This window comes from Alistipes provencensis (assembly GCF_900083545.1).
Lineage (GTDB): Bacteria > Bacteroidota > Bacteroidia > Bacteroidales > Rikenellaceae > Alistipes > Alistipes provencensis.
Window position 1 is genome coordinate 749,329 of sequence record NZ_LT559262.1, and the last position, 115,343, is coordinate 864,671.

Consider the following 115,343-nt stretch of genomic DNA (forward strand, 5'->3'; position numbering starts at 1 on the left):
GAACCCGTCAGGTCGCTCTTTTTGACCTGTCCGTAACCCACGACCACCACTTCGTCCACAGCCGTAGCCTCCTCGATCAGCACGATATCGAAAGAGGTGCGGCCGCCTACCTCCACCGTCTGGGTTTTATAACCGATAAAATTGACGAAAAGACGGGCGTCCGAAGCCACCCCGGTCAATGAAAAGGCTCCGTCGGCCCCGGTTGTGGTTCCTTTCGTCGTACCGATGACAACGACCGATGCGCCTGTCACGGCTGCACCGTTCTGATCCACGACTTTACCCGTCACGGTCAGACTCCGTGATGCGGACTGGGCGCGGACACCTTCCGTTCCCCACAGGCAGGCTGCCAGCAGAGAAAGAACGATCAGGTAAAATTTCATTTTCATAGTTTTAGATTATGTAGTTATGATATGGTCCGTATGGTTTCTGGAAATGCTCCGGACACTGCAAAGTAACATATCGCAATGGAGGAAATATTTCAGAAATTCGCTGATTGATTATACTTTTATGAATCTTACGCCAAAACGAGCTATTCACAGCGACACTCCGTCGTCATATAATTTAATAATTCCTCCAACCGGCAGGTCGCAACACCTACATATTTGTCCGCGCCGCCATAATAGACATAGAGTACGCCGTCGACAACGACATTGCCGGCCGGGAATACGCAATGGCTGTAAAAGCCTTCGGTTTCATAAGGGAACTCGGGCTCGAGAATCGGTTCCGGGGTACGGGCCAACACTTTCAGCGGGTTCTCCCGGTCGAGCAGCAGCGCCCCGACACGATACTCGGCCGTACCGCCGTCGGCCACCCCGTGGTAGAGCGTCAGCCATCCGGCATCGGTCAGGATAGGGGGCGTACTGCCGCCGATCTTCTCCTCCCAAGTCCCTTCACGGCCGGCGATGAGCAGATGGCTGGGTTTATCCTCCCACGCAAGCAGATCATCGGAAAACTTCAGCCAGATCGAGGGATATTTCACGCCATAACGCTCTCCCACAAACTGTTTGGGCCGGTGCATCATGACAAACTTTCCGCCGACCTTCTCCGGAAAAAGAATCACGTCGCGGTCATCGAGCAGAGGCGACGTGAGACGTCCCAGTCGGCGAAAATTGCGAAAATCGGTCGTAACGGCAAGCCCCGTATTACCCAGATTCTTCGCAATAGCCGCAGGCGCATAGGCCCCGCATTCGGGTACGCGCACCACGTCGTGGGCGAACTTCCAGTACTGTCCGGGAGCATAAGCCCGGTAGGCATAGGTAATGTAGAATTCGTTGCCGAACTTCACGATGCGCGGATCCTCGACACATCCGCCGTCAAGGCCGTCGGCGCTGGGCCCGAAAACCGGCGAATCGCTGACACGGCGGAAGTCGAGACCGTTCTCGCTGACCGCCAGTCCTAAACGGATGACATGTTCCACATCATCGCCGGCCGCACGGTAGAGCATATAGAATTTACCGTCGTCATAAATAACCCCCGGATTGCAGGTTACGAGATTTTCCCAAGCATTGGCAGGATTGGGAGCGACAATCGGATTTTTTTCGTATTTCTTCAGTTTCATATCAACGGAATATTATAAGAATAAGCACACAAAGAACCAGCAGCACCCCACCCCATACGCGGTAGTTGCTCCACAAGGAGACCTCCGCCAGCGAACGGGTTTCAGCCCGGAAATCCGCTGCCGAAAAGGTCGTATCAATCAGTTTATCGGGGGGGGGTACGGGAGCCGTCCGGCTTACGACCCAGATCACCAACAGACTGAAGGCCAGCAGGAACGGGACAATCAACAGGAAATGCATCTCCCCGAATATCTCCGTGCGCCACAGGAGCATCGCCGCCGCGACGACCAGCCCGGCGATCAGTCCGGCAAAGGCTCCCCGCCCGTTGGCCCGGCGCGAGAACATGCCCATCAGAAAAGCCGCCACAACCGGAGGTGCAATATAGGAAAGCATCTCCTGATAATACTTCAAGAGCGATCCGAAACGGCCGATCTGGGGAGCCCAAAAGGCAGCAATCACGATGATAACCAGTGAAGCCAACTTTCCGACACGCACCAGTTTGCGTTCATCGGCCCGCTTGTCGATCTTGGCATAGAAGTCCATCGTGAAGAGTGTCGAGGTGGAGTTCAGGATGGCGCTCAGCGTCGAAGTCAGGGCTGCCAGCAGCGCCGAAAGCATGATACCCAGCAACCCCGTGGGCAGCAGGCGGAGTACCATCGTCGGGTAGATCATGTCGGGCTTCTCGATGCCCGGAAAGAGATGGCGGGCGATGACACCCGGGAATACGATAATGAAGAACGTGGCAAGCGTCAGCGCTCCGGCAAACATCACCCCTTTGCGTCCCTCGTCGACGCTCCGCGCGCTCAGCACGCGCTGTACGAGCGTCTGGTTGTTGGCCCAGAAATAGATACCCAGCACCGGCATACCGACAATCAGCCCGAGCCAAGGCGTGGCCGTATCGGTCAGCGGACGAATCAGCTTGACGCTCATATCGCCGCTTTCGAACAACGACGCGAGGTAGTCGAAACCGCCGTTGGCGAAACAGGCTCCTGTGAGGATAACCGACCCGACAATCAGGATTACGGCCTGAATCAGTTCGGCATTGATAGCCGACGAGAGTCCGCCCGGAATGGTGTACGAGGCTGCCAGCACTGCGAAAATGACAATAATAAGCTGCAGGTCCGCGGCAGGAAACAACAGTTTGATAATCAGCGCCGCGGCATACAGAGCGCCGGCGGCGTCAAGAAAGATGTTGCCCACGATACAGATTCCCGAGAAATAGTAACGCGAACGTTTGTCGAAGCGCCGTTCGAGAAATTCAGGGATCGTGAAGATGCCCGAACGAATGTAAAGCGGCAGCAGAAATGTGGCGAAAAAAACCATCACCACGACGCCCGTAAGATTGTAGTTAAACACGGCCACCCCGGTGTGGTAGGCGTCGCCCGACTGACCGATGAGCGTCGTACTGGAGATGCTCGCGGCGAACAATGACAGCCCCACGACCCACCAAGGCATCGTGCGTCCGGCCAGAAAATAGGACCCGGCGTCGGAACTTTTGCCGTTGCGCAGCCCCCACCATATTATAAATATAAGGTAAAGGGCGATGATAGCACAGTCGACAAAATTAATCGTAATCGAATTCATGCAAGTCGTTTTAGGATTTTTTTACTAATGCAAAGATATATACCTGAAAATTTACCTGATTGTATAAGTCGGCTAAACAAGTATACTTTTTTGAATTTTCCATAGAGCTTTCTGAATTATTCCTAATTTTGTATCGGACCTGAAACCACACCGCCCATGAAAGAGATACAACAAGAGATTACCCCGATCACGAATGAGGACCTTTTCATCATCCTCAACCATCCCAACGCGCATTTCGACTACCCGATCCACTGCCATCCGGAATACGAGATCAATCTGGTGATGCACACCCGCGGTTCGCGTATTGTGGGCGACTCCACCGAGGATTTCGGGCCTCTGGATCTGGTGATGACCGGTCCCTATGTACCCCATGTGTGGAAATCGCCCCTGAAAACCAACCACGTCATCACCATCCAGTTCTCGGGGAATCTGATCGACTTCCCGATCGTCAACAAACGTCTGTTTCTCCCCATCCGGCAACTGCTGCTCGACTCCCGGCAGGGACTCTCGTTCACGGGCCCCGAACAGTTGAGCATCCGGGACCGGATTCTTGAACTGACCCGCATGCAGGGGTTCCAGTCGGCGACCGCTTTTCTGAACATTCTCAACGCACTGGCCACGGCCAACCGCAAGGTGCTCATGAGCAATCTCTACGACTCGAAGAACATCGTCCACACCTCCAAATCGCGCCGCATCGCCAAAGTCTGCGACTACATCGAAAAAAACCTCTGCCAGAACATCCGGCTCACCGACGTAGCCGAATTGGTCAACATGTCGGAATCGGCCTTTTCGCACTTCTTCAAGAAGCGCACGAACATCTCCTACATCACTTTCGTCAACAACATGCGCATCTCCAAGGCCTGCCAGTTGCTTGCCAACACGACGCTCAGCGCTTCGGAAATCTGCTACGCCTGCGGCTTCAACAACAAATCGAATTTCATCCGCATCTTCACCAAAAAGAAGAACATGACCCCGATCGAATACCGCGAATACATCTCCCAAATGCTTATCAAATACTGACCTCCCCTACAAATCATGAAACACATCAAACCAATCCTCACCGCTATGTATCTCTGCACGGTCCTCGCCGCAGCCGCAGCTCCCGTCCGTCAACACCTGCACGACGACTGGCAGTTCCGTCAGGCGCGGCTCAACAACCGGTATCCCGCTTCGGTTCCCGGCACAATCCACACCGACCTGATGGCCAACCGGATCATCGAAGACCCCTATTTCCGCCTCAACGAGCGCGGAGTGCAATGGGTCGACAAGGAAGACTGGATTTATGAAACGCAGTTCGAAGTTGACGGCGACCTGCTCGCCCGCGAACGGATAGAACTGGTCTTCGAAGGGCTCGACACCTATGCCGATGTTTGTCTCAACGACGAAAAGATACTCACGACCGACAATATGTTTCGCCGCTGGCGCACGGAGGTCAAGCAATTACTCCATCCCGGCAAAAACACCCTGAAAGTCTATTTTCACTCTCCGATCAAAATCGACCTGCCCAAATACGACTCGTTGCCCTACCGTTACGAAGCCATCAACGACCAGTCGGCCAACGGCGGGCTCTTCGACAAACGCGTGAGCATCTTCGCCCGTAAGGCGGGTTACCACTACGGCTGGGACTGGGGTCCGCGCCTCGTGACCTCGGGCATCTGGCGCCCGGTCTATCTGGAGGGCTGGGACGGCGCCCGCATCAGCGATGTCTTCTACCGTCAGCAGGAGGTTACGGCCAAGCGTGCCCGGATCGATGTCGAGGTGGAAATCGCCGCCGCACGCGACCTGACGGAAGCCGTAGTCACCGTCACCGCCCCCGGTGAAGGTATCGAGGCTTCGGTCACGACACCACTCCGCACCGGAATCAACAAAGTCACCGTTCCGCTCGACATCGCCTCCCCGAAACTTTGGTGGACACACGAGCTGGGCGAACCCCATCTCTACGAATTTCGCGCTTCGTTCTCCGCAGCCGGTGCCGCCGACAGCCGGACCACCCGCATCGGACTGCGTTCGCTGCGCCTCGTGCGCGACAAGGTAGAGGACGGGACGACCTTCTATTTCGAACTCAACGGAGAACCCCTCTTCGCCAAAGGCGCCAACTATATCCCCTGCGACGTTTTCCTGCCGCGCGTCACGCGCGCCGTCTACGAAAAGACGATCGACGACGCCGCGGCCGTGAATATGAACATGCTGCGCGTCTGGGGCGGAGGTGTCTATGAAGACGATATTTTCTACGAACTCTGCGATGAAAGGGGTATTCTCGTATGGCAGGATTTCATGTTTGCATGCAGCATCTATCCCGCCGAGGGAGCATGGCTCGAAAACGTCCGGCTCGAAGCCGAAGACAACATCCGCCGTCTGCGCAACCACCCTTCGATCGCCGTATGGTGCGGCAACAACGAGTGCAACGACGCATGGTTCGGCTGGGGATGGAATACCCGATACGCCAAGCAGGGGCATCCGGAATATGACAGGATCATCGACACGCAGTTCAAACGCCAATACTACGAGGTGCTGCCCGAAGCAGTCGCCGCATTCTCACCCGGCACGCCCTATCATCCTTCGTCACCGTGGTCCTGCTACGAAGGTACGAGCGAAAACAACGAAGGCGATACGCATTTCTGGAACGTGTGGCACAGCCGCGCACCGATTGCCGACTACAACACCACGCGCAGCCGCTTCTTCAGCGAATACGGCTTCCAGTCGTTCCCCGAGTACGCTTCCGTCCTGCGTTTCGCCCCCGAAGAGCGCGACTGGGATATCGAATCGGAGGTGATGATGGCCCACCAGCGCGGCGGCAGCTTCGCCAACATGCGTATTCGCCAGTACCTCGAAGACGAATACTGGCCCGCGCGCGATTTCCGCACGTTCCTCTACATGAGCCATGTCCTGCAGGGCGACGCCATCAAGACCGCCATCGAAGCGCACCGGCGCGACAAACCCTACTGCTGGGGATCGCTCTTCTGGCAGCACAACGACTGCTGGCCCGTGGCTTCGTGGGCCAGCCGCGACTGGTACGGCCGCTGGAAGGCACAACATTATTTCGCCCGCCCCGCCTTCGACGACATCCTCGTATCGCCCCTTGCCGGGGAAAACACGCTGAACGTCCGCCTTGTGTCCGACCGCCGCAAAACGGTCCGGGGAAAACTCCGGATAACGGTCATGAACATGGACGGTGCCGTCCTCTCGAAAAGCACCCGCAGCGTAACCGTCGCACCCAATGCCAGCCGGAACGTCTATTCGGCCGACATTTCCGGACTGTTGCGCGGTTGCGCCCGCAATCGGGCGATCGTCGTCACGGAATTCACGGCCGACGATCGCCGCTACGCCAACATCGGATATTTCGTCCCTCAAAAAGAGCTTGCGCTGCCCGAAGCCAACATCCGCTGGAGTGCCGAACCGACGACGGACGGTTACGCAATTACGCTCGCGAGCGACCGGTTCGTTCGCGCCGCATGGCTGTCGCTCGACGGCAACGAACATTTCGAGGATAATTATTTCGACCTCATACCGGGCGTCAGCAGAACGGTACGGGTCGCAACGGCGCTGTCCCGGTCCGAATTCGACCGCATGTTACAAATCCTACACCTGCAGCAAACCCGATAAAATTACCCACTATGAAATACATACTGCGCCTTTTGCTGGCCGTCGGCCTGTGCTTTGCCTGCAGCGGCCTGTTCGCCCAGAAATTTCCCAACTATCCCGTCCCCCAACAACCCGATACGCTGCGGATTCTCGGCATCGGCAACAGCTTCACCGACGACGGCATGATGTACCTGCCCCAGTTGCTGGAGGCTGCCGGCATCCGGAATGTCGTGCTGGGACGTCTCTATATCGGAGGATGTTCGCTCGAACGCCATTGTCGGGAATATATCGGCAGCACCCCTGCGTATATCTATTACAAGTCGGCTTCAAACCGTTGGGAGACCATCTCGAAGAAAGCGACCTTGCTGGATGGACTCACCGACGAACGATGGGACGTTGTGGTACTGCAACAGGCGTCGGGCAAGTCGGGCATGTATTCAACCTATCAGCCTTGGTTCAACCGGCTGGCTGAGATTGTACGATGGTACTGCCCTAATGCCGGAGCCTGCATCGCATGGCAACAAACATGGGCCTATGCCCGCAATTCACAACACAAGGATTTCGGACGATACGAGAAGAGCCAGCAACTGATGTACCGAGGAATCGTAGCGTCGGTCGAACAGCTTATGCGGGAGACCTCCGTCGAAGTGGTCGTCCCGTCGGGTACGGCGATTCAGGACTTGCGCAATACGGCGTTGTGCGACTCACTGGACCTGACGCGCGACGGATACCACCTGAATCCGAAGGCGGGGCGTTATACGGCGGCCTGCGCATGGTTCCAGACGCTTGTGGCACCGGCCTTCGGAACGACCGTAGCAGGAAACGGCTGCCGGCTGGCAGGAACCCCTTACGAACTGACCCCACAAGAGACTGAGGCCTGTCAGGAGGCAGCCCGCAGAGCCTGTATCCGGCGATTTTCCGTTTGGACGGAACCTGTCGCCAGCGAGAGTGAAACGGACGTCCGGTAAATTCCCAAATTCAGGATCTTATGAAACGATTGTTGCTCACCCTGATTGCTTTGCTTGTCAGCACTGCAGACAGTTTCGCACAGAAGATAACTTACCACACAGAAACGGCGGTAGCATATCGTGCTACCGCCGGCAATCGCATGATCGACTCAATGTGTCGTCTGGACCTCTCCTATCCGGCGGACAAGCCCGGCTTCACGACAGTCATCTGGTTTCACGGAGGAGGTCTTTCGGGCGGACACCGGGAAATTCCACAGGCACTTCGGGAACAGGGATTTGCAGTAGTTGGAGCGGGCTACCGTCTTACGCCGCATGTAAAGGTCGCGGACTGCGTCGACGATGCGGCAGCGGCTACCGCTTGGGTTGTACGAAACATTGTCTCTTATGGAGGCAACCCGAAACGAATCATCGTAGCCGGACACTCTGCAGGCGGTTATCTGTCCTCTATGATCGGATTGGACAAACGGTGGCTGAAGCCTTACGGTATTGATCCGGACACGACATTCATGGCGCTGATTCCCTACAGCGGTCAGGTGGTAACGCATTTCGCCCGTCGCCGGGAACTGGGACTCCCCGATACACAGCCGCTGGTAGACGATATGGCGCCTCTGAATCACGTCCGGAAAGATTGTGCGCCAATGCTGATCCTCTCAGGAGACCGCGAACTGGAAATGCTGGGCCGTTACGAGGAGACAGCTTATTTCTGGCGGATGATGCAGGTTGTCGGGCATCCCGATGTGCAAATAATGGAATTCGACGGCTTTAATCATGGCAATATGCCGCAAGCAGGCCATTATGTAACAATTCGCTATATCCACGAACTGGAAAAATCACTTGAAAACGAATTGCCATAATATACTGTAACTATTCAAATCTACAAGACGTCTTTATCTGTACATTGCTTTAGGGGGGGGGTAGACCGGATGGCTACCGGTCGTGAGCTTTGTGGACAGACAACACGCTGTAATAGTTCTCTTCCGGGACTTCGTTTATCCCGGATTCCGGATAGAGGGTGATCCCTCCGATACGGATGTAGGGGATTATTCCTTTATCCCGGTAATTCTGCAAGGTCCGACGGCTGATGTGCAGATGTGTCTGCATTTGCTCGGTCGTCAGATACCGCCCCTCCGTCAATGCCGGTTTGACGAGGAACGGAATCCGAAGGAGTTTTACGAACGTTTGGGAATCAATATAGAACCGGGCCAAAAACAGGGCATAAAACTCCATTAACGATCTTTACTGTCCATCTTCTCGATAAAGTCAGGATAGAATGCCCGTCCGATCGGCAGCGTCGTATCGGAGCCGCAGAGCGTGAGGTTCGTGCGGGTATAGGTGGCGACGCGATGCAGAGGGACGATGAACGATTTATGGATGCGCACGAATGTCGCGGGCAGCAGTTCCGCAAGGCTTTTCAGGCTCATTTGCGAAAGTGCCGGACGTGCTCCGTACAGATGTATGCGGACATAGTTGTCCATCGCCTCGATGTAGACGATCTCCCGAAGCGGAATCTTCACGTTTTTGTATTCGATCTTGACTGTAATCGCCTCTTCCTCCCGCACAGGCTGCCGTGCGAGTTCCCGAAGCGTCTGTAACTGCCGGGCCTTTTCGACTGCGCGGCAGAAGCGCGGATAGGAAAAGGGCTTGTGCAGGAAATCCGCCGCGTCGAGGTCGAACCCGTCCACGGCATATTGCGCATAGGCTGTCGTGAAGACCAGAAAAGTTCCTTTCGGAATTTCACGGGCCAGCTCCACGCCGCTGATCTCACCCATTCGGATGTCCAGAAACAGCAGGTCGGGCGCGGCGCGCAGCACCTCGTGCATTCCGACGACGGGATCGGAATAGGTTTTCAATTCCATACCGCCCATCCGTTCGCAGTAACGGGCAAGGACACTCAATGCGACGGGTTCGTCGTCTATGGCGATGCAGTTCATTTCAATGCAGTTTAAGATCGAGCGTTACGCGGTATTCGTCCGCTTCTTCCCGGATTTCGAGTGTATAGCGGCCGGGATAAAGCAGGTCGAGCCGTTTGCGGCAGTTGGCGATGCCGAAGCCGCTCTTCTCGGCGGACGGACGCACGACGACCGGATTGCGGGTCGTAAAATGCAGCCAATCGCCGTCGAGGGCCAAACCGATGAAAATATCGCTCCGCACATGAGACGACACGCCGTATTTAAGTGCATTCTCCACGAAGGTGATGAGGATCATCGGGGCGATCGCGGCATCGGGACGCTCATTGCGTTTCTCGATCGAAAAATGAACATGCGTGCGGTCGTTCATGCGGTTTTTCTGCAACTCGATATACTGGCGGATGTAGTCGATCTCGGCCCGGAGGGGAACCTTATCCTTTTCGGCGTTGGTGTACATGTATTTGGTCAGGTCCATGAACTGCATGAACGCCGTCTCGGCCCGTGACACGTCGGTCAGCATCAGCCCGTAAAGGGTATTGAGCGTGTTGAAGAGGAAATGGGGATTGATCTGGACTTTGTAAAGAGCCAGCTCCGCCTTCCGTCGTTCGTGCTCCGCGGCCTGCCGTTCGACGATCTGGCGGTAAAGCTCGGCAAGCGTGCCCACGGCGAAACTGAATGCCGCGACGACGACATAAAGGAACCACACGGCCCGCTGATGGAGAATCATCAGACCCGCACGGGGCGTCATTTCGGGAGCATAAGCCCGGGGCCGCATCCGGGGCATGGCCTGCTGGGGAATCTCGAAGCGGTAGCGGGAAATAAGCCACGTCACAACGAGAGTGACGGCGATAACGGCAATGGCGGCGACAATCTGCCGACGGCCGCGGAACATGCGCGGAACGGCATAATAGCGGTATGCGAAATAGACGACGTAAAGCCACCCCACGAACAATACGACGAACGGCGCGTTGCTCGCGGCCCAGCGATTGACCGGCAGCAGCCAGATCATGAAAGGCAGCAGGACAAGGCAGAAAGCCAAGTCGATCACAAGGGGCAGACAGTTGTTCGTGCGCATACTGTTCAGCGGTTCATCCATTTGCAAAGATAGCAAGATTCGGGCATTCGTGAAAATTCCCGGCAGGTCGTTGGCCCCTGTTTTCGTGCCGTTCGCCACTACATTCCGGGGCAGGCGTTTTTTCTGTCTCTCTACTGGCTATCTTCGTTTCAGCAAACCGAAAAATTGTTGTAGCTATGAAAAAGATCGTGTTGGTTCTCGCGGCAATGATGTTTGCCGGAATCGTTCAGCAGGCCGAAGGCGCAGCCCGCCGCCCTCATACGGCGACCATTCGGGTCGGAGGTCCTCGGTGGCATATCGGCATGCGGTTTTTGAAGCGTCCGCACCGCTGCATCGTAATCCGTTTCAGAGACGTACCTTATTATTACGCCGCCGGAGTCTATTATCGGAAAGTCGGCAAGGAGTACGAAGTGGTCCTGCCCCAGATCGGAATGCAGGTTCCCGAACTGCCTGAGTACGGCGTGAAAACCATCGAGACTGACGACGGCATCCGTTTCGTCTATGACGGTGTGATTTACAAGGCCGTACCGACGAAAAAAGGCGTGAAATACGAGGTCGTGGGATTCATGAAATAAGAACCGATAAAACCTAAAAACAACGTATTATGAAAAAAATCGTATTTGCAATGCTGGCCGTATTGGCCGCATGCCGGATCGCCGCGGCACAGCCCGCGCAGCAGGAAAACGCATGACGCCGCAACAGCGCACCGAGCAGCGCATCGCTCGCATGGACGCCAAATTGAAACTGACCGACGAACAGAAAAAGCAGATCCGAATGTTCTGCGCCGAGTTCAATGCCCGAAAGTTCGCTCCCGAAGAGCGCAAGAAAGCATTGGCCGAGTTGAACGAAAAGATCGCCTCGGTCCTGACGGCCGAGCAGGAGACGATTTATCGCCAGATGCAGAAAGAGGCCGCCGCACGCCGGAAAACCGAAAAAGCGAAGGGGCAGTCAGAAGTCAAAAAAGACCGGACATGAGCAAACACCTATTTTTCGCAACGATGATCCTGTGTCTTTCATGCGAAACGAACGGCGGCGAACGGCAGCAGCTTCAATCGTTTATGTTGCAGGAACCGGAACTTCTGGCAAGCGGATTCCGGTTTACGGAAGGGCCTGCGTGGTGCGCGGACGGCTATTTGCTGTTCAGCGATCTCAACGACAATAAGATTTATAAGTGGACCGAACGTGACGGCGTTACGACTTTTTTAAGCCCCAGTGAAAATTCGAACGGCATCTTCTATGACGGCACGCGGTTTTGGGTATGCCGCCACATGGCCAGAAACATTGCTGTACTGAGCAAAGAGGGCGAGATCGCATCGGTTGTCGGCTCGTATGACGGGCTTAAACTGAACAGCCCGAACGATATTGCCGTAAGCAAACAAGGAACCGTATACTTCACCGATCCGGATTACGGTGTCGAACCGGAGGATCGGGAACTGGATTTCGAAGGGGTGTATTATGTCGTTAAGGGTAGCGAAGAAGCCATCCTTGCCGATGGTTCCCTATCGAAGCCCAACGGCGTGGCGCTTTCGCCCGACCACTCGAAACTCTATGTTTGCGAGAGCAGTTCCAATACGATCCATGTTTTCGACCTGACTCCGGCGGGAAAACCGGTGAACAAGCGGGCGCTCTGCAAGATTGTCGGAGACGGAGAGGTCGACGGCATCGCCTGCCATAAGAGCGGCTGTCTTTTCATCGCTTTCTCTGCGGGAGGTGTAGTCGTACTTTCCCCGGAAGGAGCGCAAAAAGAACGCATTACATTCTCGGCAAAGGACCGGATTCGTAATCTGTGCTTCGGGGAAGACGATGGAAACGCCCTTTTCGTAGCGGCAAGCCAGTCATTGTACAGGGTACGTTTGACCTATTAAGGCATGATTCAAAAACAAAGATAAAATATACGGAAATATGAAAACCAGCACCTTATTTTGCTTTGCGGCACTGCTTGCCCTCGTATCGTGCTCGAAGGACAATACTTTTGAACAGGAGCAAGATCCTGCCGGGAATAGCCTTACCGCAGCCATCGCCGACGGACTTCATGACAGTTGGAATACCGGTGACGTTATCATGTTGTTTCACGACGGACAAGCGGCCAGCGTTTCCACGCTGGCGTCCGGCGGCACATCGGGGCTTTCCGGCTCCGTCGAAGGCACGTTCACCGACAGCAATCCCTTGTATGGCGTGTACCCCGCAGAGAGCGCGGTATCTTCCGACCGTGAAAGCGTGACCGTAACCGTTCCCGCCGCACAAACGGCTGAGAGCGACAGCTACGATGCAAAAGCCGCCGTATCGGTGGCCCGCACGGTCTCCGAGTCCCTGACTTTTCAGGCCATCGGCGGCGGCATAAAACTGAACTTTCAGATGTCAGGCGTAACAAAGGTCGAGTTGGAAAGTGTCGACGGCTACGCCTTGGGTGGTACGGCCATGATAAAGTGGAACGAACAGGGAAAACCCGTAGTCGTTGAAATGAAAAACGCTGCCTCCATGCTGGTTTTCAACGCCACCGATGATTTCGGCTTCACTTCCGGCAAAGACTATTATATCTCCGCCCTGCCTTGCGACCTTTATGGCGGGTACCGGCTTTCCATCTATAAAGACGGCTTGGTCGCCCACTATTTCGGCGTGCATCAGACGGTGGAACGGGCCGATTATATAACCCCAGCCGATTTGGTGGAGAGCGAACTGGAGTTCGACGACCCGGATGCACCGCTCGTGGAAGAGGAACGCCCGGAACTGGATGCCACCACAAGCGCCCTTTTGCGTCAGTATCAGAAAGATCCGACGGAAGAGAACAAACAGGCGTTGTTGGCCCAGATGGGACTCCGCTACGACAAAGTCGTGGCTCGCAAGAAAGCAAAACTCCGTGAACTGGAGCGGGAAGCGAAAACCCCCGACCTCGTGGAAGAGATGCAGGGCATTGTGGATGAGATGGTCGAGAATCGGGATATTCGGCTCGGACAGCAGTTCCTGCGGCTTATCGACCCGCGAGCCGACGACGACCCGAACGACGCATGGATGGTGCTGCGCGGTGCTTCGGCTCCGAATGCCTACATCGGCTATGCACCTGTGACAAACGCCGAATACGCCGCATTCAAAGCGGATTTCGTTTACGATGCGGACAAAGAAAACTATCCGGTGGTGAACATCACGATTGCTGAAGCCACGGCTTACTGCGACTGGCTCACGGCCCAAGACAACACGCACACCTATCGGCTTCCCACCGACGAAGAGTGGGTGCTGGGCGCAGGACACATGCCGAAGGATGTCGTCATGAATGCCGGACGTGTGGAATCCGGATTGACGGCGGTGGATGCTTACAGCCAGACGACCGGAGCCTGCGGAGGCATCGACTTCTGGGGCAACTGCTGGGAGTGGACCTCCTCGACGGACGCAAGCGGCTCGTATATTATCAAAGGAGGCAGTTGGGATTCCAGCAGGGATGACTGCCGCAGCGAAAAATCGGATGATGTGAGAATCGGGACACAGGGCTACGCCAATGTCGGTTTCCGGGTGGTCAGGACCGATTTCTGACACCCCTTTCATCCCAAAAAGTGCAGTTCATTTTTAGTATGAGCTGCACTTTATATTTAATAACTGTTAATATAAGCGCCCCGATTCGTCAAGAGAAATGTAAAATGGGCATTACAGCAAAAAATGCAGGCAGAGCGGGTAGCGTGTAAAATCGAAATCTATGTTGATTTATATTAATTTTTACCGTATATTTGTGCTAACGAGTTCTTTATTAAGATGAAGATTTGCAGCAAAGCTGTGCAGAAGATCGGTCAACAGATCGTTAACCGCCACAAACGAAAAATCCTCACAACTCGCTGATTAGCTTATTGCAAGGATTTAATCGTCTGCTTCCGAGCGGAAAACGGAACTCGGACCTATTGTCTTTGTTCTTTATGTATCAATATGTTATAACTGCTCTTTGTTTTTGAGGTCACGCGATTGTTTTACTCCTCATTACATCTCTATGCTATGATACAAAAATACGAATTATTTTTGATATTTCCAACAGTTGATCTGAGGAAAAAATCAATTTGATTTTCGAGTTTCTGTCGATAGTTATCTGACAATGTTTTCCTTAATCTGGTCGACGATATAATGTACATCCTCATCCGACACATAGGGACCGCTGGGCAAGCACAGCCCCTGTTTGAATAAGGATTCACTTACGCCGTTCACATAAGCCGGATTCTTTGCATAAACTGGCTGCAAATGCATCGGTTTCCACAAGGGGCGCGATTCGATTCCTGCGGCATCCAATGCCATACGCATCGCCTCGACGTTCGTGTTCGGCTCACAGTCGGTATGCAACGTCTTCGCTTCGTGCGTAACTCCGGCTGCTCCGCCTACGGCTCCTTGTATGGCTGTTTCGTAAGCATGCTCCTCGCCTCTGACGTGTAGTGTGGGGGCAAGCAGAATCGTACAGAGCCAATAGTTGCTGTCATAACGAGGTGACGGATTCTCATGGAGTTCAATTCCTTCCACTCCGGCCAATAGCTCTTTATAGAGTTGGCAGACGTGTTTGTGATGGACGATGTGGTCATCAGCAACGGTCATTTGGCCACGGCCGATTCCGGCGCATATGTTTGACATTCGATAGTTGTAGCCGATGTGTTCGTGCTGATAATAAGGATATGCTTCACGAGCCTGTGTAGCGTAGAACATGATCTCTTTTTTCACCTCGGCATCCGGGCAAATCAATGCCCCACCACCCGATGTAGTGATCATCTTATTGCCGTTGAACGATAGAACACCATATTGGCCGAACGTTCCGAGGACCTGCCCGTCGAACTTTGAACCGAAACCTTCGGCGGCATCTTCAATGACGGGAATGTCGTATTTATCGGCAATCGCCATAATCTCGTCGATTTTGTAAGGCATGCCGTATAGTGCAACCGGAACGATCGCCTTCGGTTTCTTACCGGTCTTTGCGATACGTTCTTTGATAGCCTTTTCAAGCAAAGTTGGGTCCATGTTCCATGTTTCAGCTTCAGAGTCGACGAAAACCGGAGTGGCGCCAAGGTAAGTCACAGGATGAGAAGAGGCACAGAATGTAAAACTCTGTACTATTACCTCATCGCCCGGCCCTACTCCGCAGGCCAGCAGGGCCAGATGCACAGCGGCTGTGCCGGACGCGAGCGCGACGACCTCTTTGTTGCCGCCGGTGAATTGTTTCAGGTCCTCTTCGAAAGCATTGACATTCGGACCCAATGGAACCACCCAGTTCGTATCGAATGCCTCTTTGATAAATTGCTGTTCCTTGCCTGACATATGGGCCAAGCAGAGGTAAATTCTGTTTTGTGCCATTTTATTTAGGTATTTCCGCTAATTCATAGGATCGGAATATTGTCTGAAAAATCAATCGGATATCACCCCAGAATGTATGTTTATGGTAGTAATTGAGGTTGATTCGTACTTTATCCGGAAAAATTACCTCATCGTTATATTTCACCGGATTGGAAACCAAAGCCAAGATTTCCTCTTCATTGGCATATTTCAGCGAGGCCGGACCTGTGATTCCGGGGCGAAGTTTCAGAATGAGACGATCTTCGCCCTGAAGTCGATCCGCATATCCCGGGACATCAGGACGGGGCCCGACAAAGCTCATGTCGCCTTTCAGAACATTCCAAAGTTCCGGAAGTTCGTCTAGTTTATACTTTCTCAAGATACTTCCAAATGGTGTGATTCGACTCTCTCCGGCCACAGATACAGAACTTCCCGAATGGCAGACGGTCATCGACCGGAACTTATACATCGTAAAGAGTTTCCCATTCCGGCCTACACGTCGCTGCTTGAAAATCACCGGACCTCCCGGCATCTTCATTTTGATCAAGAGGGAGATAACTATCAATATAGGCCAAAGAACCAACAGCCCGACCAATGAAGCCGTCCGGTCAAAAAGGTATTTCATTACTCAATATTAGTTTTTGTCGGGTAAAATACGGCAGGGAATACCGACAGCAGTGCGATTGGCCGGAATAGTTTTATCGACCAATGTCTGTGCCCCGATAATGGCGTGTTTACCGATTTCGATATCGGTCCGTGCTATCACCGAGGCTCTCATACCGATATAAGCACCATCTTGAATCGTAATTTTATGGTGTCCTTGGTTTTTACCATGACAAGCAAAATAGACGCCATAAGAGATAGTGACATTCTCACCGATTTCTATGAGATCAAAGCACATATCATCGAAATAACAACGCATGCCGATGAATGTGTTCTTTCCGATTTTATAGCCGCACCACCTATAACATTGTACACGCAGACCATTGAACGGTATGGAAGGAATAAATACCGCAGAAAACCATTTCCGTACCGGCTTCAATAAAATGGTGAGGAGTGAATAGTAACAATAATAGGGGGGGGGAGTTTTTCTGACTTTACGCCAAAGAAAAGAGGCTACTGTCTCTCTCTGAGCCATATGCTTATTTTTTGTTAAATATTACGCTAATGAGTCCGCACAACGAGCCCCATCCATAGGATAGATGTAAAACGATAAAACTCCATAAAAGATAACCAAAATGCAAGCCTTTTCTATGTGCGAGCATTCCACTAATTGTCCCTACTGCAAATAAATATCCTACGATTGATAAAATAGCGACCAATCCTAATGGTGGCCAAATGAATGACACAAGTACCGGCAATATGAGTGATATGAGAAAAATCAACGGGATAAAATGGCGCAAGGAGAGCGACCGCAACTGTCCTGTGTAATAAACAGTCAGAATGTTCCACTTGCCGTTTCCAAAATTATTCTTTGCCAATCCACTGAACGTTTCGCGTGCCAAATAAGTGCAATAGGTGTCCGGAACGATTACGATTTTACCTCCGCCATGCTTTATTCGCTTATTTAGCTCAATGTCTTGATTGCGAATTAAGCGCTCGTCATATAATCCATATCTATCAAACACACTACGAGGCCAGCAACCAAATGGAACTGTATCGACCTCCATAATTTGATTAATCCCGGTTCTGAATGCAGAGTTTCCAACTCCAAATTTATTACTCAATACTTCCCGAATCGCCAAAGTCTTTGGTGTTTTATTCAAAACGTCTGTTTTACAGACCACGCCAACATTTTCAACACGAAGTTCACACGAATATCGATATAAAACAGAAAAATAGTCAGGTTGATAACTCGCATGAGCATCAAGGCGAATGATTATATTACCTTTTGAAGCATGTATACCAATATTCATTGCACGCGGAACAATCTTATGGGGATTGTCAATCAACCGAATATGCGAATATTGTTTAGTGTATTCAGTGACGATCGCCCGAGTACAATCAGTGCTCATACCATCCACAAAGAGTACCTCCAGATCGTTGTATGGATAGTCCTGTGATAATACAGAGTCTATGCACTGACGAATGTATTTTTCCTCATTGTAGATTGGGCATATAACACTTAACATTATGTAAATTATATAATTATGAATAGATTGTTAATTGCGCTTAAATAACAATACTTTGATCTTATTATATTTATTTCCTAAAATATTTTTGGACAAAGACAACAATTTCCATTTAAGAAATAGTTTATTTCGGTGATGTTTGTTGGAGATAATTGCAATAACATCTGTTGAAGTCATGCCTTGATATATTACATAACGCCCGAATATGGGTACTCCATAGGAACGCTTTACTTGAGTGGTAGGAACAGAGGTATAAAGCTTATTTATTCCTGCTTCTAAAGCCCTTTTCCTCACGATTGAATTTTCATCTCCATTAGGTATGGATGCACTAATATTCGCTGTTATATATGGTTTTATTAAATTAACAGAATTTGCCCACTCTTTTGTGATCTCATTTTCTGATAATGCTGTTAACGGTTTATGAGAGTGAGCATGTGACCCTATATGATGCCCTCTGTCTGATAGCTCTTGCAGTTGAGCTGATGTTAGAAAAAGAGGTGTATTTATATATTCTGTACTAATGAAAAATGTTCCTTTGAGACCATATTTTTCCAATATCGGAGCTGCTAAAGTTAAAAATGACACACCTCCATCATCAAATGTAAAATCAACTTGTATTTCTATATGTTCACGGCAATAATCAACTACTGCTTTAACATGCTTTTCGAACTCATCTACTTGAATTTTATATTGGAAAGCACTTTCGTTTTGGAATCCACTCTCTGTACCCGACTGAATATATAAATCGTGATACATCAGCGCTATTTTTACCATACTATTTTTTGAACTTTCTGATAGAATAAAAAGCTTTTTTTGCAAAATTTTTCATAGGTATAACAAATGGATATTTTGCAATTAAAATTTGAGGTTTGGAATATTGGATAGGATTATATTTTTCTTTGTATGGTCGAATACCTTCCATTTCCAATAGGGATATCCCGGCTTCCTTCATTAGTTTAATAGCTTCAAACATTAGCAATTCATTGGGACAATATTTCTGATAAGCTCGGTAACTTGCCGCTCCCCAATAAAAAGCCATATGGTTATGGTAAATAAATATGATTGTAGCTATACATATATTGGTTTCAGGGTGTCTAGCTTCCAACAAAATACGATGACATGGCGATACATTATCAAGTAAATACTTGACGTGATCGACTGAATAAGTGGGAGTTAAACCTTGTTTAGAGAAAACATCAACTAATTCATTATAATATTCTTCAGCAAATTCATGGAGGTGCTCTGGAACTTGAATTTTAACTCCCAATTTTTGCGCCTTGTGGATAGCATATTGACATGATTTCTGTTTAAAACTTTTGAAAAGAATATCAATATCAGGAGAAAGATCCAAATAATAACTGCTTTGGAAATTAAAGTTTTTAAAATGACCTATTGCATCTTGGTTGTCTAAATTCCAGTCTGAAAACTGAAGAAGAATACAGTATTTTAAACAAAACTCAGAAAATTTCTTGTAAATAGAGATACGTTGTTTTTTATTGAGTGAATATAACGAACATATTCCTTGATAACTTGTTGTCCAGCCTTCAAATGGAGACCCAATGATATTCAAACCAATTTTTTTGAACTTATATCCAATAAAGAAACCAATGAGTTTTTCTTCGAGATAAATTCGGACAACAAACGGTTTCAAACCTTTACATACAATCAAGAATTTCATCCAATCTCTTGTATGGAAAATATTAGAATCCGAACAAGATTCTATTTGAGTCCATGGAATATCATTCTCTTCGCAGATTGTAAATTTGTACATATTTGATTATTTAGATATCAGTTTTCGCTTTTTATAATTCAAGATTCAACTATTTCATTGTTGAATCTTCCCTCTTACGGCAAATGTCATTGATATCATTTCTGCAATAAGGCGTGAGATATAAAAAAGGATATTATAATGGCGAATATCTTGTAAATAGTATCTAGTATAATTAATTATCAAATTAAGGTTATTTTTTAACCGTTGGCCTCTTGGTCTTAAGCGATTTATAGCAGAACCATCTCGATTTCGACGGTAGTATACACAATTTGGAGATGCCGCTTTCAATATTTTTATTTTATTGGATATCTGAAACATGAATAAGCCATCTTCTCCGACTTTGAACCTCGGATCAAATCTGCGTATTCCTATTGCATTTTTGGATAAGATTTTTGCAACTGGCACCGACATGTAGGATCGGGCTTGCATGATTGTGATTTTATTTTTATTGTGCAAATTTTTATAACATTCTGTGAGATAGTTAGTTTCATATTCCCTCGTAACATGATTGAAAGCTATTACATTGCTCACAGGAGTTATACCATCTTTTGCAATATTATATAACTCTTGGAGATAAGTAGGAGAAATATAATCATCATCATCGATAAACGTCAAGAACTCTCCCCTCGCGTTATCAATACCTATATTTCGAGCATTTGAAACGCCTGGAGTATCTGTTTGAAGCATTGTTAGGTTTCCTATAGAATGCTTTGATATGAATAATTCTATTTTTTTAGAATACGGTTCACGACATCCATTTAAAATAAGAATCACTTCAAACTCCTCCTGCGGCATTGTTTGAATTTGTATAGATTTAAGGCATTCCCATAAATAATCCTGAGGTTTATAGGAGGGAATTATGACAGAGACCTTTATTGGTTCCAATGCTAAAACAATGTGTTATAATTAAAATTATTGATGCAAATGGCAGACATATTAAAAGAAGTCGTCAATGCTCTTTTTATTCCATTTTGAAGGGATTCTATGCTGTTTTTCTCAACAACATAACCATTAATACCCTCATATATGATTGTGTTGAAATCAACACAATTAGAAGCAACTACCGGCACGTTTAACGTTAGTGCTTCAAGAACTACATTGGGGAAACCTTCTGTACGAGAAGACATTATGAAAAGATCTGATGCCTTGATATATGGGTAGGGGTTAGGTTTATGCCCCATTAATATTATATTTTCATGTAGACCTTTTTTATCAATCAAAGATTGTAAATAGTTGCGGTATCCTGCCTCATAACGTTCTTCTCCAAGGATTCTAACCTTTATATTATGATCCGATTTAATCAATGGAGTAATGGCTTCTATTAAAATATCAAAACCTTTAACGGAATAAAGGGCTCCTACTGCTATTATATTAAATTCTGACTTGGAAATATTTTCAGCAATTGGTTTTTGAGATTGCGCACTCACATAGTCTTTGTCAATTAGATTGAAAATGACCTTTACTTTTTGAGGTGATAACCCATAATTTTTTATAATATCTTGGCGCATATACTCGGTTTGAGCAATCACTATATCCATTTTTCTGTAAAATAACGGATAAATATAATGCAGTAGCTTTCCTTTAATGCTCGTTTCATATATTTCAGAAGGCGTAACAGCAACACGAGTATAGATTCTAAAATTAATCCTTGTCAAAAATCGCACAATTGGCAACATATACGCGATTGTGCCATGCGAGGTAAATACACTATGAGGTCGAAATTCGCGTATTAACTCACACAACTGTTTCAGCGCTTGTCGCATATGCGATTTATCCGCAAAAGTTATAGGAATCTGCGGATTAATATTACACTTTTCAAATGTGCAAGTATAAAACACCTTGATTTCATATTTGGACAGGTCCAAACTATTGATAATATTAATGAATACTCGTTCTGCACCACCTCCATTTACTGATGTGCCAACGAATAAGATTCTATGCTTCATTATAAGGTAATAAATTAGTCTTATTCAGACGGTATAATGCGTATATAAATACAGATATAATAAACCACCACTTACGAGATTCCCAATTGGTTGTAAGCATGGAAATAAGAGGTATAATCAATAAGAGATAGTAAACTGATTTGTTTTTAATCTTGATCGATTTAAGATATAAAAACAGGCGGGATAAATAATATAAAACTAAAGATAGTCCGATTATACCAGTAGTTGTTAATAGATTCAGATAAAAATTATGCGCTCCAATTTTCAGACCGGAATATTGAGAGAAAACGGTTATAAATGTCCCCCATCCTGTTCCTTTGATTATTGGAAAGTCGGGTAGGCTTAGCATATCAAATATTTTACTCCAAATATAGCCTCGTCCAGCCATTTCATTCTCTGCTATTTGATCTTGAATACCTAAATAACGTTCCTGAACGGCTTCCGGAAGGGCAAAAAAGAAATATAGGATTCCAAGTATCAATATTAATACAGAGAGGACGGACTTCAAATTATTTTTCTTCCAAATTTTCGGAATTGAATAAAATAATAATGTCGTTGCCAACATTATTATACCGTTCCGCGAACCTAAAATTAGAATGAAATAGCTGAATATTGCAATTCCTATTATACATAGTATATTAAGCATTCGTTTGGTACGAGATAAATTTGTTGAAATTATCAATAAAAAAATTATCGCGTAATTTATCATGAACGCATTTTCATTAGGGTTTCCTGTCGTAAATTCAGATCGATAACTCATATCGACAGCCGAGTTTACTTGATACTCCCCTAAACTTGCAATTCCTATATACCCGCATCCTAAACAAAATGCTACCATTGCCCATTTCAGCCTTTTATAATCACATATTACATTAGTTGCCAACACTGTGACAATCATATATTGAATCAGTAGTTGTACTCTATGCAACGTCTCATCTTGATCGTAACTCCAGATGATCGAAATGAAACAATAGAATATGAATGAAAATAAAATTACAATGTGGGGCTGCTCTGTTGTTTTTATTTTATAGCAACTCGAAATATCGAATAAACTTGCCGCAAACAATAAAATGAATACAATCCGTCCATAAGATATATCTTCAGCAATAGTGATTGCCTCCATTGGAATAAGCCCAATATATAGAATTGTCAAGATATATATTATTTTCCCCATTATTCTCGAGTTGTGATCAATCTGGCTGGATTTCCACCTATAACCGAATAGGACGCAAAATCTTTACATACTACAGACCGTGCTGCTATTACAGTTCCATCTTTTACCGTCCGGCCAGGAGTGAATAAAACTTCACGACCGATCCATACATCATTGCCGATGCGAGTAACTTTTTTGTCTGTATAACCTTGTGACCGAATACTTTTTGATTTATCTTTATACGCATGATTAAACGCGAGGAAAAAACATTGCGGTCCCATCATTACATTATCCCCTATTTTGACATTGGACGGTAACATACAATTTATTCCCATGCCGGAATTATCTCCTATTTCGATTTCTAACCCTGATCCAAAGTTGCACCCATGCTCAATATTTACATTTTTCCCACACTTCAAAAAAATATGTTTGCATATTGTATATCGAATAGCTTTTGCTCGAAATAATTTACCCATAAAACTATAACTGCTGGGAAGATGTATAGCGAGGCCATAGTATAATGCAAGCCATATTAGCTTAGTTTTATGATCTCCTGGCTTATTACTATATGGACGATTATATGTTGATGCCATAATGACGAAGCAAATTGGTCACATTAGATTTTAATTGGAATTTTTGACGAGCATGATTCCCGGCAGCATTCCCCATTTGAATGCGTAATGATTCTGAGTTGATCAAATATTCCATCGCTTCAGCCAGTTGTTGTGGGTTCTCCTTGTCTATAAGTATTCCGGTTACACCATTCCGAACACTCTCTACAATGCCACCGACACGAGTCCCTATTGTAGGAATATTTGCAAGAGATGCCTCCATAATAGAAAGAGGAATTCCTTCAGAACGAGATGGCTGACAATATATATCACATGCGGAAAGCAATTCAGGAACTGTATCTATTACACCAATCCAACGAATATAATCACTAATGTGCAATTGTGCTTCCAATTGATGCAAAGTTTCTGTTTGTTCCGGATTCTGCCCCCCGCCGATTTGTACTATTTGAAAGTTTGCTATTTGCTTTTTATGAACAAGTATATCTATGGCTTTCAAGAGAATATCCACACCTTTAACGGGGTTATGATAGGCTACATTGGCAATCTTTATTTTGTCCACAGCCAATGTATATTTTGAAATCATTTCACGCTTATCGTAAAAAAAATCTTCAACCCCAAGATACTCTGTTACTACTTTTTTCTTCCCCCACCACAACCCGTTGCACATTGCATCAGTAGAAGCTTGCGATACACACAAATATTTTGTGCATATTAAGGTCTCCATACTATAAATAATTCGAGACTTAAATGTATCCAAAGATGGAAGGCAATGCTGCGTTGCAATACGATACTTAACCCTGCAACTTATCGCCGCTAACATTGCAGAAAACCCACAACTCGAAAAATTTGTATGTATGGCAATTGTAAGATATTGTTTAATCAGCTTCCGAATGGCTTGATAATGCTGAAAATGACTTTTGAACGGTATTACACGATATTCACCTCCAATAGATTTCAGGTCATTGATATAATCCTGACATGCGGGTTCTATGGAAAAACAGACAATTAAATGGCACCCCATCGATTTGAGCTGCCTGCATTCCTCAATGATGAATTTTTCAAATCCACCATATTTTTTTGCTCCCATTCCGATTATTTCAACAATTGTAGGGAGCGAGTTGTGATTATTTCCCATATTGTTCTAATATGTCATCAGAAAGCAACCGAGGTAATTGATCTATGTCTGTTTTTACTATTTTTGCAGGGTTGCCAGCAGCAATACTATTAGCAGGAACATCTTTTGTAACGACACTACAAGCAGCAATTACTGCTCCTTGTCCAATTTTTACCCCTTTACAAATACGGACATTGCTTCCAATCCACACATAATTCTCTATGATAATCGGAGCCGATTGACTATATTTCCATCCGCGATATTCAGAGTCCCATGGAGTTTTGTACATCAATGCACGATCTTGGGGATTGACCGGATGATTATTATTATCGCACACAGTAATATTATCAGCTAAACGGACATAATCCCCCATATTAATAGAATTGCTACACAATATTTTGCAATCAAATCCAATGTGACAATGCTCTCCAATTGTAATTTTCCCTTGATTCTGTGAACAAATTGTTCCGGAAAAAAACCTAAAATCATTGCCAATAATGATGTCTTTAGCCGTTGAGCCTCTAAATGGACGTATATGTGCATGACGAAGAATTTGAGCTTTTCCAGTAAATGTTGCATTCTTATGAGCCTGATGGCAGTTATACCATTTGCCTGGCAACTCTATTAGTTTGAGTATAAATGAAATCATAATTGTTTTTTTACAAGATTAACTAAATGGGTAAATGCGTCTAATTTAAATATGTAAGATAGGCCGGCATAACTAGCAATTCCTATTAAAATCTCAACAAACAGACGTATTGTAGGTTGTATATTCATGAACCTACAACTTAATACCAAACAAACCATCACTCCTGTTGTAGTAAATATTGGTATAAGTTCCTTGAATTGAGAATATATCGAATATTTTATCTCTTTTCCACAGTAATAGGTAATAAATAAACAACTGCTAATTGTTGCAATGACATATCCTAAAAGAACGGCAATTATTGACTGTTTTATTGTAAGAATAATGAATATGGTCATCAATAAGTATTTAAGGAGATTTAGCCTAAAATAGAGCCGTCCTTTCCCTAGCGCCTTAATCACATTAACATTAATCATATGCATAGGATACAGGGAACTAGTGATACATAAGAGGTGAAAATATGGGACTGACGGAAGCCATTTCTCAGTTAAAAGGACCTCAAATAAGTCGTGACCTATAGCTGCAATACCAAGCATTATCGGCAGATGTAGGTACATTGTCACATTGATGACCTTTTTATATGCACTCCGCAGTCGATCCATGTCATTTTGCAACTCAGCAAAAGCAGGAAAACTCACTCTTTGTACAGCAGACATTACAGTACCAGTCGCAATATTTTCAAATCTAAAAGCCTGATTATAATAACCCACATCTACAACATTAAAGAAACGACCGATTATAACCGTATAGATATTTTGAAATATCGATGCCAGAGCGAAAGTGCCTAGAAGATTAATGCTGAAATTCCAAATTGTTCGAATTGAGTAAAAACTGAATTTAATGACTGGCCTCCAGTCATTAATTATCCATAAAGTAAGAGTCCTTACTATATATAAGGTTAATGTTTGATATACAAGAGCCCAAACTCCGTAACCGCTATAAGCATAATACAAACCAACAAACCCTGATATTAAAGAAGAAACCACAGATACCAATGTGAGTTGCTTCACTTTAAGTTGTTTCGTTAAAAGGGTATGTTGTATTATACTGAATGCATTAATTGGGAATAAGAGAAAAAGAGTGCGAGATATACTTATTAATGAGGGTTGTCGATAGAATTCTGCGATAAATGGTGCTAAATAATACAATACAACAAAAACGGCTAAACTTAAAAGAATGTTTAAGAAAAAAATTGTACTATAATCTTTGTTTGATACATCTCGTTTTTGAATGAGAGCCTGTCCAAACCCACCATCGATTAACACCATTCCGAAAACGGTAAATATATGGATCATATTGACTAATCCATAATCTGCCGGGGTCAATTTTCTGGCAAGTAGAACAGTGATGAAGAATCCTATAAATAATGAGGCGAATTTTTCAATCGTCCCCCAAATTACACCTGCAACAAAAGTTTTTCCTAAACTGGCCATAATTCCGAAGAGACTAAACAAGTCATATTATGATTACACATAACATGACTTGTTTAAATAGTTACAATCTGCCATCAGCCTCTTTAAGCAACCACTTCACATCATAAATTACATTGCGATCTTTTCTAATTTGGTCAATATTCAAATCTTGAAATTCGTTATGTGCCACAGCCATAATTGTTGCATCGAATTTATTCATGGGAAGTTCGCTAACAATATCAATATTGTATTCAAGCTTAGCGACTATTGGATTGGCCCAAGGATCATAGACCGTAATGTTCACATTATATTCTTTGAGCGCTTTGTAAATATCTATTACTTTAGTATTGCGTACATCAGGGCAGTTTTCTTTGAACGTGAATCCCATAATCAGAATTTCAGAGTTTAAAACCTGAATCCCCTTCTTTAACATTAGCTTAATGACTTGGTTCGCGACGTAAGCCCCCATTCCGTCATTCATGCGGCGACCGGCCAGAATGATCTCTGGGTTATAACCGTGGCGCTGTGCGCACTGTGCCAGATAATAGGGATCTACTCCGATGCAATGACCACCTACCAATCCCGGCTTGAATGGCAGAAAATTCCATTTTGTAGAGGCTGCCTCTAATACATCTTGGGTATTAATACCCATGCAAGTGAAAATTTTTGAAAGTTCATTCACGAAAGCGATGTTAATATCACGCTGTGAGTTCTCTATCACTTTTGCAGCTTCTGCAACTTTGATTGTCGGAGCCAGGTGTGTGCCGGCAGTGATCACCGAAGCATATACATCATTCACAAATTGCCCGATTTCGGGTGTAGAACCTGACGTCACCTTTTTGATTTTTTCAACTGTATGTTCCTTGTCGCCCGGATTGATGCGCTCCGGAGAATAACCGGCAAAAAAGTCTTCATTGAATTTCAGCCCGGAGACCTTTTCAACCACCGGAATGCACTCATCCTCCGTAACACCCGGATAGACGGTCGATTCGTAAACCACGACATCGCCTTTCGAAATCACCTTCCCGACCGTCGTACTTGCCCCGTAGAGGGGTGTCAGGTCCGGATTGTTGTTCTCATCGACAGGAGTGGGAACTGCAACCACATAAAAATTGCAATCTCTGATATCATCAATATTTGAGGTACAAACAAAACCGTTGTTAATAGCGGATTGCAACAATTCATCTGAAACCTCCAGCGTTGCGTCATGACCTGCCATCAGCGCATCAACGCGCTTCTGATTCATATCGAAACCAACGGTTTTATACTTCGTGGAGAAAAGGCGAGCCAATGGCAAGCCCACATAACCGAGCCCGATTACGCAAATCTTTACTTCTTTCATTGTTCTATGTTGAGTTTATTTTGTTTTACAGATTTTCACGATACCATTCGACCGCCTCTTTCAGGCCGTCGCGCATGGAGAATTGTGGATTGTATTCCAATAGGCGGCGCGCTTTGTCGATCGACGCCAGCGAGTGCGGGATGTCTCCCGAGCGGTTAGGCCCGTGTGTGGGTTCGATCCGTCCGATCGCCGGATCGTATTCCGAGAGAAATTCCTTCAGGTAATCGACCAGTTGATTGAGTGTTGTGCGCTCCCCAAACGCCGTGTTGTAGATCTGGTTTACCGCTGCGGGGTTGGTCGTGTCAATGGCGCGGAGGTTCATCTGAATGACGTTGTCGATGTAGGTAAAGTCGCGGGAATATTCGCCGTCGCCGTTGATGTTGGGTGCTTCGTGGTTGAGGAACTTCTTGACGAAAAGCGGAATGACCGCAGCATAGGCGCCATTGGGATCCTGCCGACGACCGAACACGTTGAAATAGCGCAGGCCTATGTATTCGAACCCTTCGTAGGTGCGGGCGAACACATCAGCATAAAGTTCATCCACATATTTGGTTATCGCATACGGAGAAAGCGGTTTGCCGATCACATCCTCCACTTTGGGAAGACTCTTCGAATCGCCGTAGGTCGACGACGAGGCTGCAAATACGAACCGGCGCACTCCGGCGTCGCGTGCGGCCACGATCATGTTCAAAAAGCCGCTGATGTTGACTTCATTCGTGGTGACAGGGTCTTTGATGGAACGCGGCACAGAACCCAAAGCCGCTTCATGTAATACATATTCGACCCCTTCCACGGCTTTACGACAATCTTCAATCTTGCGGATGTCGCCGACGATCAATTTGAAACGGTCAGGGTAGCTTTCGATCAGCGGAATGAGATTTTCCATGTGCCCTGTGGCGAAATTGTCCAGGCAAACCACATGGTCGCCTCTTTGCAGCAAGGCTTCGCACAGGTTGGAGCCGATGAAACCGGCTCCGCCGGTAACTAATACTTTATTCATAATGATGTTTTGAATCGTTTCCGATTTATTTTCATTGAGCTTCGATCCGCACCTCTTCGCGGTCGTATATTTCATATTTGGAATTCTTCGACTTAAACTCTGGAACAGTCCTCTTCATGAGCCGTATCATATCGGGGATACAGACCGAACGGGAGAGGCTTTCCAGTTCCTCGGCTACCTCACATGCCTCCCGGTAATCATACTCCCGAACTTTTGCGATCCGGATACGGTCGTGAAGTGTCGGTTCTGTATTCTCTTTATTCGAAAGTACTTCCTCGTAGAGTTTCTCACCCGGCCGCAGACCCGTGTATTCGATCTTGATGTCCTTATCCGGTTCGAAACCCGCCAACTCGATCATCCGACGGGCCAGATGGGCAATCTTCACCGATTCGCCCATGTCGAAAACGAAGATCTGGTTGCCCGTCGACATCGTAGCTGCCTCCATCACCAACCGGCAGGCCTCCGGAATCGTCATGAAGAAGCGCGTGATATCGGGATGTGTAACCGTCACCGGGCCACCTTTGGCGATCTGCTCCCGGAAACGAGGGATCACCGAGCCGTTCGAACCCAGCACGTTTCCGAAGCGCGTCGTCACGAATTTCGTCTTGCCCTTCATCGTCCCCTGTTCGATCGACAGCCCCAGCGACTGCACATAGATTTCCGCAAGGCGTTTCGTGCAACCCATCACATTCGTCGGGTTCACGGCCTTGTCCGTCGAGATCATCACCATCTTCTCCACATCATACTCGATACACTTGTCCGCCACGTTGCGCGATCCGGCAACATTCACCAGCACCGCTTCGCAGGGATTTTCCTCCATCAACGGGACGTGCTTGTAAGCCGCGGCATGGAATACCACTTGAGGACGGTAAGTCCGGAATGCAAAGTCCAGACGCGCCGGGATTCGCACGTCACCGATAACCGGAATGAATTTCAACTCCGGATAGCGTTCTTCCAGCTCCAGACGCAGGTTGTGCATCGGGGTCTCACCATTATCATACAGAATAAGTTCCCGGATACCGAACGTTGCCAACTGTCGGCATAGTTCCGAGCCGATAGACCCGGCGGCGCCGGTTACAAGAATGGTCTTGCCTCGGAAATTGGCGATGATCTCCTCCATCGAGATCTTGATTTCGGGGCGGCCCAGCAGGTCTTCGATCTTGATCTCGCGGATCGACTGCTTCATGATCTTACCGTCGATAACCTCGTCGATCGGCGGCGATATCAGCACCTTGACGCCTTTTTCTGCGCAGTAATTGATCAGGCGTTCCTGCTCCTCCTGTGCATCGTCGTTCGTGGCGAACAGTACGGCATCGATATCGAAGCGGTCGCGCAGGTACTCCACGCTTCCGGCATCCTCGAAATAGTAGACCGGACAGTCTGCGACCGTATGATTGCGCAGACGCTTGCCGTATGTCAGGAAACCCGCTACCCGGTAGTGAGGCGAGTTCTGCAACCGCGGAACCAGCGACACCGACTTGTCGCCCGTGCCGTAGACCAGCACCCGCTGACAACTGTTACGTCGGACGGATTTCAATTTGAGCAGATCGTAGATGACGATCATGCAGAGGCGCAGGCCCAGCAAAAGGAACAGAGTCACCAAGACATCCAATAAGAAGCCCATGGCAACAGCGGCCATCGATGGAGCCGGACTCTGAGGCAGCATGAGGACATATCCGAACATCAGCGCGTCTTTCAGCAGAACCGCGGCGCCGAGTTTCCACACCTCGCGTAAGGTCGAGTGGCGGATGATGCTCCGGAATGTACGGAAAAGGACGAACGAAATAACGCTGAGTAAGCATGAGCCAGCCAGAAGACAGGCTCCGTATTCGACCGTAAAAACAGGATTGGGGAAAAGACCACGCACCAACAGGTACGCAATGAAGGTGGCGAAAACCGAAAGGAGGGCATCGATACCCAGGATTAACCACGAGGAGAAGTATCGGGAAGAAAGGTATTTCTCAACTCCGATACGCGATAGGAAGTGATAAATCATGTGAGGCGCGTAAAATTAGGTCTCTAAAATTCAGCAGTCGGTTATGTCAGTTCTTCCACCTCTACCCTATGCCATTCCCGATAACGCTCGGGCGGGAGTTCTTCCGTTGTCAGCACTCGGTAGTCCGGTTCAGCAATCCGCAGGATATGACGGCGGGAATAAGCGCGCAGTTCAGCGTCTGTGACTGCGGCCATCACGACGGGGAATGGATAGGTAATGAAACGTATGACGGAAGTTTCGCTTCGGGGAAATAACCGGCATAGCTGATAGGCCGAGTGCTCGAAGGCCACCCAGTAATTTCCGAATCCGTATAAATGGGCAAACCGCTGGTTGTCCTTTTCCCGGTTCAAGATTTCTGCCTGATGAGTCGACAGAAAATCCATCAGGCTTACTCCCGGCGAACTTGCGTTTCCGGCAGGCTGTTGTCTGTCCGAGATTCCGGCTGTTTCGGTGCTTTTCATAGATTGGATATTGCTGCGGAAGGTATCAGTGTCAGTGCCCCAGCCAGCGGTCATAGTCGTCCAAACGCTGGATAAGTTGGGCTTTGCTCTTTTTGGGATTTTCTTCCTGCCGCCACTTGTCGATGATCTCATGCGCTTGGGTGTGGTACAGGCAACTGTTCGTGCATCCGTAAAGCGTGGTGAGAAGCAAGGCGCGGGATTGTTCCGCCTTGATGAGCGGGAGCATCGACTGAAGGGTCCCGATCAGTTTTTCGGTTTCCTCACGATTGCCCAATATCGTATGAGCCGGGAGCAGCAATGCGTAGAGTTTACTGCGCATGATGTCGGAATCCATGCGCAGACTGCCGTATTGTTTCACTGTTTCGGCGGCCAGTTTGCGGTCGGCTTCGGTTGCTCCGCCTTCCTGATGGTAGAAACGCCCTAATGCCTCGTGTAGTTTTAAAAGCAGACGATCGTTTTCCAGCCGGGTGTAGACGTGTTTGCCGTCGTCGTTCAGGGCGATGACCTCATATTGGCCGGGTTGTACACGCAGTAACGGAATCCACATGTAGTTCTCCACGCAGACCATGATATCCCGCTTTCCGGCGCCGGGTTGGATAATAACGCTGGCTTCGGCTCCTTTGAACTGTCCTTCGGTGATGCGTATTCGGTCACCTTTGATAAGTCGCTCCGGTTTCGGCGTATAGACGGGGACCACATTGGAGTATGAATCGGCTATCCATTGCAGGTTCCTCATCGCGTCCTCGGAGAGATAGGGATGATATTCGTGTTTTCCGTCTTTAATGCGGGGCAGGAAATTGTATTGGGGCAGCCATTGTTTCATCCGGTAAATCTCGTATTCCGAGGCGTGGACGAATACATAGTTATACAGCAACGGGCGACGGGTTTCGACAAACCCGCCGTCTTGCTTTTTCACCTCCACATACGAAGGTGCGAAATACTCGAATAATGGCTCTCCGTTTCTGCGGCGGCGTTTGAGTTCCTCTTGCAACCCTTTTGCCGGACCTTTGTGGCAGGAGGGAAGCACCATCACATACCACCTGACGACATGAATATCCCTCATGCGATCCGAAGATGTCGGAACAGCAGAAACGAATTTGGACCTTTCGAAGGAGCGAGAATCGATTTTCACCGATTGTATCGGTGATTCACCCTTTCTCATAGACAATTCAAAGCCATACCGGTGCTGTTGTTGAATGCACTGATATACAATAGATTAGACGCCGCACTAAAGAGAATTCTGAAAATTTCACTATCCTCTTCTTTTTCTAAAATAAACAAGGTCAAATTCGTGTTCCCATCATTTGACCCTGTCTCGCAACTTAAAAAATACCTCTTTGTTTTTAAGGAGGAAAACGCAACTTCATATATGGTTTCTTTGTAAGAGACCATATGCGACATTAAATCCCTGAACGTCTGCCGTATGTGCTGGATGTATATTCATAGATATTGCAAACAAGCCTCCCTAATTAGAAAATTTACGATCAGCGGTAAGGTGCGATTCGTAGGACATTTTGCAGAATCTGCCGGTTGGTTATCAGACGTAAATGATTAATTTGCANGCTGATCGTAAATTTTCTAATTAGGGAGGCTTGTTTGCAATATCTATGAATATACATCCAGCACATACGGCAGACGTTCAGGGATTTAATGTCGGTTATGGTCTCTTACAAAGAGACCATATATTCTTGTTGGCAGATTTATTGTTCCCAATTACACTGCGAATGTCGCAAAAATCATTTCAGCCATTCCGTAGCTTGTTTTGCAAGATTCCGAATCTCAATGCTGAGAGTTTTCAGTTCTCGCGTTCGTTGGTAGTTAAAGTGGCGTGACTTGGGAACGCCACATCCGGCCTCGCACAGCGAGGACCTTTGTCGGACAAAACGCAGTTTGTCGGACAAAGGTACACCTCGCTACCCTCTGATGAGGGTAAAGACCCGCCGCCGAAAATCCGGATCGAAGATTCTGATAAGTGGCTGGCGGGAGTTCTGGCGCCGGGGAGTTTCCCGATGCAATATTACGATGATTTTCAAAGACTAAAAAGCATCGTTACCGGCCATAGACGGCCCGGGGAGGGCACTTGGAATCAGGAAATAAAAGCCGTATTACCTTGCAACGGAATTGATGCAAATCACTGGTTCAATCAATAGATGGATGGCCATTCATAAAAATAATTCTCTATCCAAAGATTTCCAGATTTCTTGAAATATTGAATTCCAGAAATATTTATTCCAATATGTCCAGAAATATAGATATCAGGATATCTCCGAATAAAAACAGCAGCAGCGGCAAAGAGCCATCATAGCTCTTTGCCGCTGCTGCCGATTCAATCGTTCGTTGTTGGTATTATGCCGTCAGCACCTCCCCGATCTTTCGCATCTCCCGACTGATGTTCGCTTCCGAGATTTTCGCATACCTTCGCGTCATGTTCGTATTCGTATGGCCCAGAATCTTGGCGATGATGTCGATCGGCATGCCGTATTCAATCGCCAGCGTAGCGAACGTATGACGGGCGCAGTGTGTCGTCAAATTTTTCGGGATATTGCATATCCCGGCCAGTTCCTTCAAGTAGGCATTCATCTTTGAGTTGGAGGGAACGGGCAATAGTTTGCCCCGGGATTTGCAGGTTTCGTCGGACTCGTATTTTTGCAGAATCCGGACGGCCTGCGGCAGCAACGGCACCCTACTCATCACCGACGTTTTTTCTCGGGGCTTGTGAATCCATTGCATTCCCTGCTCGTCCGTGGTGATATGCTCCCGCTGCAAGTGGTCCGCATCCGTAAAGGCCAGGCCTGTCAGGGCGCAGAAACAGAATACGTCCCGGATGCGGTCCAATCTGTCGTTGGGCATCGGATTTTTCAATAAGGTATCCAGTTCCTCTTTCGTCAGCGGAACCTTGACGTTCGTCCGGTCCACCTTCATCTTATAGTACCGGAACGGATTCTTTTCGATCCATTCGTTTCTTATCGCATAAAGGATAAAGTTTTTCAGACAGCACAACAGGTTGACCGCACCGTTGTTCTTGCAGTTGTGTGCTGTTTGCATAAAGGTATTCAGACCGTCGATATATTCGTAGCCGATCATATCCAGCGGCAGGTCGTCTTTGCGGTACTGTTGTTTGGTATATTCGGTCAGGTAGCGCAGCAGCCGGTGGTACTTGTTTGCCGTAAGCTGGGTGATGCGGGTCCCGACCTCCTTCTGCCGTTTGTCGCAGTACTTTGAAAATTCGGACAGGAACATCCGCGAACCGGAGGAGCTGATTAGCCGTTGTTTGATCGAAAAGCAGTCCGGAGTTTTATTCTCTTTGAGGAGTTGGTCATAGGCCGCGAGAATATTGGCCCGGTAGCTGGCGATAATGCTGTTGATTCGCTGGTCTATCTCGTCTTTGTAAAGCGAGCGTTCGAGACGCTGGTTCCAGCGTTCCGGTTCGATCTGGCACTGGGTGTGGACTTCGGTCGCACGGCCGGAGGTCGTGATGCGGGCGTAAATGGGCGCTTTGCCCTTTTTCGTTACTTTGGTCTTCTTGCAGAAGAAAATCACGTTGAATGTCGTTCTGTGCATGGCTGCATGGGTTTGGAATGGTTAAACGTATGCAGCATAGAAATATTGCAGCGTAAAACAATGCAAAACAGCGCATTATGCGTAATTCGTGACCTGTTTTTGTCCGGGTGAAAACAGGTCACGAATTGGGTCGTACAAACCTGCTTTCAAATGCATCTTTTCGCAGGGCCTAAAAACGAAAAAACCTTACATATCATTGATACATAAGGTTTTCTGCTTTAATCTGCGCCTTTTTCAAAGGTCTCCAGAGCGGAAAACGGGACTCGGACCCGCGACCTCAACCTTGGCAAGGTTGCGCTCTACCAACTGAGCTATTTCCGCAATTTGCAAATAATCAATCATTTACAAGTGTAGAAATAGCCATTTTTTACCTCAATGGAGACCCAATGGAGAGTATTTTCACCTCCTGCAAGTTAATAAAATTGTGTTATAAGTTTCTAATTGTCATTGCGTTAGACTATTGACTATCCATAGTCTAATGTGTAGTACGTTTTCATAATCGCATAATGTGTTAATTGTTAATAAATTGAAGTGACTGTGAGAGTCTAACCGACCCCAACCTCGGTTCAGAAAAAGCGAGGACAAACTTTGCAAAGGGGACTATAAATATACCCCTTTCGCAAAGTCTGTCCTTGCTCTGCTAACAGAAAATCGGCGCAAAATTTTCCCCTCTCGCCGCTTTCCCGTTTTTATCAGTTTTCAGTAGCTTTGATTTCTATAAAGAAAAATCCCCGACCGCATGGCCGAGGATATATCTTTATATGAATTGCTCCAAATACTTTTCATTGAACCCCGCTAACGGGAATTTGAAATCTTTTTGCGTTCCATCTGTTGCTGTATAGTCGAATACAACCGTATCGCTCTTGATATGGGCTTCAAAGATATTCAGCGTACAATGGGACTTGGGAATATCTACGATGTTGGATAATACAATGGCGAGACAACCCTCCTCTACGATTTTTGGATTCAGTTGATAGGAGAATCCTGCCATATAACGACCTCGCTTTTGAAAGCGGATAGTCATATCTTTTGTGGGGTCGATGTCGAGTTCAAAGATATAGTGGAACTCTCGTGGTGTGGGGTCATCGGTTCTACGCCCTACGAACAGGCAAATACCGTGTTCATTATCATAAGATACGCCTTTGGAGATATACGATAGTTGAATATCGTCGATAGTCTCCGTGCCTGTTTTTCAATCAACACTCGGTGTTTTTCTTTTCATTTTAGCTAAAATTTATATTGTTATTATATGTTTGATTATGATATAAATATACGAAAAATTTGTGACTTGTGCAAGTAAAAAAGAAAGGACAAACTTGTGCAGAGGGTCTATAAGTTAACCCTTTTGCACAAGTCTGTCCTAAAAATATCAATCAATGCTTTATTCCAATATTATCAAGAATTACAATTATCTTTTGCTCTAAAACTTTATCATCATTGTCATACGAAATCATGCCTGTTTGAGAATCATATACTCCCAATTTTGTTAATTCTTCAATAATTTCTCTAATTTTTTGAGTTGAAATACGGCTGGTATCAAAGACCATCTTAATTGACTGAATCATATTCAATAATATACCTTTGCGATACCTAAATATCGCAGACTAATGTTTAACATTTATTCATCCAATCCTGTAATGCTTGTAAAACGGTTCCATTCAGTTGCATTTTTATATGCGTCAATATTTTCTGACGCTACTTTAAGTACAGAATTAGAATTTATGAGGGAGAATGCATTATTGCCACATGTCGGAGGTATTTTCGTTCCAATCTTAAATAGTGTTAAATTATTGCAGTCATAAAAAGCCGCTTCTCCAATAGTCGCAATTTGGGTGCAATTTTGGGCGTCAAATCTTTGTAATGCAGTACATTTTGAAAATGCTCCATAATACATTCGTATATTTCCAAAATCTGTTCCTCCATTAATAATTTGCAACTGTGAACCACTTTCAACAAAAACATCCGTAAGGGATGTACATTCATAAAATGCTCCCGCATCTATAACTTTTACACTGGCTGGAATGTCAATAGAAATTAACGCAGAACAATGTGCAAAACATCCATAACAAAAACCCTCTATATATCCACCTCCTAATCGTGTTAATTTGGAACCTTTTTCAAATGTTATAGATGTCAATTTCTTGCAATTGCGAAATGCACAGGCATCAATTACTTCTACACTTGCAGGAATTTCAATTGTGGATAAATTTTTACAAGACATAAAAGTTCCATTGCAATTAGCGATTCCAACAGATGTGCTTTCTTCATAACTTCCTGTAATTGCTTTTAATTTGGAACCTTTATCAAATGTTAAGTCCGTTAATTGCATACATAATTCAAATGCACTGTTGCCAATAGATTCTATATTTGCAGGAATATGTATTTTTCCAAGAGATTCGCAATAATAAAATGCCTTTTTTCCAATTGAAATAATGCTATTGGGTAATTTTATTGATAATAACTCTTTACACTGGCTGAAGGCATTGTCTGGAATTGAGATCATACCCGTAAAATATTGCAGTTCATTAAATGAAAATATCCCTTTCCCTTTAAACTCTGTACCAATTGTTGTTACGGTTGCGGCTTCTTCGTATGACAGTTCTCCATCTCCATTTGCATCCCAATTAGCAATGCAGATAGCCTTTACATTTGCATCTTCAAATTGAATTATATTTGAGTCTACCGATTGCCCCGTTTTTGAAATAGTGATTATCGTTCCATCCGCCAGTTCAAAATAAACATTGTTTTCGTCCTGCGTAATTTTGATACTGTCACCGTCTTTGCCATCTGTTCCATCTTCCCCTGTAGCCTTGCCCAACTGTGTCCAGTTCGTTCCGTTGTCATAGGAAATGTACCAATAGCCGTCACGAATTTCGAGTTTAGGAGTAACACCGTCTGTTCCATCCGAACCGTCGCTGCCATCTGTCCCCTGTGCCTTGATTTTTTGTCCGTCCACAATGATAAATTCACCGTCCAGCGTCCAATAATAGATGCCATCCCCGTCTTTCTTCACGCCGATAACGGGAGTGTTTCCATCGACGCCATCCGCACCGTCTTTGCCGTTGTAAATTACAATCGGATTACTTTTGGCAAACTTAATCGTATAGCCTACCACCTTGCCGTTCTCGGTCAGCGGGTCTACACTCGTGATATAATCGTTATTTTGGAGTGCTGTGACAATCGTCTGCAATGCTGAAAGGTTGGTGTTCGTTTCGTTGCAAAGACGCTGTAAGGCTTCAAAAGCAGACCATGTAGGCAGTTTGATTTGCGTACCGTCAGCCAATGTAAAGATTACATAATCGGTACTGGTTTTATAATCCACTTTTGTAAACATCGAATCTCCACCAATGCCGTCCTCTCCGTCTTTACCATCTTCACCCGTGGCCTTGCCTAACTGTGTCCAATTTGTTCCGTTATCGTAGGAAATCCACCAATAGTCCTCTCGGATTTCGAGTTTGGGAGTAACGCCGTCCGTTCCATCTGAACCATCTGCGCCGTCTTTACCGTCTGTCCCTTCGGCTTTAATCTTATCGCCGTTTTCGTTGGTCAGCCAGTCGCCGTTCAAAGTCCAATAATAAACGCCATCCGCATCTTGTTTGACACCGATAGCGGGAGTTGTTCCGTCTTTGCCGTTCGTTCCATCTTCACCGTCCTGCCCGTCTTTACCGTGGTAAATGGTAATCGGATTGCCTTTGCTGAACGTAATCGTATAACCGATTTCCTTACCGTCTTTCATAAGGGGTGTAGTCCCCGTAACATAGTCGTTATTCTGTAATGCTGTTACGATAGTCTGCAACGATGAAATGTTGGTGTTCATCTGCTTGCAGAGTTCCTCTAATTTTGCGACACGGTTTTCCAATCCGTGAACGCTGTTCCAAATGTCATCATCATCGTATTTGCACGATGTGAGCGCAACCACCGCAAGTAATGCGGCAAAGGTCAATAGTTTTTTCATAACGATAATATTTAAGTAAAACAAGTGACGCACGTTTTACCGTATCAACTCCTACTGCGGTGGGTTATATGCAAAAAGAAAGTGTGGAGTTGTTCGTTATCTGTACCGAGGTTCTGACAAAACCCAAAGACGAATAAGAAACAATACCCCACACCGAATAGAATATATCAGATGATATATGCCTATATGCGGTGATGAGCGTTGTCGTTATCCTCGTCTTTGTAGAAACTGTCAGATTTCGGTACAAGGATTAGCGAAACACTTTCACTAAACTAATATGTTATCGCCCGTATGGGTCGATGCCACAAAATTAGAAAATGTTTCTCAATACGCAACACTCAAGCGGGGTATTGTAGATTCAAATTTCGGATTAAAGTTTCAGAAAATCAAGATTGACATTCTAAAAAGTTCTTCATTGGTTGGGATATTCCGTTATACAGAACAAGCCGACATATTCCCTTTAATCGGGAATTGCAAATCATTCCAACCCTCAATTATCGAGAATATGCCAGCACGAAAACGAAAATTAGGGGTAGTAAAATCTTGTCGAGATTACAATACCCCTAATTTCTGTAATTTATAGGTTTCAATAAATAGAAATACGGATGTAGTTTTACTCTCCTGCAATTTTCCGTATCACGCTGTCCATACAGATAGCCTGTCCGCAGGCTAATCTTCCCCACCAACAGCAACCGTATTCTTCGATAATAACCTCTCCCTCCCGTTTCAGACGTTCGGCCAACCAACTGTCGATAAGCCACCATTCCATCACATCACCCACAAAGGGATAGATATATTCTTCGGGAAGCAGATGCTTGTTCAGCATTTCATCCACGACTGCGGTTTGATTCGTCAATACGCAGTTCTCCACCAATCGCTGTGCTGTCATTGGATTCCTTGTTGTGCGGCTATGTTGCGTAACCATTGATTAGCAAAGGTTGTGTGGCTGGCCTGCAAGCGAGGGTTCAACGCTATTCCATCTTCCGACCATCTGACGCTGTTTTCCTCGATGCCGCAATAATCGTTACGATAATAGTACGGAATGAATTGCCGAGTTTCATTGTGCAGGGCAAATAGCATTTCAGGGTCGCGCATGGCATCGCCGTTCTGCTGTCCGTAATGAGCCAGCGAAAAAAAGTCGTACTTGTCGATACGGCCGATCAGTTCGATGTGGACGGGCATATAAGTACCGTCCGAGTTGTCGATTTTGGTTGTCTGTAAAGCTAACATGCTGCGGAAAATCTCCGCGGCTCTCCTGTCAAGTGTTTTCATATCTGAAAAGGTTTTACATTCGACAATAGGGAGGGGCTTTAGTATGGAGTAACTGGATGTGCAGGGGAGATACCCTACCCAATAATTTACCCAATAGGCTACCCAAAAGAAAATAATTCCTATCTTTGTGCAAAATGAAATTCTGCCATGTCCTATAAGCCGCCATATACGATTACACCGAAGATTACGAATTTGGTTGCACAGATCAGCGAAACAATCGGCAGCTACTATGCGCATGAAAATCTGCGCTTGCATCGGGTTAATCGGATCAAGACGATTCACGGGACGCTGGCTATCGAGGGCAACACGCTTTCGACGGAGCAGGTCACGGCTGTATTGGAGGGAAAACCCGTCGTTGCTTCTATTAACGAGGTGCAGGAGGTGCGCAACGCCCTTAAAGCGTATGAGTTGCTTGACACGCTCGACCCCTGTAAAGTCGATGATCTGTTAAAGGCGCACGCCACGATGGAGGCGGGGTTGATCGACGAAATCGGTTGTTTCCGCAAAGGCGGTGCGGGTGTGGTGTCGGGGAAAACGGTTATCCATTATGCGCCCGATGCCGAACGTGTGCCGTTTCTCGTAAACAATTTGTTTGAGTGGTTGTGCACCACGGATGAACACCCGTTGATCGCAAGTTGCATCTTTCATTATGAGTTCGAGTTTATCCATCCGTTCGCGGACGGCAACGGTCGCACGGGACGATTGTGGCAGACCTTGATTTTGAGCAAGTGGCGGCCTATCTTTAAGAATCTGCCTATTGAGAATATCGTATATAAGTATCAAAAGGAGTATTACCGAGCGATTGCCATAAGTGGTGGTAAAGAGGGATGCACACCTTTCGTCGAGTTTATTTTAGGGGTAATCGCGGAAACATTGACTGCCCAAGAGCCTACCCGAATATCTACCCAAGAGATTATTCTCTCGGAAATTCAGAAGAATCCTAAAATTACTCGGAACGAATTGTCGCTGATTGTCGGTATTTCTCCCGATGGGGTTAAATATCACCTGCAAAAACTTACCAAATCGGGTATTCTCCAAAGGGTTGGGGCTACCCGTTTCGGAGAGTGGGTTGTCTGTAAGAAAAAATGACAAGGACAAACATTGTCAAGGGGTATGAATTATAGACCCCTTGTCAATGTCTGTCCTCTGTCTATCAGTCTCTAAAACTCGAACTTCTTCCGTCCGAACTTAAAGGCCCTTACTCCTCCCTGCTTGCAGTCCTCCAGTTCGAAGAATAAGCCGATGACCTTTCGATCCACTCGCCCCTCGAACGGGATGCCGTTGTCGGAAATCAACTGCCGCATAAAAGTATTGACCTCGTTGACGGGAACAATATCGTCCGTATGGAATCGACCATAAACGGCCTGCTGCATTTTCTCGGAGGTCAGCAGCCGATTTTCGGCATCACAGCCCAATGCGGCTTCTATCTTGCGTCTGTCATATCCTAATGTTTCGATACGTTTTGCTCCGAGTTGCATGAAGGCTTTCACCATCACGCTGAATTCATCCCCTAACTCCTCCATCAGATAGGATGCTTCGGCATCGGGCTTGTCTTCTGTCAGTCTGGTAAGTTGTGCCGTTACCTCTTGCCACAACTCTTTTGCGTTCAATCTTCCCGATTGCCTGCGCAGACGGTCTTTGTCTGTAACGGGGGCTTTGTAATGGTGTATCTTCGTATGGAAAGGCGCATCTGTGTAAGCCGCCTCCAATGCGGAGGGAGATTGATAATATCCGCTGATTTTCTCGTCCTCCCATGCGTTATCCCACATAAAGTGATTACGCTTGTCATCACGGGTAATAAACCTTTTATAATCCATCCCACCAATAGCTTGTAATAATGTTTCCCGTTCTATGTCGTTTTCGGTCTTAATGGCCGCTACCTGCTTGTAGATATTCTCGGCGCTTGTCAGTTGGTGATTGAGCGCTTCACGGGATATACAGGGCAGGCTGTCGCTCGTATTCGTTATATGGTATGCCTGCGCCACGCCGTTACGGAACCGCCCGATAGCCTGCACGACCTCCGTCTGCGGGTCTATCATCGAATAAGGGGCGCGAAATACGTCCGTCAGCACAATGACATTCGGTTGGTAGTCCAACTTGATGTCCACCGCCGAATAGAAGCGGCTGGTGAAGAAATTGACCTCGGCCAATTCCATAAGGTTGTCGCTCACCTCTGAAAAATCTTGTCTTTTGAGTTTCTTGACACTTTTTTCGCTACAAAAGACTTTGCACCGTCCTTGCAGTTTGAGTGTTTGAATAAGGCTCAATGTGGTGTCTGTGGAGTTCAGAAAAATGCAGGTTTTTTCGTTCACCCTGTTGAACCGCGCCAGCAGAATCCGCAATACCCTGACCGTATTATTGGTAATGCAAACCGTTAGCGGCTGTCGATAGTCGTAAGTCGGGACAATACGCAACATTTCGAAACCCTGCTCTGCAAAACGCGGGTCGGAGGGAATGATGGGCGTTGCTGAAACCATTGCCTTGTTCTTGAACCTGAAAAAGTCCTCCACGGGCAGGTAAATGTCACCTCGGTAGCCTACATCCTGTATTGTTTTTTCGCACTCGTCGAACAGCAGGAAATAATCCTCGAATATCGGGGTGTCTGTTTCGTACATGGCAGGCAGTACCTTTTTATCGAAGCCCTCGGGCGTCGTGATAATCTTGCGGTAACCGTCGGATTCTCCTGCGAGATAGGCTTTCACATCCTCTTTGCTCGTTCCCTCGTACACGGCAAAGAGGAACGAATGTTGAGCCTTTTTCCCGACGATCACGGGTACATTCGGCTCGATGATAATGGAATTACGGGCGGCATTAATCTCCAATGTCGTTGCGCCGCAACCTGTCATTGTTTTGTTAAGGATGGTGTTCGTCGGAATCTCTTTAATTACGTCCGAGAGCCACTCTCCCTTTTTGATATTTAATTCTTTACGAATCATTTTAAAAATTTATGGGAAGCGGGCGGTGAGCCCGCTCCCCTGTTATACATTTGGTTATTCGAAAATTGCGGTTATATCCGTCATCGCCTCTGCGGGCATGATAACTTTTCCATTGGGAAATAGGTACTTGCGTACAAGATACCCATTGCCGTTGGGGGTTTCGACATATTCTTCTCGCTGCCTGCGGGTATGCTGGCTGACTTCTTTTTCCATTTCGGTCAGCCACTCGTGCTGGTTGCAGTTCGCGCTCTCTGCGGAATACTCCGCGATTTCGGGTAATTCCTTGCCTTGCAAGACTGCCAGCAGGTAGTTCCATACATGAGGGTTGAGCAGGATTTTACCCTGTAACTCGGTCTTGCCCTTACGCAGACCCACCCATGCGTATTTGTTTCCTGCCACATCTACGCGCGGAGTTAAAATCAGTAAGTCGATTCCGTGTGTAACGGCTTTCTGTACGGTTTGCACCATTGTCTGATTGTTGCCCGATTTCATCGTTACGATGCGACGAGCCTTTTTCTGAATATTATCGGCAGCCGCCTGCTGCTTTTCGTTAATGTTAGAATAATTCATTTGTTATTTAAATTTTATTTTGCCTCCACTTGCTTGGGCGTTCGGCTTGCTCCCGTAACCTTTTAGCTGGCCAGCGTGTTTGATTACAGTCACAAATGTCCCACTTTCTACGGGCAAAAAAGAGAAAGAATAGGCAGCGAAAATGCTACCTATTCTTTCTAAAATCGGGGTATGTAAATCAGTCTACAGCAAATCGTCGAAGCGCGTATTGTGCAATGGGCGGCGTAATGCTTTTTCTAACTCGGCGCGTTCTGCTTCATTCATTTCCGAATAGCTCATTGGTGTAAAGCGGGGCTTTTTATCCATTTTCAGCATATATTTAATGCGTCCTGCTACCAACTGTTCATCGACCGCTTCGTCTTCGGTAATCATATCGAGATGACAGAGGTAGTTGGTAATGATTTTACATAGTCCTGTGCTGGTGGCTTTCTTATCTTTGGCGGCATCTTTGAACATTGCATATGTCCCGTATATGATGCAGTCGGCAATGGGATTGGACGATGTACGGCCTGCTTTCTGATAACGTTTCAGTTCGCGGCGGGCATCTTCGGCGGAATGGATGTTACCTAAATGTTCTTTGCAGTAATTCGATAAGGCAGAGCGCAACATCCAATTACTGTAATTCGGAATGATGATTTTACGGTGAAAATTCTTTACACCTTTATTGATGGTAAGAATTATTTCGTTTGTCATTTTGGAGCGGACGGGCGTTTCTTGACAGAACAGGTAGAGTTCCAGCAATTCTCTGCGCATGGTTTGATGGTAATATTCTCCTATATCCATCAGGTCGCTGAAATCGTCTCCTTCCGCTTGTTCTTTTATCTCGGCTCGGAGAAAGGCGCAGTCTAAAAACTTAAAGACCCAAAGGAGCATTTCTCTTTCGTCGTCTGATATCGGTTCGATATATTTTGCGATTGTTTTATCTTCATCAAAAAGACGATCGAAAAGTAATATTTCCGTTCGGAAGAAGATTGTTACAAACTCTTCTTTCTGAAAGGGAATGGCTTCATAGAAATACGGGGCATCCATTCCATAATACTTTTTTGTGTAATACAGCACTCGCTGGAATGTTTCCCAATCCATATCGTATTGGAGCAGTCTTGTGTTCTCGTCCATAATTTTAGGAGTTAGATAACCCAAATATACGAAAAAAGAAAAAAAGGATTACCCGCACAACGCAGATAATCCTTAAATGAAAAGGAGGACAGACATTGCCAAAGGGGCTTAAATATAGACCCCTCGTCCAAGTCTGTCCTTGTCTTTTATGAACTGTTGATGCTGGTTGAGCAGAGAGTGAGGACAGACATTGTAAAAGGGTTTATCTTTTAGACCCCTTTACAAAGTTTGTCCTTGCTCCTCTCTACAATAAATGTTGCATGGCCGCATCTATCTGCGAGTTCTCAAAGCTATCGAGGTAGATTTGCGTGGTGGATAGGTCGGAATGTCCCAGCGATTCGGAAATGAGGGCTACGCTAACACCTGACCGTTTTAAGACTGTGGCGTAAGTATGGCGGGCTACATAAGTCGTTAGTGGCGTATGCAGTCCGATTTCCTCACTCAACTCGTGCAGGCGTTTGTTGACGTGCTTCAACGTTTTCTTAACACGTTCCAAGATTTGCTTTTCGGTCGTGTGTACGTTGCGGTCAAGGATTGGGAAGATATAATCTTCCTCCACTTGGTCGGTGCGGTACTTGTCGATAATCTCCTGTGCCTGTTCCGTAAGGCAGCAGTTCATCATCTTACCTGTCTTGCGTCTTGCATAGTAGATTCTGCCATTGTCGATGTCCCCGTATGTCAGCAGGGCAATATCTTTGAAATTGATTCCAGCCATGAAATACGAGAACAGAAAGATGTCCTTTGCAAGTTGGGTATAAAAGTCCCTGTCCGATAAATCCAATTCAATCAGTTTGTGGATGTCCTCTTTCGTAATGGCCCGTTTGCGTGTATTCGTCCATAGGCTTCCTACCTTGAATTGCTGAAAAGGATTCGATTTAGGCACGAATACACCCTCTGAAACAGCCTTATTATAGACCGCTTTCAGTACGCTGAACTTGGTGGCAAGGCTGTTATTGACATTGCCACGCTGACGCAGGAAGATTTCAAATTCCCTTAAATAAGTCAAATCCAACTCCTCAAAGCGCATATTGACAGAGCGGAAATGAGACATAAGAGCAAGGGTTACCTTATGCTTACTTGCTGAACCATACTTTTCGACCTTTTCCAGCCTGTCTATTATCTGCTTGAAATAATCGCCTACCGTACAATCCATACGTTTACCCACCGTTTCAAATAACGTTTCAAAGGTTACGGGAATTTCAAGGGCTTCCAGTTTCTTGATTTTCTTCTCGTATTCTTTAATTTTAGCTGTTATCTGAAACTGAATATCATCCCTATCGGGGCAATTATCCGTTACCTTTTGTGCTTCTGTGTCCCAATATTCACGGGCTACCGAAACGCCTAAACCGACCGATTTCCGACGGTTATCATGGAAGAAAAGCAGGCATAAAGGGCTGGTGTTGTTCTTATAGATTACATCCTTGCGGAGTATTACTCTGAAAATCATTGTTTTGCATCGTTAGATGCAGGAGAAAAGATATGTCTCCAATGGGGAGTTTAATGGAGAGGCAATGGGGAGGAAGAGCCGTAAAAAGGCCGTTTGGAAGCCATTTCGTGTTACACATCGGACGTCTGTAACACACGGCAGAAAAAGAAAAACGAGCGATAATTCATTGATTATCACTCGCTTATCGTGAGCGGAAAACGGGACTCGGACCCGCGACCTCAACCTTGGCAAGGTTGCGCTCTACCAACTGAGCTATTTCCGCAATTTGCTCCCACATTCCGGAAACCGTCGTTTCCTGCGTTTCGGGACTGCAAATATAAAATGAAAAAAATTATTCTGCAAAATTTTCAGGCGTTTTTTGTCTTCGAACGAAACATCCCCGGCTCTCACGAACCGGGGATGTTCTATGCAGCAGGCAGGGCCGAAGCCCCTGCCCCGAATCAGCGGACCTTGAAACCCTCGTCGGCACGGGCCGGAATGGGCATCGAAGCGTAATAGCCGCTTTCGAGTTTGTCACGGACGGCCTTGAAAGCCTCGATCGTCACCTTTACATCCTCCAGCGTATGCACCGCCGTAGGAATGATGCGCAGGATGATCTCGCCCTTCGGGATCACGGGGTAAACCACCATCGAGCAGAAAATACCGTGGTTCTCACGCAGGTCTACGACCAGATTCGTGGCCTCGGTGATACCGCCCTTCAGGAAGACGGGGGTCACGGGCGAGTTGGTCACGCCGATCTCGAAACCGTTCTCCTTCAGACTGCTCTGGAGCACGCGGACAATCTCCCAGAGCTTCTGCTGGAATTCGGGGTGGTTGCGAATCAACTCCAGACGCTTCAGCGCACCGATCACCATCGGCATCGGGAGCGACTTGGCGTAAAGCTGCGAACGCATGTTATAGCGCAGCAGGTTGATCAGCCAGCGGGGACCGCTCACAAAGGCACCGATCCCGGCCATCGACTTGGCGAACGTATTGAAGAGCACGTCCACGCCGTCGACGACGCCGAAATGAGCCGCCGTACCGCGACCCTCCGGGCCCATCGTACCGAAGCCGTGGGCGTCGTCCACCAGCAGGCGGAACTGGAAATCCTTCTTCAGCGCGACGATCTCGTCCAGCTTGCCCAGATCGCCCTTCATGCCGAATACGCCCTCGGTAATCACCAGCACGCCGCCGTTCTGCTCCTCGGCCAGATCCGTGGCATGCTGCAACTGCAGGCGCAGCGAATCCATGTCGTTGTGGCCGAACACGAAACGCTTGCCCTTGTGCAGACGCAGACCGTCGATGATGCAGGCGTGCGCCTCGGCGTCGTAGACGACCACGTCGCGCGGAGTCAGCAGACAGTCGATGATCGAGATCATGCCCTGATAACCGAAGTTGAGCAGGAAGGCATCCTCCTTGCCGACGAACTCGGCGAGCTCACGCTCCAGCCGCTCGTGGTAAACGGTCTGTCCGCTCATCATGCGGGCGCCCATCGGGGCGGCCATGCCGAACTGAGCGGCGCCCTCGGCATCCGCCTTGCGCACCTCGGGATGGTTCGCCAGTCCGAGGTAGTTGTTCAGGCTCCAGTTGAGCATCTTCTTGCCCCGGAAAACCATGTGGGGACCGATGTCGCCTTCGAGTTTGGGGAAGGCGTAATAACCGTGGGCATACGACATATACTGACCGATCGGTCCGCCCGCATTCTTCTCGAGGCGTGAAAAAATATCAACCATTTTATCTTGTAATTATAAGTTTATGTACGATTTTTCCGTTTCGGACGCACAAAAGTATAAATAAAACACAATTAGCAGTCAAAAGTAGCCGTTTTTTATTCCGCACGGATACGCATTTATACCTATTTTAAGATTTTAAACGCCGGTCAGCGGCCTTTCCGACCATCACACGGCCGAACAAATAAATTTGGTTCGGCACCCGGCTTGCACTATCTTTGACTTCGCCTTAGACAGGCGGCGCCTCGGCAAAATGCAAGTAAACTTGCTTTTGCACTCGGCTTGCACTATCTTTGCCCTATGACATCGCTATTCCATGACATCATCTTCGGCCCGGTGCATTCGCGGCGGCTGGGCCTCTCGCTGGGGGTCAACCTGCTGCCCACGGCGTCGAAACTCTGCTCGTTCGACTGCATCTACTGCGAGTGCGGCTGGAATGCCGAGCACCCCGGAGCGCGCCGTTTCAATGCCCGCGAGGAGGTCCGCACCCAGCTCGAAGCCACCCTGCGGCAGATGGTGGCCGACGGCACTCCGCCCGACGTCATCACCTTCGCCGGCAACGGCGAACCGACCATGCATCCCGAATTCGAGGCCGTCATCGGCGACACGCTGGCCCTGCGCGATGAGTTGTGCCCCGCGGCCAAGGTCTCGGTGCTCTCCAACGCCACGCAAATCCACCGCGACAGCGTCCGCCGGGCCCTGCTGCGCGTGGACAACAACATCCTCAAACTCGACTCGGCGTTCGACGAGACGGTGCGGCGGATGAACAACCCGCAAAGCCCGGCCTACACGGTCCGGGGCATCGTCGAGGAGATGAAACGTTTCGAGGGAAAGATGATCCTGCAGACGATGTTCCTGCGCGGGTCGTGCGACGGAAAGCCTATCGACAATACCACCGAAGAGGAGGTTGCGGCGTGGCTGAAACTGGTCGCTGAAATCCGCCCGCGGCAGGTGATGGTCTACTCGCTCGACCGCGACACACCCTGCCAAACGCTCGAAAAGGTTTCCAAAGCCGATTTGCAGGCCATCGCCGCACGCGTCGAAGCCCTCGGCATCCCCTGCTCCGTAGCCTGACCGCCATGCAGATACTCCTCTCCTGCGCCAAGACGATGGCGGAGCAGAGCTCCGTCCCGACGCCCCGCACCACGGTTCCGGCCCATCTTGCCGAAGCACGGCAACTGGCCGCCGAACTGGCGACGCTCCCTACCGACGAACTGGCCCGGCTCCTGCGCGTCAACCGCCGCATCGCCGCCGAGAACCACCTGCGCTACCGCCGTTTCCACGACAGCGACACGGCGGCCCTCCCGGCCCTCGCGGCCTACACGGGCATCGTCTTCAAACGCATCGACCCGGCCGGTTTCTCCGCCGCCGATTTCGAATACGCCCAACAGCACCTCAACATCACCTCGTTCCTCTACGGACTGCTCCGCCCGCTGGACGCCATCCGCCCCTACCGGCTCGAAGGCGACGCCGTGCTGCCCGGCCACGACGAACAGACCGTCTTCGCCTACTGGCACGAACGGCTGACCGACGCCCTGATCGACAAAATCCGGCACGACGACGGCATCCTCGTCAACCTCGCCAGCGGGGAGATGAAACGGCTGTTCGACTGGAAACGCATCTGCCGCGAAGCGCGGGTCATCACCCCGGAGTTCCGCATCCGCGAAGGCGACCGGCTGAAAACCATTGTTATTTATACGAAAATGTGCCGCGGGGAGATGACGCGGCACATATTGAAAAACCGGATCACCGCCCCCGAAGCACTTCAAGCCTTCGAATGGGAGGGCTTCCGGTTCGATCCCTCCCTCAGCCGCGGCGACGACTGGACATTCACTATGTAACGGATTGCACCCGGAATCGACCCGGACAGCAGATTATTGAACCCGAATGCGCAGCGTGCAGGGCTTCACGCCTGCCGCCGTGGCCCGGAGCGTCATTTCGCCACCCGCATCCTTGCTGCCGACAATGGCGGTCAGTTGACCGCTGAACAGATGCATATGCGGCTCGCAGAACGATTCGAGCGACGTCGGGTCGCCGTTGGCCACGGCGACGAACCGCCCCGCTCCGCCGACCTCGAAACGCACCTCCCGGCTGTCCGTCGGCACCGGATTGCCCGCCTTGTCCACGACGCTGACCGTGACATAGGCCAGATCGCGGCCGTCGGCCGCAAGCACCGTGCGATCGGCCGTCAGCCGCAGGGCATAGGGCTTGCCCGCCGTGCGCACGACACGCTCGGCTGCCTGCCGCCCCTCGGAATCATACGCCACCACACGCACCTCGCCCGGCTCGTAGCGCACCTCGTTCCACATAAGGCGGAAACGCTCCATGTTGCTGTTGCGGTTCTTGCTTCGCACGCCTTGGCTCCTGCCGTTGATGAAGAGTTCGGCCGAAGGGTATGACGTGTAGACGAAGACGGGCGTAACCTCGCCCTCACGTCCTTTCCAGTTCCAGTGGGGCAGTATGTGCAGCGTCGGCGACTGCGTGTTCCAAACGCTGCGGTAGAGCCAGTAACGATCCTTGGGCAGCGATGCGAGGTCGATGATCCCGAACATCGAACTGTGGTTGGGCCATGCGTCGTTGTTGTAAGGCGTGGGTTCGCCCAGATAGTCGAACCCGGTCCATACGAACTGCCCGAGCAGCCACGGCATGTCCTCGGCGGCGGCGAAATCGTCGTCGGGCAGGTTCGACCACGCACAGCATTCGACATCGTAGCCCGACGACTGGTGGTCGCCGTGCTGTTTGTTGGTGGCATACTCCACCGGGAAATGATATACGCCGCGCGAACTGACCGTCGAAGCGGTTTCCGAACCGAGTACGACGTTTTGCGGCAGCCGCTCGTAGGCTTCGCGGTAGCGGTGCACCCGGTAGTTGAGCCCCGGAATGTCGTAAATCGCCGCAAAGCCGTTCGACAGCACGGCGTCCAACTGGTCCATCCCGCACGTCACCGGGCGCGTCGCATCCTCGCGGTGACAGATGGCCTGCAGGCGCAACCCCATCCGGTAGCCTTCGGGCTCCCACTGCGTCGGCACCTCGTTGCCGACCGACCACATCACCACCGACGGATTGTTGCGGAAATGGTGCAGCATGTTCACCAAGTCGCGTTCGACCCACTCGTCGAAATAGCGGTGATAACCGTTCCTGCACTTGGCCACCTCCCACTCGTCGAACGGCTCGACCATCACCATGAATCCCATCTCGTCGCACAGTTCGACCAGCGCCTCGGCCGGCATGTTGTGCGACGTGCGGACGGCGTTGCAGCCCATGTCCCGGAGCATCGTGAGCTGACGGCGGATGGCGGCCCGGTTCACGGCGGCCCCAAGCGGCCCCAAGTCGTGATGCAGGCATACTCCCTTGAAAGGACGCAGCTCGCCGTTCAGGAAGAAACCCTTGTCGGCGCGAACCTCGATCGTACGGATGCCGAAACGGGTCGTGTAACGGTCCACCTCGACCCCGCCCACGCGGACCCGCGATTCGGCGGTGTAGAGCGCCGGGGTCTCGGGCGACCACAACTCGGGCCGGTCGACCGTCAGATGCTGTTCGAAAGGCTGCCCGTAAGCCGGCTGCCGACGGTCGGTCTTTGTCGCAACGACCGCGCCCGCGGCATTGCGCACCGCAGTCTCGATCTCGACCGTTTCGCCCTCCTTCAGGCCGTCGAGTTTCGTGCGCAGGGTCACCGAAGCATAGTCTTTGCCGACATAGGGCGTCAGCACCTGCGTCCCCCATACCGGCACATGCACCGGCGCGAGTTCCAGCAGCCGCACCTCGCGGTAAAGACCCGCGCCCGGATACCAGCGCGACGACTGCGGCCGGTTCTCCAGCAACACGGCGAGTTCATTCCCGCCCGCATGCAGGGCGTCGGTGATCTCGCACCAGAAGGCACTGTAACCGTAGGGCCAGAAGCAGACCTCGCGGCCGTTGACCAGCACGCGGGCCTCGCTCATCGCGCCGTCGAACAACAGCACATAACGCCGATCTCCGACCGTATCAATATGCAATGTCCGCCGGTAAGCCCCCTTGCCGACATAGGGCAGTCCGCCCGTGCGTCCCGTCTTGACCGACGAGGTCGTCTCGCCGTCCTGAATGACGGCCACCTCCTGCAGGTCGTTCTCGCGCGAGAACGGCCCCGTGATGGACCAGTCATGAGGTATCTCCACCTGCCGCCATCCGTCGGTGCGCCCGATGTCGTGGTCGTTGCGGAACTGCCAGTCGGTGAGCAGCTCTTCGTTACGCGGGTTTTGTGCGCGGAGCGTCGCGGCCGTACATAGGGCGCACAGGGCGATGAGCAGTCGGTTCATGTCGTTTTATCGGTTTGTTCTCAACTTATTGTACTTCCACGTCGCAGAGTTCCACCCAGCCGTCGGCCGTGACTCCCTCCTTGGCGGCGATCCGAATGCCCGGCGTGTTCTCTTTCGAGGTATCCACGATGGCTACGGCCCACTTGTAGGCGCCGGCGGCGACCGTCCCGACGTCGAACTTGAACGTATAGCGCGCGGGAGCGCCCTTCCGCCAGTCGCAGGGCTTCGCCTGCGCGTCGAAATAGAGTTTCACGGGGCGTTTCGTCGCGGGATCGAGCAGTGCGAACGCCACCTTGTACTTGTCGTGATACTGGGGCAGGTTCGACGGGCAGTAGGAATACCCGAGATTGATCCAGCGATGCGCAATGGTGGCCTGCTGCCCGGCTTTCACCTTGTCGGGCATCGTCAGGCGGTCGGGATAGAGGCGGTAGCACCCCTCGCGGATGAATTTCAGCACATAGGAATAACCCTCGTTGAACCACGACCACGTCTCGCCGACAGAGATGTTGCTGTTGTAGCGGAAATCCATGGTGTTGACACACGAGCCGATGGCGTCCTCGTACTCGCCGCGGCGGACATCGCCCCAGTCCTTATAGCCGTCGGCCTGAATGGCCGCCAGCGAATGCGAGGCCCTCACCCAGCCTCCCTCCGAAGCGATCGGGCAGGTGTAACGGTTGCTCAGCAGCACGTTCTTCTCCCAGTCCGAGAAATAGGTGTGCATGCCGAATGCCGCACTTTGCAGCGAGTAGCCGAGTGCGACGGCCTTGCGGATCAGCCGTTCGGAGTCGGGATCGTACTCGCCCGCTCCCCACGACTGCCTCGTGCTGCCCAGCCAGCGGTGAACCTGACAGGCCACGGGCACGTTCTTGAACGTATCGGCCCATAGGTTGGTGAGCCAGTCGAACACCGCCTCGCGCGGCGTTTCGTCGCCCGTCGAGTAGATGCAGGTGTGGTATTCGCCCCACAGGCCGATGCCGAATCCGCCGATGAAGGCCGTCAGGTCCGGATCGTCGAACTTCTTGGCAAAGGCCTTCATAAACTCCGCATAGTGCTTCTGGAAGATCGGATCGTCGGGATAGGGCGTCCACACATGGGAAGCCGTTCCGGTCGTCGATTCGTAAACCGTCCGACCCGCGGCCTCGATATCTTCGCGGACATACTCGGGAACGATGTTGTAGTGGAATTGGCGGCTGTCGGCCGTGAAGTTGAACGCCAGTTTCAGTCCGCGTTCCTTGGCGCCCTCCATCAGCATGCGCAGGCGCTGCGCCTGCTTGGTGTTGACGCCGTCGTCCCAGATGTACACCCCGCGCTCGGGGTTGGCGTCCGACCAGCGCACGCGGATCAGCAGCATCGACGCATAGTCCGACACCTTGACATAACCTCCCGGAACGGAGGGACATTGCAGATGGTCGTACTGCTCCCAGTAGTCGTCGGCCAATCCGTCGCCCAGCCCGGAGTAGAGCACCCACCCCGAGAAGGGATTGCGGTACATCGTCTCGCGGTCGGGCGTGACCGTGACCTCGATTCCCGAGCCGTCGTCCCCGCCCGGGCCCTCGCCCTCTTCGCCTTTGGAGCAGCCGCCCGCGATGAGTAACGCCGCCAGAGCGGCCCATATACCTGATTTTGCAACAGTCATTTTATTCATAGTTTAATGTTATTCCAACGTAAAATCCAATTTGTGCCCGCCGACCCGGAGCGTAAACAGCCCCGGTTCGATGAAGCGCCGCCCCGTGCCGTCGATGAATCCCAGATCGGTCATCGGGTCGATCTCGAAAGTGAAAGCCTGCGCAGCACCGGCCCCGATCATGCGTTTCTCGAAATGCCGCAGCTCCCTGACCGGGCGGGTTATGTCGCAGTAAGGGTCGGTGATGTACCACTGCACGACCTCGCGTCCGTCCATCTTCCCGTCGTTGCGCACCTCGACGCAGGCCGTCAGGCGCACCACGTCCGAAAGTTTCAGCGGCTCCGCGCCGACCTCCGTTTCGCTGCCGTCCTTGAGCAGGGCCCTGAGCGTCGGCGCGGCATAGGTGAATGTCGTGTAGCTCAGTCCGTAACCGAATTCGTAGAACGGCGTGCTCGGAATGTCCTGATAGAGTCCCTGCCGGTTCAGACGACCGCTGTTGCGGTGGTTGTAGTAAATGGGGATCTGGCCCACACTGCGGGGAAAAGTCAGCGTCAGGCGTCCCGAGGGGTTCTCCTTGCCGCAGAGCAGCGCGGCAACGGCATCGCCGCCCGTCACACCCGGCTGCCATGCTTCGAGGATGGCGTCGGCCAGCGGCTCAATGGCCGTAACGTCCAGCGCACGGCCGTTGAAAAGCACCACCACGACGGGCTTGTGCGCACGCCGCGCGGCAGCCGAGACGGCTTCCAGCAGTTCCATCTGCGCTTCGGGGATCGTAATGGCGGAACGCGAGGCGTTTTCGCCGCTCCACCGGCGCTTCTCGCCCAGACACAGCACCACGGCATCTGATTTCGCCGCGAGGGTGCACGCCGCTTTCAGCTCCTTCGGCGTCGGTGCGGTCTCGAACGACGCCCCGCCCCAATAAGCAATATGGCCGAAAGTCTTTTCAAGCCCCTGCCGGACCGTCGTCACCTCCCCGCCGCGTCCGCGTCCGTACCACGAACCCAGCAGGTCCTCGCCGTTGTCGGCCAAAGGACCCATGAGCGCGATCTTCGCCGCGGCAGCCAGCGGCAGCGCGGCCCCGTCGTTCTTGAGCAGCACCATCGACTCCACGGCCATCTGCAAGGCATTTTCGAGGGCTTCGGGCTGCAATACGCGCTGCGACTCGGGCAGCTCCTCGACATAGGGTTTCTCGAAAAGTCCGAGGCGGAACTTCACCCGCAGGACACGCCGCACGGCATCGTCGATCCGGGCCGTCGATATGCGCCCCTCTTCGACCAGACCGCTCATGTGACGGCGGTAAATATCGTCGACCATGTCCATCTCGAGCCCCGCGTTGAAGGCCTTCACACAAGCCTCCCTGTCGTTCGCGGCATGTCCCTGATTGACCAGTTGGCGCACGGCGTCCCAGTCCGAAACGACGAACCCGTCGTGGCCCCAGCGATCTTTGAGAACCTCGGTCATCGTATAGCGGTCGGCCGAGGCCGGCACGCCGCTCAGGATATTGAACGCGCTCATGACAGTCGCCGCACCGGCCCTGATGCCGGCCTCGAACGGCGGCAGGTAGGTGTCCCAGAGCGACTGGCGCGAAATCTCGGTCGGCACATAGTCGCGCCCGGCCTCCGAAGCGCCGTAACCGACGAAGTGTTTCAGGCAGGCCGCGATCGTGCCCTCGGCCGAGAGGTCGTCGCCCTGATAGCCGCGCACCGAAGCCTCTCCGAAACGCGCCGTCAGGTAGGGGTCCTCGCCGTAACCCTCGGCCACACGCCCCCAGCGGGGGTCGCGGGCCACGTCGACCATCGGCGAGAAGGTCCAGTCGATACCCGTGTAGTAAGCCTCGCGCGCGGCATCGGCGCAAATCTTGGCGGTCAAATCCGTGTTCCACGAAGCGCCCTGCGCCAGCGGAATGGGCGTAACGGCCCGGAATCCGTGGATGACATCGTATCCGAAAAGGATGGGAATACCCAGCCGCGAATCGTTCACGGCGTGACGCTGGATGGCGTTGCGCGTAGCGGGGTCCTCGCTGAACAGGATCAGCGAACCGATCCCGGCGGGGATTTTCTTCACGACCTCGCCGATGTTGTTTTCGTTGTCGTTGCGCCCGGCGGTGTACTGGTTGAGCTGCAGAATCTTCTCGTCGAGCGTCATCAGCGCCAGCAGGCTGTCCACCCGCTCCTCGACGAGCATGTCCTCGTAGGTCGTGACCGCAAAGGGACGCTCCACGGCATAATGCGCCGCCAACTGGGCCCAGCGTTTCTGCTGCGGAGTGATCGTCTCCGGAGCGTATGCGTTGCCCTCGACCGACCGCCCCGACAGCGCTTCGAACCATGTGCAGGCAGCCGTGTAACGGCCGTAAGTCAGTTCGAGGTGATAGCCGTCGCGGTTGAACGTGTCGCCCTGCGGCGTGGTCCGGGCGTTCTGGATGGCCGTTCCCGAAGGGATGATGCCGCACAACTGCGGGCTGTCGTCCATCGCGCACCGGGTGCTCAGCAGGATGCTTTCGTACATCTTCCGCTGGCTGTTGCCGTAGAGCTTGAACTCCTGATGCTTCGCATTCTCGGCATAGGCCCACGTCTGGTGGAAATAAATCTTCAGCCCGGGATTGGCGGCCAGCCGCGTGACGTAGGCGATCAGGTCGCGCAGATAGGGCTGGTAAGTCACATAACGCCCCGATTTACCGCTGGCCTGCTGAAGCGTGACGATGTCCCACTCCTCGTCCCCGAGGGCCCGGCCGAGAGTCATCTCCTTCGTCTCGGTGCGCACGCCGTCGACGATCTTGCGGTAGGTGTATGCCGCCGTATCACCCGCGGCATTGTTCCAGTGGCGTTCGAGCGGACAACCGCCGATATACATGTTGCCGATCACGGCATCGATGCCCGCGGCATCGAACAGATTCCAGAGGTATTGCTCGACGGCGTCCTGCGAGAAACTGTTGCCGATGGCCAGAATTTTCAGGGGCCGGTCGGCGGCCGCAACGCCCGAAGGCCGGGCCTGAACGCCCGTCCCGAGCAGGATCAGCAGGAGCGCCGCAAGAATACGGCGAAAAAAAAGTCGTTTCATGGAGTTATCGTAAACGTTGCGTTACTTAATTTGCCGGAGCGATGCACATGGCCGAGATGTTGCCCTGCACGACCGTCGAACCGACGTCGACGCCCTTTACCGACAGTTGCAGCTTTCCATCCGCCGACGGACTTACACCACTGAATGTCAGCGTGTATTCCTCAAAGGGCACATCATCCCACGCAGGATATTGCCCCGCACCGCTGCCGAGGCGTATGCCCTGCTGAATCCGACCGCCGGCCTGTGCCGCACCGGTGAGCGTGAAATCGGTCGTACGGGCTGTCCGCGTGCCGTTGTAGCGGGTCGCCAGTACAGTGACGTCCAACGGCTGGGTCGCGGTCAACCCCGAGATGGTGACCGTCACCGGAGCGCTGTCGCCGGCTCCCACCGTACCGTCCACCACGAACGAATCGGCCCAAGCCGACTTGGGCCAAGTTATGCCGCCCGAAACGATGTTCGATGCGGGTTCCGAGCCTGCGCCGCCGAACGAGTCGGAGAATGCGGGCGAAATCGAGAGTGTTGCGCTCGTATAGGTGTCGTTCGCATCTTTCAGGGTCACGTCAGCGGCACCCTTCGCCGAAACGGTGTTCCAAGGCGAGGGCGACGAGTTGCCGCCGAAGTCGACATAGACGGCCGCCGTGAGAGGACCTTCGACTACGGGAGGCTTCTGGTAATCCGTGAGCACGGTAACGGCATAAGGCTTCGCAACCGCCGCATGGGCGGCATGCTGGGCGATCTCCTTAGCTGTCTTGTCGATCGTCGTCGGAGCATAGGCGTTGCCCACGACCGATTTGCCCGAGAAAGCCTCGAACCATGTACAGGCGGCCGTATAGCGGCCGTAAGTGGTTTCGAGGTGGTAGCCGTCGCGGTTGAACGTGTCGCCGAAAAACGAGGTGCGGGCGTTCTGGATGGCCGTCCCCGAGGGGATGACGCCCGCCAGCTCCTTGTTGTCGGACATGGCCTGCTGCACGGCCGACATGATGGCGTTGTACATGGTCATCTGGTCGCTGCCGTAGGTCGGGAACTCAGCATGGTTCGAGCCCTGCATGTAGGCCCATGTCTGGTGGAACCAGACCGGCACGTCGACCTTGCCCTTCAGGTAGGCGATCAGATTGGGAAGATAAGGATTGTACGAACTGTACACGCCCGACTTGCCGCTGGCCTGCTGCAGGGTCACGAAATCCCACTTCTCGTCGGCAAGAGCCGTCGTCAGGGCCACATTGGACTGTTCACGCTTGACGCCGTCCGCAACCTTGCGGTAGGCGTATGCCCCCTTTCCGCTCTGGGCGTGCGACCAATGCGTTTCGAGCGAACAGCCGCCGATATACATGTTGCCGATGACGGCCTTGATGCCGGCCGCCTCGAAGAGCTCGTAAAGATACTGCTCGACGGCATCCTGCGAGAAGCTGTTGCCGATGGCCAAAATGCACAGCTTGCCGTCTTCGAGCGGGTCCGGCGGCCCGGGTTCGGGGTCCGGATCGGGATCGGGCTTCTCCCCGGAACCGCCCTGCTCGGTCTGGTCCTCATCGGCCGACGACTCGGTGCAGGCGCCCATCACGAGAGCGCCCATCAGGGTGGCGTAACACAGCAGTTTGAATATTCTTTTCATGGTTCGGTCAGTGATTTGGTGTTATTTCCTTTTCGATTGCTCCGCCTGTTTCGAGCGGTAATAGTCGTGGATCACATGCCACGCTTTTTTGCGCTGTCCGCGGTCCGAGAGGAGACCCTTGCGGTTCCAGCCCTCCTGATTGGTCGGATGGAAACGGTAGGGCGATCGGAAATCGAACAGGATCCACGGCGAAATGCCGGCCAGATTGGGGATGTTGGCGAACATGGCCAGATTGTCGATATAGAGCTGCTCCTGATACTCCTCGCTCCACGACGAGGCGCGATGCCGGTCGCCGTGCTGTCCGTACTGCGCCTCGCAGCCGAACTCCGAAATAATCAGCGGCTTGTCCGTGCAGATATCCCAGTGTATCGTCCCCGGGTCCTTGGGCCACGGGGCATACCAGCCCATGTATTTGTTCACGGCGACGACGTCCAGCAGGCGCGTGAAATCGTCGTGCATCTCGAACCGGTCGCTCTTTTCCATATAGTAGGCGTTGTCGAAGGCCGCCACGAACAGCCGGTTCTCGTCGAGCGCCTTGCCCGCTTCGAGCAGCGACGTCAGGAAAGCGTCGCGCGCCGCCGAAGGGCGTGTTTCGTTGGCAATGCCCCAGAAACCGATGGCACAGCGGTTCTTGTCGCGGGCGATCATCTCGCGCAGCATGGCGTGCGCCTTTTCGGCGGTCGCCTTGTCCGTGAAGTCGATGCCCTGCCAGATCGGGATCTCCTCCCACAGCAGGATGCCCATCTCCTCGGCCATGCGCACCGTGTATTCGTTCTGGGGATAGTGCGCCAGACGCACCATGTTGGCCCCGAGGTCCTGCACCTCCGCGAGCAGCATCCGCGCATCGGCCCGGCTGCAGGCACGGCCCATGCGCTGGGGAATCTCCTCGTGGAACGAGATGCTGCGCATGAACGTTTCGCGGCCGTTGACCAGTATCTTCGTGCCGTCGACCGTGATGCGGCGGAAGCCGATGCGGTCGTCGAGCGGCGAGCCGCCGCACACGAGCCGCACGTCGTAAAGATACGGCGCCTCGGGCGACCAGAGTTTCAGCTTTTTGACATCAATACTCGTTTCGCCGTGCCCCTGTGCATCGGTGCGCAGCGTCTTGTCGATCCCCAGCTCGGGGATTTGCAGCGACACCTCCCCGGCGACGGGCTCCGAGAGGTCGACGCTCAGCAGCAGCCGGCTGTCCGACGCCTTGTCGAGCCGCAGGAAATAGTCGCGGATGAAGGTCTTCGGGGTGCGGACAATCATCACGTCGCGCGTGATGCCGCCGTAGTTCCACCAGTCGAAAGCCATCGCCGGAATGGCGTCCGGACGGCGGCGGTTGTCGACCTCGACGGCCAGAAAGTTGTCACCGTCCCGGAGCAGTCCCCCTATCTCGACTTCGAAGGGCGTGAAACCGCCCTCGTGGGTACATATTTTCTTCCCGTTGAGATAGACGTTGCAGCGGTAGTTCACCGCACCGAAATAGAGGAACATCCGCTCGCCGTCGCGCGGTGCCTCGACAGCCGTTGCGCAGATGCCTTCGGCAGGCTGCACGGCGCTGGTCCCGACCATGAGGTGGCGGGCATACCAGACGGTCCCCTCGTAATATTTCAGCTCGGGGCTCTGCGAATTCCAGTCGCCCGGAACCTCCAGCCGCAAACCGCCCTCGAAAGCGTATTCGAAGAACTCGGTATCGTTCTGTGGCGTGCGGTTGAGGAATATCTCCTTGGGCACGCCTTGGTCATAAGGGTCGATGATGGCCGCCCACTTGCCGTTGAGCAACTGGCAGTCGCGCCCGTATACGTTCGTCATGGCCGGCTGTGCGGCGGCCGGAGTCACTGCGGCCGTGCAGAGCAGGACCGCTGTGAGCAGTGTGTGAAATCGCTTCATCTTACTTTCCGATCGTGTATTTGTAGAGTGCGAAGGTGTTCCCGGCAGGCAGCGTCACGCGCAGCGCACCGTTCCGGCCGACGGTCTGTCTGTCGGCTGCGGCTCCGTATCCGAGCACACGCTCCAGCGTGATCCGCGTGCCTTCGGGCAGGAACGTGTCGACCGTGCCCGTGTCCGACGGCGTGGCCTCGCGGTACAACAGCAGGTAGCCTTCGCTGTCCGAAACAATGGACTGGAATCCGGTCCACGAACGTCCCGAGGGCTCCTCCCCGACGGGCAGGATGATCCCGGCGTGGAACTGCGCGGCGACGCGTCTGTAAGCCGCCACCAGCGGGGCGATGCCGAACGCTTCGTCGGGCAAGTTCTGCGATTCGAGCCACGCCAGCGGCTGGCCGGCCAGAGTCGTCGCAAAGAGGTAGTCGAATCCGTGGACGGCGGGTGCGAACGGATCGCCGGCATACTTGTCGGCATTGCGCCACTTGTTCAGGAACTCGACTTGGATGCGCTCGGCCGGAACATAACGGCTCAACTGCCAGATGTTGCGCAGCGTGCGGTAAGGATAGTAATTCTGCCAGTCGGTATAGCGGTTCTCGAGGAAAATGTTGCCGTATTCGTTGAACATGTGGTATCCTCCGCGCCGCGACGCCGTGGCGTCGAGGTTGAACAGCACATCGCCGCCCGACTGCTCGACGACCGTGTCGAACAGCCGCCGGAGGTTGGTCTCGGCCCGCTTCGTCGGGATCGTCAGTCCGTCGATCTTGAAGACCTTGACGCCGTATTTCCGGTAAAGGTCCAAAATGGCCTCGGCGTCCTTCTCCCACGCCTCGAAATCGTTCTGCACGCTCGGATTGAACCACAGTCCCACCTCGATGCCCAGCTCGTGCGCCCGCTTGACGATGGGCGCCAAGCCGTTGGGATATTTGTCCTTCGCGGGTTTCCAGTAATCGGGATTGTCCCAGATGTTTTTGAACGAGCCTTTCGCCAGCGCCGAGTTGGGGCTTTTGCCCTCCTGCCAGCCGTCGTCGATCTGGAAATGGGTGATGCCCAGCCGCGCCGCACGCTCGAGCTCCTCCAGACAGAAGCGCTCGTTGACCTTCGTGTCCTGACTGCGGTCGCCCCAAGTGTTCATCATCACCATCTCGTCACGCCCGTCGCGCGGAGCGCGTATCTGCTTCTGATAGCGGCGCAGGGCCGTGAGCGCAGCGAGTTCGCCCTCGCCGAAGACCCCCGTCACCACCGAGTAGGCGCGCACCCACTCGCACGAAAGGTCCCGGCCCTCCACGCCGATGCCCGTCACGGCGAACGCCCCGAAATCGGCCGTGAAATCACCCCTGCCGTAAGCCAGTTGCACGGCCGACGAGGGCGCCTCCTTGAGCCAGAAGAACCCGTTGCCGTCGACACCGTTGCGCACGAAGAGCAGGTTGCCGCGGTAGCTGTTCTTGCGGTAGGAGATGATGTCGCGCTCCCAGACGAGGTTGTCGTTCCAGTCCGTGACGTCGGCGAACTCCACGGCGCGGGCGTGCCAGTGCACCCCCTTGAAATTCAACTGATCGAGAATCGCCGCCGAGGATTTGACCGCCATGTCGGCCTTGGCCTCGATGTTCTTGCGGTCGGCGGCGTTGTCCTCGCCCGCCCGTGCGTCCAGCGTAGCCGCAGGCGCCGCCGCCCCCGAAAGCCGGAGCCATGTGTGGCAGGCGATGGCCGGAGCGTCGGCCCAGATGTGGAACTCGCGCCGGATGTCCAGCCCGTCGAGCGTATACTCCACGCGGGCCCGGAGATAGGCCGGGGCACACACCGACTGCGGAATGCGCTCGACCTCCAAACGGCCTCCGGCGCCCTTTCCGGCGGCATTCGGCGTAAAGACGAAATCGGGCAGCGCCCGGGCAGCGACATGCTTCGCCCCCGTGGTCTTGTCCTCGAGCGAACGGGTCTTCAGGTTTCCCCCGTTCCACTCGAACCGGCGCTCGACGAGGTCGTTGCCGAGCACGAGCAGGGTGTCGCCCTGCAAACGGGCATACGGGCTCCCCGCCATAGCGGCAGCGCCGCCAAAGAGGGTCGAAAAGGTCAGTAATACAACAGCCAGAACGGAGCCGGCCGGAATCGGTCGTTTCATGTCGTTATCTATGTCCCGAGATACCGGCGGGTACGTCGAGTATCGTGTTGGGATGGTTGAATTTTTGGTTGTTGAGTTTTGCATCGGGATCGTAGGCGCCCTTGGCCATCGAGTCCCTGAGCTCCTGCAAATAGTCGGTGTAGACCGCGCGGGGCAGACAGCCGTGACGGTGGCAGATCGCCGCCGCCATGCCGACCACCTCGCCCATCATGCCCGTCGTGCGCATGACGCGCACCGTACCGAGTGCCACATGCGTGACGCTGATATTGCGTCCGGCCATAAAGAGGTTCTCCACATTGCGCGAATAGAGACAGCGGTAAGGCACGGCGTAGGGTTTGATCCAGTTGTGAACGGTCGCGGCCTTGAACGGGTCCTCGGGGAACCGGGCGGCATTCGTCTTGTCGGGGAAGTGGAGGTCGATGGCCCAGCTCGTCGTGAACGAACCGTCCTCGTGGAAGACATCCTTGTCGATATCGTCCTGCTTGAGGATGTAGTCGCCCAGCAGGCGGCGCGATTCGCGCTTGCCGGCAATGTAGCCCACCCAGTCCAAATTGCGGTCGGCGAACTTCTCCTTCTGCGAGTAATGGTTCTTCAGGAAACTCCAGTTCGAATAGATCACCAGCAGACCGTAGTCACGGATTCGCTCGGCCTCGGTGATCTGGTTGCGGTTCAGCCCCGTCTCCCATTTCCACTCGCCGAAGTTCACCTTCTCGCTGTTCTCCTCGTCGAAGACCACGCCGTACGAGAACTCGGGGAATTTCGCATGTGCCTTGTCCACCTTCGCCGAGTACCACTGCACCGAAGAGCCCATCACCATGCTGTCGGCGGTTTCGGGAGCCAGCGGCTCGCCGAACTCCGCGCGGGACTCGCGTCCCATGCGGTAATCGGCCCCGGCCATATAGCCGATCGTCCCGTCGCCCGTGCAGTCCGAAAAGATCGGCGCGTCGAGCCATATCTCCTCGCCCGTCTCGATGTGGCGGACGAGCACGGCCGCGATCTTCCGTCCCTCCATACGCACCTCGACGGCGCGGTACGGGGCCAGCAGCGTCACGTTCTGCTCTCCGTCGATGAATCGCTGTTTGCTGTCGTCCTCGTAGTTCGACGCCGGCTGCGCGTTCCCGGCCTTCGTGTGGCCGAATTCGCGGATCATGCGGCCCAGCATCGGATAGCGGCCCGTCTCGATGTAGCCGCCCAGATGCACGCGCACCTCCGAGCTGTTGTTGCCGCCGAGCACGGGACGGTCGTTGACCAGCGCCACGCGTCCGCACCCTTCACGAGCGGCGCTCACCGCAGCGCACATGCCCGCAATGCCTCCGCCGACCACCACGAAGTCGAAACGCTCCTCGCGCGGGGCGCCCGCTCCGGACGCCTCCCGGCGGAACGCCGCAAGTTCCTCGATGTCAGCGGGCGGCACATCGCCGGGACGGTCGGTGAGGTATACGGCGTCACAGCGGCCGTCGAAGCCCGTCAGGTCTTCGAGCGCCAGCGAAGTCGGCCCCTTGCGGAGCCGGATCTTACCGGCGTTCTGCCACTCCCAGCCGCTGCCCGTATCGCCGACGGTCTCCGCGAGCAGTTTGCGGCCGATGCGCACCCGGAACTTTCCGGGCCCGGGCTGCGAGGTCCACGGAGCCGTCCAGTTGTAGGTCCGCACCCACACCTGATAGACTCCGTCCCCGGGGATCGTAATGTCCGTTCGGGCCGGAGCGACGGGCGTTCCCGCGCCGTGCGCCAGCAGATAGGGCGATCCCATCAGGTCGGTAAACTGCTGGTCGACGACCCATCCGCCTTTGTCGGAGAAACTTTCGGCCTCGACAAAGAGGGAGCCGGCGACCGCATCGAGGCCGCCGATCAAAAACAGCAGCATGATAATCAGATTCTTTCTCATAAGTAGTTTGTTCAGCAACCTCAAAGTTAATCGGTTTGGGCTCTTATCCTATTCCTCGGCGATATACATTGCGTTCAAATGGCCTTCAGCAGCCATTTTCGTATCGATACCCACGACTTCGATCGAAATGCAACCCTCCGCATCGGGCGCTATACCCGTATAAACGGCCGTAAAATTGTCGAAGGGAATCACATCCCATGACTGGTAACCATCTGAGCCAATTTTGATCCCGCTTTTGATTTTTGTCGTACCCGAAGCCTTTGCTCCAACAACGGTAAATTGGGTTTCGCGAGCGTTGGTACTACCATTGTAACGAACCGAAAGCAGCACGACTTTGTAGGTCTTATCCTTGTCCAGCCCCGAAAGTTTCACAGTTGCCGGCCCTACATTTCCCTCGTTTTTCGTACCGGAGATTACCAGTGCATCGCGCCATACGCTCAACGGCCATTCGATACCATTCGAAACGATCGTCTTGTTCGGTTCCGCAGTCGCACCACCCCATGCTGAAAAGTTAGCAGAAGCTTCCAGCAAAACGGCGGTCTCAAAGTCGTCGGCATCGTTGAGCTTAAGTTGCGTATTTGGAGCCGTATAGTCGTACCACGGAGTACCGCTTGTTTTTTCGCCGAAATCGACATAGGCTTCCAGCTTTTTATCCTCGACGGGAGTCACCTTGTCGGCCGAAGCCATATCGACGCTGAACGCCGCGACCTTGCCGGCCTCGAATTTCAACGCCTTGCCCGTCAGGTCCACCACCCGGGTGAAAGTCACCAGATTCTCGGTCACTACTTTGACCGTCAACGACGTATCCGACAGGTCATTCGTGCCGTCAACGCCTGCGAAACAGCCGAACCACAGTCCCTCGGCCGCCGAGGTCACGATCTGCAACTCGCGCGAATGGGTACTCGATTCGTCAATGGTTTCTCCGGTCACGGGGTTGTGCACATAGCCGCCCGTCAGGTTGTTGGCGGACGCCGTAAGCGTCACCGTCTTAACGGCGTCGCCCGCGTCGAGCGCGAGGTTCGTCAGGCTCAGCTTGCCGTAGGCCGTGAAATGCCGGAAGCGCAGCGTCGGATTGACATCATACGAACCGCAGTCGGCCGACTCGCCGAAAAGCACCTGTGCAAACCGGTCGACCGTCGTGGCCGTCGGGGTCTGCACGGTCGGAATCCACAGCCGTACACGATCGTCGGGATTGCCATAAAACCCTCCGCTGTGCACCGAATTGTCCTCCTCGTAAGCATGGTCGATCGGCGTATAGGCATAATAGACATACCTCTCCGGCTTCGTCGTATTGAGCAGTTTGACCGAGAACGAAGCCGTTTTGCCGCCTTCGGCAACGACCGTCTCGTGGGAGTCCTTGTATTTGTTTCCACTGCCCGTATCCTGCGAATTGATACTTACGCGTATCTGGTCGTCGGCATCCCACATCACGGGATAGGCATTGCCGTCCTTGTCGCCGAAATGCGTGCGTGTCTGGGGAGATACGGCCGTGAGGTTCACAATGCGAACGTCGTCGGCCTCGGGTCCGGGATTCTTTATATCGTCGCTGTTCGAGCATGCGCACAGCGCGACGGCTGCGGCGCAGAGTGAAACCTTTATGCTGTACTTTTTCATCGTCTCAGCAGTTAAAAGGTTCCCCAATCGGTTTCGTCGGCATCGTCGATACCGTTGCCCCATGCGTCAACCTGCTCTTTGCTCGCGGCGAATCCCGCCTCAATCCTGATGGTCGATATCTCCGCCGAGGGAGCAATATATTGCTCCCTCGCAGCGGATAAAGATATCGTTGATCGTGTTTCTATCACGGTCTTACGGTTTTAGCGGTTACTCTCTCTTGTCGAATACGACGGTCATCTTCTCGATGTCGACCACGACGTAGTTGCATCCTTCGGGAATCCGGAAGAACGCATAACGGTTGTCTCCCTGACCTCCGGCGATCGTTTCCGATTTGTTGAGCACGGCGTCGACATAACCCGAGTGGTCGTTGCGCTTGGCATCGGCAGTCGAGCCGTAGCAGAATACGTTATTGTTCCAGCGGTTGACCTTGAAGTTCACGGTCGCAGTCTGCGCCTTGGCCGGAGCTCCCGCACCCTTGTTGTTGTCGTCGTTGGCCGTGTTGCGCGGCAGCACCGAACCCTTGTAGACGAAGATATTGGGGTTGGCAAGCGACTGCTTGAGCGTGTACTTCGACTGGAAGCCCACGAAGAAGCCCGAATCCGTGCCGTAGTTGTTGAACGTTCCGTACATCCACAACTCGGTTACTTCCATGGTATACGGGTTCTGAGCGGGAGTACCGTCGTTATCATAGGTCTTATTAAACGAAACCTCCGTATTCTTCAGGTCGTTGGCCGCCGAGCGGAACGTAATCGTCTTGGCCGTCAGGTCGATGACGATTCGGTAGGTGCCGTCGGCGGGGATCGTCCAGTGCTTGCCGGCCTGTGCCGCCGAGGTGGCTACCTGTACATAGGACGAAGCCTGTCCGTCGTGGATGTCGTCGCCCGAAGCCGGCACGAACGACATCTCGGTCTTCTCGTTGAAGAGGATCGGCAGATAGAGGTTACCGGCCTTCAGCTCACCGCGGTATGCGTATACCGATGCGTCTTCGAGCGTCTGTGCGACCTCAAGCTCGGCCTCCGGAGCCGCCGAACCGCCGAGGTAGATCTTGTCGATCTCGACGATGCTCGACGTGGGGATGATCGTCACGGTCTTGGTGTCGAAGTTCACCGTAACGCGGTAATCGTCGGCAGCGGAAATCTTCCAAGTTCCGTAGTTCTCGTCGGCACCGACGACCGTGGCATCCATCGGCACCTCGGTGATGTCCGTATTCAGACCCGAAGCCGGCACGATGACGTTGTTCTCATCGCCGTAAACCACCGGGAAGTAGATCGTACCCGCCTTGAGGGCTCCCGTCCAGACATAAAGGCGTGCATTGGTCTCCGATGCCGTGAGCTGTACGGGCGCCTCGAACGCCGAACCGTTCATGTAGAGCTCGTCGGCCTCGAACTGCTTGGCCCCGTAGGTCTTCACGCGGACCGTCACCGAAGCCTCGTCGGGAACGATGAGCCGCGGTCCGTCGAACTTCGCCGTGATGGTGAACCTGACGTCGCTGTACGAGCTGGTCAGCATCCCGAACTTGTTGACGATCAGGTCCTGCAAATCGGCGTTGGTGTATTCCCGCTCGAAGAAGCCGGTGTCCTCATATTCGGTAATGGCATCGGCCTTGCTGCCCACCACCGAAATCTTGTATTCGTAGGTCACGATGTAGTCCTCGCCGTAATCGGCCGCAGGCGTCCACGAGATGTTGAGGGCGGTTTCGTTCTCCTCCGCTTCGTTCAGGATCAGGGTCTCGGCCGAAGCCTCGATGCCGATCACGAAGTTGTGTCGTGATTCGGCGTTGTCCACATCGTCTTCGCAGGCCGTAAATCCGCAGACCACGGGCAGAAGCGCCATCAGTTTATATATCGTCTTCATAATTTTACGTTTGAAAAGAATTAACTACTAATAACCCGGGTTATCCTCGAGGTTGGGGCACAACTCGCGGTCGTAGGTCGGGATGGGCCACAGATACTGGTGCTCGGGGAAAATGCGCTTCGCACCGTACATGACCTGCCCTGCCGTCACCCACGGCGAGAAGTCGGCCAGACCGTTCTCGTCGATCTGGGGCGTCGAAGGCCACGGCCACAGGTTCTTGTCCACGAGTTTCTCCTTGCACTCCGAAGCGGGATAGAGGTAGATGTAGTTGTAACCGTTCAGGGCTTTCTCGGCCAGACGCCAGCGCATCAGGTCCTGCAGACGGAGATTCTCCATGGCCAGCTCGACGCGGCGCTCGAGGCGCACCGTGCGGCGCAGGGTCGTCTGATCTTTGGACGTAACGGCGGGATAGAGCGACGTGTCGCCGGCTTTCACGCCGTAGGCGCGCGCCCGCACGGTATTGATGGCGTCGAGAACCGAGTCGTCGATTTCGTTGAGCTCGATCTTGGCCTCGGCGTACATCAGCAGCACGTCGGCATAGCGCATGATGATATAGTCGGGGGCGACTTTGGGGAAATTGTCGACCCAGCTCTGGTCGATGCCCTTGCGCCACACCAGTCCGTTGAACGAGGCGTACTGCGCCACGGCGCGGCTGTCGTTGTTCGACTGCATGGCGCCCGTCTTGGTGTTGAGCACCTTGGTGGCGGCGGGCGACGGATCGTAGATGAACCCGACGTGCTCCGTCCCGAACTCCACGATCGTAGCCGTACAGCGCGGGTCGCGGTTCTCGAACGGCTTCTGCGGATTGAACAGCGGCGATTCGTCGATGGGCAGTCCGTCGGTGCAGAGATAGGCGGCGAGCAGGTCCCACGAAGGGTTGTAGGAGCCGTAACCGCCGGCGTTGCGCGGCAGTCCGTTCTTCACGAACCACTCGTCGAGCGTCACGCTGTTCTCGATCGAACGGGGAATTGCGAATACCTTCTCGGGAATCACGCCCGTAGACTGGAGGAACACGCTGCCGTAGTCCGATGCCAGCGAGTAGACATTGAGGTCCATGCAGTCCTTGGCGGCCTTGGCGGCGATCTCCCAGTCGCCCATGTAGAGCGCGAACCGGGCCTTCATCGCCATGGCGGCGCCTTTGGTGGGATGGGCATGCTCTGCGCCCCACGATACCGGAAGGCCGTCGATGGCCTCATCGAAATCGTCGTACACCAGCGGAATGATCTCCTCCTTGGGTTTGCGGCCGATGGCTTCAGCCTCGCTGATGGTCATGTACTTGTCCATGTAGGGCAGATCGCCGAAGAAGAACAGCAGCTCGGCATACTTGCAGGCGCGGGCGAAATAGGCCTCGGCCTTGAAGCGCTTGATCGCGGCGGGATTGACCCCGTTTTCCTCTGCGCGGTGAATGTTCTCGAGCAGCGTGTTGGCGCGCGAGATGAGCTTGTAGTCCTGCTGCCACAGGGAGTAAACCTCCCACATCGAACCGGTCATCGTACCGTCGAGCACCGATCCGCCGCTGCCGGCCGCACGGTTCTGCTGACGATAGGTGGTGTTGTCGGTCCACTGCTCGCTGCTCTCGAGCGGGCGGTTCCAGTAACCGAGGATGTAGAACTCGTTGACAGCCAACTGCAGCTCGACCTCGGTCGAATACCACGATGCGCTGTTGCCCTGATCCTTCGGCGTGATATCCATCGACGTGCATCCCGCAGCCATGAGACCCAGACCTGCGATGATGCCGATATATGTTTTTCTTGTGTTCATAACCATGTTTCTTTTAGAGTTTGAGAGACAAACCTACCAAGATCGAAGTCGTGATAGGATACGACGTTACACCCATTTCGGGGTCCCAGCCTTTGGGATAATCGCTGATGCAGAACAGGTCCGATGCGCTCACATAGAGCCGAACGTTGCTCATGCGGATCTTCTGCGTCCATTTCCGGGGCAGCGTGTAGCCGAGGGTCACGTTCTTCAGTCGGAAGTAACCGCCGTTGAAGAGCCAGAAGTCCGAAGTCTGGTAGTTGTTGCTCTTTCCGGTGTTGCTCAGACGCGGATACTTGGCATTGCGGTTCTGTTCGTCGGTGTTGAACGGACTCCAGTACTTGCCGTCGATGATGGCCGGAATATTGCCGTAGTTGTCGCGGATGGGCTGTACCATTTCGGTCGCCATGTAGCTGGTCCGCCGGCCGATGCCCTGAAACGCCATCGAGAAGTCAATGCCCTTCCATCCGAGGTTGACCGTACCGCCGTACTGCCAGCGGGGGAGCGAGTTTCCGAGGGGCACCTTGTCGTCCGAGTTGATCTTGCCGTCGGGCACGCCGTCGGGACCCGAAATATCCTTGTAGCGGATGTCGCCGACCTTGACGCTCGAATTGTAGGTCGCCGAATTGTCGACCTCCTCCTGCGTCTGGTAGATCCCGTCCGAAACATAGCCGTACCACTCGTTGAAGTAGCATCCCGGACGGTTGATCCGGCTGCCGTTGATCTGCTCCGAGCCGTTCATGTCCGTCACCTTCGACTTGAAGTCCGAGAAGTTCACGCTCACTCCGTAACTGAAGTCGCCCACCTGATCGCGCCAGCCGACCTCGATGTCGTAACCGTTGGTCTTCATCGTTCCGGCGTTGGAGCTGGGGTTGTTGTATCCCATGATGTAGGGGATGTTGATCGTCAGGAGCATGTCCTTCGTCTCCTTCCAGTAGTAGTCGAAATTCACCGACAGGCGGTTGCGGAAAAGACCCAGATCGACGCCGATGTCGGTCGAAGTGGTGGTCTCCCATGTAATGTCCTCCACGGCCAGCGCGCGCTGTGCGGCCGACTTGTCCGACACGACGTTGCCGTCCTTGTCGTAGAACAGGACATCGTTGAAGGTCATCAGGGCCAGATAGGGGAAATAGTTGCTGCCGATGCGCTCGTTACCCAGCATACCCCACGATGCGCGGACCTTCATGAAGTCCAGCCAAGATTCGGTTCCCTCCATGAATTTCTCGCGGGTCACGACCCAGCCGGCCGAGAACGAGGGGAACGTACCCCAGCGGTATTTTTTCGCGAAACGCGACGAACCGTCGTGGCGGACGTTTGCCTGCAGCAGATAACGGCCGTCGTAATCGTACATGATACGCCCGAACACCGAGTTCGAGGTGTACTCCGTACCGGTTCCCGAGTTGGTCTGGTAGTCCTCCGAACCGACGTTCAGGTAGGGATACTGCGTGAACTCAAAGTTGTCGCGGGCGGCGCTCAGCGACTCGCTCTTCATGAGGTAGTTCTCGTAGCCGACCATCACGTTGAGGTTGTGGTTGCCGTTGCGTCCGAACGAGGCTATATAGTTGGCAATGACTTGGCTGGTGACGTTGTAGTTGTCGTTGCGCTGCTCGGTCAGCTTGTTGGTGCTCCAGCTCGAACCCGAGTCGAGGTATCCGCCGATCGTCTCGGGGTCGTCGGCCAGCGTGTACCATACGGCCGGTCTGAAGGTCTTGGTCTTGCTGTAGTTGATGAACGGCGAAACGACGGCCTGAATGCTCAGCCCCTTGACCGGCTTGTACTCCAGCGAAGCGCGGCCGCCGACTTGGGTGCTCCATGCCTTGGCGTTGCCGCCGCCTACGAGCAGACCGTAGGGGTTGGCGCCCGATTTACCCTCGGCGATGCGTCCGTCGTCCCATGTGGCCGCATAGATGGCGGGCATCTTGCGCATCATGTCGAACGGACTGAAGTTCGGGGTGATGTTCTTTCCGCGGCGGATGTTGATGTCGACCGTGGCGAAGAGCTTGTCCTTGACGATGGTGGCGTCGTTGTTGGCGCGCAGCATCATGCGCTGGTACTTGCGCTCGCCGTAGAGACCGTCGACGTCGTCATAGGAGAACGACACCTTCGTCCGCACGAGGTCCGTACCGCCGCTGATCGAGACGTTGTGCTTGTGCTTGAGGGCCGAATCCTTCATGATCAGGCTCTTCCAGTCGGTCAGCGGATACTGGTTGGGATTGGTCTTGTTGTAGCTGATCCAGTTCTTGACCTGATCCGACGAGTACTGCTGGAAAAATCCGGCTGCGGGGTTGTCGTTGTAGAGCAGCTCGTTGTACATCTCCATGTAACGGGTCACGCCGACCATGTCGGGCTGCATGGTGGGAACCTCCCAGCCCACCTCGCCGTTGTAGGTGAGGTTCGTCCGTTCCTTGGCGCCGCGCTTGGTGGTGATCAGGATCACGCCGGCAGCGGCCTTCGAACCGTAGATCGAGGCGGCGGCAGCGTCTTTCAGCACCGATACGCTCTCCACGTCGTTGGCATTGACATAGTCGATGTTGTCGCAGGGGCTTCCGTCGACGATAATCAGCGGGTTGTTGTCGCCCATGGTCGTGATACCGCGCACCTTGATCGTACCCGAAGCGCCCGGCGCACCGCTGTCGCGCGTCACGAGCAGACCCGAAACCGAGCCCTGCAACGCCGTCGAAAGCGTGGTGGTCTGACGTGCCACCAAGTCGTCGCCCTTGATCGCCGACACCGAACCCGTAAGGTCCTTCTTCTTGACGGCGCCGTAGCCGATCACCACGACCTCGTCCATCAGTTTGGCGTCCGGCTTGAGCGTGACGTTCAGCGTAGTTTCCCCGTTGTAGGGACATTCATAGGTCTCGTAGCCGATGTACGAAAAGACGAGCGTGACGCCTTTCTTCACGTTCATCGAGTAACGGCCCTCGGTGTTGGTGGCCGTACCGTTCCGGCCGTCCTTCTCGAAAACGGTGACGCCGAGGAGGGGCGCTCCGTTCTCATCGCTGACGACTCCCGACACGGGCAGTGCCTGTGCGGATGCAATGACCGGGAAGGCACACAACGTGCAAAGGACAAGTATGAACCTGCGCACTTGCTTTGTTGAGAATAAGTTTGTCATGTAAGTTATGAATTAGAATTGGTTATTAAGTTACTTACCGGGTCTATCGGATCTCCACCCGACCGAGTTTGAGCCATTTGCCGGGTGCCAGCAGCCGCTCGTCGACGGCGATCTCAAGGCCGACGGTCTTTTCCTTGCGGGTGTCGACCAGTCCGGTCGCCCAAGTGTAGGTTCCCTTGGCGACGCCGTCGAGACTGATCGGCGTTTCATACGCCACGGGAGTGCCCTTAATCCACTTCGAGAGGTCGGACCGATAGTCCGTGAACACATATGCCGGCTTCTGGTCGGCGTCGAGCAGGGCGAACGCCACCTTGTAGCACTGGTTCCACTGCGGCAGGTTGGTCGGGCAGTAGCCCCAGCCGATGTTGTTCCACACGCTGCGGACCCTGACGTCGGCCCCCCGGCGCACGCGCTCGGGAACGCTCACCTCGCTCGGATAGAGGCGGTAGCCGCCCTCGGCCACGAAGCCCTTCACCAGATCGAACGCCAGCGAGAACCACGAAGCCACCTCGTCGTTGATGCGCAGGTCCATCATGTTGACATGGGCCTCTTTCGACGCCTCGTACTCGCCGCGGCGCACGTCCTCGGAGTGTCCCTCGCGGTACTTGCCGCTCGAATCGATCCAGTAGCGGTGGTGCGCCGCCGTGATCCAGCCGCCCTCCATGAGGATCGGCAGGCGGAAGTTCCACTTGCGGGCGAACTCCTTCTCCCAATCCTGATAGTAGTCGTGCATGCCGAAGGCGTCGTGACGCAGGCAGTAGCCCTTGCTGATGGCGATGTCGATGAGGCGCTCGGTCTCGGGAGCCACGTCGCCCCAACTGTCCTTGTTGGTATCGGCCAGTTTGCGGTGGTAGTGGATGACCAGCGGCACTTTGGTGAAGGTCGAGGAATAGAGCGACGTGAGCCACTCGAATACGGGCACCTTGTTGGCCGCATCCTTGTAGATCATCGCGTGCGATTCGCCCCATTTACCCAGTCCGAAGGCGTCGATGAAGTCCACATGGTCCGGATCGTTGAAATCCTCGGCCAGCGCCGTGATGAATTTGGCGTATTTCTCCTGAAAGACGGGATCGTCGGGATAGGGCGACTTGTGGACGCCCTTGCCCGAAGAGTAATACTCGGCGCCGGCGTCGATGACGTACATCGGCGTGTTCTGGCCTTGGTCACGGCCGTCCACGACGATACGCAGGGCGATGCGCATGTCGCGGTCGCGGAGCGCCTTGAAGAGCCGCCAGATACGCGAGTTCTTGTCGCGCCATGCGTAATGGCCCTCCTCGGGTTCGAGCGACGCCCAGCTCGTGCGCAGATAGGCCGTCGATGCGTAGTCCGACACCTTGACGACGCTCCCGTCGGAGGTTTTCATCGCGTCGTAACCGGCCTTTTCCCAGAAATCACCGTCCCAGTTGCGGTTGAGATACATGACCCAACCGTTGAGCGGATTCCGGAGCACCCGGACCGTATCGGCTTCGAACCGGAGCGTTTTCGCCGGTTTGGCATGCGACGGAAGCATCCACGCCATGAGCACGAAAAGGAGCAAAGCAGTCACTCCTCTGTAATTTTTCATTGCAGATAAGTTAAATGGTTATTATTGGATTTGTCCGTTTTGATACGGGGGCCTCAACGCACGGTCAGCGTCGTCAGTTTGGCCCAGCCGCCGTCCGTCAACTGATCGGCCCGCAACGCCAGATTGATGCCTATCGCGTTCTCTCTGGTCGTGTCCACGATGCCCACGGCCCAAGTGTACGTTCCGGCGGCGACGCCCGTCAGCGGGAATTCGAACTTGTACGACGTCGGCGTACCGTTGATCCACTCCGCAGGGTCGGAATCCTTGTCCACGAACAGTTGTTTTACCGCGCCGTTCCCGTCGAGAAGCGCGAAGGCGACCCTGTATTTGTAGTTCCACTGCGGAATGTTGTTCGGACAGTAGCCCCATCCCAGATTCACCCAGCGGTGCGACACGCTGACGCGTGCGCCGGCACCGGCCTCGGAGGGGACGGACACCATGTCGGGATAGAGGCGGTAGCCGCCCTTCTGCACGAAATCCCGGACCAGATTGAACGCGGTCCCGAACCAGGTCTTGACCTCGTTGTTGACCCGGAAGTCCATCATGTTGACCCGTGCCTCGGCGCTGAGGTCATACTCACCCTTGCGCACATCCTCGGGATGTCCTTCGCGGTAGTTGCCCGAGCCGTCGATCCAGTAGCGGTGCGTGCCGTCGGTGATCCAGCCGCCCTCCATGAGCACCGGACGCTTGAAATTCCACGACGATGCGAAACCCTTTTCCCACGCCTTGTAATAGTCGGTCATGCCGAAGGCGTCGTGACGGATGCTGTAACCCTTCTCGATGGCGCTCAGCAGCAGCCCTTCGGTGTCGGAGGGGACCACGTCGCTCCAACTGTTCTGGTTGGAGTCGGCGATCATGCGGTGATAGTTTATAAATATAGGTACCTTCGTGAAACAGCGCGCATGGAGCGAGGTCATCCAGTCGAAAGCCGCCGCCTTGTTCTTGTTGTCCTGATAGAGCACGGCATGCGCCTCGCCCCACTTGCCCGGGCTGAAAGCGTCGATGAAATCGACCTTGTCGGGATCGTTGAAATCCTTGGCCAGCTCCTCGATGAACTTGGCGTATTTCTCCTGAAAGACGGGGTCGTCCATATAGGGAGTCTTGATATTGCTCGCCTCATAGTATTTCGCGCCCGCATTTATGACGTACATCGGGGTGTTCTGCCCCTGATCGCGGCCGTCGAAGACGATGCGCAGGGCCAGTTTCAGACCGCGGTCGAGACAGCTTTGCAGCATCCGCGAATAGCGCGAACTCTTGTCGCGCCACACATACTCGCCCTCGTTGGGCTCCAGCGACGCCCAGCTCGTGCGCAGATAGGCCGTCGTCGAATAGTCCGAAACCCTGACGGTCGAACCGTCCGAGGTCTGCATGTTGTCGTAACCGGCCGTCGTCCAGAAATTCTCGTCCCAACTGCGGCCCAGATACATCACCCAACCCGAGAGCGGATTGCGGATGACCGACGTGCGGTCGGGGACCAGCTTTACGGTCTGGTTCGACCCCGGGGTCCCCGAGTCGTCCGGGCCCGACTCTTTCGAACAACCGGCGGCGACGCATACCGACAGCGCGGCAACGACGATACCGCCGCAGGAAACGGCATTGAAGCGAGCGAAGATTTTTTTCGTAAAGTTCATATCGGGTCAATAAGTAGTTAATAATCACAGTGTGGTCGTGGTATGGCAAAGGTCCGTATTTTAATTTTACGCGATTATAACAAATCGGACAACTTGTATTTCGATTCGGACAGGCGGTGCGGAACTGGCAATTTTGTTCTATCTTTGGTGTTGTAACGATACTTTAAACTCAAAACCCGGACACTATTATAAATAAAGGCGGAATCTATGACAGCGAGCAAGATAACCCTGAGATCGGTCGCCGGGGGACTGCTGATCCTCTTCGCATGCTTCGCGCAGGAGGGCCGTTCCCAAATCACAAGCCCCGATTTCCAGCAGTTCAACGACAGTTTCGATCCGGTCTTCGCCGTCACGTCGGACCGGAACGGTTACATCTGGGCCGGCACGACGCACGGCCTGACGCGCTACGATTCGCACCGCTCGGTGACCTACACCCACGAGAGCAACAACCCCGCTTCGCTCTGCCACAACACGGTCAACACGCTCCTGCGCGTCGAGGACGGCAACGGCGGAGTGCTCGCCGGCACCAACCGCGGACTGTGCCTCTACGACCCCGAGCACGACAATTTCAAACACCTCGATGCCTGCGGAACGCGGCACATCCGCGCCCTGCTCCAGCACAACGACTCGCTGTGGGTCGGCTCCTCCTCGGGACTGATGCTGCTCACGGGGTACGGGGAGGGCCTCGAAAAAGTCCGTGCCGAGGAGGTCGTCAGCGAGCGGCACATCGCCTGCTGCTGCGAGGCCGACGGAGCGCTCTATTTCGGGTCGTACAACAAAATCTACCAGCGCACGGCCGACGGCAGCGTGCGCGAGATCGACATCCCGTTCTTCGACCGCTGGCACAGCAACCTCATCTGCGACATCACCTCGGCCGGGGACGGCAAGGGCACCCTGCTGCTCGGCACCGAATACGGACTGGTGCGGTTCAACCCCGCGACGCTGGAAACGTCCATCGAATTCAGGGATATCCCCGTGCGCTGCTTCATGCGCTGCAGCGACGGCAGCCTGTGGATGGGAACCGACAAAGGCATCTACATCTCCGGTGCCGACGGCCAGCGGCGGCACATCATGCACGAGTCGGGCAACGCGGCCTCGATCTCGGACAACGTCGTCTCGCGCATCCACGAGGACGACCGCGGCAACATCTGGGTCGCCACCGACCACGGCATCTGCATGACCATGCAGAGCGGTTTTTACAGCTTCGTCCGGCTGAAATCCATCACCCGCAGCGACGAGGGCCTCGCCATCAGGGCCATGTGCAGGGACCGCGAGGGCGCGCTCTGGCTGGGCGGCAAGAACGGGCTCATCCGGGTCGGACGGGACGCCACGACGTGGTTCAAATCCGACGGCGGCCCCGCCGACCGGAAGATCTCGCACAACAAGATCCGGAGCCTCTATGCCGACGACAAAGGGGTGTGGATCGCCTCCGACGGCGGACTGGACCGGTACGAATACGCCACGGGACGGTTCCGCCAGTTCACGGTCACGGAACCCACGGGACGCTACAACTCGTCGTGGATGTACGGCATCTGCGAGGACAACCGGGGCCGGCTGTGGATCAGCACCTACGAGGGAGGCGTCTTCGTCGTCGACAAGAAACGGCTGCTGGCCACCCCCGGACGGAGCTACTGCGCCGACATGCATTTCAGCACCGACAACCGGGGGTTCCCCAGCAACATCACCTCGAAAATCACCATCAGCAACGACCGCTGTTTCGTAGCCACCGACGAGGGCACGGTATCGATCGACACCGGGACGGGCGAGATCCGCCCCGTCGCCCTGCCCAAGGGCGTGCGCGCTCAGGCCCTCGACAGCTACGGCGACAAGGTCTTCATCGGGACCAACACGGGACTTTACGTCTGGCACGAGGACTCCATCCGCGAGATTCCCGGGCCGCGGCTGCCCATCTGGGTCGTGACGGCCGGCGAAGAGCGTGTCTGGACCATCAGCGACGCCATCATGTCGGCTTATGACACCCGGATGAGGGGGGGGGAAATTGTCAGTCACAAAATAGGCTATAATCCGCTGCTCAGTTGCCTTGTCGACGGCGACAAGGTCTACGCCGGCACGACCGACGGCTACAACGTGATCTCGGGCAACGACTTCTCGCTGAGCAGGGAGTCGCTCAGGACCCGCATCACGGGACTGAACATCAACAACCACCGCATCGGCGTCGGCGAGCCGCTCGGCCGGGACGTGCTGCTGACGAAGAACATCGACGTCACCGAGCGGCTGGTGCTTCCCCACAACCGCAACTCGTTCACGCTGGAGTTCTCCGACTTCGATTTCTCGCTCTCGGAACACCGCTATGCCTACCGTCTCAAGGGGCTGAACGACGACTGGCAGATCACCGAGAACGGCAGTAACCACGCCACGTTCATCAACCTGCCGACGGGCTCTTATCTCTTCGAGGTCGGGGCGATCATGTCCGACGGGCAGATCCAGAGCAACACGGCCTCGCTGCGGGTCGACATCCGTCCGCAGTGGTATGCCGGTCCGATCGCGTGGCTGGTCTACACGCTGCTGGCCACGGTGCTGCTCGTGGCGGTGGCCACGACCGTCCGCACCCGCCGGCAGCTCGCCTTCGAACACGAAGAGCGCGACAAGGCGCTGAAGATGGTCAAGATGAAATCCGATTTTCTGGCCAATCTGGCCCACGAGTTCAAAACCCCGCTCAGCATCATTCTGGGGCACGTCGGCAAACTCATTTCGACCGAGGCGAACAATTTCCACAGTCAGGAACTGGTGTCGATGCAGCGCAACGCCGAGAAAATGCACCTGCTGATCGACAAGATGGTCACCGACAACGAAACCGACAACGGCGCGCTGTTCATCCCGTCGGCCACATCGATCGTCGACCTCACGCGCAAGGTTTACGACGATTTCTCGCCGGCGTTCACCGACAAGGGCATCAACACGCGCTTCTACTGCGACAACATCCGCTACATCTTCATGCTCGACCGCGTGAAGATCGAGTCGGCGCTGAACAACCTGCTGTCAAACGCCCTGAAATTCACCCCTGCGGGCGGCAGCGTGCTGGTCAGCGTCACCGTCGGCAAGGAGACCGACGACCTGATCTACGCCGACATCACCATCGAGGACACCGGCATCGGCATCCTCAAGGAGGAGCTCCCCTATGTCTTCAACCAGTATTACCGCGCCGCCTCGAATCAGGACCGGAACATCCACGGCTCGGGCATCGGGCTCTATCTGGTGAAGACCATCGCCGAGATGCACAAGGGCTCGGTGAGCGTCTCCTCCGTCCCGGGCAAGGGCAGCCGCTTCACGCTGCGGCTTTCGACCATGAAGGCCGACTCGTTCATCATGCAGGACGATAACCAGAGCGAGGATTTCTCGCTCCACAGCCTTTCGAAGGTGTGGAACCACGAGCGCAAACCCATCATCCTGCTGGTCGAGGACAACCGGGACATCCGGGACTTCATCACGGCGTCGCTGGGCGACGACTACACGTTCGTCTGCGCCGAGAACGGCAAGGAGGGGCTCGCGCTGCTGGCCGGGAACAAGATCGACCTCGTCATCACCGACATCATGATGCCCGTGATGGACGGACTTCAGATGAGCCGCAGAATCCGCCGCTCGCTGGCGACGACCTTCCTGCCGATCATCATCCTGACGGGCAGACACGACCGCACGACCGAACTCGACGCCTACGAATTCGCCGACGCTTTCATTTCCAAGCCCTTCAGCCTGAAATACCTCAACAGCCGCATCATCCTGCTGCTCATCAAGCACGAACAGTACCTCGAAAAGATCCGTCAGGAGCAGATGATGACCCTCAAGGTCGAGGAGGTGCGCAATCCCGACGAGGTGTTCATGCAGGAGATCACCGACATCATCAACGCCCACATCGACGATCCCGAATTCACGGCTGCCGGGCTCGTCGAACTGAGCCACTATTCGTCGAAACAGATATACCGCCGGATCAAGCAACTGAACGGCATGGGCGTCGTCGAATACATCCGCGAGGTGCGGCTGCGCAAGGCCGCCCTCTACCTCAAGCAGGACAAACTCACGGTCACCGAGGTGATGTACATGGTCGGCTTCACCACGCCCTCCTATTTCGGCAAATGCTTCAAGGCCCGCTTCGGGGTCACGCCGTCGGAGTACGCCTCCTCGGCACAATAAACAAAGCCCCGGCGTTTCCGACGCCGGGGCTTTTATTTACAAGGACTGCCGCTATCGGAGCGTCACCGTCGCTTTGAGCGGCAGGTTGTCCGAACTGCCGCCCACACCGATCGTAAAGTCGCCGGGCTCGACGACGAACCGTTTGCCGGCCACGTCGTAATAGCCGAACGCCTCATCGGTGAGTTCCAGCTCCACATGTACGCTCTTTCCCTTCGGAACCGAGAGTTTCGCATAGTGCTTGAGCTCCTTCTTCGGACGCAGCACCGACGCCTCGCAATCGGTGACATAGACCTGCGCCACCTCCTTGCCGTCGACTTTCCCCGTGTTGGTCACGTCGAAAGCGATCTTCACGCGGTTGCCCCCGAGCGGCTCGGCCGTGAGGTTCGAATAGGCGAACGTCGTATAGCTCAGCCCGTACCCGAACGGATAGCGGGGCGCCTTCCCGCTGCGGTCGTAACCCCGGTAGCCGACGAACACGCCCTCCGTGTAGGTCACACGCTTGTGCGCCACGTTGCGGCGGTCGTAATAGGAGTCGAACGTGGGATTGTCGGCCCAAGCCTTCTCCATGGATATGGGCAGCCGCCCGCTGGGGCACACCTTGCCCGTCAGCACCTCGGCCACGGCCCGGCCGCCCTCCTGCCCGGGATACCACGCCATGACGATGGCGGCGGCACGGTCGCCCCAGCCGCTGAAATCGACGGCGCCTCCGGCATGCAGCACCATAATCAGGTTGGGATTCAGCCCGGCGAGCAGTTCCAGATCGGCCGTCTGCGACTTCGGCAGTTCGAACGACCGGTCGAAGCCTTCGCCCTCGAGGTCGGCATTGAATCCGCCGCAGTAGACGACCGCCGAAGCCTCCCCGGCGGCCTTGCGGAGCAGCTCCTCCTGCCGGATGCCGAGTTCGAGCTGCGCGCGGGCTTCGCCGGCGGCCTCGAAGAATTCGAACCGGAAATGGTAGACGCCGCCCTTCTCGACGGGGAAGAATGCGGTCTTCGACGACAGCCCGTGCCGCGACCAGTGGCCGTCGAGCAGCTTGCCGTTCACGAAGAGGCGATAACCGTCGTCTCCCGACATGACGGCGCGCACGAGACCGTCCTCCGCGGCTTTGTAGAAGCCGTCCCATGCGACGGAATATCCGTCGGCGGGCATGTCCTCAAAGGGTGCGCCGTAACCCCAACTGCCTGCGGCCGACGGTTCGGTGCGCGTGTGCAGGGGTTCGCCCACGGGGTCGATCCCGAGGTAATAGACGGCCCTGTAACCCGTTTCGCCCGTCCCGGCGACGGCCGACAGCGAATCGGGATAGACCCGGCTGTCGATACCGGCGTAAAGCCGTTTGTCGGAGAGTATCTCCACGGCCTTTTCACCGGCCGCAAGTTTCAGCCCGTCGTAGACCGACACGGTGTGGAAAGGCGTCACCGCACCGCTGCCGCCGCCGTGGGGCACGCGCTCGGCATTGGGCCCGAGCACGAGTATCCGCCCTTTGCTCCGTTTGAGCGGCAGCAGGCCGTCGTCGTTCTTCAGCAGGACGACACCCTCGCGGGCGATGTCGAGGGCCGTCTGCGACGATGCAGGGTCGTCTTCGTTGACGGCCGCACCCGCAGCCGGCTTGTCGAGAAACCCGAACGCCGAGAGCGTCTGCAGGATGTGGCACACCTTCTCGTCGATCTGGCTTTCGTGGATCACCCCGCTCTCCAGCAGCGGCAGGATGCTCTCCTCGTTGAAATACCACCCTTTGGGCATCTCGAGGTCGAGGCCGCCGTACATCATCCCGGCCGTCGAGTAGGTCGACGTCCAGTCCGACATCACCATGCCGTCGAAACCCCACTGGCCGCGCAGCACATCGACGTTGAGCCACCGGTTCTCGCTGGCATGAACGCCCCATATCAGGTTGTAGCTGTCCATCACGGCCCCCACGCCCGCCTGCTGCACGGCCTTGCGGAAAGCCGGAAAGTAAATCTCCTGCAGCGTGCGTTCGTCGACGTCGGAACTGGCGTTGTGGCGGCTCCACTCCTGATTGTTGACGGCGAAATGCTTGATCGTCGCCATCACGCCCCCGTCCTGCAAGCCGAGGACATAGCCCACGGCCGTCTCGGAGGTCAGGTAGGGATCTTCGCCGAAATATTCGAAATTGCGTCCGCACATCGGACTGCGATAAATGTTCACCCCGGGACCGAGCAGGATGCTCACGCCGCGGGCCCGGCAGTCGCGTGCCAGAGCATGCCCCAAGTCGAGAGCGAGGTCGCGGTTCCACGTCGCCGCGGTCATCATCCCGCAGGGAAAGAGCGTACTTTTGGTGTTGTTCCTTACGCCCTGCGGACCGTCGGCCATGCGTATCTGGGGAATCCCGAGCCGCTCGACGGCGCGGATGTAGAACGACCGGAGGCCCGAAATGTAGGCGATCTTCTCCGAGAGGGTCATCTTGGCGGTCAGTTCGGCCGCACGCTGTTTGTCCCGTTCGGTGACTTCAACTTTGCGGGGCGCATTCGACGCCCCGTAGCCGCACTCCGACGGACGCTGTCCGCTTGCGGCCGTGGCCGAAAGCATCAGGAACGCCGCCGCGAGCATGTAAAATCTCTTCATAAAATCAGATTGGCAGGTTTCATTGTTTTTTGACGGAATAAAGGTAGGCAATTCCGCACTCGGCCCCTGCCATGAATCGGACAATCGTTATCTCGATTTCGCCCGGACAACACAAACGAAGCCCCTGCGGAATCAGCAGGGGCGACAAACGGAGATTTATCCCGTAACGAATTATACTTGGCCGCGCGGAACTGGATGGAAAGCAGAACGACCGGCCATCGCTTTAACGCTCGGCCTTAAAACCCGCTTCTTGGGCGGGCGCCTGCCCGCCGTTCACGAGGGCGCGGAGAATCGACTCCTCGTCATACCCGCAGAGGGTGTAGAGCTGTGCCGGAGTGCCGTGTTCGACCCAAGCGTCGCCGATACCGAGGCTCGTGACATGCGCCCCGTAACCGCGGGCGTTGAAATAGGCCGCAACGGCTTCGCCGACGCCTCCGCGCAGGCTGCCGTCCTCGACCGTGATGACGCGGCGGAACCTGCGCCCCACCTCGTCCAGCAACTCCTCGTCGAGCGGCTTCACCCAGCGCAGGTCGTAATGCGCCGCGCTCACCCCCTCGGCCGCAGCACGCTCGGCGGCCCGGGCGGCGGCATTACCGACGGTCCCGACACTCACCAGCGCCACATCGTCCCCGTCACGCCCCGCCACGGCAGTCCCTCGCCGTGGCCGCGGGGATAGCGGATCATAAAGGGCCCGCCCGATTGCAGGGCGGTGTACATCGCATTGCGCAGTTCGGGTTCGTTCATCGGCGCCATGATGGTCAGTCCCGGCACGGCGGCGAAAGCGGCCATGTCGAAGACTCCGTGGTGCGTCACGCCGTCCTCGCCGACCAGCCCGCCGCGGTCGAGGCACATCACCACCGGAAGTCCCTGTATCGCAACGTCGTGGATCACATTGTCGTAAGCCCGCTGCATGAACGACGAATAGATGTTGCAGAAAGCCCCCACCCCCGCCGCGGCGAGTCCCGCCGAGAAGGTCACGGCATGCCCTTCGGCGATGCCGACGTCGAAACAGCGCTCCGGCATCTCGCGCAGCAGAATGTTCATCGAACAGCCCGTAGGCATGGCGGGCGGGACGCCCACGACGCGGGCATCCCTGCGGGCCCGTTCCAACAAGGTCTCGCCGAACACATCCTGATAACGCGCCTTATCGTCCGGGGCGGAGATCCGCTCGCCCGTATCGGGATTGAAGCACCCCGGGGCATGCCAGACCGACTGGTTGTGTTCGGCCGGAAGATACCCCTTGCCCTTTACGGTCATGACGTGCAGCAACTTGGGGCCCTCTATATCGCGCAGTGCACGAAGTGTCCGCACCAACTCCTTGAGGTTGTGGCCGTCCACGGGTCCGAAGTAGCGGAAATTGAGGCTTTCGAAGAGATTGCTCTTGTTCAGCAGCCCCTGTTTCACGGCGTTGCCCGCCTTCTGGCAGAGCCTCAGCAGGCGCGGCGTATGTGACAGAACGCCCCACAGCCGCTGTTTGAAGCGGTTGTAGTGGACCGAAGTCGAGATTTTCAGCAGGTAATTCTTCAGCGCCCCGGTGGCCTGATCGATGGCCATGTTGTTGTCATTGAGGATCACCAACAGGTTCGTACGCTTCGAGGCTCCGGCGTTGTTGAGCCCCTCGAAGGCCAGTCCGCCGGTCATCGAACCGTCGCCGATGACGGCCACCACCTGCCGCTTCTCGCCCCGCAGTTCGGCCGCCTTGGCCATGCCGAAAGCCGCCGAGATCGACACCGAAGCGTGACCGCCCCCGAAAGCGTCGTATTCGCTCTCGGACATGCGCGGAAATCCGCTGATGCCGTCCAGCCGGCGTTTGGTTCGGAAAGCCTCGCGGCGCCCGGTGATGATCTTGTGGGCGTAGGTCTGGTGACCGACGTCCCAGACGATCTTGTCCTCCGGGGTTTCGAAAACGTAATGCAGCGCTGCGGCCAGCTCCACGGCCCCGAGGCTCGAAGCCAGATGACCCGGATTGACCGAACACTCGTCGATGATGTAATGGCGCAGTTCGTCGCAGTAGACGCGCAACTCCTCCGCCGAGAGCTTTTTGAGCTCCCGCGGCGACGAGATCGTATCGAGCAGTTTATATTCTTCCGACGACATAAGGGTTACAAAGATACGAATAAGCGAGTGCAATGTCAAATTTATTTGAACATTGCCGAGCGGGAGTATCTAAGGCGAAGCCAAAGATAAGAAAAAGAACGGACGGCTCCAAAACCGAATTGTGTGCCGTCCGGCAAAACATCCTGACTGATAAAAGTGTCGTTACGACACCAAAGATAGTTAATATATGTGAATTTTTCGAAAAAATCCCTATCTTCGCGTTACGAATAAAAAGCAACAAACCATGAAATACAAGCGGATACTCCTGAAATTGAGCGGCGAGTCGCTTCAGGGAACGCAAAAATACGGGCTCTGCCCCGAAGTGCTGCAATCCTATGCCGAACAGATCAAGGCGGCCGCGGCGACAGGCGTCCAGATCGGCATCGTCATCGGCGGCGGCAACATCTTCCGCGGCCTCACGGGCGCCAAAAAAGGCTTCGACCGCGTGAAAGGCGACCAGATGGGGATGCTCGCCACGATCATCAACTCGCTGGCACTTCAATCGGCACTCGAGGACAACGGGGTCAAGTGCAAGGTGCTCACCTCGATCCGCATGGAGCCCATCGGCGAATACTTCTCCAAAGCCCGTGCCATCGAATACCTCGAGACGGGCTATGTGGTGATCGTCGGGGGCGGCACTTCGAATCCCTATTTCACGACCGACTCGGCATCGGCGCTGCGCGGCATCGAGATCGAAGCCGACGTGCTGCTCAAGGGAACCCGCGTGGACGGCGTCTACACGGCCGATCCGGAGAAGGACCCCACGGCCGTGAAGTTCGACGAGATATCGTTCGAGGAGGTGCTCGACCGCCGGCTGAAGGTCATGGATCTCACGGCCTTCACGCTCTGCCGGGAGAACGGATTGCAGATCATCGTCTTCGACATGGACACCGAAGGCAATTTGGGCAAGGTACTTGCCGGAGAGCAGATCGGAACGCTCGTAAAACCGTAAAGATTATGGCAAAGAAAAAAAGCAATAAATCGCTGTGGCTGATGCTGGCGCTGATCGCCGCCATCATCGCCGTCCTCCTGCTGCTCCCCTCGTGCGGCAACCGCAACGCCAAGAAGAGCGCCGAGACGGACACCGAATCGACCACGCTCGTCAAGGCCGGAGAGACGGCCCCCGACTTCACGGTCGAACTCGTCGACGGCAGCCAACTGTCGCTCAAGGAGCTGCGCGGCAAGGTCGTGCTGCTCAACTTCTGGGCCACATGGTGCCCGCCCTGCCGTCAGGAACTGACCCGCGTGCAGAAGGACATCATCGACCGTTTCGCCGGCAAAGAGTTCGTCTTCCTGCCCGTCTCGCGCGGCGAGAAGCGCGAAACGGTGGAGGCTTTCCGCGAAAAGACCGGCTACACCTTCCCGATGGGCCTCGACTCGGCACGGACCGTCTACGACCGCTACGCTTCGAACTACATCCCGCGCAACTTCCTCATCGACAAGGAGGGCAAAGTGGTCCTCGCCACGGTGGGTTACGACGACGAGGAGTTCGACGCCCTGATCCGCACCATTGAAAAGACACTCGAAAATTAAACCCCAAACGCCATGGATACACAAACGATTCTCAACGATGCCTCGGGCCGCATGCAGAAGGCCATCGACCACCTCGAAGAGGAGCTGCTGAACGTACGCGCCGGCAAGGCGTCGCCCAACGCCCTGAACGGCGTGATGGTCGACTATTTCGGCTCGCAGGTTCCCGTCTCGGGCGCTGCCAGCGTCACCGTACCCGACGCTAAAACCATCCTGATCCAGCCGTGGGACAAGAACATGCTGCGCCCGATCGAGAAGGCGATCATCGACTCGAACATCGGCCTGACGCCCTCGAACAACGGCGAGCAGATCCGCCTGTCGATTCCGCCCCTCACCGAGGAGCGCCGCAAGGAGCTGGTGAAGCAGGTGCGTTCGGATGCCGAAACGGCCCGCATCAGCCTGCGCAACGCCCGCCGCGACGCCGTCGAAGCATTCAAGAAAGCCCAGAAGGAGGGCATGCCCGAGGACGAGTCGAAAGACGGTGAGGCACAGACGCAGAAACTGCTCGAAAAGTTCTCCAAACTCCTCGAAGAGGTCCTCGCCAAAAAGGAGAAGGAGATCATGACGGTCTGACCGTTCATTCCGACAACTGAAAAACCGGACCTGCCGCAATGGCAGGTCCGGTTTTTTAAGGTAGACAGGTCCGCCCTATTCGGCGGCCCGTACGATATACGAGAATTTGTACGAACTACGCCAGAAGTTGTTGTAGAAATTGCTGCCCGGCGTATCGCCCGACGCATCCGGCAGGGCGAAATCGAAGAAAAGATTGCCCGAAGTATCCCGGCTGAAGGTCATCGTCGAGGTGATGTTGTTCTTCGAAATCTTCATCTGGTTGGTCGAGAGGTCCAACACCCAGTCGGACTCTCCGGCAGGGATCAGATGCCGCAGGCGCGGATCCATATCCAGCGGAGCATCCTCGGTGTACTCGCCCGGATAAACACCCTTGAACGACCCGTACAGCCCGTCGGCTCCGGCGGCATTGACGATCTTACCCGTAAATTTCCCGTCGACCATCTCCTCGTTCATCGTAATGGTGATGATGTTATCCAACTCCGGCGAGGCGAACGTCCCGAACTCGGAACCGCCCATCGAAGTGTCCCACTTCCCGGTACCGTTACCGCTGATATTCTGATCCATGTAGATCTTGATATCGCTGACAGCCCACGTACCGACATAGAACGGATCGTAGGGTTTGAGATAAACCGTCCACAATACCTGCTTCCCGGTCTGGGAACGCACGATAATACGCGCCTTGCGGTCGGGATTCCGGAAATCGAGCGTACCGCCGTCGGCGACATCCGCCGTGGCATAGGCCGAAAGGGCCAGCGCCTCGACACCGACCGCTTCCCACGGGTAATCGGCCTGTTCGAAGATATAGAGGGTAACGGTTCCCTGATTGTCGTCCACCCGTTCGATGGTGGCTTTACCCAGTTGTCCCGTCAGTTTGATGTCGAGAATCGAACACTCGTTGCTCGGCTCCTTTTCGTCGATATCCTTCGTGCAGGCAACCACAATCAGGCACGAAAGCAACAATGCAATATATTTCAGATTTTTCATAACATTACAAATTGGGATTCAGGTCTATTTCACGCTGCGGGATCGGATAGTAGGCGGCTTCGGCCTCGCTCAGTCCGGCAGCCTTGATATCGGTGGTCGTAACCGAAGCCGTGCGACGGAGATCATAGAGCCGGTTACCCTCGAAAGCCAGTTCCAGCGCACGCTCCTTGATTACGGCTTCGCGGAATTTATCCGTCGCCATTCCGGACGGGAGCGGCGTTACGCCGGCCCTTTCACGGATGCGGTTCACATAAGCCAAACCCGCTTCGGGCCCCGCCGCTTCGGCATACACCAATGCAATGTCCGAAAAACGGATCAGGTAAGGCCGGGCGCTGGTGCGCTCACCGATAAAATCGGGGTCGACATACTTGCTCGAAAAGTAGCCCTTGACCTGATTGGGCACGATCGGATTACCCGAAACATCGTAAATATCACGGTGAATCAACTCTGTACGTCGTTTGTCCGTGGTGCTGAACTGCGTCTCGACGAATTCGTCGTTACAGAGGAAAACACCCCAACCGTTGCCGTTGGCCCGTTGCAGGTCGCCGTTACCGTAACGGATGTAGAACGGTACAGAGTTGTTCGACGGCAGAAAAAGCAGGGGCAGTTTGGAGTAGTTGCCCTCCTGCGTACCGCTGCGGTCGATCGGCATGATGAAAATATGCTCCGGGCCCGTGGGCTTGTCCACGTCGTAAATGTCGCGCAGGTCGGTGTCGAAATCATATGTGTCCTTGTAATCACGGACAACCTTCCCCGCCCAATAAGCGGCGCTGTCGTACATGATCTGAGGCTCACGACGCATCTCCGTATAGCGGTAGACGTTGTGCTCCTTCGAAGACGCGATGGTCAGATAGGCCTTCGCCATCAGCGACTGCGCTGCCACCTTGTCCGCCCGTCCGAAAACCTTGTTGACCCCGAGCAGTTCGTCCGCCTGAGTCAGGTCGCCGAAGATCAGATCATAGAGCTGGTCAAGACCCGTTGCCATCGGAGGCGTCGTCTGCGACAGTTCCGCCACCATCTTCGTCTGCACGGGCACGATGCCGAACGTACGCACCAGATTGAAATAGTTCCATGCACGCAGGAAATAAGCCTCGCCGAGAATCCGGCGGCGCGCCGTTTCGCTCAGCGCCGAACTGTTTTGGATATGGTCGATCACCGTATTGGCTCGGTTGATCGCGATGTAGCAGTATTTGAAATAGTATTTCAACTGCTCGGTCTCGCGGCCCGCGATCCAGTTCTCAAGCTGATAGACATCACCCGCCTCGTCGCTCTTGGGCGACATGGTCTCGGTCGGGATGTCGCCGATGTAGAAGATGCCGCGTGAATATTCGAGGAACGTCAGGGCATTGTAGGCATAGAGCAGGCCCGACTCGGCATCGGTCTCGTTCTTGTAAAAATTGTCGTCGGAATAGAATCCGTACGGCTCCTCCTGCAGGTCGCACGCCGTGAGCAACCCGCAGAGCGAAATGATATAAAGCAGATTTTTCATAATCGTCAGTTTAGAATTTCAGGTCCAGACCGATGGTATATTTCCGCAGGCGGGGATAACCGCCCCAGTAGATGCCGTCGACACCCACCTCGGGATCGTAACCGTCGAATTTGGTGAAGGTATAGGCGTTCTCGATATTGGCGAACACACGCACGCTGCGGATAAAGGCCTTGCGGACGGGAATCGTATAGCCGATATTGATGTTCTGCAGGCGGACGAACGAGCCGTCGTGGACGAAGTAGTCCGAGAACAGGTAACTGCGCGTCGAATTCAGGCGCGGGTATTTGTTCGTCGGATTGTCGGGCGTCCAGCGCTTGATCTTCACGCGGGGATCATAAGTATAGCCGTTATAGATAACGTCATTGCCGAATACGCCGTTGAGGAATACCGACATGTCGAGATTCTTGTAGCGGAACGACAGGTTGAGACTGGCCGTAAAGTCGGGATTCGGATCGCCAATGATGCAGCGGTCCCGGTCGTCGATGGCATAGTCGCCGTTCAGATCCACATACTTGAGCTCGCCGGGCAGGTCCTTGCCGTCGGAACTCATGAAGCCGGGGTCCTCTCCCTGCTGGATAATACCGTCCACCCGGTAGCCGTAGAAGACATACATCGGATAGCCGATGGCATAAACGCTCGGATTACCGTTGAACATCGACAGCGATTGGCCGCAGACCTCGTACTGCATCCCCGTCAGGTAATCGGTGCTCAGACCGCTCGAAACAGCGTTGCCCAAATCGGTCACCTTATTACGGTTGCGCGAGAAGATGAACGTCGCGGAAAAGGAGGTATTCTTCCGGCTGACAATATCGCCGTCGAGCGTGAGTTCGAAACCGCGGTTGCGGATATTACCGTCGTTGACCCACATCTTGTCGTAACCGCTCGACAGCGGCAGGTACTTCTCACGCAGCAGATCGGTAGTGTACTTGTCGTAGTAATCCATCGTCACGCGCAGACGGCGTTTGAAAAAGGCAAGGTCGACACCCAAGTTCCACTGGCGGGTCGATTCCCACCTCAGATCGGGGTTGGAAATGCCACCCCAAAGGATATAGCGGTCGTTAGCTCCCTCACGGCCGGCTTCATAGCCCGGGCCGATAGCCGTCTGCCACTTGTCAGCGAACCAGTATTTCTCGGTTCCGTAACGGTTGAGCGTCTGGTAAGGCGAGATGCCCTGATTGCCCGAAAGTCCCCAACTGGCCCGGATCTTGAACTCATCGAAAACGTTGAGCTTCTGCATCCACGGCTCGTTGTGGAGTTTCCAGCTCACGGCGCCCGAAGGGAAATAACCCCACTTGCTGTTCTTGCCGAATTTCGACGAACCGTCGGCACGCATGGTGAACGTAAAGAGATATTTGTCGTCGAGAACATAGTTCAGACGGCCGTAGAACGAGAGCAGTTTGCTGTTCTGATAGGTGTTGTTTATCACGTTCTTCTGGGGATTGCCCGCACCCATATTCTCATTGCCGAGAGCGTCGTTCACGAAATCATAGGCCGTAGTGCCGAGCGTCCGGCCCATGTTATAGTCGAACGAGTGTCCCGCCATGACCGACAGGTTGTGCCGGTCGGCAAAGGTCCGCTGGAAGGTGATATAGGTCTCGCTCAGCACATCCTGCGACAGGGTGTTGTTCATCTGAGCAATGCCGTTCATGTCGTGCGCCTCCTGCGAAGTGTTCGAAGCGTTGTAGACATCCTGCACGGTGGTCGAATAGTTGTAATTGAGCTGTGTGCGGATCTTCAGCCCCTCGACGATCTCCCACTCGGCGGCCAGCGATGAAATGAGGTCGCGGCCCTGTGTCTCGTTCTTGACGTTGTCGGAGATAATGAGCGGATGACCGAAGTCGGTTTCCGAAGCAACGAAATAATTGCCGTCCTCATCGTAAACGGGCCATAACGGATTGCGGCCATATTCGAGCGTGTTGTTCACATGACGCTTGTGGATCGAAAGGATGTTCGAGGTCTGAAGCGTAAAATTCTTGGCCAGCTTGTACGAACCGTTGAGCGTGACATTGCCTTTGCGGAAGTTATCCTTCTTGTAGACACCCTCATCGTCGAAATAATTAAGGCTCAGATTGATCGCCGCCTTGTCGGTGGAGTGCGACAGCGTGGCCGTCGTATTGTTGACCACGGCCGTGCGCATGCAGAGGTCGGCCCAATCGGTGTTCGACCACTTGCCCTGCTGAATCTCGATGAGTGACGGGTAGTAGGTGCCGTTGTTGTACTGACCCGTGTAGAGGGCCGGCAGCCCGGCGTTGGTCAGCTCCTCGTTGGCGATCTGCGCCATCTGCAGCGGATTGCGCCAGACGTTGAGTTTGTCGGTGAACTGCCCGATGGTAGTCCGGTGGTTCACCGAAACCTGTGTCGACCCGCCTTTGGCGGTGCGGGTCTGGATCAGGATCACACCGTTGGCGCCACGGGAACCGTAGATGGCCGAGGAAGAGGCATCCTTCAGGATCTCGATCGACTCGATGTCCGAGGGGTTGATCTGCGACAGGTTGCCGGCGTCGCCGATGGGGAATCCGTCGACCACAATCAGCGGGGTGTTCGAACCGTTGAGCGAACTGTTACCGCGGATACGCACCACGGCGCCCGCTCCGGGATCCTGCGAAGTGTTCATGATCTGCAATCCGGCAGCACGGCCCTGCAACAACCCCTCGACCGACGGGGCCGAAATATCCTTGATGGCATCCATCTTCACGGAAACGACCGATCCGGTCAGGTCGCTCTTCTTCATTGAGCCGTAACCGATGACGACCACATCGTCGATCAGAGCCTCTTCGGCCTCGAGCACAATATCGAGGAAGGTAGCCCCGGCCGTAACGGCTACCTCGCGGGTCTTGTAACCGACGAATCCGACGGAGAGCACGGCTCCGTTCTTGGCGCGGACCGTGAAATTACCCGAAGTATCGGTACTGGTCCCGGTTGTCGTTCCCTTGATAATGACGCTGGCTCCGACGAGCGGCTGTCCGTCGGCCGTCACACGCCCCCGAACCTCATTCTGGGCGGATGCGCCGACAGCGAGGAACAGGGAGGCGAAAAGCGCCAGAAGCCACCTGCCCCGCAGGCATAGGTTTACTGTATTCATGGTGTCTGAGTTTTAGTGTTTCGCTTGATTGTCAATTTTACCGTCGAGATAGTCGCTGGCATAGATGAATGTTCCGGCGCTCCATCCCAGCATCGTGGGCATGTCGTATTCGTTGCTGACATTGATGTTCCCCTCCCGGACATTGTACTTTTCCCACAGGTTATGGGTTTCGCCGAAGGTCTTCACGACCATCGCGGCGTATTTCCCCGCAATACGCCGTGCATCCTGCCTGTAACCGTAGGTATCGAGCCCCCGGATAGCCAGATAGACGACCGGAGGCCATGTATTGGGATAAGACCACTGGTAGTCATAGTCATAAGGTTTATCCTCGCATACGGCGATCCCGTATTCGAACTCCAGCCGCCCGAGCGCCTTTTCCACGAGGGTCCGGGCCTGCTCCGCATCCGGAATCCCGGCATAAAGCAGACTGAACACCGCGCCCGAAACAACCGTCGAACGGCGGCCGTTGACGAAATCGTAGTCATAATAGACGCCATCCTCCCCGAGGCAGCAGCGGTTTATCAGCTCGCGGCGCTTTTCGGCCCGCGCTTTCCACGTCCCGGCGGCCTCGGAATCGCCCAACAGAAGGGCGTAGCGGGCGAAGAGTGTTTCGTAAAAATAGAGATTGGCATTGAGGTCCACCGGGCAGAAATCCTCACAGCGGCGTTCGAAACGGGGGTTGAAATCCCAACCCGATTCGGCTTCGGCGGCAAAATGCGCCCCCAGTTGCAGAATCTCCGCGTCGGAAAGTCCCCGGTTGCGAAAATCGGTATTGAGCCGTTGCCCTCCGGTAGTGACGAACTCCTGCTTGAGTTCGTCGCTTGCAGACGAGGAGTAACGGTTGAGTCCGACGGGTGTAATGCGCTGCGTCATCCAGAAGTCATACTCCTTCTGCAAGATTGCAAAAGCCCCAGCCAGCCAGTCCGTATCCCCGGTCTGTTCGAAGACCCGGTCGACCATCATGCAGAGGAAAGGAGGCTGTGAGCGGTTGAGATACCACGTCCGGCTGCCGTTGGGCATATAGCCGTAGCGGTCGACCAGATAGAGCATGTCCTCGGTGTTGTTTTTCGCCAGATCGAGACGTCCGTCGCGTACAAGCCCCTCATTGGTGAAATAGGTATCCCAATAATAGAGTTCCTGAAAGGTCTGGCTGACGCTGGGAACCGTATAGGGGCGGGGCAGCCCGATCAGCGTCTGCGAATCGGCCGGATTATACTGCACCGACGCATCCCACGACGTGCGGATGAAATCGCGCACGCAGGCGATCTCCTCCTGCGAAACCGACGGATGACGTCCGCAGGAAACAGCGGTCAGTGCCAGCATGCACCCCAGAAAAGTTCGAATCTCGTTCATCTCTGGCAGGGATTATTCATAAATACCGGCTATGTCCTTCTCCAGCAGTATCTGCTCCCCGGCGACGAAGGCCTTGAAATCCTCCTCCGAAACGCAGCCCGGATAAGGGCCGAAGAAATGATTCGTATCCTTGTTCCGCCAGACCAGCACATAGGCTACGGGAACGCCCGCAATGGCTTTCGAAAGCTTTTCGGTCCACCATTTCGGTTGGGACGTGTTGTTTTCAAGCCCGGTTTCCGTAAACGCGAACGGCTTGTTTTTCAGATAGGCGATATGTTTGAGCAGGCGCATCAATCGCAGGCCGTTGGTCTCGATAGCCCAAGAGCTGCGGTCATAGGCATCCAGACCAAGTACATCGACATAAGCGTCGCCCGGCCAGAACTCGAGGTAATTGTCCTGCGAACTGACGATATCGGGCGAGTAGACATACAGCAGGTTATGCACGCCTTTCGTATCGCGCAGGTATTCGAGCGTAAAACGCCACAGGGCGATGTACTCTTCAGCGGTGCAGTTGCCCTTGCCCCACCAGAAACCGTTGCCGGTGTGTTCGTGGAACGGGCGGAACAGCACCGGGACATACTCCCCGTCAACAGTTTTGAGCGAGAGCATGAAAGCGGCGACCTTGTCCAGCCAGCCGCAGTATTTTTCGTGAAGATCACCGCCGGGAATGATCCGCCCCACGGCCGCAGTCACGTCCCATGCCGTGCCGCCGGTAACGGGGTTGGTCGTATGCCAGCCGATGGTGGTCACACCGCCGCGGGCATAAGCCTCGAGAATACGGCTGCGAATGTCATCGAACCTGTCGCCGTCGATATTGGCATCCTGTCCGAGTTCGATCTGGGCCAGATCCCAGCCCATCATTGCGGGATAGTCGCCGCAGATACTCTTCACATCCGAGCGGTCGGCATCGCCCGACCAGCCGATACCATAGAGCGACGAACACTGGTGCCCGAAAAGCGTACCGCCGTTTTCGGCAATGCTGCGCAGATTGCCGAGCAGGTTACGGGTCTGCACCGTAGCCTGCGAGTCGGTCGTCGCAGCGGGAGCCGGCTGGGGTTCCGGATATTCGCGGTCGGCAATATCACTGCATCCGGCCACGACCAGACACGACAGATAAAGAATTTGTTTCCACATAATTATCAGCTATTTTAGGTTAATTGTCAGTGATACATGTCAGGTAATTGACTTTCGAACAGAACGGGCTGCTCCCGATCGGCGGCGAACTTTCTGAAGTCGGGTTCCGAGGCGTGTCCGTGCCAAGGACCGAAAAAGTGCGTCGGACGGTCGTGGGCGTTACGCCACACCAAGACATAGCTCAGCCCCTTGCCGCGGATGACCGGCAGCAGCCACCGGGTCCACCACTCCGCATCGGGGATACCCTCGAGTCCGGTTTCGGTGAAAGCCGTCGGCTTGCCGTGTTCGCGGCCCAATTGCTGCAAGGTCGAAAGCATTCGTTCACCGCCCGACAGGAAATCCCAATCTTGCTGACGGTGGTAGGCGTCGAGTCCGAGTACATCGACCCATTCGTCGCCCGGATAACGTTCCATATAGTGCTCCGCATCGCGGTACAGGTCCGGTGAATAGACGTAGAGGAGATTGTGCACCCCCTTCACATCACGCAGATATTCCACCGTGAAGCGCCATAAAGCCCGGTACTCGTCGGGGGTACACTGTGCTTCGCCCCACCAGAATCCGCTGCCGGTGTGCTCGTGGAACGGACGGAACAGCACCGGGGCACAGGTTCCGTCGGCGGTCTTCAGCCCGGCGAAGAATCCGGCCAGACGGTCGAGCCACGACCGGAATTCGGCATGGTTGGCACCGCCCGGGAGAATGGATCTCACAGCCGTGGTGGTCTTGCCGTCCCATGCGCTGGCCCCGGACTCGGGATTCTGCGGGTGCCAACTGACCGTATTCACGGCTCCGCGCCCATAGGCGGCACACAGCAGACGGGTGATCTCGGCGAAAGGAACGTCGTCGATGCTTCGGTCAGCCCCGGTCTCAAGTCCTCCGAGCTCCCACCCGAAAACAGCCGGGTAATCGCCGCAGCACTCCCTGACGTCGGAGCGTCCCTCCTCGTATTTCCAGTCGTGTCCATAGAGGGCATCGTCCTGATGCCCGAACATCACCCCTTCGCCTGCAACCCGGAACAGATTGCGGTAAAGGGCCCGCGTTTCAGACGTGGCCTGCGGGTCAGCCGGGAGAGGCGAAGTGCCCGAACAGGCGGATAGAAATGCGGCAGAGACTATAAAAAGCAGTTTGTTCATCGTTTAAAGCAGGTTAGAGTGGTTCGTCAGATTATAATCTTCTTTTTATCGTAGTATTCCCGGAAATCGTGGGGTGTGTAGCCCTTGTATTTCTTAAAGATCCGGTTGAAGTTCGAAAGGTTGTTGAACCCACATTTGAAGGCGATCTCCGCGATCGTGTTGGCCGGTTCGTCGATCAGCCGCCGGGAAGCCGCGCTGATACGGATGTTGTTCAGGCAGTCGATGAAATTGTATCCCGTGCGACGCTTGATGAACCGGCTGAACGACGGTTCGCTCATGTTGACCAGCGCCGCCATCTCCGAAAGCCGCACGGGACGGTGGTAGTTGTTGTTGAGATACTCCATGATGGTCCGCACGCGCCGGCTGTCGTAGGTATCCTCCAGTTTGCTGAAGTGCGAATGCGACAACACGGTATACGCCTGATCGTGGGCAAGCTGGTTGAGCAGCGAAAGGAAGATCAGGATCGAGTTGAAATTATCCGTACTGTTTATCAACTGGTGAATCCCGGATTCGCTCTGCAGAATCGTCTTTTCGGAAAATGCGATCCCATGCTGGGCATCCTGCAGCATCTTCTTGATCGGCGCGAACTGCTTCCGGTCGATCAGCCCGCCGCCTTGGAACAACTCGGGCGAAAACTGAATCGTCACCTCGTAGATTTCCGCTCCCGAGGCCAGATTGCCGTCCATCCACGCATGCTCCAAGTTACTGCCCGTGATGAGCACCATCTCCCGGTCGCCGATGTCGGCCACATGATCGCCGACAATGCGCCGTGCGCCGCGCGCACCGATGATATAGTTGAGCTCGTATTCGCTATGGATATGTATCGGGAAGTTGAAGTTGCTCTTCCGCCGTTCGAACACGACGAAGCTGTCCTGCTTCGAAATGGGAGGTACCTCCGTTAGGATATTGTAATTTGCCATAGTCGTTCGCTTTCCGATTTCAGTTTTTTGCAAGCAGCCGTCCGATACGCCGGATCAGTTCCATGCACATCCGGCTGTTATGATAGGGGCATTTCCAGAACCCGGCCTTATCGTCATCACGATTGACCGAGCCGTCGGCACGGACGCTCCAGAACCACTCACCGTTCCCGCCGTCGAGCAGATGCGTCCGGATATACCGCCATGCATCGTGGCTCCGCCGCAGAAATGACTCGTCCCCGGTCCGCTCGTACATATTGAAAAACCCGACGACGGCTTCGGCCTGTACCCACCAGTGGCGGTCCATGTCGGCACACCCCGTCTGCGGATCGTATTCGTAAATCAGGCTTCCGTCGGATTGCAGCCCCTCGACGGCCGCGACCGCCAGCGCCCCGACCACAGGGCCGACACCGGTCGTAACCTGCGGATCTCCGAGTACGGCGGCGGCTTCGTCGATGAGCCACGATGCCTCGATGTCATGCCCGTAAGAGACCGCCCGTCCCTGTGGCTGCCACCGGGCATCGAAAAAGAGGTTCAAGTGCCCCGTCTGCGGATCGAAAAGCCGGTCGGTATGAATGTGAATCAGCTTCCGGACCGCCTCCGCAACCCGATCTTCAGGCCAGACCCGCAACAGGTTCGTGCAAGGCTCAAGCAGATGCAGGTGCGTATTCATGCTGAAGTAAGTATTGGCATCCTTCTCGCTCAGACGCATATCTTCCAACGGCTGCCAGTTCCGGGTCAGTGCTTCGACGTATCCGCCCCGCATTGCATCCCAGACATGTTCCTCAAGCGATCCGAACAAAGCGGCAGCTTCGTCCAACGCCCCCGGGTCACCCGTCGCCCGGACATATTCGCTCAGTCCGTAAACAGCGAAACCAATGGCATAGCTCTGTTTCTTGCAACAGACCGGACTTCCGTCGGGAGCGATCTCCCAATAGACCCCGCCATGTACCGGGTCGATCAGCCGGGAGGCCAGAAGCTCCCGGAGCTTACCGGCCGCGTGCAGGTATTCGGGCTCTCCGGTCATCCGGTAAGCCGCCGAGAAGGTCCACAGCATCCGCGCGATCAGGACAGCGCCCTTCCCGGCTTCGGGATGTGCTTTTCCGCGGCCGTCGATACGTCCCGCAAAATGCACCCCGTCACCCAGAAATGCCATCCAGAAAGGCAGAATGTCGCAGGTCAGTTCCTCCGACAACTCCTCCCGCCATTGTACAAGCATCTTTTCCATCATTCGTTCGTTTTCCGGCGGAGACTGAGTTCCGTCGTTATTCGCTCCATGCGTTTCTCGCCGAGCGGGTAGAAAAGTACCGCCGCTGCGGCCAACAGGCATCCGGCGGCCGGAAGCCAGCTCATCATCAGCCGGACGCCCGCTATCGCCTCCCCGCTCTGCACCGCAGCCGACTGATCGTAGCCGAACGCCGCAAGCAGCCAACCCGTCACAGCCCCGCCCAACGCCCAGCCGAGTTTCTGGGACATCGACGAAGAGGAGAGGATCAACCCCGTCGGCCGCCGGCCGCTGCGGTACTCCTCGTAATCGACGATATCGGCGTACATGCTCCACAACAAAGGCAGCACAACACCCGCCGCAACGCTGACAAGCGCCTGCAAGGCAAACAGCCATCCCAGTTCGGAAGGCTCCAGCCGGAAGAAGAAGAGGCTCAGCACCGCTGCCGCACCCATCGCCGCGGCAAATGCTCCTTTCTTGCCGATATGTGCCGCCAGCGGCACGGCCAATGCCACTCCGGCCATATTGCCCAACTGACCCAGCAGCAGGTAAAGCGTCCCGAGCGTCCAACCCAGATGGGGCAGTTTATAAGCGCTCCGGACATAGTCGGTGAAATAGAAGATCGCTACCCCGTCGCGAATCGAGTTGAACAGCAGCACCGCCACTCCCGCGACCAGAAGAATCCACCACGGAGCGTTGCGGGCCAGACTTTTCAGGTCGCGGCCGACCGATCCCTTCGCCTGCTGCGCGTCGTCGACCCGAATCCGTTCGCGCGTCCAGCGGAAGCAGAGCCAGAAAAGCAGGGCGCAGATCGCTCCGATAACGGCCACGGCACAAGTCCACGCCTCCGGCATGCCCGATATGGCCACGTCGCTCCCCGCAACGTTCCCGCTCAACCGGTCGGCATCCCCGCCGCCGAGCCATCCGGCAAAGAAATCCACCAGCGGCTGCAACAGCATAAAAGTCACCAGACTGCCCACATAGGCGAAGAACATCCGGTAGGAGGAGAACGTATTGCGCATCTTCGTATCGGGGGTCATCACCCCGAGCAGCGAGGCATAGGGAACGTTGACCAGCGTATAGACCATCATCATGGCCGTATAGGTGACATAGGCCCACACCAGTTTTCCCGTCATCCCGAGATCGGGAGTCCAGAACGTCAGCACTCCGACTGCGGCGAAGGGCAGGGCGCCCCACAGCAGATAAGGACGGTAACGCCCCCACCGGCTGCGGGTACGATCCGCCAGCAGGCCCATGATGGGATCGTTGAGCGAATCCCAGATACGGGTCACCAGAAACATGGTCCCGGCAGCGGCCGGCGTAATGCCGAACACCTTGGTATAGAAAAAGAGCAGATACATGCCGAATATCTTCCAGAACATGCTCGAAGCCATGTCCCCGAAGCCGTATCCGATCTTCTCCCGGAATGTGACGCTGTCTTTCATCAATCGTTCTTTCGGTAATAGTTCAAATTTCTATCAATCAGATCATTCAGCCGCTCGACGGAAGTCGCCGTCGTAAGGCCGTCGGACGGCGTATGCAGGCAATAGTCCACAAGCCTCTCGACAGTCGATGTCGCCACATGCATGCGGGTGTCGCTCGACGCATAGTAGAGGAATACCCGGCCGTCGTCATCGGCGATCCAGCCGTTCGAGAACAGGACGTTCGACACGTCGCCCACACGTTCTTCGCCTTCCGGCGCCAGCGTATACCCGGCCGGCATGGCGATCAGCCGCGAAGGATCGTCGAGGGCCGTCATATACATGTAAAGCACATAGCGGAGTCCTGCCGCGCAGGCACGCACGCCGTGGGCCATATGCAGCCACCCCTGCGGAGTGCGGATCGGATGGGGACCTTCGCCGTTCTTCACCTCCTTGATCGTGTGATAGAACCGCACGTCGATAATCTTCTCATCGCGGATTTCCGCGCGGGTCATGTCATCCACCAATGCCCATCCGATCCCGCCGCCGAGAGCCCCGGCGGCAATAAAGCCCTCCTGCGGACGGGTGTAAAGGGCATATTTCCCGTTCACGAATTCAGGGTGGAGCACAACGTTACGCTGCTGCGTGGGCGACTTGATGTCGGGGAGGCGCTCCCAATGCACGAGGTCCTTCGTCCGGGCCACACCGGCCGTCGCCACGGCCGACGACAGGTCGCCCGGGGCTGCCGACGGATCGTGCCGTTCGGCACAGAAGATGCCGTAAATCCAGCCGTCCTCATGGGCCGTAAGGCGCATGTCGTAAAGATTCGTTTCACTCCCGTCGATCGGGGGAATCGTCAGCGGATGGTCGCGGAAACGGAATCCATCGATCCCGTTATCGCTTTCAGCCAAAGCGAAAAAGGATTTGCGGTCGTTCCCTTCGACCCGGACCGCCAGCACATATTTGCCGTCGAATTTGATAGCTCCGGCATTGAACGTTCCGTTGATTCCGAACCGCTCGAGCAAAAAAGGGTTAGCAGCAGGGTTCAGGTCGTAGCGCCAGAAGAGCGGCGTATGTGCGGCCGTAAGGATCGGGTAGGTGTAACGGGTCCATACGCCGTTGGAATCCGCGGCCGGATTCTTCCTGCCGATCAGCTCCTCATGAGCCGAACGCAGGGCTGAAATACGCTTCTCGAAATCAGAATTTGTCATAAAACGGATAAAATAGAGTATTTATTTTACTCCCGTGTGATCCGCAGGGCGAATCCCCCGGCGGGAGCCATCGTTATTTCCAGCGTGCGGTCCGTTCCCAGCACACGGGTTACACGCTGGTAATCATGTCCATACTTAGCGGCATTGGCACCGTCGCAGAAGATCTCGGCCGTAAAATTTCCGTCGCCAAGAAATCCAAGGTCGAGCGTCACCGTGCGGCCTTCGTGCCCCGTAAGGCCGCCGACGTACCAGACATCCCCTTTGCAGCGGGCGACGGCCGCATACTCCCCGAGCCGGCCGTCGAGCGCCACAGTCCGGTCCCACACCGTGGGAACGCCGCAGATGAAAGCCGTACATTCGGGTTCCCGGTCGTAGTTGGAGGGCGAATCGCAGAGCATCGACAGCGGCGCATGAAAGACAATGTATTCAGCCAACTGGCGGCAGCGGGTGCCCTGACTCATCGGCTCGCTGCGACGTGGAAAGAAGTGCCCCTTCGCGGCGTTGAGCATGGCTCCCTGAGTGTAGTCCACAGGGCCGGCCGTCATTCGGATGAACGGCATCGTCACATCGTAGGTCACCTGATCGACCGACTCTTCCGACCATTTCATCTGCTCCAGTCCATGTACACCTTCGAAATTGACGACGTTGGGATAGGTGCGCTGCAAACCGGCGGGCTTATAAATACCGTGGTAGTCGAGCAACAGTCCGTATTTGGCGGCGGTAGCCGCTCCGCGGTAGAGGAATTCGGCAATCTGCTGGTCGTCACGGTCCATAAAGTCGACCTTGAATCCTTTGACACCCAATGCCGAGTAATAGCGGCAAACCTCCTCCATGTCGCGGTCGAAAGCACGGTAGCCCGCCCATAGAATGATGCCGACGCCCTTCTCCTTCGCATATCGCAGCACCTCTTCCAGATCGAGGCGGTCACTGCCGCCCGACATCAGGTCGGTCTTGTCTTTCGACCATCCGTCGTCCATCACCAGATATGCGATCCCGTTGCGGGCCGCGAAGTCGATGTAATGCTTATAGGTCGGCGTATTGATTCCGGCCTCGAAACCGACGCCGTAGAGTCCCCAGTCGTTCCACCACTCCCAAGCTGCCAGTCCCGGGCGTATCCACGACACGTCTTCGAGACGCGACGGCTCGGCCAGCCGCATGACCATGTCGTTGTCGAGCAGTTGCCGGTCCTCGCGGGCAATGAGGATCGTCCGCCACGGGAACGAAGCCCGGGGTGCAGCCTTGGCGATGAAATCGTCATACTCATCCACAACGTTCTGGAGATTGTCATGTCCACCGTCATGTGTACGCTTCGGATACGGTGCAAAAATACCGCGCAGGGAGTTCCCCTGACCGGGATAATTGAGGTACATGCCCGGATAGGCCTGCAGGTCGGCCTCGGTAAAGCAGAGTTTCACGCCGTCGTCGGCAGCCACGACCAGCGGCAGGAAAGCCAGCCGTGCAGGATCGAGTTCCGAAAGCCGGGCTACGGTATAGAGGTTCTCGAACGAGGTCTTGAACTGGCTCCCGAAAGGGATGATCTCAGCACCGTCACAGTCCCGCACATAGGGGACCCAGCATGTCCAGTCCCCCGGAAAGCGGGCGCCCGCCTCTTCGGAAGCGACGACCAGCGACCGGTCCGTCGTGGAGATGAACCGGTAGGCGACCCCGTCGTCGTAGGCCCGAAGTTCAAGGGCGAAACCCTGCCGGAAATCAGCCCGCAGCCAGTTATAGCGGTCCGCGACCCGCTCTTTAATATAAAAAGGCGTCGCAAAAGAGGTATCGACCGTCCCTTTGCGGATGCGGGACGGCTGCGCCGAAGCTCCCCACACAGTCCCGTCGTCCAGCGTCATCGCCACCGGCGTAGGAGCCACGACCGGTCGACCATCGACACGAACCTCATAGGCGATCCGGTTCCCGACCGTCAGTGTAATCCCGATCGTCCCGTCGGGAGAAGGGATCGTATAACTTTTTTCGCGGGCAGCGGAAGCAATGCCTGCAAGCATTGTAAATAAAGCGATTGCAACTATTTTTCTCATGGTTTACAGGTAATAAACAGGGTTACGGAAAATCCCGGGATACACAATAAAACAACTGGCGTCTCCCGTTTGTGCTGCGTAAAAATAAAGGTTTCACAAGGGTTCTGCAACGGATATGACGCAGAAGGATTGAAAAGTATTATAATTGGATGGGATAATACCATTTTAACACGCCCGAGGCGGGAAAGAGACACCCGACGTCTCCAAAATACCCCCTCAAAGCCACCTACAGCCCGAAATAACCCGAACCGTCCTGCTCCTATCTCCAAGCCCCGGAGACAGCGGGCCGCACAAATGATACTTTTTCATCAAATGCTTGTACCATGCGACGCTTTTCATGGTTATCCGGTTTTTGTCCTCTATTTTTACGTTCGTAAATAAATTACGTTAACGAACCTAAACCAACCAGTATGAAACATCTTTGGAAATACATCGCGGGCGCGTTGGCTTTTGCACTCCCCATCGCCTCGTGCAGCGACGACAACACATCGGACTTTCCCGACAAGGGGTGGAGCGAACTGACGGCTCCCGTGCTCACCGTCTCGGAAGAGGAGGTAACGCTCGACGCAGACAAAGCGGATCAGGAGGCCCTGAAGTTCTCATGGACGGCAGCTTCGGTCGTGACCCGCAGTTCATCGGTCAAGTATGATCTATACCTGAACATAGAGGGTGAGGATCTGTTCAAAGGGATAAAACGAGAGTGGGGGGGGGAAGCCGGCCTGACGATCTCGTTCACGCACAAGGAGCTCAACGACCTCATCATAACGACGTTCGGCGGTAAAAGCGGCGAACGCTTCGCCTTCCGGGCATGCGTCTATGCACACACCGACAACTACCTTATCGAGGACAAAACCTCGGAGGAGGTAGCTTTTGCCGCTACAGCCTACGCTGCCGAAGTGGTAAAACCCGCATCGCTCTGGATGAAGGGAGGGGCCTGCGAATACGGCTGGGACAAGGCGATCGAATTGCCGCAAGGCGACGCAGGCACCTACACGGCAGAGAACGTCGTACTGAAATTCGGCAAACCCGCAGACAACAAAGGCTTCAAATTCTACATCGAGGAAAACGGCAGCTATCCGTTCTACGGACAGAAGATCGACGGCGAATTCGGCCAGATCCAGACCTTCGCCATCGCCAACGACGGAGATTCGCAGTTCTACCCTCTGCAATACGACTACACGAGCGGCATTTACACCGTACACGTCGACCTCAACGCCATGCTGCTCACGCTGACCCGGACGGGCGACGTCACGGAGTTCGATCCCGAAACGGCGCTCTACATCTTGGGCGACAACATGGAGAACGGCTGGAACATGGTCGAGGCGAATGCCCTGCTGCCTGTCGGGGAGAATATTTACGAGAACACCAACATTTATCTCAAGCCGGAGAGCAGCTTCAAATTCGATTTCTACGACTGGACGGAGTATATCCGCGACGAGGCGGCCGGCGAATACTGGACCCTTAAGAAAAAGGGCGACGGCGACGGCGACATCCGCTTCATCCCGGGTAATCAGGGGCTCAGCGAAGGCTACTATACCGTGCGCGTCGATCTCAACACCCTGAAAGTCACCCTCACGGGTGGCACGGCGCCCTCCTATCCCGAAACGCTGTTCCTCTTCGGCCCGGCTACGGAGGCGGGCTGGAACCTCGGCAACTTCATTCCCCTGACGAAAACAAGCAACGGGGTATTCCAAGCCAAAGGCGTGAACATCGACGTCGGCACGGCCAATCCGGACGACAACAAAGGCAACGGATTCAAATTCGGGATTTCGAACAGCGAATGGAGCACCGAATACGGCGCCAAGGAGCCTTTCGACGACCACGACGGACAACAGGGTTACCGCGGTTGGGAGCTTGCGCAAGGCAGCAATCAGTTCTATCCCCTGCTGATGGGGCAGGCTTCCGGAGTATACGACATCACCGTCGACTTCACGACGATGGCGGTACGCTTCGAACCGGCTCAGGGCCCGGATTACCCGGCTGCGCTCTACATATTGGGTGATGCGATGCCTCACGGTTGGGATTTGGGCCAGGCCGTGGCAATGACCCAAACCGCTCCGGGAATCTTCACGGCGGAAAACGTTCCGGTGAAGGTCGGCACGGCCAATCCCGACGATAACAAAGGCTACGGATTCAAATTCATCATCTCGAACACCGATTGGCTGACGGAATACGGCGCCAAGGAGGCTTTCGACGACCACGACGGACAACAGGGCTACCGCGGTTGGGAACTCGTTCAGGGAAGCAACCAGTTCTACCCCCTGCTGATGGGATTCGGGGACGGAAACTATCGGATTACGGCGGACTTCACAACCATGACAGTCCGGTTCGAACCGATGTAACGAGGTTTCCCGGCATCCGAAGTCCAAACAGAAAGTGAAAATCCGGCCGATTATGTACATTGGCCGGATTTTTTCATACCTTTGGCGTCGAAACGACACTTTGATCCGTCGGAAAGTCCTGCCGAAACCGCAAGCAGGACGGTTTTGGGACCGGCCGGCTTTTTCGTACCTTTGTATCCGGCTGAATTTTGCAAATGATGAAAAACAAACGCTGCAAATTCGGGGCCTGCGCGCTCCTGTTCACACTCTTCGGCATACAGAACGCACTCCCGCAGGGATACGTCAAGCTCAACGGACTCTACGCACTGGCAGGGATCGTCAACCCGGCCGTCGAGTTCGCCATCACGCCCAAATCAACGCTCCAGAGCGAGATCGTCATCTCCCCGTGGAAATCCTTCGACGGCAAGCACATGACCTTCGCCATCTTCATGGGCGAATACCGCCGCTTCTTCAAGGAGCACAACCGCGGGTGGTATCTCGGGGCCAACATCGGCATGATGGCCTTCGACATGTCGAAACCCTACATCGAGAACTGGCGCCTCAAGTTCGAGAACCGCTACTGCAAGGGCTACGGCATGATGATCGGCCTGTGCGTGGGTTACGAATACCAGTTCGCCGAGCGGTGGCTGCTGGACGCCTATTTCGGCTGGGCATGGATGGACAGCCACTACAACGGCTATTCGAACGACGGCCAGATCGACATGAATCCCCATCGTCCCGTGCAGCCCAAATACCCCGATCCGTTCAACGGCTCCTCGGAGTGGTATCCCAACAAGATCGGGCTCTCGATCGGCTACCGGATTTTCACCCCCAAGCGTAAGACGCCTGATTTATAGGTGATCCGGGCAATATCCACGCTTACCATCCGGTTCCGCACTCCCTAACGTAAGACGCCCGTACCCTCCGATTCCGCGCTTCCGAGCGCAAGATGCTTGTTTTAAGGCTGCGGCAACATCCAAGCCCGATCCCGTTTCCAACCTTTTCTAAAGCCCGCCTCTTAGACAGGCTTCAGAACGGGTTGAAGCGCAGACATGGCTCCGGAAAAACCCGCCCATCGCCCTTAGAGTCCGTCTCTTAGACAGGGAATCCCCGGACCGACTGGTCCGGGGATTCCCACATATATGCAATCTTTCGGATTATTTTACCTTCGGACCGGCAGCTACGAGCTTCTTGCCCTCCTCGTTGCCCGTGAACTTCGCGAAGTTCTTCACGAAACGGTTGGCGAGGTCCTCGGCCTTCACATCCCAATCCTTGGCGTTCTTGTAGGTGTCGCGCGGATCGAGGATCTTGGGGTCTACGCCCGGCAGAGCGGTCGGAACCACGAAATCGAAGATAGGCATGGTCTTGGTCGGAGCCTTGTCGATCGAACCGTCGAGGATCGCGTCGATGATGCCGCGCGTATCCTTGATCGAGATACGCTTGCCGGTTCCGTTCCAGCCCGTGTTCACGAGGTAAGCCTTGGCACCCGACTTCTGCATCTTCTTCACCAGCTCCTCACCGTACTTGGTGGGGTGCAGCGACAGGAAGGCAGCGCCGAAGCAGGCCGAGAAGGTCGGCGTGGGCTCGGTAATGCCGCGCTCGGTGCCGGCCAGCTTGGCGGTGAAGCCCGACAGGAAATAGTACTTCGTCTGCTCGGGAGTCAGGATCGAAACCGGGGGCAGCACGCCGAATGCGTCGGCCGAGAGGAAGATCACCTTCTTGGCAGCCGGAGCCTTCGATACGGGCTTCACGATGTTCTCGATGTGGAAGATCGGGTACGATACGCGGGTGTTCTCCGTCACCGACTTGTCGCTGTAGTCGATCTTGCCCTTCTTGTCTACCGTCACGTTCTCCAGCAGCGCGTTGCGGCGGATGGCGTTCCAGATATCGGGCTCATTCTCCTGCGAGAGGTTGATGACCTTGGCATAGCAGCCGCCCTCGAAGTTGAATACGCCGTCGTCGTCCCAGCCGTGCTCGTCGTCGCCGATGAGCTGACGCTTCGGATCGGTCGAAAGCGTGGTCTTGCCGGTACCCGACAGACCGAAGAAGATAGCGGTCTCGCCCTTGGCGTTGGTGTTGGCCGAGCAGTGCATCGAAGCCATGCCCTTCAGCGGCAGCAGGTAGTTCATGTAGGAGAACATACCTTTCTTCATCTCACCGCCGTACCAAGTGTTGATGATAACCTGCATCTTCTCGGTGAGGTTGAAGACAACGGCCGTCTCCGAGTTCAGACCCAGCTTCTTGTAGTTCTTCACCTTGGCCTTCGAAGCGTTCAGCACCACGAAATCGGGCTCGCCGTAGTTCTCCAGCTCTTCGTCCGTCGGACGGATGAACATGTTCTTCACGAAATGAGCCTGCCAAGCCACCTCCATGATGAAGCGGATCTTCAGGCGCGAGTTCTCGTTGGCGCCGCAGAACGTGTCCACAACGTAGAGCTTCTTGCCCGACAGCTCCTGCGAAGCGATCTTCTTCAGCTCCTTCCATGCAGCCTTCGTAACGGGCTTGTTGTCGTTCTTATACTCGTCGGAAGTCCACCAGATCGTATCCTTGGTGGTCTCGTCCATGACGAAGAATTTGTCCTTGGGCGAACGGCCGGTGTAGACGCCGGTCATCACGTTCACGGCACCGGTCTCGGTCAGTTGACCCTTCTCATAGCCGCGCAGGCCTTTCTTGGTCTCCTCACGGAACAACTCGTCGTAGGAGGGATTGTACACGATCTCGGTCACGCCGGTGATCCCGTACTTTTTCAAATCCATTTTGTCCATAGTTGTAATTATTTTGATTAAAATCCTCTTTTCAACCTAACGTTTCCATCCGTCAGTCCGGACTTCAACGGCACAAAGGTAGAAAAACTTTCAGAATTGTGAAAAAATTAACAGCCGAAATTACAAAAAAATTTTATTATTTTTTCCGATCCCGCTATACGCTTCATTTATAACAGCCTATCCCGGTTTGCAGAAACCTTCCGAAAGCGGCTTTCGGGCCGCAAACGAACCCCTGCAAACAGGCTGCCGGAATTCGCCGTGCGCCGCGGCGGAGCAAATTCCCGGACGGGCCCGGACGACGTCCCGATTTTTTTCGTATCTTTACATTATGGCGGGACTCTATTTCCATATACCTTTTTGCAGGCGCATCTGCGCCTACTGCGACTTCTACAAGAGCGTCGGGCTGGGACGCATGGAGGAGCTCGTAGCCGCCATGCACCGCGAGCTGGAGGCCCGGCGGGAATATCTCGGCGGCGAGGCCGTCCGCACCCGCTATTTCGGGGGCGGAACCCCGTCGCTCTGTCCGCCCGAAACCATCGCCGGGTTGTTGGATCATGCGGAGAAGTTGTTCGACTGTTCCGCGGCCGAGGAGACCACCCTCGAAGCCAACCCCGACGACCTGACGCCCGGATACCTCGCGGCGCTGCGCCGGGCGGGCGTCGACCGGCTCTCGATCGGCATCCAGTCGTTCGACGACGCCTGCCTGAAGCTGATGAACCGCCGCCACAATGCCGCGCAGGCCATTCAGGCAGTGCGGAGCGCACAATCCGAAGGTTATGAAAACATCACCGTAGACCTGATCTTCGGTGTGCCGGGATTCGGCGGCGACTCGCTGCGCCGCACGCTCGACACGGCGCTCGGGTTGGGCGTACAACACATTTCGGCATATCATTTGACCATAGAACCCGACACGGCCTTCGGGCGGCGCGCGGCCCGCGGGGAGTTCGCCCCGGTGGACGAGTCGGTCAGCGAAGCGGAATACGCCCTTGTGCACGGGACGCTGACCGGAGCCGGGTTCGACCATTACGAAGTCTCGAACTACGCCCTGCCGGGGTTCCGGGCCCGCCACAACGCCGCCTACTGGCACGGCGTGAAGTACCTCGGCATCGGCCCTGCGGCCCACTCGTTCGACGGGCGGGAACGCCACTGGAACGTCGATTCCGTGGAGGATTACCTCGCAGGAGCCGCTGCTGAGGCCGAAATACTGACCGACCGCGACCGCTTCAACGAGTATGTGATGACGCGGCTGCGCACGGCCGAAGGCATCGACCTCGCGGAAGCGGAGTCCCTTTTCGGAACGGAACGCACGGCGCGGATGCGGCGAGATGCGGAGCCTTGGATACGGGCCGGGGCACTTACGGCCGAGGGCGGCAAAATGGCCGTCCCGGCGGCGCGAATGCTGGTTTCCGACGCGGTGATCGAGACGTTCTTCGAAACGTAACGGGAGCGCAACCAAGTGAGACTGAAATGTTAAGTTATTCTTAAATTTTTTTAGTAAATGTGACTTCGGATTGTTTTAAAGAAATATAAGTATTACCTTTGTGGCCGGATTTCGAATCCGACTCCGTCCGTAAAAATTACAAACAAGCATAATATATGAGCAATGCAAAACACTCCCCCGACTTCCTGTTCGAGGTTAGTTGGGAGGTATGCAACAAGGTCGGCGGTATCCATACCGTCATTTCTACCAAAGCACAGACCGTAACCCGCAAATTCGCAGACCGCTACATCCTGCTCGGTCCCGACCTCTCGCACGAGGGCGTGAACCCCGAGTTCGAAGAGGACCCCGCGCTGCTGAAAGCGTGGCGTCAAAGCCTCTATAACGAAGGTATCCGCGTGCGCGTCGGCCGCTGGAAGATCAAGGGCGAGCCGACGGTGGTGCTGGTCGACTTCTCGTCGCTGATCCCCCGCAAGGACGAGATTCTCAAGAACCTCTGGGAGTCGTACCATGTGGACTCGATTTCGGGCCAGTGGGACTACATCGAGCCGGTACTCTTCGGCTGGGCAGCGGGCGTGGTGATCGCCTCCTACGTCGAGACCTTCTGCGCCCCGACCGACAAGGCCGCAGCGCATTTCCACGAATGGATGACCGCTGCCGGCGGCCTCTACCTGCGCAACCACGCCCCCTATGTGGCCACGGTGTTCACCACCCACGCCACGGTCATGGGCCGCTGCATCGCCGGCAACCGCCTGCCGCTCTACAACGACCTCACGAAATTCAACGCCGACGAGCTGGCCCGCCAGTTCAACGTCACGGCCAAACACTCGATCGAGAAGATGGCCGCCACATACCACGACGCCTTCCTGACGGTGAGCGACATCACGGCCAACGAGTGCAAATACCTGCTGGGCCGCGAACCGGACGGCGTGACGCCCAACGGTTTCGAGAACGACTTCGTGTGGACCGGCGAGGAGTACTACGCCAAGCGCGACGAAGCCCGCAAGGCGATGATTACGGTGGCCGAAGCCTGTCTGGGCCAGAAGTTCACGGGCGACCCGCTGATCGTCGGCACCAGCGGCCGCTACGAGTTCCGCAACAAGGGCATCGACGTTTTTATTGAATCTCTTAAGCAGCTCGCGGCCTCGGACAAACTCCGGCGCGAGGTGCTGGCCTACATCACCGTGCCCGCGGGCAACCGCGGCCCGCGCGTCGACCTGCAGGCCCATCTGGCCGATGCGTCGAACCCCATCGACGAGAGCCAGTACAAGTACACGACCCATTACCTCGACAATCCGGCATGGGACCCGGTCGTGAACGCCCTCAAGGACTCGGTCCTGACCCGGCCCGAATCGAAGGTGAAGGTGATCTTCGTGCCGACGTACCTCAACCGCGCCGACGGCATCTTCAACAAGGATTATTACGAACTGCTGGTAGGCATGGACCTCACGGTCTTCCCCTCCTACTACGAGCCGTGGGGCTACACCCCGCTGGAGTCGGTGGCCTTCTCGGTGCCGACCGTCACCACGACGCTGGCCGGCTTCGGCCTCTGGGTGGACAAGCACCGCGAACACGCCGGCGTGGAGGTCGTCCGCCGCGACGACTACAACGACCGGGAGGTCGAGCAGAAGGTCGCCGAGACCCTGCTGCGCTTCAGCCTGCTGGACGAGAAGCATGTGAACGAGATGCGCACCTCGGCCTACGAGATATCGACCACGGCGCTCTGGGAACACCTCTTCGCCGCCTACGAACAGGCCTATTCCGAAGCGGTCGAGAGTTCGGTCGTGCGCACCAACCGCGCCGTGCTGGACGACGGCGGCGCCAAGACCGAGCAGATCAACTTCGTGCGCCAGCAGCTCTTCGTCGAAAAGCCCGTCTGGAACCGCATGATGGTCGACAAGACGCTGCCCCGGCGGCTGCACGCCCTCGAGGAGCTGTCGCGCAACCTCTGGTGGTGCTGGAACCCCGGCGCCCGCGACCTGTTCGAAGGGATCGATCCTTCGCTGTGGGCCGAATGCGGACGCAACCCGATCGCCTTCCTCGACGCGCTGAGCGTCGAGCGCATCAAGGAGCTCGAAAAAGATACGAATTTCCTCGCGCTGCTCGACGCCGTGCACACGCAGTTCCGCGACTACATGAACGAGAAGCCCGATCCGAAGACCACCTCGATCTCCTACTTCTCGATGGAGTACGGCCTGCACTCGTCGCTGAAGATCTACTCGGGCGGTCTGGGCATCTTGGCCGGCGACTACCTCAAGGAGGCTTCGGACAAGAACGTCCCGATGGCCGCCGTGGGCCTTTTGTACCGCTACGGCTACTTCACGCAGCGTCTCTCGGCGCAGGGTGCGCAGGAGGCCACCTACGAGGCGCAGAACTTCTATAAACTGCCGATCTCGCCCGTGCGCGACGAGGCCGGCAACTGGATGACGGTCACCATCGCCTTCCCGGGCCGCACGCTTTCGGCGCGCATCTGGAAATGTCAGGTGGGCCGCACGGACCTCTACCTGCTCGACGCCGACATCGAGGACAACCTCGAGGAGGACCGCCAGATCACCCACTACCTCTACGGAGGCGACTGGGAGAACCGCCTCAAACAGGAGATCCTGCTGGGCATCGGCGGCATCCGCGCCCTGCGCAAAGTGGGCGTCAAGCACGAGGTGTTCCACTGCAACGAGGGCCATGCCGCGTTCATCGGCGTGGAGCGCATCCGCGATCTGGTGAACCACCGCAAGCTCTCGTTCTCCGAGGCACTGGAGGTGGTGCGCTCGTCGTCGCTCTTCACGACCCACACCCCCGTGCCGGCCGGCCACGACGCATTCCCCGAGTCGATGATCCGCCAGTACATGTCGCACTACCCCGATGTGCTGGGCATCACATGGGAGCAGTACATCAATCTGGGCAAGACCAACCCCAACGATCCGAACGAGAAATTCTCGATGTCGGTGCTGGCCTGCAACCTCTCGCAGGAGGTCAACGGCGTGTCGTGGCTCCACGGCGAGGTCTCGAAGGACATTCTGGGCAACATGTGGCCGGGGTATTTCAAGAACGAGCTCCACATCGGCTACGTCACCAACGGCGTGCATTTCCCGACGTGGATCGCCACGTCGCTGCGGCGCCTCTACGCCCGCTACTTCGCCGACGGATTCGAAGGCCACGTCTACGACATCCCGGCCTGGCAGAAGGTGCACAACATCCCCGACGGCGAGTTGTGGGAGGAGCGCATGAAGCTCAAGAACAAGCTCATCAAACACATCCGCCGGCGTTACAGCGACCCCGCGCAGGTGCGTCTCGACTCGCCGCGCCAGATGCTGCAGGTCATCGAGGGCATCAAGCCCGACGTGCTGACCATCGGTTTCGCCCGCCGCTTCGCCACCTACAAGCGCGCCTACCTGCTGTTCACGAACCTCGACCGGCTGGCCTCGATCGTCAACAACAAGGAGCGCCCCGTGCAGTTCATCTTCGCCGGCAAGGCCCACCCCAATGACAAGCCGGGGCAGGACCTCATCAAACGCATCGTCGAGGTGGCCGCCATGCCGCAGTTCGTGGGCAAGATCATCTTCCTGCAGAATTACGACATGGAGCTGGCCCGCCGCATGGTGCAGGGCGTCGACGTGTGGCTGAACACCCCCACGCGGCCCCTCGAGGCCTCGGGAACGTCGGGCGAAAAGTGCGTGATGAACGGCGTGATGCAGTTCTCGGTGCTCGACGGCTGGTGGGTCGAAGGCTACAAGGAGGGCGCCGGATGGATGCTGCCCATGGAGCGCACGTTCACCGACCAGCACTTCCAGGACGAACTCGACGCCGAGATGATCTACAACACCATCGAGGAGCAGATCGCCCCGAAATACTACGCCCGCGGCGAGGACAACATTCCCCACGAATGGGTGGAGTCGGTCAAGAAATGCGTGGCGGACATCGCCTCGAACTTCACGACCAACCGCATGCTGATCGACTATGAGGACCGCTTCTACAAGAAGCTGGCGGCCCGCAAGCGCGAACTGAGCGCCGATGCCTACCGTCTGGCCCGCGAGATCGCGGCGTGGAAGCGCAAGGTCTCGGCGGCGTGGGATCAGGTCCGCGTGGCGGACGTGCAGCGCGTGAAGATCGACAAGGAGGCCGTCTGCGTCGGCGAGAAGTACCGCTTCTCGGTGACGGTGGACATCGCCAACCTCCGCCCGGAGGACATCGGCGTGGAGATGGTCATCGCCCGCCAGATCGTCGGCGGACAGAGCGTCAACGTCACCCGCACGATCCGGCTCGAGCATGTTCGCACGGACAACAATCTGGTAACCTATGCGTTGGACTACACGCCCAACGAGGCCGGAACGTTCGACGTGGCGCTGCGCATCTTCCCCAGCAACCCGCATCTTCCGCATCGCATGGATTTTGCATTGGTGAAATGGGCGTAAGCACAAGGATTAAAAAAGATGTCAATTTTCAGTTGTAAGATTGCAATTTTCTGAAAATTTCAATATCTTTAAAGGACGAACAGCATTTTATAGCGATATGTCAGCACTTACTTTCGACAAAAGCGAATTGGGCAACCTGGAGTATTCGCTCCAGCGCGAGATGCTCGCAACGGACCGCATCGGCGGATACATGAGCACGACCATCGTCTGCTGCAACACCCGCCGCTACCACGGACTGATGGTGGCGCCGATCGACGACAGCGGCCGGACCTATGTCCTGCTCTCGTCGCTCGACGAGACGGTGATCCAGCACGACCAGACGTTCAATCTGGCCCTGCACCGCTTTCCGGGGGTTTACGAACCCCGCGGCCACAAGTACATCACCGACTTCGAGTACACGCCGACCCCCACGATCACCTACCGCGTGGGCGGCGTCATCCTCCGAAAGGAGATGCTCTGGATCCACAAGCGCACGCAACTGATGATCCGCTATACGCTCGTGGACGCCCATTCCGAAACGCGCCTGCGGCTGCGTCCGTTCCTCGCTTTCCGCGACAAACACGCGCTGACCCGCGCCAACATGGCCGCCGACGGACATTCCTACCCGGCCGTCAACGGCGTGAAATGCCGCCTCTACGGTTCGTTCCCGTGGCTCTACCTCCAGACGAGCAAGCCCGGAACGGAGTTCGTACCGGCGCCCGACTGGTACTACAATTTCGAATACCAGCAGGACATCGCCCGCGGTTACGCGGGGCACGAGGACCTGCTGACGACGGGCTATTTCGAGACCGAGCTCAAAAAGGGCGAGAGCATCATCTTCTCGGCATCGCTCGACGAGATGGGCTCGACGAAGACCATCGAAGAGCTCTTCGACGGCTCTATCGCCCGGCGCACGCACAAGATCGATTTCATCAGCTGCCTCGAGCACTCGGCACGGCAATTCCTGATCCGCCGTCCGGGCAACCGCACGGAGGTCATATCGGGTTACCCGTGGCACGGGGTTTCGGGCCGTCAGACCTTCGTTTCGCTGCCGGGCATCACCCTGGAGCAGGACCACAAGGAGGACTGCATCGACGCCCTCGACTACGAGGTGCGCGCCATGCAGGACGGCATGTTCGCCGGGAACGCCTCGGCGGCCGTGGCCGCGGACGCTCCGCTGTGGTTCTTCTGGACGTTGCAGCGGCTCGAGGCGCAGATCGGCGCCAAGGCCGTCTGGGAACGCTACGGCGAGGCGATGAAACAGATATTGGAAGCCTACAAGCAAGGTGTCGCAGGCCGGGTCCTGCTCAACGAGAACGGCCTCGTGTGGGCCTCGTCGGAGCATGTACCCCTGACGTGGATGAACTCGGTGATCGACGGACAGTCCGTCACCCCGCGCAACGGCTATCAGGTCGAGGTCAACGCCCTGTGGTACAACGCCGTCTGCTACA

82 protein-coding genes, 2 tRNA genes and 1 pseudogene (2 of these 85 only partly in view) are annotated in these 115,343 nt (G+C 54.5%); 20 read left to right on the forward strand and 65 right to left on the reverse strand.

Features of this window, described 5'->3' with window-relative positions; all coding sequences use genetic code 11:
• The 3 genes from BN5935_RS03090 to BN5935_RS03100 form a co-directional block, all read right to left on the reverse strand.
• On the reverse strand, nt 1-386 hold the beginning of the coding sequence (locus BN5935_RS03090; protein WP_064974805.1) for a SusC/RagA family TonB-linked outer membrane protein. It extends 2,716 nt beyond the left edge of the window; the window shows 386 of its 3,102 coding nt (coding positions 1-386); the start codon lies at nt 384-386; its stop codon lies beyond the left edge, outside the window.
• Nucleotides 387-529: 143 nt separating this feature from the next.
• Nucleotides 530-1,558 (reverse strand): glycoside hydrolase family 130 protein, encoded by a 1,029-nt coding sequence (locus BN5935_RS03095; RefSeq protein WP_064974806.1) that lies wholly within the window; start codon nt 1,556-1,558, stop codon nt 530-532.
• Nucleotide 1,559: 1 nt separating this feature from the next.
• Nucleotides 1,560-3,140 (reverse strand): sodium:solute symporter, encoded by a 1,581-nt coding sequence (locus tag BN5935_RS03100; protein ID WP_064974807.1) that lies wholly within the window; start codon nt 3,138-3,140, stop codon nt 1,560-1,562.
• 156 nt (nt 3,141-3,296) lie between these two features.
• Here BN5935_RS03100 and BN5935_RS03105 point away from each other — a divergent pair, with 156 nt between their 5' ends.
• From BN5935_RS03105 to BN5935_RS03120, 4 genes are read left to right on the forward strand one after another with little or no spacing between them, the layout of a single operon-like run.
• Nucleotides 3,297-4,160, forward strand: coding sequence for an AraC family transcriptional regulator (locus tag BN5935_RS03105; RefSeq protein WP_064974808.1), 864 nt, complete (start codon nt 3,297-3,299; stop codon nt 4,158-4,160).
• Nucleotides 4,161-4,175: 15 nt separating this feature from the next.
• Nucleotides 4,176-6,743, forward strand: a complete 2,568-nt coding sequence (locus BN5935_RS03110; protein WP_064974809.1) for a beta-mannosidase — start codon at nt 4,176-4,178, stop codon at nt 6,741-6,743.
• Nucleotides 6,744-6,754: 11 nt separating this feature from the next.
• Nucleotides 6,755-7,690, forward strand: a complete 936-nt coding sequence (locus tag BN5935_RS03115; RefSeq protein WP_064974810.1) for a DUF4886 domain-containing protein — start codon at nt 6,755-6,757, stop codon at nt 7,688-7,690.
• Nucleotides 7,691-7,710: 20 nt separating this feature from the next.
• Nucleotides 7,711-8,544 carry an alpha/beta hydrolase gene (locus BN5935_RS03120; protein ID WP_064974811.1) on the forward strand — a complete coding sequence of 278 codons (834 nt, stop codon included), beginning with the start codon at nt 7,711-7,713 and terminating at the stop codon, nt 8,542-8,544.
• Nucleotides 8,545-8,617: 73 nt separating this feature from the next.
• Here BN5935_RS03120 and BN5935_RS15635 read toward each other — a convergent pair whose 3' ends face one another.
• The 3 genes from BN5935_RS15635 to BN5935_RS03135 are packed head-to-tail and all read right to left on the reverse strand — an operon-like array spanning nt 8,618 to nt 10,693.
• Nucleotides 8,618-8,917 carry a helix-turn-helix domain-containing protein gene (locus tag BN5935_RS15635; RefSeq protein ID WP_082944005.1) on the reverse strand — a complete coding sequence of 100 codons (300 nt, stop codon included), beginning with the start codon at nt 8,915-8,917 and terminating at the stop codon, nt 8,618-8,620.
• A complete protein-coding gene (locus tag BN5935_RS03130) occupies nt 8,917-9,621 on the reverse strand; it encodes a LytR/AlgR family response regulator transcription factor (protein ID WP_064974812.1) in 705 nt (234 codons plus the stop codon). Before BN5935_RS03130 ends, BN5935_RS15635 begins: the two co-directional genes overlap by 1 nt.
• A gap of 1 nt (nt 9,622) precedes the next feature.
• Nucleotides 9,623-10,693, reverse strand: a complete 1,071-nt coding sequence (locus BN5935_RS03135; protein ID WP_235820992.1) for a sensor histidine kinase — start codon at nt 10,691-10,693, stop codon at nt 9,623-9,625.
• A 155-nt stretch (nt 10,694-10,848) separates the two neighbouring features.
• Between BN5935_RS03135 and BN5935_RS03140 the strand changes: the two genes are divergently transcribed.
• From BN5935_RS03140 to BN5935_RS03155, 4 genes are all read left to right on the forward strand, one after another.
• A complete protein-coding gene (locus BN5935_RS03140; RefSeq protein ID WP_064974814.1) occupies nt 10,849-11,247 on the forward strand; it encodes a DUF6515 family protein in 399 nt (132 codons plus the stop codon).
• Between the two features lie 70 nt (nt 11,248-11,317).
• Nucleotides 11,318-11,647, forward strand: coding sequence for a hypothetical protein (locus tag BN5935_RS03145; protein ID WP_147625761.1), 330 nt, complete (start codon nt 11,318-11,320; stop codon nt 11,645-11,647).
• The gene (locus BN5935_RS03150; protein ID WP_064974816.1) at nt 11,644-12,537 is read left to right on the forward strand and encodes an SMP-30/gluconolactonase/LRE family protein; all 894 of its coding nucleotides are present in this window, start codon (nt 11,644-11,646) and stop codon (nt 12,535-12,537) included. The genes BN5935_RS03145 and BN5935_RS03150 overlap by 4 nt, the downstream gene beginning before the upstream one ends.
• A gap of 37 nt (nt 12,538-12,574) precedes the next feature.
• A complete protein-coding gene (locus BN5935_RS03155; protein WP_235820993.1) occupies nt 12,575-14,197 on the forward strand; it encodes an SUMF1/EgtB/PvdO family nonheme iron enzyme in 1,623 nt (540 codons plus the stop codon).
• 537 nt (nt 14,198-14,734) lie between these two features.
• Here the strand turns inward: BN5935_RS03155 and BN5935_RS03160 are convergent.
• The 25 genes from BN5935_RS03160 to BN5935_RS03260 all read right to left on the reverse strand — a co-directional run bounded on the left by BN5935_RS03160 (nt 14,735) and on the right by BN5935_RS03260 (nt 40,294).
• Nucleotides 14,735-15,982 (reverse strand): DegT/DnrJ/EryC1/StrS family aminotransferase, encoded by a 1,248-nt coding sequence (locus BN5935_RS03160; protein ID WP_064974817.1) that lies wholly within the window; start codon nt 15,980-15,982, stop codon nt 14,735-14,737.
• 1 nt (nt 15,983) lies between these two features.
• Nucleotides 15,984-16,586: a sugar transferase gene (locus BN5935_RS14805; protein ID WP_082944008.1), complete on the reverse strand. Its 603-nt coding sequence runs from the start codon at nt 16,584-16,586 to the stop codon at nt 15,984-15,986.
• A gap of 9 nt (nt 16,587-16,595) precedes the next feature.
• Nucleotides 16,596-17,099, reverse strand: a complete 504-nt coding sequence (locus tag BN5935_RS03170; RefSeq protein ID WP_064974819.1) for an acyltransferase — start codon at nt 17,097-17,099, stop codon at nt 16,596-16,598.
• A gap of 4 nt (nt 17,100-17,103) precedes the next feature.
• Nucleotides 17,104-18,093 (reverse strand): glycosyltransferase family 2 protein, encoded by a 990-nt coding sequence (locus BN5935_RS14810; RefSeq protein ID WP_082944009.1) that lies wholly within the window; start codon nt 18,091-18,093, stop codon nt 17,104-17,106.
• Between the two features lie 30 nt (nt 18,094-18,123).
• Nucleotides 18,124-18,867: a polysaccharide deacetylase family protein gene (locus tag BN5935_RS14815; protein WP_082944010.1), complete on the reverse strand. Its 744-nt coding sequence runs from the start codon at nt 18,865-18,867 to the stop codon at nt 18,124-18,126.
• A gap of 1 nt (nt 18,868) precedes the next feature.
• Entirely contained in the window at nt 18,869-19,864 is a 996-nt protein-coding gene (locus BN5935_RS03175; RefSeq protein ID WP_064974820.1) for a GNAT family N-acetyltransferase, read from the reverse strand.
• 54 nt (nt 19,865-19,918) lie between these two features.
• Entirely contained in the window at nt 19,919-20,749 is an 831-nt protein-coding gene (locus BN5935_RS14820; RefSeq protein ID WP_162272055.1) for a glycosyltransferase family 2 protein, read from the reverse strand.
• Between the two features lie 2 nt (nt 20,750-20,751).
• Nucleotides 20,752-21,810: a glycosyltransferase gene (locus BN5935_RS03180; protein ID WP_064974821.1), complete on the reverse strand. Its 1,059-nt coding sequence runs from the start codon at nt 21,808-21,810 to the stop codon at nt 20,752-20,754.
• Nucleotides 21,800-22,984 (reverse strand): O-antigen ligase family protein, encoded by a 1,185-nt coding sequence (locus tag BN5935_RS03185; protein WP_064974822.1) that lies wholly within the window; start codon nt 22,982-22,984, stop codon nt 21,800-21,802. Before BN5935_RS03185 ends, BN5935_RS03180 begins: the two co-directional genes overlap by 11 nt.
• A complete protein-coding gene (locus tag BN5935_RS14825; protein WP_082944012.1) occupies nt 22,984-23,556 on the reverse strand; it encodes an acyltransferase in 573 nt (190 codons plus the stop codon). Before BN5935_RS14825 ends, BN5935_RS03185 begins: the two co-directional genes overlap by 1 nt.
• Nucleotides 23,540-24,670 (reverse strand): glycosyltransferase, encoded by a 1,131-nt coding sequence (locus BN5935_RS14830; protein ID WP_082944013.1) that lies wholly within the window; start codon nt 24,668-24,670, stop codon nt 23,540-23,542. The genes BN5935_RS14825 and BN5935_RS14830 overlap by 17 nt, the downstream gene beginning before the upstream one ends.
• Nucleotides 24,660-25,298 carry an acyltransferase gene (locus BN5935_RS15675; RefSeq protein ID WP_082944014.1) on the reverse strand — a complete coding sequence of 213 codons (639 nt, stop codon included), beginning with the start codon at nt 25,296-25,298 and terminating at the stop codon, nt 24,660-24,662. The genes BN5935_RS14830 and BN5935_RS15675 overlap by 11 nt, the downstream gene beginning before the upstream one ends.
• Nucleotides 25,295-26,728, reverse strand: coding sequence for a lipopolysaccharide biosynthesis protein (locus BN5935_RS14840; protein ID WP_147625762.1), 1,434 nt, complete (start codon nt 26,726-26,728; stop codon nt 25,295-25,297). The genes BN5935_RS15675 and BN5935_RS14840 overlap by 4 nt, the downstream gene beginning before the upstream one ends.
• Nucleotides 26,729-26,789: 61 nt before the next feature.
• A complete protein-coding gene (locus BN5935_RS03205) occupies nt 26,790-28,049 on the reverse strand; it encodes a nucleotide sugar dehydrogenase (protein WP_064974826.1) in 1,260 nt (419 codons plus the stop codon).
• Between the two features lie 25 nt (nt 28,050-28,074).
• Nucleotides 28,075-29,049: an SDR family oxidoreductase gene (locus BN5935_RS03210; RefSeq protein ID WP_064974827.1), complete on the reverse strand. Its 975-nt coding sequence runs from the start codon at nt 29,047-29,049 to the stop codon at nt 28,075-28,077.
• 31 nt (nt 29,050-29,080) lie between these two features.
• Nucleotides 29,081-31,045 (reverse strand): polysaccharide biosynthesis protein, encoded by a 1,965-nt coding sequence (locus BN5935_RS03215; RefSeq protein WP_064974828.1) that lies wholly within the window; start codon nt 31,043-31,045, stop codon nt 29,081-29,083.
• A gap of 41 nt (nt 31,046-31,086) precedes the next feature.
• Entirely contained in the window at nt 31,087-31,428 is a 342-nt protein-coding gene (locus tag BN5935_RS03220; RefSeq protein WP_394330952.1) for a hypothetical protein, read from the reverse strand.
• Between the two features lie 109 nt (nt 31,429-31,537).
• On the reverse strand, nt 31,538-32,569 hold the full coding sequence (locus BN5935_RS03225) for a transcriptional regulator (RefSeq protein WP_235820994.1): 1,032 nt from the start codon (nt 32,567-32,569) through the stop codon (nt 31,538-31,540).
• Nucleotides 32,570-33,852: 1,283 nt separating this feature from the next.
• Entirely contained in the window at nt 33,853-35,067 is a 1,215-nt protein-coding gene (locus BN5935_RS03230) for a site-specific integrase (protein WP_064974829.1), read from the reverse strand.
• Between the two features lie 248 nt (nt 35,068-35,315).
• Nucleotides 35,316-35,388 (reverse strand) — tRNA-Gly (locus tag BN5935_RS03235).
• 436 nt (nt 35,389-35,824) lie between these two features.
• On the reverse strand, nt 35,825-36,058 hold the full coding sequence (locus BN5935_RS03240; protein WP_064974830.1) for a hypothetical protein: 234 nt from the start codon (nt 36,056-36,058) through the stop codon (nt 35,825-35,827).
• 382 nt (nt 36,059-36,440) lie between these two features.
• Nucleotides 36,441-36,632, reverse strand: coding sequence for a hypothetical protein (locus BN5935_RS03245; RefSeq protein ID WP_064974831.1), 192 nt, complete (start codon nt 36,630-36,632; stop codon nt 36,441-36,443).
• Between the two features lie 53 nt (nt 36,633-36,685).
• The gene (locus BN5935_RS03250; protein ID WP_082944184.1) at nt 36,686-39,022 is read right to left on the reverse strand and encodes a PL29 family lyase N-terminal domain-containing protein; all 2,337 of its coding nucleotides are present in this window, start codon (nt 39,020-39,022) and stop codon (nt 36,686-36,688) included.
• A gap of 613 nt (nt 39,023-39,635) precedes the next feature.
• Complete coding sequence (locus BN5935_RS03255) at nt 39,636-39,911, reverse strand: hypothetical protein (protein ID WP_064974833.1); 276 nt, start codon at nt 39,909-39,911, stop codon at nt 39,636-39,638.
• Nucleotides 39,908-40,294, reverse strand: a complete 387-nt coding sequence (locus BN5935_RS03260; protein WP_064974834.1) for a DUF6908 domain-containing protein — start codon at nt 40,292-40,294, stop codon at nt 39,908-39,910. The genes BN5935_RS03255 and BN5935_RS03260 overlap by 4 nt, the downstream gene beginning before the upstream one ends.
• Nucleotides 40,295-40,441: 147 nt before the next feature.
• Here BN5935_RS03260 and BN5935_RS03265 point away from each other — a divergent pair, with 147 nt between their 5' ends.
• On the forward strand, nt 40,442-41,383 hold the full coding sequence (locus BN5935_RS03265) for a Fic family protein (RefSeq protein ID WP_064974835.1): 942 nt from the start codon (nt 40,442-40,444) through the stop codon (nt 41,381-41,383).
• Nucleotides 41,384-41,454: 71 nt separating this feature from the next.
• On the opposite strand, the gene BN5935_RS03270 is transcribed toward BN5935_RS03265, so the two are convergent.
• The 6 genes from BN5935_RS03270 to BN5935_RS03295 all read right to left on the reverse strand — a co-directional run bounded on the left by BN5935_RS03270 (nt 41,455) and on the right by BN5935_RS03295 (nt 48,075).
• Nucleotides 41,455-43,230 carry a hypothetical protein gene (locus BN5935_RS03270; protein ID WP_064974836.1) on the reverse strand — a complete coding sequence of 592 codons (1,776 nt, stop codon included), beginning with the start codon at nt 43,228-43,230 and terminating at the stop codon, nt 41,455-41,457.
• Between the two features lie 54 nt (nt 43,231-43,284).
• Complete coding sequence (locus tag BN5935_RS03275) at nt 43,285-43,800, reverse strand: hypothetical protein (RefSeq protein WP_064974837.1); 516 nt, start codon at nt 43,798-43,800, stop codon at nt 43,285-43,287.
• Between the two features lie 183 nt (nt 43,801-43,983).
• Nucleotides 43,984-44,916 (reverse strand): hypothetical protein, encoded by a 933-nt coding sequence (locus BN5935_RS03280; protein WP_064974838.1) that lies wholly within the window; start codon nt 44,914-44,916, stop codon nt 43,984-43,986.
• Nucleotides 44,917-45,160: 244 nt separating this feature from the next.
• The gene (locus tag BN5935_RS03285) at nt 45,161-46,363 is read right to left on the reverse strand and encodes a site-specific integrase (protein WP_064974839.1); all 1,203 of its coding nucleotides are present in this window, start codon (nt 46,361-46,363) and stop codon (nt 45,161-45,163) included.
• Nucleotides 46,364-46,552: 189 nt separating this feature from the next.
• Nucleotides 46,553-46,625: transfer RNA gene (locus BN5935_RS03290), tRNA-Gly, on the reverse strand.
• Between the two features lie 178 nt (nt 46,626-46,803).
• Nucleotides 46,804-48,075 (reverse strand): aminotransferase class I/II-fold pyridoxal phosphate-dependent enzyme, encoded by a 1,272-nt coding sequence (locus BN5935_RS03295; RefSeq protein WP_064974840.1) that lies wholly within the window; start codon nt 48,073-48,075, stop codon nt 46,804-46,806.
• Nucleotides 48,076-48,372: 297 nt separating this feature from the next.
• On the opposite strand from BN5935_RS03295, the gene BN5935_RS03300 reads away from it, so the two are divergent.
• Both BN5935_RS03300 and BN5935_RS03305 read left to right on the forward strand, forming a co-directional pair.
• Nucleotides 48,373-49,146, forward strand: a complete 774-nt coding sequence (locus BN5935_RS03300) for a radical SAM protein (RefSeq protein ID WP_064974841.1) — start codon at nt 48,373-48,375, stop codon at nt 49,144-49,146.
• A gap of 5 nt (nt 49,147-49,151) precedes the next feature.
• Complete coding sequence (locus BN5935_RS03305; RefSeq protein ID WP_064974842.1) at nt 49,152-49,913, forward strand: YaaA family protein; 762 nt, start codon at nt 49,152-49,154, stop codon at nt 49,911-49,913.
• A gap of 33 nt (nt 49,914-49,946) precedes the next feature.
• On the opposite strand, the gene BN5935_RS03310 is transcribed toward BN5935_RS03305, so the two are convergent.
• The 14 genes from BN5935_RS03310 to BN5935_RS03370 all read right to left on the reverse strand — a co-directional run bounded on the left by BN5935_RS03310 (nt 49,947) and on the right by BN5935_RS03370 (nt 76,069).
• Entirely contained in the window at nt 49,947-52,367 is a 2,421-nt protein-coding gene (locus BN5935_RS03310; protein ID WP_064974843.1) for a glycoside hydrolase family 2 TIM barrel-domain containing protein, read from the reverse strand.
• A gap of 25 nt (nt 52,368-52,392) precedes the next feature.
• Nucleotides 52,393-54,003, reverse strand: coding sequence for a DUF4832 domain-containing protein (locus BN5935_RS03315; RefSeq protein ID WP_235820995.1), 1,611 nt, complete (start codon nt 54,001-54,003; stop codon nt 52,393-52,395).
• A gap of 18 nt (nt 54,004-54,021) precedes the next feature.
• Entirely contained in the window at nt 54,022-57,048 is a 3,027-nt protein-coding gene (locus BN5935_RS03320) for a DUF4886 domain-containing protein (RefSeq protein WP_064974845.1), read from the reverse strand.
• Nucleotides 57,049-57,073: 25 nt separating this feature from the next.
• Nucleotides 57,074-58,657, reverse strand: a complete 1,584-nt coding sequence (locus tag BN5935_RS03325; protein WP_235820996.1) for a DUF4886 domain-containing protein — start codon at nt 58,655-58,657, stop codon at nt 57,074-57,076.
• 21 nt (nt 58,658-58,678) lie between these two features.
• On the reverse strand, nt 58,679-60,535 hold the full coding sequence (locus tag BN5935_RS03330; RefSeq protein WP_064974846.1) for a glycoside hydrolase family 2 protein: 1,857 nt from the start codon (nt 60,533-60,535) through the stop codon (nt 58,679-58,681).
• Nucleotide 60,536: 1 nt separating this feature from the next.
• The gene (locus BN5935_RS03335) at nt 60,537-62,648 is read right to left on the reverse strand and encodes an alpha-galactosidase (RefSeq protein ID WP_064974847.1); all 2,112 of its coding nucleotides are present in this window, start codon (nt 62,646-62,648) and stop codon (nt 60,537-60,539) included.
• Nucleotides 62,649-62,652: 4 nt separating this feature from the next.
• Nucleotides 62,653-64,533, reverse strand: a complete 1,881-nt coding sequence (locus BN5935_RS03340; RefSeq protein ID WP_064974848.1) for an FAD-dependent oxidoreductase — start codon at nt 64,531-64,533, stop codon at nt 62,653-62,655.
• A 48-nt stretch (nt 64,534-64,581) separates the two neighbouring features.
• A complete protein-coding gene (locus BN5935_RS03345; RefSeq protein WP_064974849.1) occupies nt 64,582-66,147 on the reverse strand; it encodes a hypothetical protein in 1,566 nt (521 codons plus the stop codon).
• Between the two features lie 11 nt (nt 66,148-66,158).
• Nucleotides 66,159-66,335 (reverse strand): hypothetical protein, encoded by a 177-nt coding sequence (locus BN5935_RS15075; RefSeq protein ID WP_157377873.1) that lies wholly within the window; start codon nt 66,333-66,335, stop codon nt 66,159-66,161.
• A 19-nt stretch (nt 66,336-66,354) separates the two neighbouring features.
• Complete coding sequence (locus BN5935_RS03350; RefSeq protein ID WP_064974850.1) at nt 66,355-68,001, reverse strand: SusE domain-containing protein; 1,647 nt, start codon at nt 67,999-68,001, stop codon at nt 66,355-66,357.
• Between the two features lie 27 nt (nt 68,002-68,028).
• The gene (locus BN5935_RS03355; RefSeq protein WP_064974851.1) at nt 68,029-69,762 is read right to left on the reverse strand and encodes a RagB/SusD family nutrient uptake outer membrane protein; all 1,734 of its coding nucleotides are present in this window, start codon (nt 69,760-69,762) and stop codon (nt 68,029-68,031) included.
• Between the two features lie 13 nt (nt 69,763-69,775).
• Nucleotides 69,776-72,847, reverse strand: coding sequence for a SusC/RagA family TonB-linked outer membrane protein (locus BN5935_RS03360; protein WP_235820997.1), 3,072 nt, complete (start codon nt 72,845-72,847; stop codon nt 69,776-69,778).
• A 70-nt stretch (nt 72,848-72,917) separates the two neighbouring features.
• Nucleotides 72,918-74,420 (reverse strand): DUF4832 domain-containing protein, encoded by a 1,503-nt coding sequence (locus BN5935_RS03365; RefSeq protein ID WP_147625763.1) that lies wholly within the window; start codon nt 74,418-74,420, stop codon nt 72,918-72,920.
• Between the two features lie 71 nt (nt 74,421-74,491).
• A complete protein-coding gene (locus BN5935_RS03370; protein WP_064974854.1) occupies nt 74,492-76,069 on the reverse strand; it encodes a DUF4832 domain-containing protein in 1,578 nt (525 codons plus the stop codon).
• 207 nt (nt 76,070-76,276) lie between these two features.
• Here BN5935_RS03370 and BN5935_RS03375 point away from each other — a divergent pair, with 207 nt between their 5' ends.
• Nucleotides 76,277-80,218: a hybrid sensor histidine kinase/response regulator transcription factor gene (locus tag BN5935_RS03375; protein ID WP_064974855.1), complete on the forward strand. Its 3,942-nt coding sequence runs from the start codon at nt 76,277-76,279 to the stop codon at nt 80,216-80,218.
• A gap of 51 nt (nt 80,219-80,269) precedes the next feature.
• On the opposite strand, the gene BN5935_RS03380 is transcribed toward BN5935_RS03375, so the two are convergent.
• Nucleotides 80,270-82,798, reverse strand: coding sequence for a beta-glucosidase (locus BN5935_RS03380; RefSeq protein ID WP_064974856.1), 2,529 nt, complete (start codon nt 82,796-82,798; stop codon nt 80,270-80,272).
• A 223-nt stretch (nt 82,799-83,021) separates the two neighbouring features.
• Nucleotides 83,022-84,895 (reverse strand): annotated as a pseudogene (gene dxs, locus BN5935_RS03385) (1-deoxy-D-xylulose-5-phosphate synthase).
• 244 nt (nt 84,896-85,139) lie between these two features.
• Between dxs and pyrH the strand changes: the two are divergent.
• The 3 genes from pyrH to frr are packed head-to-tail and all read left to right on the forward strand — an operon-like array spanning nt 85,140 to nt 86,998.
• Nucleotides 85,140-85,847 (forward strand): UMP kinase, encoded by a 708-nt coding sequence (pyrH, locus tag BN5935_RS03390; protein ID WP_064974857.1) that lies wholly within the window; start codon nt 85,140-85,142, stop codon nt 85,845-85,847.
• 5 nt (nt 85,848-85,852) lie between these two features.
• Nucleotides 85,853-86,428 (forward strand): TlpA family protein disulfide reductase, encoded by a 576-nt coding sequence (locus BN5935_RS03395; RefSeq protein ID WP_064974858.1) that lies wholly within the window; start codon nt 85,853-85,855, stop codon nt 86,426-86,428.
• Nucleotides 86,429-86,440: 12 nt separating this feature from the next.
• Nucleotides 86,441-86,998, forward strand: coding sequence for a ribosome recycling factor (frr, locus tag BN5935_RS03400; RefSeq protein WP_064974859.1), 558 nt, complete (start codon nt 86,441-86,443; stop codon nt 86,996-86,998).
• A gap of 75 nt (nt 86,999-87,073) precedes the next feature.
• Here the strand turns inward: frr and BN5935_RS03405 are convergent, their stop codons facing one another.
• The 11 genes from BN5935_RS03405 to BN5935_RS03455 are packed head-to-tail and all read right to left on the reverse strand — an operon-like array spanning nt 87,074 to nt 102,947.
• Nucleotides 87,074-87,982, reverse strand: coding sequence for a hypothetical protein (locus BN5935_RS03405; RefSeq protein WP_064974860.1), 909 nt, complete (start codon nt 87,980-87,982; stop codon nt 87,074-87,076).
• 4 nt (nt 87,983-87,986) lie between these two features.
• Nucleotides 87,987-89,471 (reverse strand): RagB/SusD family nutrient uptake outer membrane protein, encoded by a 1,485-nt coding sequence (locus BN5935_RS03410; RefSeq protein ID WP_064974861.1) that lies wholly within the window; start codon nt 89,469-89,471, stop codon nt 87,987-87,989.
• 10 nt (nt 89,472-89,481) lie between these two features.
• On the reverse strand, nt 89,482-92,553 hold the full coding sequence (locus BN5935_RS03415; protein ID WP_064974862.1) for a SusC/RagA family TonB-linked outer membrane protein: 3,072 nt from the start codon (nt 92,551-92,553) through the stop codon (nt 89,482-89,484).
• Nucleotides 92,554-92,565: 12 nt separating this feature from the next.
• Nucleotides 92,566-93,906 (reverse strand): trehalase family glycosidase, encoded by a 1,341-nt coding sequence (locus BN5935_RS03420; RefSeq protein WP_064974863.1) that lies wholly within the window; start codon nt 93,904-93,906, stop codon nt 92,566-92,568.
• A gap of 12 nt (nt 93,907-93,918) precedes the next feature.
• Nucleotides 93,919-95,040, reverse strand: a complete 1,122-nt coding sequence (locus BN5935_RS03425) for a glycoside hydrolase family 26 protein (RefSeq protein ID WP_064974864.1) — start codon at nt 95,038-95,040, stop codon at nt 93,919-93,921.
• Nucleotides 95,041-95,066: 26 nt separating this feature from the next.
• Nucleotides 95,067-96,170 carry a glycoside hydrolase family 26 protein gene (locus BN5935_RS03430; RefSeq protein ID WP_235820998.1) on the reverse strand — a complete coding sequence of 368 codons (1,104 nt, stop codon included), beginning with the start codon at nt 96,168-96,170 and terminating at the stop codon, nt 95,067-95,069.
• Nucleotides 96,171-96,196: 26 nt separating this feature from the next.
• Nucleotides 96,197-97,090 carry an AraC family transcriptional regulator gene (locus BN5935_RS03435; protein WP_064974866.1) on the reverse strand — a complete coding sequence of 298 codons (894 nt, stop codon included), beginning with the start codon at nt 97,088-97,090 and terminating at the stop codon, nt 96,197-96,199.
• Between the two features lie 19 nt (nt 97,091-97,109).
• A complete protein-coding gene (locus BN5935_RS03440; RefSeq protein WP_064974867.1) occupies nt 97,110-98,315 on the reverse strand; it encodes an AGE family epimerase/isomerase in 1,206 nt (401 codons plus the stop codon).
• Nucleotides 98,315-99,757 (reverse strand): MFS transporter, encoded by a 1,443-nt coding sequence (locus BN5935_RS03445; protein ID WP_064974868.1) that lies wholly within the window; start codon nt 99,755-99,757, stop codon nt 98,315-98,317. The genes BN5935_RS03440 and BN5935_RS03445 overlap by 1 nt, the downstream gene beginning before the upstream one ends.
• Entirely contained in the window at nt 99,757-100,944 is a 1,188-nt protein-coding gene (locus BN5935_RS03450; protein WP_064974869.1) for a glycoside hydrolase family 130 protein, read from the reverse strand. Before BN5935_RS03450 ends, BN5935_RS03445 begins: the two co-directional genes overlap by 1 nt.
• A gap of 26 nt (nt 100,945-100,970) precedes the next feature.
• On the reverse strand, nt 100,971-102,947 hold the full coding sequence (locus tag BN5935_RS03455) for a glycoside hydrolase family 97 protein (protein ID WP_082944018.1): 1,977 nt from the start codon (nt 102,945-102,947) through the stop codon (nt 100,971-100,973).
• A gap of 443 nt (nt 102,948-103,390) precedes the next feature.
• On the opposite strand from BN5935_RS03455, the gene BN5935_RS03460 reads away from it, so the two are divergent.
• A complete protein-coding gene (locus tag BN5935_RS03460; protein ID WP_064974871.1) occupies nt 103,391-105,322 on the forward strand; it encodes a SusE domain-containing protein in 1,932 nt (643 codons plus the stop codon).
• 197 nt (nt 105,323-105,519) lie between these two features.
• Nucleotides 105,520-106,158, forward strand: a complete 639-nt coding sequence (locus BN5935_RS03465) for a DUF3575 domain-containing protein (RefSeq protein ID WP_064974872.1) — start codon at nt 105,520-105,522, stop codon at nt 106,156-106,158.
• 300 nt (nt 106,159-106,458) lie between these two features.
• Here the strand turns inward: BN5935_RS03465 and pckA are convergent, their stop codons facing one another.
• Nucleotides 106,459-108,066: a phosphoenolpyruvate carboxykinase (ATP) gene (gene pckA, locus BN5935_RS03470; RefSeq protein WP_064974873.1), complete on the reverse strand. Its 1,608-nt coding sequence runs from the start codon at nt 108,064-108,066 to the stop codon at nt 106,459-106,461.
• Between the two features lie 328 nt (nt 108,067-108,394).
• Here pckA and hemW point away from each other — a divergent pair, with 328 nt between their 5' ends.
• The 3 genes from hemW to BN5935_RS03485 all read left to right on the forward strand — a co-directional run.
• The gene (gene hemW / locus BN5935_RS03475; RefSeq protein ID WP_064976818.1) at nt 108,395-109,507 is read left to right on the forward strand and encodes a radical SAM family heme chaperone HemW; all 1,113 of its coding nucleotides are present in this window, start codon (nt 108,395-108,397) and stop codon (nt 109,505-109,507) included.
• 155 nt (nt 109,508-109,662) lie between these two features.
• A complete protein-coding gene (gene glgP / locus BN5935_RS03480) occupies nt 109,663-113,913 on the forward strand; it encodes an alpha-glucan family phosphorylase (RefSeq protein WP_064974874.1) in 4,251 nt (1,416 codons plus the stop codon).
• A 97-nt stretch (nt 113,914-114,010) separates the two neighbouring features.
• Nucleotides 114,011-115,343 carry the 5' portion of a glycogen debranching enzyme N-terminal domain-containing protein gene (locus tag BN5935_RS03485; RefSeq protein WP_204244883.1) on the forward strand. The gene runs 773 nt beyond the window's last position, so 1,333 of the gene's 2,106 nt are visible here — the first part of the coding sequence; its start codon is at nt 114,011-114,013; its stop codon lies beyond the right edge, outside the window.

Excerpts from the sequence above, each read along its gene's own strand:
- BN5935_RS03095 (WP_064974806.1), bottom strand. The coding sequence starts at position 1,558 with ATGAAACTGAAGAAATACGAAAAAAATCCGATTGTCGCTCCCAATCCT.
- BN5935_RS03100 (WP_064974807.1), bottom strand. The coding sequence starts at position 3,140 with ATGAATTCGATTACGATTAATTTTGTCGACTGTGCTATCATCGCCCTT.
- BN5935_RS03105 (WP_064974808.1), top strand. The coding sequence starts at position 3,297 with ATGAAAGAGATACAACAAGAGATTACCCCGATCACGAATGAGGACCTT.
- BN5935_RS03110 (WP_064974809.1), top strand. The coding sequence starts at position 4,176 with ATGAAACACATCAAACCAATCCTCACCGCTATGTATCTCTGCACGGTC.
- BN5935_RS03115 (WP_064974810.1), top strand. The coding sequence starts at position 6,755 with ATGAAATACATACTGCGCCTTTTGCTGGCCGTCGGCCTGTGCTTTGCC.
- BN5935_RS03120 (WP_064974811.1), top strand. The coding sequence starts at position 7,711 with ATGAAACGATTGTTGCTCACCCTGATTGCTTTGCTTGTCAGCACTGCA.
- BN5935_RS15635 (WP_082944005.1), bottom strand. The coding sequence starts at position 8,917 with ATGGAGTTTTATGCCCTGTTTTTGGCCCGGTTCTATATTGATTCCCAA.
- BN5935_RS03130 (WP_064974812.1), bottom strand. The coding sequence starts at position 9,621 with ATGAACTGCATCGCCATAGACGACGAACCCGTCGCATTGAGTGTCCTT.
- BN5935_RS03135 (WP_235820992.1), bottom strand. The coding sequence starts at position 10,693 with ATGGATGAACCGCTGAACAGTATGCGCACGAACAACTGTCTGCCCCTT.
- BN5935_RS03140 (WP_064974814.1), top strand. The coding sequence starts at position 10,849 with ATGAAAAAGATCGTGTTGGTTCTCGCGGCAATGATGTTTGCCGGAATC.
- BN5935_RS03145 (WP_147625761.1), top strand. The coding sequence starts at position 11,318 with ATGCCGGATCGCCGCGGCACAGCCCGCGCAGCAGGAAAACGCATGACG.
- BN5935_RS03150 (WP_064974816.1), top strand. The coding sequence starts at position 11,644 with ATGAGCAAACACCTATTTTTCGCAACGATGATCCTGTGTCTTTCATGC.
- BN5935_RS03155 (WP_235820993.1), top strand. The coding sequence starts at position 12,575 with ATGAAAACCAGCACCTTATTTTGCTTTGCGGCACTGCTTGCCCTCGTA.
- BN5935_RS03160 (WP_064974817.1), bottom strand. The coding sequence starts at position 15,982 with ATGGCACAAAACAGAATTTACCTCTGCTTGGCCCATATGTCAGGCAAG.
- BN5935_RS14805 (WP_082944008.1), bottom strand. The coding sequence starts at position 16,586 with ATGAAATACCTTTTTGACCGGACGGCTTCATTGGTCGGGCTGTTGGTT.
- BN5935_RS03170 (WP_064974819.1), bottom strand. The coding sequence starts at position 17,099 with ATGGCTCAGAGAGAGACAGTAGCCTCTTTTCTTTGGCGTAAAGTCAGA.
- BN5935_RS14810 (WP_082944009.1), bottom strand. The coding sequence starts at position 18,093 with ATGTTAAGTGTTATATGCCCAATCTACAATGAGGAAAAATACATTCGT.
- BN5935_RS14815 (WP_082944010.1), bottom strand. The coding sequence starts at position 18,867 with ATGGTAAAAATAGCGCTGATGTATCACGATTTATATATTCAGTCGGGT.
- BN5935_RS03175 (WP_064974820.1), bottom strand. The coding sequence starts at position 19,864 with ATGTACAAATTTACAATCTGCGAAGAGAATGATATTCCATGGACTCAA.
- BN5935_RS03180 (WP_064974821.1), bottom strand. The coding sequence starts at position 21,810 with ATGAAGCATAGAATCTTATTCGTTGGCACATCAGTAAATGGAGGTGGT.
- BN5935_RS03185 (WP_064974822.1), bottom strand. The coding sequence starts at position 22,984 with ATGGGGAAAATAATATATATCTTGACAATTCTATATATTGGGCTTATT.
- BN5935_RS14825 (WP_082944012.1), bottom strand. The coding sequence starts at position 23,556 with ATGGCATCAACATATAATCGTCCATATAGTAATAAGCCAGGAGATCAT.
- BN5935_RS14830 (WP_082944013.1), bottom strand. The coding sequence starts at position 24,670 with ATGGGAAATAATCACAACTCGCTCCCTACAATTGTTGAAATAATCGGA.
- BN5935_RS15675 (WP_082944014.1), bottom strand. The coding sequence starts at position 25,298 with ATGATTTCATTTATACTCAAACTAATAGAGTTGCCAGGCAAATGGTAT.
- BN5935_RS14840 (WP_147625762.1), bottom strand. The coding sequence starts at position 26,728 with ATGGCCAGTTTAGGAAAAACTTTTGTTGCAGGTGTAATTTGGGGGACG.
- BN5935_RS03205 (WP_064974826.1), bottom strand. The coding sequence starts at position 28,049 with ATGAAAGAAGTAAAGATTTGCGTAATCGGGCTCGGTTATGTGGGCTTG.
- BN5935_RS03210 (WP_064974827.1), bottom strand. The coding sequence starts at position 29,049 with ATGAATAAAGTATTAGTTACCGGCGGAGCCGGTTTCATCGGCTCCAAC.
- BN5935_RS03215 (WP_064974828.1), bottom strand. The coding sequence starts at position 31,045 with ATGATTTATCACTTCCTATCGCGTATCGGAGTTGAGAAATACCTTTCT.
- BN5935_RS03220 (WP_394330952.1), bottom strand. The coding sequence starts at position 31,428 with ATGGATTTTCTGTCGACTCATCAGGCAGAAATCTTGAACCGGGAAAAG.
- BN5935_RS03225 (WP_235820994.1), bottom strand. The coding sequence starts at position 32,569 with ATGAGGGATATTCATGTCGTCAGGTGGTATGTGATGGTGCTTCCCTCC.
- BN5935_RS03230 (WP_064974829.1), bottom strand. The coding sequence starts at position 35,067 with ATGCACAGAACGACATTCAACGTGATTTTCTTCTGCAAGAAGACCAAA.
- BN5935_RS03240 (WP_064974830.1), bottom strand. The coding sequence starts at position 36,058 with ATGGCAGGATTCTCCTATCAACTGAATCCAAAAATCGTAGAGGAGGGT.
- BN5935_RS03245 (WP_064974831.1), bottom strand. The coding sequence starts at position 36,632 with ATGATTCAGTCAATTAAGATGGTCTTTGATACCAGCCGTATTTCAACT.
- BN5935_RS03250 (WP_082944184.1), bottom strand. The coding sequence starts at position 39,022 with ATGAAAAAACTATTGACCTTTGCCGCATTACTTGCGGTGGTTGCGCTC.
- BN5935_RS03255 (WP_064974833.1), bottom strand. The coding sequence starts at position 39,911 with ATGACAGCACAGCGATTGGTGGAGAACTGCGTATTGACGAATCAAACC.
- BN5935_RS03260 (WP_064974834.1), bottom strand. The coding sequence starts at position 40,294 with ATGAAAACACTTGACAGGAGAGCCGCGGAGATTTTCCGCAGCATGTTA.
- BN5935_RS03265 (WP_064974835.1), top strand. The coding sequence starts at position 40,442 with ATGTCCTATAAGCCGCCATATACGATTACACCGAAGATTACGAATTTG.
- BN5935_RS03270 (WP_064974836.1), bottom strand. The coding sequence starts at position 43,230 with ATGATTCGTAAAGAATTAAATATCAAAAAGGGAGAGTGGCTCTCGGAC.
- BN5935_RS03275 (WP_064974837.1), bottom strand. The coding sequence starts at position 43,800 with ATGAATTATTCTAACATTAACGAAAAGCAGCAGGCGGCTGCCGATAAT.
- BN5935_RS03280 (WP_064974838.1), bottom strand. The coding sequence starts at position 44,916 with ATGGACGAGAACACAAGACTGCTCCAATACGATATGGATTGGGAAACA.
- BN5935_RS03285 (WP_064974839.1), bottom strand. The coding sequence starts at position 46,363 with ATGATTTTCAGAGTAATACTCCGCAAGGATGTAATCTATAAGAACAAC.
- BN5935_RS03295 (WP_064974840.1), bottom strand. The coding sequence starts at position 48,075 with ATGGTTGATATTTTTTCACGCCTCGAGAAGAATGCGGGCGGACCGATC.
- BN5935_RS03300 (WP_064974841.1), top strand. The coding sequence starts at position 48,373 with ATGACATCGCTATTCCATGACATCATCTTCGGCCCGGTGCATTCGCGG.
- BN5935_RS03305 (WP_064974842.1), top strand. The coding sequence starts at position 49,152 with ATGCAGATACTCCTCTCCTGCGCCAAGACGATGGCGGAGCAGAGCTCC.
- BN5935_RS03310 (WP_064974843.1), bottom strand. The coding sequence starts at position 52,367 with ATGAACCGACTGCTCATCGCCCTGTGCGCCCTATGTACGGCCGCGACG.
- BN5935_RS03315 (WP_235820995.1), bottom strand. The coding sequence starts at position 54,003 with ATGACTGTTGCAAAATCAGGTATATGGGCCGCTCTGGCGGCGTTACTC.
- BN5935_RS03320 (WP_064974845.1), bottom strand. The coding sequence starts at position 57,048 with ATGAAACGACTTTTTTTTCGCCGTATTCTTGCGGCGCTCCTGCTGATC.
- BN5935_RS03325 (WP_235820996.1), bottom strand. The coding sequence starts at position 58,657 with ATGAAAAGAATATTCAAACTGCTGTGTTACGCCACCCTGATGGGCGCT.
- BN5935_RS03330 (WP_064974846.1), bottom strand. The coding sequence starts at position 60,535 with ATGAAGCGATTTCACACACTGCTCACAGCGGTCCTGCTCTGCACGGCC.
- BN5935_RS03335 (WP_064974847.1), bottom strand. The coding sequence starts at position 62,648 with ATGAAACGACCGATTCCGGCCGGCTCCGTTCTGGCTGTTGTATTACTG.
- BN5935_RS03340 (WP_064974848.1), bottom strand. The coding sequence starts at position 64,533 with ATGAGAAAGAATCTGATTATCATGCTGCTGTTTTTGATCGGCGGCCTC.
- BN5935_RS03345 (WP_064974849.1), bottom strand. The coding sequence starts at position 66,147 with ATGAAAAAGTACAGCATAAAGGTTTCACTCTGCGCCGCAGCCGTCGCG.
- BN5935_RS03350 (WP_064974850.1), bottom strand. The coding sequence starts at position 68,001 with ATGAAGACGATATATAAACTGATGGCGCTTCTGCCCGTGGTCTGCGGA.
- BN5935_RS03355 (WP_064974851.1), bottom strand. The coding sequence starts at position 69,762 with ATGAACACAAGAAAAACATATATCGGCATCATCGCAGGTCTGGGTCTC.
- BN5935_RS03370 (WP_064974854.1), bottom strand. The coding sequence starts at position 76,069 with ATGAACTTTACGAAAAAAATCTTCGCTCGCTTCAATGCCGTTTCCTGC.
- BN5935_RS03375 (WP_064974855.1), top strand. The coding sequence starts at position 76,277 with ATGACAGCGAGCAAGATAACCCTGAGATCGGTCGCCGGGGGACTGCTG.
- BN5935_RS03380 (WP_064974856.1), bottom strand. The coding sequence starts at position 82,798 with ATGAAGAGATTTTACATGCTCGCGGCGGCGTTCCTGATGCTTTCGGCC.
- pyrH (WP_064974857.1), top strand. The coding sequence starts at position 85,140 with ATGAAATACAAGCGGATACTCCTGAAATTGAGCGGCGAGTCGCTTCAG.
- BN5935_RS03395 (WP_064974858.1), top strand. The coding sequence starts at position 85,853 with ATGGCAAAGAAAAAAAGCAATAAATCGCTGTGGCTGATGCTGGCGCTG.
- frr (WP_064974859.1), top strand. The coding sequence starts at position 86,441 with ATGGATACACAAACGATTCTCAACGATGCCTCGGGCCGCATGCAGAAG.
- BN5935_RS03405 (WP_064974860.1), bottom strand. The coding sequence starts at position 87,982 with ATGAAAAATCTGAAATATATTGCATTGTTGCTTTCGTGCCTGATTGTG.
- BN5935_RS03410 (WP_064974861.1), bottom strand. The coding sequence starts at position 89,471 with ATGAAAAATCTGCTTTATATCATTTCGCTCTGCGGGTTGCTCACGGCG.
- BN5935_RS03415 (WP_064974862.1), bottom strand. The coding sequence starts at position 92,553 with ATGAATACAGTAAACCTATGCCTGCGGGGCAGGTGGCTTCTGGCGCTT.
- BN5935_RS03420 (WP_064974863.1), bottom strand. The coding sequence starts at position 93,906 with ATGAACGAGATTCGAACTTTTCTGGGGTGCATGCTGGCACTGACCGCT.
- BN5935_RS03425 (WP_064974864.1), bottom strand. The coding sequence starts at position 95,040 with ATGTGGAAACAAATTCTTTATCTGTCGTGTCTGGTCGTGGCCGGATGC.
- BN5935_RS03430 (WP_235820998.1), bottom strand. The coding sequence starts at position 96,170 with ATGAACAAACTGCTTTTTATAGTCTCTGCCGCATTTCTATCCGCCTGT.
- BN5935_RS03435 (WP_064974866.1), bottom strand. The coding sequence starts at position 97,090 with ATGGCAAATTACAATATCCTAACGGAGGTACCTCCCATTTCGAAGCAG.
- BN5935_RS03440 (WP_064974867.1), bottom strand. The coding sequence starts at position 98,315 with ATGGAAAAGATGCTTGTACAATGGCGGGAGGAGTTGTCGGAGGAACTG.
- BN5935_RS03445 (WP_064974868.1), bottom strand. The coding sequence starts at position 99,757 with ATGAAAGACAGCGTCACATTCCGGGAGAAGATCGGATACGGCTTCGGG.
- BN5935_RS03450 (WP_064974869.1), bottom strand. The coding sequence starts at position 100,944 with ATGACAAATTCTGATTTCGAGAAGCGTATTTCAGCCCTGCGTTCGGCT.
- BN5935_RS03455 (WP_082944018.1), bottom strand. The coding sequence starts at position 102,947 with ATGCTTGCAGGCATTGCTTCCGCTGCCCGCGAAAAAAGTTATACGATC.
- BN5935_RS03460 (WP_064974871.1), top strand. The coding sequence starts at position 103,391 with ATGAAACATCTTTGGAAATACATCGCGGGCGCGTTGGCTTTTGCACTC.
- BN5935_RS03465 (WP_064974872.1), top strand. The coding sequence starts at position 105,520 with ATGAAAAACAAACGCTGCAAATTCGGGGCCTGCGCGCTCCTGTTCACA.
- pckA (WP_064974873.1), bottom strand. The coding sequence starts at position 108,066 with ATGGACAAAATGGATTTGAAAAAGTACGGGATCACCGGCGTGACCGAG.
- hemW (WP_064976818.1), top strand. The coding sequence starts at position 108,395 with ATGGCGGGACTCTATTTCCATATACCTTTTTGCAGGCGCATCTGCGCC.
- glgP (WP_064974874.1), top strand. The coding sequence starts at position 109,663 with ATGAGCAATGCAAAACACTCCCCCGACTTCCTGTTCGAGGTTAGTTGG.